This window comes from Micromonospora salmantinae (assembly GCF_022230905.1).
In the GTDB taxonomy this organism is placed as follows: domain Bacteria; phylum Actinomycetota; class Actinomycetes; order Mycobacteriales; family Micromonosporaceae; genus Micromonospora; species Micromonospora salmantinae.
In genome coordinates this window covers 1-115,343 of the sequence record NZ_JAKKFG010000002.1, presented here as the reverse complement: position 1 = coordinate 115,343, position 115,343 = coordinate 1, and the positions used below count along the sequence as shown (strand labels likewise).

Here is a 115,343-nt window from a genome sequence, read left to right as displayed (position 1 = left end):
CCGGGTAAGGTGCCGGAACCCGACGTGAACGGCTAGGAAAGCGAGACGCACGTGCTGCGCGAAGCGACGACGGACGACGTTCATCTGATGTTGTCCTGGCGTAATCAGGAAACCAATCGACAGGTCAGCAAGACCAGTCACGAGATCACCGCCGAGGAGCACGCCCGGTGGTGGTCGGCGGTCTGCGACGATCCGTCCCGGCGGGTGCTGGTGTACGTCCGCGACGACCTGCCCTGCGGTGTGGTCACCTTCTTCGACCTGCGGTTGGACGGCCCCCGCACCGGCGCCTGGGGCTTCTACCTCGACGCCGACGGGCTGGACGGGCGGGGCGAGACACTGCCGGCCTGGCTGGGGGTCATGCGGGAGGCCGTCGAGTACGCCTTCGACGGGTTGCACCTGGACCGACTCGACGGCGAGGTGCTCGGCCACAATACCGTCGTACGGCAGATGAACCGACGTTTCCGATTCGTCGAGGGCACCCCGCGACAGGAGCTGTCCGACGGCCGGGAAATCACCGTCATCCCGATTTCCCTGGCTCGGGCGGACCGTCGCCAACGCTGATTGTCGGACCTTTTTCCGCGATGGACGGGAACCATTAACCGACAGTGCTCCCGGTGGACATCCGCCGTTAACGAACAGCGGTGTCCACCGGGCGCGGTGGGTCAGCCCCGCCGCCAGGCCGCCCAGTGCTGCTCCGGGTTGCCACCGAGCCGGACGAAGCCGTAAGCCGTGCCGTTCCAGTCGTCGATCTGCCCGGGTGCCCAGCGGGCGAACACGACCTGCGCCGCGGCCGGCGGCTGCTTGTCGCCGAACCACCGGACGTCGGTCCAGGTCACCTGGTGGCTGAGGTTGAACCGGAGGACGTAGTGCACGCCGGTCGAGGCCCACACCCGCTCACCGGGGCGTACGCCGACGTCGGCCACCCGGGGCGTCGGGGCGGTGCTCTCGGCGGCCGGTCGCACGATCCGTTCGTCGATCACCTGCATCGTGACGAGGTTGACCACCACGAGGGCGCCGAGGATCGGCAGCCGCAGGCGGGGCACCCGGGCCGCGGCGACGAGCAGCACACAGCCGGCGATGCCGACCAGCGACCCGACCACCGGTCGCAGCTCACGCCAGCCCCCGGTCAACGCCACCAGGTCCGGCGCGCTGAAACCGCCGTAGCGCAGCTGGTGGCCCTGGCTGGCCACGTACGCGAGTCGGGCCGCGATCAGCGCACCGCCACCGACCAGCAGCGCCACCGCGACGGCCGCCCGGCGCAGCACCACCCGCCACCCGGCGGTGAACAGCACCCCCAGCCCGACCAGCAGCCAGAACGGCGCGAGCATCTGCACGTACCGGCCGTAGATCGCGTCCAGCGGCTTGCCGGTGATGCCGGACAGGATCACCGACGCTCCGCCGGCCACCCCGACGGTCACCACCAGCGCCACGCCCATCGTCCAGCGGGCCGCGTCGCCGTGCCGTGGACGCCACAGCTCGCGGACCGCCCCGGCCCAGGCCACCCCGGCCAGTCCGAACGTGATCACCACGAGGTACCAGAGCTGGGTGGTGACCGCGGCGCTCACCCGTACCACGCCCTGGGCGGAGGCGATCGCGTCGAGCGTGCTGCCGCCGGGAGTGCTGCCGAGCAGGTAGACCTTGCCGCCGAGGTAGCGGATGGCGGCTTCGTTGACCAGCGCCATGGCGAGCACCGGCAGCAGCGCCGCGAGCACCACGGGCGGGCTGATCCGGCGGCGAACGAACAGCAGCAGGACCAGCCCGGCGTGCACGGCCACGATCACCAGGCCACGGGAGTGCAGCAGGTGGAACCCGCCGACCAGCAGGCCCACCGTGGCGGCGGCGAGCGGGCCGGGCCGGGTGATCCAACGGTGCACGGCGAGCAGCCAGGCGACCACGAGCGGCGCCATCACCGCGTCGATCATGGCGACGCCCGCGTAGAAGGCGGTGGCCGGCAGGGTCGCCGCAACCACCGCGCCGAGCAGCGCGTACGAGCGGCGCAGCTGGAACAGGCGACGACCGAACAGGTACGCCAGCGGCAGCAGCGTCGAGTTCACCATCGCGTTGATCAGCTGGACGATCCGGTAACTGTCGGTGAAGTCCCGGTCCCCGAGGAACGCCGGCGAGATCAGCATCGGGTAGCCGACCCGGCGCAGCAGGTCGTTCTCGCTGCTGAAGCCTCCCGGGCCGCCGGCCAACGCGCGGGCGGTGTTCAGGTAGCTGTCCTCGTCGGTGTGGGCGATGGGCAGCACGACGTGCCGGGACCACCACATCCGCCAGGCCACGCTGAGCACCCAACCGACGACCAGCAGCAGCGGCACCAGCCAACGTCGGGCCGGCGGGCCGCTCGGCGTCTCGGCCACCACCACCGGCCGTTCGATCACGTCACTACCGGGTGCCATGAACGCCTCCAGAGTTGCCGGCCGGACCGGGCCCGCGCTGATCCGACGGGCCACCGGCCGGCGTCGGTGACGCCCGGGGTGGCCCGCTCGCACCGAGGCGGTGTGGATGTCGGGTGAACGTGGGACCCGGCTGCGCGTCGGGCCGCCGGGTCGTTCGCGCGGTCACTGTAACGGCCCGGTCCGACCAGGTCAGCCCACATCCGGGCCGGTCGGAAGTGTTCGCCTAAGCGGTGTTCGGCATTCACGGGAGCAGGGGTTGTGGTTCACCCGCGAGCGCCGAGGAGTTAACCCGGCATGGCTAGCGTGTCACCCCGGTCGGCCGGCCCAGGGCCGCTCGTTCATCCACGAACACGGGAGCACCACATTGAGTGAGTTGAATGGATCGTCCATTCTGATCACCGGCGGAACTGGTTCCTTCGGCAGGACGTTCCTCCGGCACATCCTCAACGAGGCCGACCCCGCCCGCGTGGTGGTGTTCTCCCGCGACGAGCTCAAGCAGTACGAGCTGCGCCAGCAACTCGGCGACGACCCGCGGCTGCGCTGGTTCATCGGCGACATCCGGGACCGGCACCGCCTCACCCGGGCCATGCACGGCGTCGACCACGTGGTGCACGCGGCCGCGCTGAAGCAGGTGGACACCGCGGAGTACAACCCCTCGGAGTACATCGCCACCAACATCACCGGCTCGCAGCACGTCGTCGACGCGGCGATCGAGGCCGGCGTCAAGAAGGTCATCGCGCTCTCCACCGACAAGGCGTCCAGCCCGATCAACCTGTACGGGGCGACGAAGCTGGTCGGTGACAAGCTGTTCGTCTCGGCCAACCACTACGCCGCCCAGCACCCCACCCGGTTCTCGGTGGTGCGCTACGGCAACGTGGTGGGCAGCCGCGGCTCGGTGGTTCCGCTGTTCCGCCGGTTGGCCGCCGAGGGCAAGAGCCTGCCGATCACCGACAAGCGGATGACCCGCTTCTGGATCACCCTGGACCAGGCCGTGCAGTTCGTCATGGACTCGTTCGGCCAGATGCAGGGCGGCGAGCTGTTCGTGCCGCGCATCCCGAGCATGCGCATCCTCGACCTGGTCGAGGCCGTGGCCCCGGATGCCACCACCCACGAGATCGGGATCCGGCCCGGCGAGAAGCTGCACGAGGAGATGATCGCGCCCGACGACAGCCGGCGGACGCTGCGCGCCGACGGCCGGTTCATCGTCCAGCCGACCATCGCCACCTGGGGCTACCAGGCGCCGGTCGACTGCGACCCGGTGCCGGACGGCTTCGCCTACCAGTCGGACACCAACGACGAGTGGCTCACCGTCGAGCAGTTGCGCGACATGCTCGGCATCAACGGATGACGGGGATGCTCCCGTACGGCCGGCAGTCCATCAGCGAGGACGACGTCGCGGCCGTCGCCGACGTGCTGCGCGGCGACTGGCTCACCACCGGTCCGCAGGTCGACGCCTTCGAGGCCGACCTCGCCCGGTGGACCGGCGGAGTCGGTGTCGCCGCCGTCTCCAACGGCACCGCGGCGCTGCACGTGGCGTACGCGGCGGCCGGGGTGGGGCCGGGCGACGAGGTGGTCGTCCCGCCGATGACGTTCGTGGCGACCGCCAGCAGCGCGGTCGCCCTCGGCGCGAAGATCGTGTTCGCCGACGTCGACGACGAGACGTTCTGCCTCGACCCGGCGGCAGCCGCCGCCGCGCTCACCTCGCGGACGAAGGTCGTCGCCGCTGTCGACTACGCCGGCCACCCCGCCGACTACGACGCGCTGCGCACGTCGGTCGAGGGCAGCGGCGCGCTGCTGCTCGCCGACGCGGCGCACTCGATCGGCGGGACGTACCACGGTCGGCCGGTCGGTTCGCTCGCCGACCTGACCACGTTCTCGTTCTTCCCCACGAAGAACCTGACCACCGCCGAGGGCGGCGCCGTCGCGGCGCTGGACCCGGAGATCCTGAAGCGGGCCCGCCGGTTCCGTGGCGTCGGCGTGGTCCGCGAACGCGACGACCTGCGTTTCCCGGACGAGGGCCGCTGGCACCAGGAGGTGCACGAGTTCGGGCTGAACTACCGGCTGCCGGACGTGCTCTGCGCCCTGGGCCGCAGCCAACTGCGTCGGCTCGGCGAGTTCACGGCCCGCCGCAGCGCCCTGGTCGCCCGCTACGACGAGGCGCTGGCCGACCTGGACGGCGTGCTGCTGCCGAACCGCAGGTCGTGGGCCGACCCGGCCTGGCACCTCTACCCGATCCGGGTGCTCGACGGACGTCGCCGCGAGGTGTACGACCGGATGCGGGCCGCCGGCATCGGCGTCCAGGTCAACTACATCCCGGTGCACTGGCACCCGGTCTTCGCCGACCTGGGTTACCGGCGCGGGTCCTGCCCGGTGGCCGAGTCGTTCTACTCCCAGCAGCTGTCGCTGCCGCTCTACCCGGGGCTCAGCGACGCCGACCAGGACCGCGTCATCGACGCGCTGACCGCCGCGGTGCGGGGCGGCTCGGTGCGTTCCGCCGCCTGATGGGAACCTGATGCACCACGCCAACCACTTCTACGGCCACGCGCACGTACTGGCCCGGTACGCCGGTCTCGGCGACCGGCACCCACCCCGGATCAACGGGTACGTGCAGCACGGCTGGAACATCGGCGACGGCCTGGCCCCCGGCCACCCGTACGCCGACCGCACCCCCAGCCTGCTCTGGTCGGAGCAGACCCGCCGCCGGGCCTGGTCGGTGGGGCGACGCAACGTTGTCGTCATCGGCGCGCCGTTCAGCTACCTGTTGGCCATGCGCCCCGAGCAACCACCGGCCGAGGAGCGGGAGGGCACCATCTGGTACCCGTTCCACGGCTGGGAGGGTCAACACGTCAAGGGCGACCACCGCAAACTGATCGCCCTCATCAAGGACACCGAGCCCGGCCCGGTCACGGTCTGCCTCTACTGGCACGAGTACCGGATGCGCAACGTGCGCCGGCTCTACGAGCGCGCCGGGTTCCGGGTGATCTGCCACGGCTACCGGGGACACTGGTGGAAGGACACCGATCCGGAGTTCCTCGACCGGCAGCTCACCGAGCTGCGCCGTCACCGCCGGGTAGCATCCAACCGGCTGACCAGCGCGATCTTCTACGGCATCGCGGCCGGGTGCGAGCCGGCCGTCTACGGCGACCCGATGATCCTGTCCAACGAGGACCCCACCTTCGGCGGCACCGCCCGGATCCGACGGCAGTGGCCGCAGCTGCACGGCGCCACTGTCGACCTGCCCACCGCGGTCGAGATCGCCCGCGCCGAGCTGGGCACCGACCACCGCTGCACGCCGGCCGAGCTTCGCGAGCTGCTCGGTTGGGCGAACCTCCAGGAGGAAGAGGAAGACCGTGACGACTGAGACGGCACCCGCCGACCGGATCACCCTGCCGGGCGGCGAGATGCTGGCCTGGTCGGACCTGCCGCAGGAACGGCTGGCCAACGGTGGGCCGCTCGCCGCGCTGGCCGCCCGGTTGGTGCCGCCCGGCGCCCGGGTCCTGGTGGCCGGTCCACACGACCCGGCACTGCTCGACCAGCTCACCCACGCCGAGGTGACCTGCCTGCTGCGCAGCCACCCGGACGCGGTGGCGCTGGCACACCGGGCCGGCCGCGTGGTGGTGGGTGGCCCGGCCGGGCTGCCCGACGACGAGACGTACGACGTGGTGATCGCGGCTGCCGGGCTGGACCCGGTGGAGTCGGTGGAGGGCACCCGGCTCGGCTGGGACGGTGTGCTGGCGCGACTCGTCGCCGCGGTACGACCGGGTGGCTCGTTGCTGCTGCGCCTGGACAACCCGCTGGGCCTGCACCGGCTGGTCGACACCACCCCCTGGTACGCCAGCCGCGACGACTCCGCCTGGGTGATCGGCGGCGTGCTGGACCGCGCCCACCCCGCCAACCGGGACCAACTGCGCGAGCGTCTCGGCGCGGCGGGACTGCGGCCGGCCGCGTGCTGGGCCACGTACCCCGATGTCAACGCCCCGACGGCGCTGCTGGACGCCGACCACCTCGACCGGGACGCGGGCTCCGGCCTGTTCGACGCGGTGCTGCACGGCGCCTGCGCCGGGGGTTTCACCAGCGCCACAGTGCTCCAGGACCCGGCCCGGCTCGCGGTGGACGCGCTGCACGCCGGACGCGCCGCCGACCTCGCACCGGGCTGGCTGACCCTCGCCCACCGGCCCGCCGACCCCACGGACCCGACCACGCCGACCCTCGACCGGGACCTGCCGGTGGCTCTCGTGCAGAACGGTCGCCCCGGGATCGGCGTGCTGGAGGTGCTGCACGGCCCCTCCGGTTGGCGCTGGGGACTCATGCCGACCGCCGACCCGACGACGCCGGCCGTCGCGCCGTTCGCCAGCCGCGAGGCCGCGTACCGGGACGCGGACGCGCTGTCCGGACCGGTGCCGTCCGGCCGGCTGCTGCGTACCCTGCTGCTCGACGCGGCCCTGCGCCGCGACCTGGCCACCCTGCGCGCGCTGCTGCGCGGGTACGCGGGTTGGCTCGCCGACCAGGCCGACACCGACGGCCGGATCGCCGGCGCGGCGGCGCTGGCCGGCACCGACAACGTGGTGGTCGACGGCGAGCGGTACGCGGTGCTCGACCCCAGCTGGCGGGCCACCGCCGCGCTGCCCGGCGACGTGGTGCTCGCCCGCGGGCTGTGGCGCTTCGCCGCGGGCCTGCTCACCGGCGGGTACGCCCACCCGTGGTCGTCCACTCTCGACGTCGCGGGCCTGACCGTGGTGCTCGGCGGGCTCGCCGGCCACGAGATCGACCGCGCGACAGTCAGCGAGGCGGTCGAGGTCGAGGCGGCCATCGCCGCCGCGCTGCACGGGCTGGACGTCGGCGCCACTGTCGGCCTCGCCACCGAACTGCAGGCCGTCGCGCCGACCGACCCGCCGGTCGGCGGGCACAGCTACCAGCAGCTGCGCGAGGCGTGGCTGCGCCAGCGCGAGGAACTCACCCGGTTGGCCGCGCTGACCGCGTGGACCGAGGAGTTGCTCACCTCGCGGGAACGGGCGCTACGCCGGGCCGAGACGACGATCGGCCTGCTCAGCGGATCAATCAGCTACCGGGTGGGCCGGCTCGCCATCACCCCGGCCCGGCTGGCCAAGCGGGGTGCCCGCGCCGCCAAACGCCGGGCCACCGCTGTGCTGGCCCCCAAGCAGGAGGAGCAGCAGTGACCGCCGTACCGGTGCCCGGGGTCGACACTGACGACGCGGGGCCACGGATCGTCGGCATCGTGCAGGCTCGCATGGGTTCGTCCCGGCTGCCCGGCAAGGTGCTCCGCCCGCTCGCCGGACGGTCCGTGCTGGGCCGGGTCGTACGCGCCGCCCGGGACAGTGGCGTCCTGACCGACCTGGCCGTCGCCACCAGCACCGACGCGGCCGACGACGCGGTGGCCGCCGAGTGCGCGCGCCTCGACGTGCCGTGCCACCGCGGGCCGGTCGACGACGTGCTGGACCGGTTCGTGGGCGCCCTCGCGGCGCACCCGGGAGACGCCGTCATGCGGTTCACCGCCGACTGTCCCCTGCTCGACCCGGAGATCATCACCCTGGTCGCGTCGGTGTACCGGGCGGTTCCCGGGCTGGACTACGCCAGCACGTCGATCGCCCGGACCCTGCCCCGAGGGCTGGACGTCGAGATCATCCGAGCGGAGACGCTGCGCACCCTGGGCCGGCTCGCCACCGACCACCACCGGGTGCACGTCACCTCGTACGCGTACACCCACCCGGAGCTGTTCCGGGTGCTCGGGGTGACGCTCACCCCGGACCGCTCCGCGCTGCGGCTCACCCTCGACACCGAGCAGGACTGGACGCTGGTCAGCGCGATCATCGACCACTTCGGTGACGTCAGCGTGCCGCTGGCCAAGCTCGCCGACTGGCTCGACGGTCAACCCCGGCTGCGCGCGCTCAACGCCGACGTACGACAGAAGCACCTGGAGGAGTCCTGAGCACCCTGAGGGTCGGGTTGCGCTGCGACGCCGGGCCACGGCGCGGCGTCGGCCACCTCGTCCGCTGCCTGGCTCTCGCCGAGGAGTTCCTCGCCCGAGGCGCCGCCGTCACCGTGTTCGGCACCGTCGAACGGCTCGACTGGGCAACCGCGGAGCTGGCCGCGCGGGGCATCCCGCTGCTCCCCGGCCCCGACTCGGCGGCCGAACTGGTCGAGGCGGCCCGCCGACACCACCTGGACGCACTGGTCCTCGACTCCTACGAACTGGACCCGGCCGCAGCCGGCGCCCTGCGCGCCGCCGGCGTCTACACCCTCGCCATCATCGACGGCGACAGCCGGGGCCAGGTCGCGGACCTCTACCTCGACCAGAACTTCGGAGCGGAGCTGCAAAGGCCGGGGCCTGGGACGGAACTGCCCGGTCGGCTGCTGGCCGGGAGCGGGTACGCCCTGCTGCGCGACACCGTGATCAGCGCCCGGCCGCCGGTCGCCCCGCCCGCCACGGCGGTCAGCCGCCCCCGGGTGCTGGCCTTCTTCGGCGGCACCGACGCGGTCGGCGCGGCGCCGGTCCTCACCCGGGTGCTGGTGGCCACCGGTCACCCGATGGACCTCACTGTCATCGTCGGGCGACCCGAGATCGAGGCGGAGGTCGACGATGTCGCCCCCGGCCGGGGTCAGACCATCCGACCGGTCCCGCCCACCACCTCGCTGCCGGCACTGATCACCGAAGCCGACCTCGTGGTCAGCGCCGCCGGCACGTCCACCTGGGAACTCTGCTGCCTCGGCGCACCCAGCGCACTGGTCTGCGTGGTCGACAACCAACGTGAGTCGTACACCCGGGTGGTGCGGCACGGCCTGGCCGCCGGCCTCGGCGAACTGCCGGAGCTGACCGCCGGCGGCGTCGCCGGACGAGCCGCCCGTGCGACGGCGGCACGGACCCTGCACGGGCTGCTCAGCTCGCCGCAGCGACGCGCGGCGCTCGCCGCACGCGCCTGGTCCACCGTCGACGGGCAGGGTCGGGCGCGGGTGGTTGACGCGGTGTTCGACGCCGTGCGCGCCGCCACCGTCCCGGGCTGACCGCAGCAGGCCAGGTCACGGTCCAGGGCTAGCACGGGTGTACGAAAGTGCTGCTAGGGTGGCTGCATGACGCCTGCCGCCTACCAGCCGTCGATGCTCGACCTGGCCGACTCCGGGCCGACCCTGAGGCCACTGCCCGGCCAGATCCGCCGGCACCAGCTCAGCCGGGGCGCATGGGTCGACCACCTCCCCGGCTGGGTGCGCGGCTCCGACACGGTCCTCGACACCCTGCTCACCGAGGTGCCCTGGCGTGCCGAACGGCGCACCATGTATGACGCCGAGGTCGACGTGCCCCGTCTGCTCTGCTGGTACGACGGCGCGAGGCACCTCCCCCACCCCGTCCTCACCTCCGCGCGGGCCGCACTCACCGAGCACTACGCGCCCGAGCTGGGCGAGCCCTTCGTCACGGCCGGCATGTGCCTCTACCGGTCCGGGCGCGACAGCGTGGCCTGGCATGGCGACACCATCGGCCGATCGGCGCACACCGACACGATCGTCGCGATCGTCTCCTTCGGAGCACCCCGACCGCTGCTGTTGCGCCCACGCGGCGGCGGCGAGAGCCTGCGCTTCCCGGTGGGCCACGGCGACCTGATCGTGATGGGCGGCTCCTGCCAACGCACCTGGGAACATGCCATCCCCAAGACCACCCGCCCCGTGGGCCCCCGGGTGAGCGTCCAGTTCCGCCCCCACAACGTCGCCTGACTCTGGCCCCGTACTACAGACGTTCAAGGCGGTGGCGGACCTCCTCGGCTGCGGGGTCGCCCACGTCCTCGTAGATCCGCGCCGCCAGGCGCCACGCGGCAGCGGCAGCGTTCCGGTCGCCCATCCCTTCCCGGGTGTCCCCGAGTCGGATGAGGGTCTCCGCCTCGTGATACCGGTCCGCAGAGTCGCGGAAGAGTTTGATCGCCTGCTCGTAGCAGTCGGCCGCGCGGTCGCGTTCGCCGAGGCGGTCGTAGGCGAAGCCGAGGCTGTCCAGCGTCGCGGCCTGACCGTTGCGGTCGTCGGTCCGTCGTTGCTGGTCCAGGGCCTCTGTGCAGCTGGCGATGGCCTGGACATAGTCGCCGGTGGTGGCGAGCAGCCAACCGATCGCGTTGAGCGTCCGGGCTTCGCCCGCGTGATTGCCGACCTGCCGGTAGAGCCGTAGCGCCTCGCGACCGTGTGCGAGCGCCTCGTCGAGCCGGCCGTCCAGATAGCAGAGTTCGCAGTAGTTGTGCAGCGTCTGGGCCTGGCCGATCGGGTCGCCGAGACGTTCGTGCAGCTCAAGCGCGCGCCTGAGCCGATACTCGGCAGTGGTGCGGTCGCCCAGTCGGGTCAGCGCGCGGGAGACCAGCCGGTTGGCGACGGCCTGACCGGCGAGGTCGTCGATCTTCTCTGCGGCCCCCAGCGCGACCTCTTGGATGGCGAGCTGGTCCTGCCAGAGGCCGCGCGGCGCCACGAACGTGGTCAGCGCCCACGCGATCTGCCAGGCGTAGGTTTCGAAGCCGTTCTCGGCGGCCTGTCGGACCACCCGGACCAGCACCCGATGCTCCGCCGTGAACCAGGCGAGCGCGCCGTCGTGATCGGTCACCGGCCGCCTGGCGGGTGCCGGCAGCGGCGGCACCGGCTCGATCGGGGGCCACTGCGGCTGGAGTAGCCGGGCGGCCGGATAGGCGGCGTGCAGGTAGTGGTCGTACAGACGCTGCCGGGCTGCGACATGTTCGTCGCCGCGCTCCGACGACTGTGCGAGCTCGGCCGCGTAGGCCCGCAGAAGATCGTGGAACGCGAACCGGCCGGGCCCATGCTCCGCCAGCAGGTGGAGCCGGGTCAGCTCCCGCAAGATCGGCGTGACGGCAGCGGCAGACACACCGGCGAGCGCCGAGGCCGCAGTGCTGGTCAGGTCCGGGCCCGGATGCAGCCCCAGCAGGGTGAACAGCCGGGCCGCGTCCGCCCCCAGGGCCAGGAACGACCACGAGAAGACGCGCCGGACGTCGCCGTCGGCCAACGCGTCCAGCCTCGCCTCGGCCGCGTACAGTTCGGCGGCTATCGCGCTGAGCGGAAAGGTGGGATGGGTCGCGACGCGCGCCGCCACTATCGACAACGCCAACGGAAGCCGGCCCGAGGCCTCGATGATGTCCGCCACCGCCACCGCCTCGGAGGCGATCCGGCTGACCCCGAGACGTCTGGCGAGCAGGCTCCTCGACTCCTCCGCCGTGAGCACGTCCAGTGTCAACGGCGTGGCACACTCGGCGGCGATCAGGCCGCCGAGCCGGTCACGGCTGGTGACCACGACCATGCAGCGGCCCGCACCGGGCAGCAGTGCGCGCACCTGGGCGGAGTCGCGAGCGTTGTCGAGCACCAGGAGCATCCGCCGCGAGGCCAGCAGACTGCGGTAGAGACCAGTCCGGGCCTCCATGTCGGAGGGTATCCGGGCGTGGGGCACGCCGAGCGCTTCGAGGAAGCCGGACAGGGCGTCGGGCGGGGACACCACGCCGGCCTCGTCGTAGCCGCGAAGGTTCACATAGAGCTGCCCGTCCGGGAAGCGGTCGGCAACCAGGTGCGCCCAGTGCAACGCCAGGGCCGTCTTGCCGACCCCGGCCATGCCGGACACCACAGAGATGGCGCCGCTCGTCGGGGCCTCAGCCCCGCCACGCAGAAGCCCGTCGAGGCTGGCCAACTCGGCGCTGCGTCCGACGAACTCCGGCACCGCACGCGGCAGCTGCTCGGGGCGCTGAATGAGCGGCCCCACTCCCGTGTCCGGCGCCGGCCGGTCCGACCCCGTCGGCGGTTGCGCCGCCAGTCCCGGTCGGTGATGCAGGATGTCGTCGTACAGCGTGACAAGCTCAGGTGCGGGGTCGAGGCCCGTCTCCTCCGCCAGCGTCTGTCGGGCCTGCCGGAAAGCATCCAGTGCGCCGGCTACGTCCCCGATGCGGTACAGGCCCACCATCAGCTGGCCCCACGCCCGCTGCCGCAGCGGGTGCCGGTCGAGCAGGCCGCGCAACCGGTGCACGACGTCGGCCGACGCGCCGAGGGCCAGCACCGCCTCGGCGTAGTCCTCCTCGACGAGCAGCCGACGCTCCTCCAACTGCGCCACCCGCCGAGCCAGCGTCGAGCGCAGCGGCAGGTCGGACAGCGGTGCACCACGCCACAGACGCACCGCGGCGGACAGTTCGGCCTCGGCCCGGTCCAGATCGGAAGTGGCGAACGCCTCACGGCCACGCGCCGCCGCGGCGTCGAACAGGTCCACGTCCCGTTCGCCTGGGCCCACCCGAAGCAGGTAGCCGCCGGCCGCAGCGGTAATCCCGTCCCAGGTCGCCCCACCGCCCAGCGACCGCCGCAGCCCGCGCACATAGGTGCGCAGGTTCGCCGCGGCCGACGCCGGCTCGTCGTCGCCCCACAGCATCGCGGCCAACTCGTCGGTGCCGACGACCTCATTCGGGCGCAGCAGCAGGGTCGCCAGCAGGAGACGCTGCTTCACCGAGCCCAGCGGAACCGGCCGGTCGTCGCGGTACACCCGGAACGGGCCAAGGAGTTCGAAACGCAACCAGGCACCTCACATGTGGACGCTGCCGTGTTCCGCCACGCGTACCACACCCGGACAAGCGGGCGAGTACATGAGCTGTGCGTGAGTTGTGCGGGGGTTGTACCGGCCCCACCGTACCTTCTCCAAGGGGGGACCCGGAGCGGTGAGGACGGTTCTACCGTCCTCACCGCGCCAAACAAGAGCACCAATCGCGAGGCCTGGTTGCACGACCGTCCGTCCACACTGGTGCTAAGCCACCTCGCCTCGTCGTGCCGGGCCTGACACCGTCGGCTGGCGCGACGCCCCAGCACCGTTGCCCCCTCATGATTCCCAACCGAAGGAGATGCATGTCGTCGCTCCGCTCCGCCCGCCGCATCCTCAAGCGGGCTGCCGTGCCCGCCATCGGCGCGGCACTGGCCATCGGCATCAACGTCACCATCGCCACGCCCGCCGCGGCCAGCGGCTCCTACACGGGCCGGGCGTTCGTCCATGGCGCCGGCGCGGTGTCCGACGACTTCGATGACGAAGGCGTCACCAACGTCACCACCCACCGCAACTCGAACGTCGCCTGTCTCTGGCAGACCATTCTCTGGGCGAATGGCTACCTGCCCTCGTCCGGAGTCGACGGCGTCTTCGGCGACCAGACCGATGCCGCGACGAGGAACTTCCAGCGCGACAAGGGCCTCTCAGCGGATGGCTCCGCAGGCCGGAACAGCTGGACGAAGGCCGGCGACAAGCTGGTGCAGCACGATAACCAGAACGGATGGCTGTACGTGGTGTACCACGGGGCGACGGGTTCCCGGAGCCCGTACGGCTCGCACCAGTTCGTCCTGCAGCGTTCGCCCGACGGGAACTACCGCTTCTACCCGCCCAAGGGCAGCGGCCCCTACTGGGCCGCCTACAACTCCCGCACCTGCTGACCGACATCTGGAAGCCGATGCGGCGCTACCTGGCCAACTGGCCCGGCCAGCCCTCTCCCTACCGGGGCATCATCGCGAGCGGCCCGACAGCCACGCGGTGACCAGGGACTGCAGGGTAGGTCCGGACGCGACGGGACCCTTGTCCGGACCTACCCTGCAGGGTGCTTCGCGGTGCACCCGGACCCTCACCCACAACAGAAGGCGCCAACGGCGCGCCAACGCGGGTGGGGGTCAGTCGCGTTCGATCAGGTGGCCTACGACCGTTGGGCCGAGCATCACCGCGAAGCCGCTGCCGTCCCGGCGTGGGTCCGCCGCGGGCAGCTCCACCGGGTCGCCGGTGGCTGTCGCGCCGACCGGACGCGGGCCCACCCAGGCGACGGCCACGTCCGTCTCGCCCTTGAGGAAGCGGTGCGCGCGCACGCCGCCGGTCGCCCGGCCCTTTGCCGGGTACGCCTTGAACGGCGTCACCTTGACCGTCGCGCCGGTGGAGGTGACCACCATCGGCTCGCCATGCCCCGGGTCGTCGGTGCGCACCGCGCCGAAGAACGCGACCCGCGCCCCGGCCGGCAGGTTGATGCCGGCCATACCGCCGCCCTTGAGGCCCTGCGGCCGGACCAACCCGGCGGGAAAGCGCAACAGCGACGCCTCCGAGGTGACGAAGGTCAGCGTCTCGGTGCCGTCGGTCAGCCAGGTCGCCCCGACCACCTCGTCACCGTCGCGCAGACCGATCACCTCGAACTCGTCGGAGCGCACCGGCCACTCCGGCGAGCAGATCTTCACCGCGCCCTGTCGGGTGCCCAACGCCAGCCCCGGTGAGCCCTCCGCCTGCCCGCCGAGCGGGGCCAGGCCGACAACGGTCTCCCCCGCCGCCAACGGCACCAGCTCGGCCGCGGACATACCGCCACGCAGTGACACAGTGCCCGCCTGCTCCGGCAACACCGGCAGGGGCAGGACGTCGACCTTGAACGCCCGACCGGCGCTGGTCAACAGCAGCACCCGACCGCGGGCGGTGGAGTGCGCGATGGCGCGTACCGTGTCGTGCTTGACCCGGCCGTTGCGTCGGCGCCCCTCGGAGCTCTCCTCCGACTCGGCCGCGGTCCGGGCCACCAGCCCGGTCGCGGAGAGGATCACCTGGCACGGGTCGTCGGCGACCTCCAGCGGGCCGGCCGGCGCGGACGCGGCCAGCACCTCCTTCAGGTCACCATCGACAAGCGTCGTACGACGTTCGGTGCTGAACTGCTTGACCACGGCGGCCAGCTCGTCGGAGACCACCTTCCTGAGCACCCGCTCGTCGTCGAGGATCTTGCTCAGCTCGGCGATCTCGGAGCGCAGCCGCTCCTGCTCGGCCTCCAGCTCGATCCGGTCGAACTTGGTCAGCCGGCGCAACGGAGTGTCCAGAATGTACGTGGCCTGGATGTCGGAGAGGCCGAACCGACTCATCAGCCCGTCCTTCGCGGCCTGCGCGTCGTCGCTGCCCCGGATCAGCCGGACCACCTCGTCGATGTCCAGCAGCGCGATCAGCAGACCGTCGACCAGGTGCAGCCGCTCCTGACGCTTGCGCCGACGGTACGAGGTGCGCCGGGTGACCACCTCGTACCGGTGGGCCAGGAAGACCTCCAGCAGTGCCTTGAGGCCCAGCGTGCGCGGCTGCCCGTCGACCAGGACCAGGTTGTTGACGCCGAACGACTGCTCCAGCGGGGTCAGCCGGTAGAGGTCGGCGAGCAGCGCCTGCGGGTTGACCCCGACCTTGCACTCGACGACGAGCCGGGTGCCGCTCTCCCGGTCGGTGAGGTCCTTGACGTCGGCGATCCCGGTCAGCCGCTTGGTCTTGGTGACCTCGTTGGTGATCGCGGCGATGACCTTCTCCGCGCCGACGCCGTAAGGCAGCTCGACCACTGTGATCGCCTGACGGCCCCGGCTGCCCTCGATCGGGCCGATCTCCACCTTGCCGCGCATCCGCACCACGCCACGCCCGGTCTCGTACGCCCGGCGCACCTCGTCCAGGCCCAGCAGCACCCCACCGGTGGGCAGGTCGGGGCCGGGGACGAACTCCATGAGTTTGTCCAGAGTGGCGTCCGGGTGATTGATCAGCCAGCGGGCCGCGGAGACGACCTCCGCCAGGTTGTGCGGGATCATGTTGGTGGCCATCCCGACCGCGATCCCGGACGCGCCGTTGACCAGCAGGTTGGGGAAGGCCGCCGGCAGCACGGTCGGCTGGGTCAGCGACCCGTCGTAGTTGGGCTCGACGTCGACGGTGTCCTCGCCCAGCTCACCGACGAGCAGCATGGCCTCGCGAGACATGCGGGCCTCGGTGTTGTGGTTGACGAAACCGCCAGCGAGGAAGGAGTGGTCCTCGGACTTGACCCGAACCGAGTAGACCTCCGCCGGCTCGCAGGGCGTCACCTCGGTGACGCGCTCGAACCGGTAGCCAGAATCCATGATCGGGAGAATGGTCGCCAGAAGTTCCGGCTCTTTGATGCGATCGATGATCCGGAGGCGCTCGGTCTCCCATCGCTCGACGCGATCGAAGTTGTGCGTCGTCAGCCACTTCCGGCCGCTACCACGACGGTCGAAGTCCAAGGTGTCACGCACGTAACTGGCAACGAAGGGAACGTGGTCCTTGCTCAGCCGATGTGGGCGCAACGGCGCGTGTCGCAGAACCTTGTTCAGCTTTGCCTGTTTGGTGCGGAGGAAGCCCACCCGATTGGCGAATGCCTTGATGTTTCGCAGGCCGGAAATCACCAAGCGATGCTCGACCGAGCCGCTGGGGCGCGTGTAACGGCGCCAGCAGGCAACAACCCCGAATTCGGTGAGCAGCTCCTGGACCTCCCTGGTGAGCCGCTCGCTGTAACTCGTGTACTGGATGGTAAAGCTGTCCTTGGCGACCCGCACCCCGCCGTCCCCTTCGAAGAGGGACATGAGGAAGGCGCGCTTAACACCCCAGCCACCGTTCCAGACGAATTGCGGTACGAACTTGTCCCGGGCCTGGTGCCCGATGAATTCGGCCAGCGGACTTGCACGGAAAGCGTCCATACCGCCGGCATAAATCTGAACATCGATTTCCTGGACACGCTTCCGGTCGCGACGGGTCTGCCGTTCGCTGACGTAACGCCGACCACCAACCACTTGATCGTACGCATGCAGAACCTCACCGAAGAAGTGCTCGTCGGTGTTGTTGAACCCGGCCCTGGACTCACTCGCGAAGCCCTCGGACGCCCACGCGCCGCCGAGGACGCCCAGCGAGTATTCACGAGCGGTGGGTATGACCTGGGACCAAGCGTTCCGTGCCACACAGACGATCGAACCAACTGCAAGCTCGTCTAGCCGTCGCCACTGGAAGAGGGGAACGCCCGCGGGCGCCTCAAGACAGAGCACGAGGTGATTCTCGCTGCCCCGGAGCGAGAACCCGGCCTCCGTGCCGATCCGGACCGTCGGATGGACGCCGGAGTTGAACACCTTGTCGACCTGGACAGCTTTACCGTCTTTGTCGAGCACCTCGAAGTCAACATCGGCTTCGCTGTCTGCAGGGAGGCTTACCAGGTCAGCAATTCGAGGGCTGGTGCCGTCAGCAAGTCGAATGCGGGTATCTCCGGTAACGCAGTATCTCGACGCGGCCGGGCCATCGTCGGGGGAGCCAAAGTTTCCATGCCCGTCGATGAGCGGAACGTTGAGCGAGAAGTCCTGCGCGAGGCGGACCATGGCGTCATAGATCGCCGTGTCGCCGTGCGGATGGTACTTTCCCATCGCATCCCCGACAATTCGGGCAGATTTGACATGCCCGCGATCCGGACGGTAGCCCTGCTCGTACATCGACCAGAGGATGCGCCGGTGCACGGGCTTGAGGCCGTCGCGCGCATCGGGCAGGGCGCGGGAGTGGATGACCGAGAACGCGTACTCCAGGTAGGAGTCGGAGACCTCGGTGACCAGCGGGTTGTCGAACACCCGCGCGCCGGCCTGGTCGAACGAGGAGAGGTCGACCTTGTTTTCCTTACGGCGTGCCATGACTCAGCTCTCCACTGGAACGGAACGGGCGCTGCATCGAAGATTCGCTCGCTGTCGCTCACTCATGCGTCGATCGCATCCCGGTCGACGCGGTCGGCGGAGTCGATGAGCCAGTTGCGGCGCGGCTCGACCTTCTCGCCCATCAGCAGCTCGAGGATGCGTTCGGCGGCGTCGACGTCGTCGAGGGTGATCCGGCGGACGGCCCGGGTGGCCGGGTTCATCGTGGTGTCCCACAACTCGTCGGCGTCCATCTCACCGAGACCCTTGAACCGTGGGATGGGCGTGACGATCTGCTTGCCGGCCTTCTCCAGCTTGCGGACCGTCGTCTCCATCTCGGCCTGGGTGTAGGTGTAGACGGTCTGCGGGCTGCGCCCCCTGGTGGTGATCTTGTGCAGGGGCGGCATCGCGGCGTAGAGCCGACCGGCCTCGATCAGCGGCCGCATGTACCGGGCGAACAGGGTGATCAGCAGCGTACGGATGTGGGCGCCGTCCACGTCGGCATCGGCCATGATCAGCACACGGCCGTAGCGCAGCGCCGAGAGGTCGAAGGTGCGCCCCGAGCCGGCGCCGAGGACCTGCACGATGGCAGCGCACTCGGCATTGTCCAGAACCTGCTGGAGGTTGGCCTTCTGCACATTGAGGATCTTGCCGCGGATCGGCAGCAGCGCCTGGTACTCCGAGGAACGGGCCATCCGGCTCGTTCCCAACGCGCTGTCGCCCTCGACGATGAACAACTCGCTGCGGTCGATGCCGGTGGCCCGGCAGTCGACCAGCTTCGGCGGCATGGACGCGCCCTCCAGGGCGGTCTTGCGCCGGGCGGCGTCCTTCTGTTGCTTCTGGGTGAGCCGCACCCGGGCGGCGTCGACGATCTTCTGCAGGACGGTGCGCGCCTCGGCCTTGGTGCGCCGGTCCTCCAGCCATGCCTTGATGTGCGCGTCGACCAGGGACTGGAGAACCTTGGTGATGCCGGTGGTGGAGAGCTCGTCCTTGGTCTGCGAGGTGAACTGCGGCTCGGGGATCCGCACGTGCACCACCGCCGTCATCCCCTCCAGGACGTCGTCCAGGGTGGGCGGCTCCTCCTTGGCCTTGAGCAGACCGCGGGTGTTACGGATCGCGTCGGCGAGCGAGCGGACGAGGGCCCGCTCGAAGCCCTTGCGGTGGGTGCCGCCGTGCGCGTTGCGGATGGTGTTGGTGAAGCACTCGACGGTGCGCTCGTAACCGGTGCCCCACCGGAACGCCACCTCGACCTCGGCGCGCCGCTGCACGTTGGACTGCATGACGCCGTTGGCGTCGGCGGCGTTCTCCCGGTAGGTGCCCTCCCCGTTGACCAGCAGGGTGCCGGAGACCGGCCGGTCGCCGGCCGGGGCGAGGAAGTCCACCATGTCGCTGAGCCCGTTGGGGTAGTGGAACCGCTCCTCGGCGGGCGCCTCGCCGGTCAGGTCGCGCAGCAGGTAGGTCACGCCGGGAACCAGGAACGCGGTGTTGCGCAGCTTCATCCGGACGGCGTCGACGTCGAGTGCGGCGCCGGTCTCGAAGTAGCGGGCGTCGTGCCACCAGCGGATCGAGGTGCCGGTGTGCTGGCCGCGCTTCATGGCGCCGGTCACCTGGAGGCCGGGGCCGGCGGTGAAGGGGGCGTCCGGGCCGTCGCCGTCGAAGATGCCCGGGACGCCGTGCCGGAACGACATCGCGTGGATCTTGCCAGCCCGGCGGACGGTCACGTCGAAGCGGCGGGACAGCGCGTTGACCGCCGATGCGCCGACGCCGTGCAGACCACCGGAGGTCTTGTAGCCGGAGCCGCCGAACTTGCCGCCGGCGTGCAGCCGGGTCAGCACCAGCTCGACGCCGGAGATGCCGGACTTGGCGTGCACGTCGGTGGGGATGCCCCGGCCGTCGTCGTCGACCTGCACCGAGCCGTCGGCGTGCAGGATCACCTCGACGTGGCTGGCATGACCGGCGACACCCTCATCGGTGGAGTTGTCGAGGATCTCGTTGACGAGGTGACCCACGCCACGGCTGTCGGTGGAACCGATGTACATGCCGGGCCGCTTGCGGACAGCGTCCAGCCCCTCAAGGTGGGTGAGGTCATCGGCCCCGTACAGGGTGTCAGGCTCTGCGGTCAACTGGTCGTACTCCCCGGTCTCGGCGGTGTGGTGCCGCGTCCGAACTGTCAGTCGGCCGGCGCGCGCCGCAGCGAGCCTAACCGGCAGATGCGACACGATGACGGCACCCCGCAGTCGGGGCCCGCATCCTCGTTGCGGATGCGGGCCCCGACATCGTGTGCTGCTGTCCGGATTCGGCGCGTTAGCCGCGCCGTGACCGGTTGCCTCTCAGCGGCCCGACTACGGTGCCACCTCGATAACAAGCGAGCCGTGGCCGACGTTCCCAGCGCTGTCCACCGCGGCGACGTACAGCGTGTTGGTGCCGTACGCCGGCGTGGCAAGGGTCACCGACACGGTCTTGCCGGAGTAGCCGAGGCTGGTGCCGGCCTCCGCCTCCTCGGTGGGCGGGCTGCTCCAGCCGTAGCGGAAGCTGACCACGTCCGGGTCCGGCGAGCGCACCTTGTAGGTGTAGAGCTGCCCGGGCGGGGCGGGGGTGGCGACCGCGTCGACGCTCACGGTGGGCGGCTGGTCGTCGATGGTGAATTCACACCAGGCCGACCAGGGGCTGGTCACGTAGCTGTCGTCGCTGCGCGTCCGGAACGCGTACGACTTTCCGCTGGCAGTGCCGGTCACCGCGGCCGTGGTGGACCGCGCACCGGCCACCACGGTCGAGCCCGCCGGTGGGTTCATCCGGGGGGTGGAGCTGTCGTAGGTGCCCGAGGCGGGGATCTCCAGCAGCTCGTACGACGTCTGGAGGACCTGACCGGTGTCCGCGTCGGGGAAGACGGCGGAGAGGGTCGGCGGGGTGGTCCGGGTGACCCGGCCGCCCGCGACGCAGGCGGCGCCGCCGGCCTGGAGGCTGGTGGGCTGGGTGGGCGCCGAGTCGTAGTCGACGAGCAGGCGCGCCGTACTCGGGTCGAACTTCTTCCACCGGTCCAGGGTGCTCTCGCCGGTCCCGGCCGAGTCGCTACAGGCGCAGAGGCCGTAGGTGATCGAGGACTGGTGGGCGGCCGTGGCGCTGCTGAGGCCGGCGGCGACGCTGCCGGTGAAGCGCACGGTCATGGGCGGTTGCGGTGAGTCGGCGCAGCCAGTCGCGCGGGCGTGCGAACTTGCGGAAGCCCGCAGCGTGGTCAGTGCGGGGGCCCACGCGGTGCGAGGAGTGCTCGTGATGCCCGCCGACTGGTAGAGGTAGGTCGGGGTGTCGAAGCAGGACCAGGTGTGGGTCACCCCCACCTGGACGGAGGCCGACCTGATGAGCTTGCCGCTCAGCGCCGCGATCGGGAACTCGAAGTAGGAGCGGTAGGTGACGCCGGAATCGACATTCTTGCCAACCAGGGCGGAGGTCGTGTCGCTGTTGGTGGAGTTGTTGTTCGTGGCGTACGCCCAGCGGGAGCGGGTGGCGGACCAGGCCGGGTCGATGAACACCGGGAAGGTGGCCTTGGCCGGGTCGAGCAGGTCCGGCGACGGACGCAGCACGAGGTCACCGGCGGGGTCGACCGCGGTCGCCACGGGGGCGGTGCGGGCGGCTGCGCCGGGGCCGGACGGCGACGAGGTCGACGCCGAGCGGGCCGAGCGGCCGGAGCCGGCCGAGTCCCACATCTCGGCCGCCGCGCCGCGCGCCACCTCGGTCTCGCCGGCGAGCGCCCGCAGCGAGCCGTCGGCCTCCCGCCGGACCCGCACGTCGCCGCCGAGGTCGAACCGGATCTCCCGGAGCGCCGGGTTCGCCGCCGCCTGCGGTGTCTTCACCACGAGGACATGGGTGAAGCCGGTGTGGGTCGCCGTGAGCACCAGGTCCACACCGGGCAGTACCTCGGGGTAGGTGGCCGCGTCCTTGGACACGGTCGGCGTGGGCAGCCCACCCGGCCAGCCCAGCGTCATCGCGCTCGTTCCGCTGGTCAGCGTGGCCGCGGGACCGTGCCCTCCGGACGAGAACACCAGGTCGGTCGGGGAGACCGCCGGTCGGAGGCCGGTGGCGCCGCGCCGCAGGGACAGGTCGACGTCGGACCAGGATCCGTCGCTCTGACGGATTCGCTGGGGAACGGCGGCGGTTTCGGACACGAAGCCCCCGCCTGGCTTGGCGAAGACCTGGGTCAACTCCGTGCGGGCGGAGACGACCTCCACCCGCTGGCCGGTGCGCGTAGCCGTGGCGGTTGCCTGGACGGCCTCCCGGCCGGCCGTGCCGCTCGCGGCGACGCCCTCCGCCGGCGCCGCCGACGCGGGTGCGGCGAGCAGGGCGACGCCGATGGACGCCGCGATCCCGGCGGCGAGCAGGCCGCGCGTGGACGGTCGGGGCATCATGGACGGTTTGTGGATGTGGACAGCATGCATGGAGCGGCCAGTGGCCACCGCAACCCCCGTGGATGTAAGACAGCCAGACGGAGGAACTGTAGAGAGCGGTGTCGGGCACTGTCCACGCTTGTCACATCCCGTGAGCACAAATGGAACGAGGTGCCGCATACGTGCGGGACGCGGGCCTCGACCGGGACGGTCGGTGACAGCCCGAGGAGCAGCTCGGTACGGCCGTGATCGCCGGATCACGCAGAGGCACCACCTCCGGTAGGCTCGCCCACCCGACCGGTCGTCGGAAGGTGCTCGCGGTGGACGAGACGATTCGCGACGCGCTGCGGCGCTCCCTCGGTACGCCGGCCCGGCGGTGGCTGCTGGTGGGCACCCTGGTGACCGGGCTGCTGGTCGCCGTGGCGCTGGTCGCGGATGCCGCCGACCGGACCTTCGCCGAACTCTCGGGCACTGCGCAGAGCCTGATTTCGGCCGCGACCCCGCTCTTCGGCATCTTGCTGGTACGCGACCTGCGCCGGGCGCCGGTCCGCCTCCCGGTCCTGCCCACAGTGCTCGCGGTGGTGCTGCCGGCGGTCGTCGTCGGCGTGGTCGGCGTGCTGATCTGCGTCGCGATGCTGGCCCTCACCCCGGCCGACGTCGCCGACGCGCCGTGGCGGTTCGCCGGGACGGTCGCGGTGGGCAGTGTGCTGGTGCAGATCGTCGCCGGTCTGGTGGGCACCGGGCTGGGCCTGTTGCTGCGCTCGGTGGTGCTGGCGTTCCTGGCCACGATCATCCTGCCGCTGGGGCTGTTCGCGCTGCTGGGCGCGGTGGACGCGGCCCTGTTGAACCGCCGCGGCCGCCTGACCGGTCGCTGACTCCGCGCCGAGCGGCGCGGGTCGGTGGGGTCGACTACCCGGAGCGCGGGTCCAGTCTCGACGCGGTAGCCCGTGATGCCTACGGGCGCGTGTCCTTCGTCGAACGAATCTGTTACGGGCCATTGACGCCTGTCGCGCCGGGGTGATCTGATCGCGCTCTCAGAGAATCTTTCATCTTTCGATGGTTGGGGGCCCCCATGCCCAGGTTCCGGCGTACCGCGCTCGCCGCGGGACTAACGATCGCCATGGCCGCGTTGTCGACCGCCGTCGCGCTGCCCGCACCCGCGTCCGCCGCGTTGCCCACCGCCGCGGTGGCACTCGGGGACAGCTTCATCAGTGGCGAGGGCGCCGGGGCGTACACCCCGGTCGTCGACGCCAACGGTGTCAGCCAGGGTTTCCCCGGTTGGACCGCGGCGAACAACAACGCGTTCTTCTGCCACCGCTCGGCGAACGCCTCGCTCAACCAGGCCAACCTGCCGGGCATCCAGAACCGGTTCAACCTGGCCTGCTCCGGTGGTCAGCCACACGACATCGCCAACGCCTCCCAGGCGCGGACCAACGGTCGCACCGTCGCCTCGCAGCTGAGTCAGCTGCGCGCTGTCGCGCAGACCCAGGACATCGACCTGGTGCTGATCGGCCTCGGTTCCAACAACAGCTCGTTCACCTTCGGCAGCGTCGCGGAGAAGTGCGCCAACCGGTTCATCGCCGACGCCTGGACCGGTTGGTGGGAGTTCTGGGCGTACCTGAACGGGCCGGTGGAGCAGAAGCCGTGCAGCGACGCCGACCTGGCCACCGCCGCGCAGCTCAGCGCCGCGACCGCGGAGACCACCGCGGCAGTACGCCAGATCCTGACCACCCTCGACCAGGTGGACGCGGACGGGCAGCACCGGGTGGTGTTCCAGGACTACACGAACCCGCTGCCGCTGGACCTGAACCCGCAGTTCCACGAGGAGGACAGCCGGGACGACACCCGGGACAAGTTCCGTGACCTGGGTGCCGAGCGGTACGCGGCCGGTTGCCCGATCCACCGGGCCAGCCTGGCGCCGGGGCACCGCTTCTCCCAGGGCCTGGGCAGCATCGTGAAGTCCACCCGGGACACTCTGGCCGCCGAGTTCCCCGCCGACGACCTGGTGTACCTGAGCGTGCAGCAGGCCTTCAACGGTGCCCGGCTCTGCGAGCAGACCAGCAGCCCGAGCGGCGCGCTGGCCACTCCGATCCGGCTTCAGGACGGCGCGACCGGCACCTTCGTCACCAGCCTCGCCGGCAAGGACAAGATCGCCATCCAGCGCATCGCCAACACCTGCGTCACCTACTTCCAGACCTGCCAGGAGTCGTGGCACCCGAACGCCACCGGGCACCAGGTGCTCGGCCAGTGCCTGAGCGGCGCGGCCTCCACCAGCGCCCGTTCGGTGGCCTGCGTGCGGGCCAGCAACGGGGCGATCTCGGTCTCCTGACCGCAGCGTCCGTCGGAGGGCTCCGCCGTTCGGCGGGGCCCCTCCGTCGCGTCCGTCGAGCGGACGGCACGTCTGCCCACCGCTGTCCTGGGCCCCACGGCCTGCTGCTACCCGCCGGTAACGTCAGGCCGTAGGCTGGGCCGATGAACGGGGACCCGGAGTACGCGCAGGAGTTCGTCGACGTCGACGGTGGCCGGTTGGGTGTGCAGGTCTACCCGGAACCGGCCGGGGTGCCGGGCGCGCCCGTGGTCCTGATCTGGCCCGCGATGGGGGTCCGGGCCCGGTACTACCGGCCCTTCGCCGCCGCGCTGCGCGCCGCCGGACTGGCAGTGGCCGTGGCCGACCTGCGCGGCACCGGGGCGAGCACGCCCGCGCCGAGTCGGGCGGACCGGCACGGTTACGCCGATCTGGCCGATGACGTCGGCGCCGTCCTGGCCGCCCTCAAGCCACGTCTGGACGGACGCACCCGACTACTCCTCGGGCACTCGCTCGGCGGGCAGGCCGCGCTGCTGCACCTCGCCCTGCACGGCAGCGGCGAGGTGGACGGGTTGGCGCTGGTGGCGGTCGGCATCCCGTACTGGCGGAGCTACCCGGGCCGGCGCGGCCTCGGCGTACTGCCCTACACCCAGGGGATCGCCGCCACGGCGGCGCTGCTCGGGGTCTGGCCGGGCTGGGGCTTCGGCGGTCGGCAGGCACGCGGTGTGATCCGCGACTGGGCCCACACCGCGCGGACCGGCCGATTCCCCCGGCTCGACGGTACGGACACCGAGGCCGCCGTCCGCGCGGTACGAACCCCGGTGCTGGCCGTCAGTGTGGACGACGACCAGTTCACCCCGCACGAGACCATGGACCACCTCTGCGCGAAGCTCGTCGACGCGCCGGTGACCCGGGAGCGGTACACAGTGGCGCAGGCCGGTACGACGTTGGACCACTTCACCTGGGTCCGCGCCAGCGTCCCGCTGGCGCGGCGGATCGCCGGTTTCGTCGGCGACCTGCCGCCCCGCTGAGCCGTACCGGCCGGTCGGCTCACTCGTCCTGGTCCAGCGGCACCAGTTCACCGTCCCGTTCCACCTGGATCTCGGCGTGTTCCTTGCGGGGTGCGACCTCTGCGGTGTTCCGGTGTGGGTCGTTGTCGGGGTGCATGAGCACCGCGTCTGTTTTGGGGGTCTTCTCCCGGCTCTCGTCCGGCTGCGACATCGCGTTCCCCTCTCGTCGGCGTCACTCGGGAACTACCCGCCACCGGGCGAACGACTCCTGCCCGGGGCAGGTCGACCCGCCGACGCCACGGGTGTCCGGTAGCGGCCCGCCACGACGCGGATCGGCCCGCCCGGGGCGGGGTTAGCCGCCCGACCCTCGGGTAAGCCGCACCGCCCGACACGGCGGAAGGGGATCACATGTCCGAACGGCATACCGCACTGCGCTCGATGCACGATCTGGGCCTGGCGGCCTGGTTTGGCGGCTCCCTCATGGGTGCCTTCGGCGTCAACGGCGCAGCTGCGAAAATCAGCGACTCGACCCAGCGGCTCCCGGTCGCCTCGGCCGGATGGTCCAAGTGGACACCGGTGAACGCGGCCGCGATCGGCGCCCACCTGGCCGGCGCCGTCGGCGAGCTGGTGACCGAGAGCCCACGGGTGGCGGCCCAGTCCGGCGTGGGCCGGGCCAGCGCCATCAAGACCGCGTTGACCATCGGCGCGCTGGCGGTCACCGGCTACAGCCGGTTGATCGGCATGCGGCTGGAGAAGGCCGGCGGTCCGTCGGTGAGCGGTGCCACCGAGCCGAACCACCAGACCCCGGCCAGTGTGGCCTCGTCGCAGCGGCAGATGAAGCTGCTCCAGTGGGCCATTCCGGCGCTGACCGGGACCCTGGTCGTGGTCACCGCGTACATGGGTGAGCAGCAGAAGCCCGGGCAGGTGTTCCGCGGGATGCTCGGTCGCGCCGGTGGGATGAAGGGCGCCTCGAAGGGCATGATCAAGATGGCGGGAATGAGCAACGGCAAGCGGCCGATGGCGATGGCCGGACGCTGAACGTCGGGCCGGCCGGCGTCCCGCCGCCACCTCGACGGCGGGGCGCTGGCCGGCCTGCGCGCGCACCGGAGCGATGAACGGGTCCCGCGCGCGCGGCGGCGTGGCGGCGACATGTCGTGCGCCGCACCCGGGCCGGCGATCCCGGCCCGAGGACGGCACATCGTCCGCCGGAGCGGCGGACCGACGAGCGGGGTGGCGATGACGGCGCACAAGGGACGCAGCGGTGACAACGACCGGCTTCAGCCGGAGGCGACCAAGCCGTGGGGCACCGGCGACGGCTTCGACGCCGACGCGCCCTGGGGCACTGACGACGATTCACCGATGGACGAGGGCAGCGAGGAGACCGCGGTGCCCGAGGGACGGCGCGGCGAGCGACGTGCGGGTGCTCCGGCGGGCCGGTCGGACCCGGCGGGACGACACGGCTTCGGCTCGGTCGAGCCGACCCGTACGACGATGGCCGGACCGGGTGCCCCACCCGATCCCGCTCCCAGCGGCCGGAGCTTCCCCGACGACGCGGACATCGGCGAGTCGACCCAGGACGCCCTGCGCAGCCGGGGACGGCGGTCCTGAGCGGACCGGCGCCCGGCCGGGCGGCCGGTGCGGAGATCAGCCGGTCGCCGGGACGGCCTGCTCGACGACCAGCGTCTCGGCGAGCAGCTGCGCCAGCCGGGTCGCGTCGCGCTGGGCCTGCCCGGCGCAGCAGTTGTTGAACAGCACGTGCAGCTCATCGGGGAGATCAGCGAACTCGGCCAGCCGTCCGGCCCAGGGCCGCAGCTCGTCCTCGGCGTACGCGTACCGGAACTTCTCCTGCTTGTCACCCCCGCCCCAGGCGTCGCTGTGACCGTGGAACCGGACGATCGCCGGCTCCGCCGTCATGGTCAGGATCGGCGGCACCGACGACGGATGCCCCTGTGGCATGTCGACGCAGACCACTGACAGGTCGTGGGCGCGTAGCAGATCCAGAGTGTCCGCCGCGGCGTCGTCGTCCAACCAGGAGCCGTGCCGCAACTCCACCCCGACCCGCCACGGGCGGCAGCGCTGCGCCAGCTCGACGATCCGGCGTTCGGCCGCGGGGCTGCGCACCAGCCACGGCGGGAACTGCAACATCACCACACCGAGCTTGCCGGCCGCCGCGATCGGGTCGAGGGCCGCGCGGAACCGGGTCCACAGCTCGTCGTACGCCGGCTCCGGCAGGTCCCGGCGGCGGATCCGGCTCGGGCCGCTGGTCGGCCGCAGGTCCCGGGGCAGCACGGCGACCGGTGTCGGGTGACCGGTGAAGAGGCTGAACGCCTTGACGTCGAAGGTGAAGTCGTCAGGTGTGGCGTCCACCCAGCCCTGGGTCGTCTCCGGGACCGGGATGGCGTAGTAGGACGTGTCCACCTCGACCATCGGGAACTGGCTGGCGTAGAAGCCCAGTCGACGGGCCGGCGTGCTGGCCGAGCGTGGGTACCACCCGGAGCGCAGCAGGGACTGGTCCGCCCAGGACGACGTGCCCACCTTAATCACACCCATGTCATTCAGTGGACCGCCACCGGCGCGGATCGGCAACCGCTGGCGGGTCTTCGGTCGAGGAGGTGTCGCGCCCGGGAAGTGTCGGTGCCTCGCCCTACGGTGGCACCGGCGGACATCAACGAAGGGTGGCGGCATGACCAGCACTGAGCAGCTCACCGGTGAGCGCACCGACCTCCTGCAGACACTCCGCAGGCACCGCGGTTTCCTCCTGCAGACGGTCGACGGGCTCACCGACGAGCAGGCGGCCAGCCGCCCCACCGTCAGCGGGCTCTGCCTCGGCGGCCTCGTCAAGCACGTGTCCGGCGTCGAGCACCGGTGGATGCTCTTCGCCCTCGGTGGCGCGGAGGCGATGGGCCGCGAGGAGATCGACTGGGTCGGTCAGTTCCAGATGCTGCCGGACGAGACCCTCGCCGGGCTGGTCGAGCGCTTCCAGGAGGTGGCCGCCCGGACCGACGAGTTGATCGCCACCCTCGACCTGGACGCGGCACACCCGCTGCCGCAGGCGCCCTGGTTCGAGCCGGGAGCGAGTTGGACGGTCCGCCGGGTGCTGCTGCACCTGATCGCCGAGACGGCCCAGCACGCCGGGCACGCCGACATCCTGCGCGAGTCGATCGACGGCGCCAAGACCATGGGCTGACCCCGACACCGACCGCCGACCGTCGCCGGGCCGAGCGCTGCCGCACCGCCTCAACGCAGGCGGTGCCGGCGTTCGGTGGTCCGGTCTCTCGCATAGGCGTCGGAATGCCCCCATCGGCCGGGGATGTCCAGCAGCTCCAGCCGACCGAACCCCTCCGGCACCGCCGGGTTCACCAACAGGTTGTCGCCGGTGGGTCGCAGGCCCAGCATGGTGCCGAGCAGCATCAGCAACGCTCCCGACGACCACGCCTGCGGGCGGCAGCTCATCGCCAGTCGGACAGGATAGGTCGTCAGGCTGCGCTCGTAGCCGGCGATCACCTCCGGCACCTGGCCACCGAGCGTCTGCGCCATGTCGAAGATGCCGTCCGCGACCCGGGCCGCCTGCACGTCGAGGCGGTAGCGGCGCAACCCGGCGGCGATCAGCGCGTTGTCCGACGGCCACACCGCGCCCAGGTGGGCGCCCACCGGGTTGTACGTGCGCTGCCCGGTGGCGAACGTGCGCACTCCCCACCCGCTGAACAGTCGCGGCCCGACCAGGTGCTCGGCGACCGCCTCCGCACGGTCGTCATCGACGATCCCGCTCCAGAGCAGATGCCCCATGTTGGAGGCCAGCGCATCGACCGGTTCGCCGTACGGGTCGAGCGCCAACGCGTAGTACTCCCGGTGTGGCAGCCAGAAATCCCGGTTGAAGCGCTCCTTCAGCGCTGCCGCCTCCCGTTCCAACCGGTCGGCGTACGCGGGGTCGCCCCAGAACTCCCGGGCCAGCCGGGCGCCACGCCGCTTCGCGTCGTACGCGTAGCCCTGCAACTCGCAGGTGGCGCGGGGGAAGGCGGGTTGCCGACCGTGGGCGTCGACGATGGCGTCCGGGGAGTCCTTCCAGCACTGGTTGATCGTGCCGTCGCGCTCGTTGCGGCGCTGGTAGCGCAGGTAGCCGTCCCCGGTCAGGTCGCCGTACTCGTCGATCCAGTCCAACGCCATCCGGGCCGGGTGGCGCAGCTCGCGGACCAGGTCGGCGTCACCGGACCAACGCTCGTACTCGTCGAGCAGCACGACGAAGAGCGGGGTGGTGTCCGCCGCGCCGTAGTACAGCGCGCTCACCCGGTCGCTGAACGTTCCGGTCTCGCCGTACCGGAGCTGGGCGAGGATCTTGCCGGGCTCCTCGTCCAGCGCGTCGTCGAGCTGGCCGCCCTGCATGAGCGCCAGCATCCGTAGCGTCGCCGGAGCCAGTTCGGGGGTGAAGGCCATCGTCTGGAGGCAGGTGATGAGAGCGTCCCGTCCAAACAACCCCATCGCCCACGGCAGACCGCCGATCGGCACCCGCTCGCGGTACGACAACGGCTTGTACCGCAGTGCCGCCAGGTCCGCGAGGCTGCCCCGGTAGAGCTCCTCCAGGCCGTTGCGTTCGGCCACCAGCTGCGGCGCCCGGTCCAGCCACTGCACCAGGTCCTCACGCATGCCCGTCCGCACGGTCTGTTGGTGCGACTGGAGGTCGGCGCGGAGATCCCGGCCTTCCTCGCCGCCCATTGTCACGCTGACGTGCAGGTCGGTCTCCCATTTCCCCTCGGGTGCGATCCGGATCCGGAACGTCATTCCCTTCTCGTCGACCTCGGCGGGGACGGTACTGCGCACTGTGGTCTGGCGGACGAACCGGTCCCGCTGGTAGCGCAGCACGAGCTGCTGGCCCGCCGAGTCGGCGCTGACCTCGACGGCCCGCTGCCGGAGCTGCCCGACCTCGACGATGTCGGTGAAGTCACTGGCAATCTCCACCCGGACGGTGTACTCGGCGGGCTGCGACGAGTGGTTGAGCACTGTGATGTTCTCGTGGAAGCAGTCGTGCACCGAGCGGTGCCTGATGATCGACATGTCGGCGTCGACGTAGTGGCTCGCCGCACCGGGGACCAGGAAGAACCGGGTCTCGAAGTACGTGAGGTCGTCGCGGGCGAGTGCGTTGATCCGCTCACCGTCGATCCTGAGCACCCAGTGGGACAAGAACCGGGTGTCGTACGCGAAGAGTCCGACCGGGGTCTGCGGGTCGACCTCGATGTCGCCCTGGGCGTCGCTGATCGCGAACAGGTTGCCGGCGATGACGTGCACCAGTTCCTGCTTCACGGCCGCTCATTCCGAGCAGTCGTCTCATTCCGAGCGGTCGTCTCGTTCCGAGCGGTCGTCGCGGCCCGGCCAGCCAGCGCGGCTCGGCCCAGCTCATGCGGGTGACGGGCGCCGTCCGGCCCGGAGAAGATCCGCCGCAGCAGCATCAGCAGTCGCATGTTGCCGTGCACGGTCAGCTCGTTGCGCAACAGGCCCGCGCCCGGGTGCAGCTCGCCGCGGGCCATCCGGTCGAAGACCGGCCGATCGGCCCGCACCACCAGCTCGGCGTCGTCGGCCGAGCGGGTCACCCGGACCTGTTGGTCGGCGATGGTCAGGTACCAGTGATCGGTGCTGCCGTCGTCGCGGACGTCCAGCCGCAGGGTCCCCGCCGTGGTCTCCGGCAGGTCGGGCCGCCGACCGGTGTCCAGCTGTCGCAGGTACTGCTCCGCCGTCGCGCCCATCGGGTCCCCTCCCCACGGTTTCCCGCAGGATCACCCGCGTCGGGGTGACCCCGGCTCACCCGAAACAGGTGAGGTGCCAGATCCACCGTGGTGTCAGCCCGTTTGCTCTGGGATGAGGTGGGCAGCCCACGGTTCGGCTTGCTCTGGGATGAGGTGGGCAGCCCACGGTTCGGCCGAGACGGACGGGAGCACCGGTATGCGAGCGCTGCGGTTGCGGGAGTGGAAGTCGGAACCGGAGTTCGTCGAGGTTCCCGACCCGACGCCGGGGCCAGGTCAGGTGGTGGTCCGGATCGGCGGTGCCGGCGCCTGCCATTCCGACCTGCATCTGATGGACGAGTTCGAGCCCGGGACGATGCCCTGGAGCCCACCGTTCACCCTCGGGCACGAGAACGCCGGCTGGGTGCACGCCCTCGGCGATGGGGTGACCGGCTTGTCCGTCGGCCAACCGGTCGCCGTCTTCGGCCCCTGGGGCTGCGGCACCTGCGCTCGATGCCGGGTCGGAGTCGACCCGTACTGCGAGAACCCGTCCGCAGCGCCGGTGCCCAGCGGCGGCGGCGGGCTCGGACTGGACGGCGGCATGGCCGAGTTCGAGCTGGTCCCGGACGCGCGGCACCTCGTGCCCCTTCCGGAGGGACTGGATCCGGTGGATGCGGCACCGCTGACCGACGCGGGGCTCACCCCCTACCACGCGATCCGGCGCAGCTGGCCGAAACTGCCGCCGGGCAGCACGGCAGTGGTGATCGGGGTCGGCGGGTTGGGGCATGTGGGTGTGCAGATTCTCAAGGCCACCACCGCCGCGCGCGTGATCGCCGTCGACACCCGAGCTGAGGCGCTGCGGCTGGCCGAGGAATGCGGCGCCGAACGCACCGTGGCCCCCGGACCGACCGCCGCCGAGGAGATCCGGGACGCCACCGAAGGCCGCGGCGCCGACGTGGTGCTGGACTTCGTCGGCACGGACGCCACCCTGGCGCTCGGCGTGGCGGCGGCCCGCACCGTGGGCGACCTGACCATCGTGGGGATCGGCGGCGGCACCGTGGGAGTGTCGTTCTTCTCCGTGCCCTACGAGGTGAGTATCGCGACCACCTACTGGGGCAGCCGCCCCGAGCTGGTGGAGGTACTCGACCTGGGCGCCCGGGGCCTGGTCCGTCCGAAGACCACCACCTTCGCGCTGGAAGACGCCCTGGACGCGTACCGCCAGTTGCGCGACGGGACCCTGGACGGCCGGGCAGTGATCGTGCCGTGACCCCGGCGTTCAGTCGGCCTGGATGAGGCCGCGGACGTAGGCGGCCTGGCCCACGTGTTGCAGGTCGTCGTCGACGATGCTGACCAACCGGACGCCGAGGGTGACCGGCGGGTCCCACGCCTCGTCGACCACGCGGTCCAGGTCCGCCGGGCCCAGGCCGGCCAGGAAGCGTCCGGTACGCGCCGCGACCGTCTGGTAGTAGTCGATCAGCGCCTGGGCGCTCTCCGGCCGCACCGCGGCGACCTGGGCGGGCGAGTGCCCGTAGCCGGTGTTGTCGGGGTCGGCGGCGAGCCCGAACCGACCCGCCCAGTCGTCGCTCACCCAGATCTGCTCGGCGTCGAGCAGGTCGGCGACGTGGTGGTCCTGCACCCGGGTGAGGTGCCAGACCAGCCAGCCGACCGAGTTGGCGCCCGGCCCGGGCTGGTGGCGCAGTTGCTCGGGGCGGAGGCCGTCGACGGCCGCGCGGACGAGGTCGGGCAGCCTGTCGTACGCCTCGGTCAGCAGCTCACTCACGTCCACGGGTACGCCTTCCTGGTCGGTTTCCGAACAGGTACCGCCGGACCGGGGTGGGCAAACCTCGGCCGCTACGGTGATCGAATGGTCGCCGCGGTGGAGTTGTACCTGGACCCGGACGCCACCCGCCGGATCCGGGTGCTCTGGGACGCGCTGGAGGCCGAGGGGGTGCAGAGCATGCGCTCGCTGCTGGAGCAGCGCCACCGTCCGCACGTCTCGCTCATGGTGGCGCCCCGTTTCGACAGGGAGCAGGTCGCCGAGGCGCTGCAGGGGACGGTGGTGGCCGCCCCGCTGCGGCTCGACTTCCAGCACGCCGGTCAGTTCGTCGGTCGGGTGCTCTGGCTCGGCCCGGTGCCCACCCCGGAGTTGCTGGCACACCACCGGCTGGTGCACGACCGGCTCGCCGGCGCCGGCATCGCCCTCGCCGAGCACTACCAGCCGGGGCGGTGGGTGCCGCACTGCACGCTGTCCATGCGGGTGCCGAACACGCTGATGGCCGCCGCGGTGCGCCGCTGTCTGGAGGTGTTGCCGCTGGCCGCGACAGTGGTCGGCGCGGCGCTCACCGACCACGCGCGTGGCATCGCCCACCCGCTGCCTTGACCGCGCCTCGACCGTCAAGGCGTAATGTCCGGTTTGGCGGGCGACAGTCGGAAACCCGAAAACAAGCGGTGCGGATACGGCCGGGCGTGGGAAGGTTCGAGTGGCTGTCGTACCGGTGGTGTGCTGCTCACAGGCGGTCCACCAGCCGGTGTGGCGCGAGGTCACCCCGCGCCACCCACGGCGGCTTCGACGAGGAGAGGCAGGGCCCATGCAGGCTCAGCGCAGGCCACCGCGCACGGAGCGGAGGCAGACCCGGGACGACCGGACCGGCGGCGGAATGACCGGGGCGGCCACGCCACTGACGATCTGGGCGGCCGCCGTACTGCTCGGCCGGATCGGTGCCGGCGACGACGACGTCGAGGACGAACGGCACATCCTGCGCGGCATCGAGTGATCCCGGCCGCGCGGCTCAGAGCCAGCCGCGCCGCTTGAAGATCACGTAGAGGGTGCCGCAGACCAGCAGCATCAACAGCAGCGCGAAGAGGTAGCCGAAGCGCCAGTTCAGCTCCGGCATGTGGACGAAGTTCATGCCGTACACGGTGCCGATGAGCGTGGGAGCGAAGAGGATCGCCGCCCAGGAGGACACCTTCTTCAGCTCCTCGTTCTGGCTGTAGCTGGCCGCGGTGAGGCTGCGCATCTCCTCGTTCTGCTGCTGCGAGACGAGGGTGGCGTTGACGGTGAGGATGTTCTGCAACAGGTGCCGGAAACCGTCCACCCGCTCCACCACCTGGGTCAGGTGGTCGGTCACGTCGCGCAGGTAGCGGCGCAGCTCCTCGTCGGCGCTGGCGCTGCCGGCGCCGTCGGCCAGCGCGTCCAGCACGCTGAGCAGCGGGCGGGCTGCCCGCTGGAACTGGATGACCTCACGGCTGAGCCCGTAGATGCGGCGGCTGGCGTTCGGGTCGCCACCGAACACCTGGGTCTCGATCTCGTCGATGTCGTTCTCCAGTCCGGCCACCACCGGCGCGTACCCGTCGACGACCTGGTCGAGGATCGCGTACAGGACCGCCTCCGGCCCCCGGGCGAGCATCTGCGCCTCGGTCTCCAGTCGCCGCCGCACCGCGGCCAGGTCGGGCGCCTCACCGTGTCGGACGGTGACCACGAAGCCCGGGCCGATGAACAGGTGCAGCTCGGAGAACTCGACCTCCTCCCGGAGGTCGTCGTAGCGGGCGGCGCGCAGCACCACGAACAGGGTGTGCCCATACCGCTCCAGCTTGGGCCGCTGGTGGGCGTTGATCGCGTCCTCGACCGCCAGGTCGTGCAGCCGAAACTCCCGGGCCAGCGAGGTGATCTGCTCGATGTCGGGCCGGTACAACCCGATCCAGGCCATCGCGCCGTCCTGCTCCTGGAGGCAGCGGTACGTCTCGGCGAGGCCGGACGGCGAGGCGAACCGGTGCCCCCGGATGTAGACCGCGCTGTCCACCAGGCCGCCGTGGGACGCGGCGGGCGACTCCGCGGACGGCGCCACACCGACCCTCGTCTCGTACTCGTCGAGTTGGCGGCCGAAGCCACCACCCGGGCGGAAGCGACGGCCGCCGACCATGCCCTGTCCCCTCCCCCGGTGCCGTTCCAGCCAGCCCGGGGCGCTGCTTCCCCGTGTCCTCTGCCCTGAAACCGGCAGTGGCGTCGGCTGGGTTCCACACCGGCGGACGGGGCGACCGGTCGGGCGGATACCCACGGTGACCGTGGGCGGGATGACGGGGGACGCGAGCACCGTGAGCGTGGTCATATCGACTGGACGATCCACCCGTTCCTGCTGTTAGCCTCGGCGCAGGTCATGAGCGCCAGCGCGAAGCCCCGGCTCGCTGGCCGGCAACCCTCCTCCGCGGTGGGGTGCCCCGGGTGAAGACCAGGCACCGGCAGGACGTCGGTGCAAGCGTGGCCTGGCACCCAGGTCAGCACAGACCCGGGAGAACCATGCGCATCCTCAGCACCACCCCACCGACCGACGTCGCGGACTCCCGCACCGGTCGACCCTCGCCCGCACTGATCCGGCGACGGCACGTGGACATGATGCGAATGTGCAGCGCCGCCTGTCGCGGCATCGCGCTCTAGCACCCTCTTCCCAAGCTCCTTTCCACCGGTACGCCCATCGGGCGCGCCGTCGGTGGCGCACGTCCGTGCGCGCCGAGACACCACCCTTCGGAGACACCAGTGCGATTCCTTCCTGCCCTGACCCGCGCCGCCGCCCTGGGCGCGGCCACGATCCTGGCCGCCACCGCCCTGACCGCCTGCGGCGACGACAGCTCGTCCGACGCCACCGCCAACCCGTACGGCCTGGCCCAGGCGGGTGTGCTGCGCGCCGGAACGCTGACCGACGCGCCGCCGAACGTGTACCTCAAGGACGGCAAGTTCACCGGCTTCGACAATGACCTGCTGACCGCCGTGGCCGGCAAGCTCGGCCTCACTGTCGAGTTCGTCGGCACCGACTTCTCCGCGCTGCTCAGCCAGGTCAACAACCGCAAGTTCGACGTGGGCAGCTCCTCGATCACCATCACCGAGGCCCGCAAGAAGACAGTCGACTTCGGCGACGGCTACGACTTCGGCTACTTCGGCCTGGACGTCCCGGCCGGCTCGCCGATCACCGGTTTCGACCAGCTCGCCGGCAAGCGGGTAGTGGTGGTGCAGGGCACCGTCCAGGACGACTACGCCACCGGCAAGCAGCTCGACCCGGTGCGGGTGCCCGACTACAACGGTGCGATCAACCAGCTCAAGGCCGGCACCGCCGACGCCTGGATCGCCCCGGCGGAGATCGGCGAGAAGTCGGCCACCGACAGCAACGGCAAGATCACCGTGGCGGCCAAGCAGCTCAGCCCGGCACCGACCGCGTACGCCGTGGCCAAGGGCAACGACAAGCTGCGCGAGGCGCTGAACAAGGGCCTCGACGAGGTCATCGCCGATGGCACCTGGAGCAGGTTGCAGGCGCAGTACTACCCGGGCCGGCCGATCCCGGCGGACTTCACGCCGGGCAGCGGCACTGTGAAGGCCCCGTCCGCGTCGGTGTCGGCTGTGCCGACGGGTCCGTCGGCGTCCGCGTCGACCGCGTCCTGAACCGGTGACGAGCGAGCGGGGCGGTAGGAGGAGCGACCGATGGATCCGTTGAGCACCCTGTGGGAGACCTTCTTCGACTGGGACGCCATGCGCGAGGCGCTGCCCGAGATGCTGACCGTCGGGTTGCCCAACACGCTGATCCTGGCGGTCTCCGCCGCCCTGCTCGGCTCGGTGCTGGGCCTGCTGCTGGCCGTCGCCGGGATCTCCCGCAGCCGCTGGCTGCGCTGGCCGGCGCGGGTCTACACCGACGTGTTCCGAGGGCTGCCGGCCGCGGCGACGATCCTGCTGATCGGCGTCGGGCTGGCCCCGCTGGGCATGCAGGTCTGGGGGCCCGATCCCTACCCGTTGGGCATCCTGGCGCTGTCGCTCATCGCCGCCGCGTACATCGGGGAGATCTTCCGCTCGGGCATCCAGTCCGTGGAGGCCGCCCAGTTGGAGGGCGCCCGGGCGCTCGGCTTCTCCTGGGCCGACGCGATGCGGCTGGTGATCATTCCGCAGGGCATCCGGCGGGTGTTGCCGGCCTGGGTGAACCAGCTCATCGCGCTGATCAAGGACTCCAGCCTTGTCTACTTCCTCGGCCTGGTGGCCAGCCAGCGGGAGCTGTTCCGGATCGGGCAGGACTACGCGGCCACCACCGGCAACGAGTCGGCCCTGCTGCTGGCGGGGCTCTGCTACCTGGCGTTGACCGTCCCGCTGACGCACGTCGTCAACTGGATCGACAGGCGGCTGCGCAACGGCCGGCCGGCCACCGCGTCGACCGAAGAGGACGACGACGTCACGTCGTACGCCGCGACGGAAGGAGATCGGCGATGACCGCCACCACGACGACCTCGGTCAGCCTCGACGTACGCGACGTGCACCTCGCCTTCGGGCCGAACCGGGTGCTGCGCGGCGTCGACCTCTCGGTGCCCCGGGGCGCGACGGCCTGCGTCATCGGGCCGTCCGGGTCGGGCAAGTCCACCCTGCTGCGCACCATCAACCGGCTGATCGAACCGGACCGGGGCGACGTGCTGCTGGACGGGCGCAGCGTGCTGGGCGACGACCCGGACGCGCTGCGGCAGCGGGTGGGCATGGTGTTCCAGCAGTTCAACCTCTTCCCGCACATGAGCGTGCTGCGCAACGTCACGCTGGCGCTGCGCCGGCTGCGCAAGCTCGGTGCGGACGAGGCGGAGAGCGTCGCCCGGGCCCAGTTGGAGTTGGTGGGGCTGGCCGGCAAGGCGAACTCCCGGCCGGCGCAGCTTTCCGGCGGTCAACAGCAGCGGGTGGCGATCGCCCGCGCGCTGGCGCTGCGGCCCGAGGTGATGCTCTTCGACGAGGCCACCTCGGCGCTCGACCCGGAGTTGGTCAAGGGCGTCCTCGGGGTGATGGCCGACCTGTCCGCCGCCGGCATGACCATGGTGGTGGTGACCCACGAGATGGGCTTCGCCCGGCAGGTCGCCGACACGGTCGCCTTCATGGACCGGGGGGTGGTGCTGGAGGCCGGCCCACCCGAGGCGGTCTTCGAGCGGGCCGAGCATCCGCGGCTTCGCCGGTTCCTCGACCAGGTGCTCTGAGCCCTGGTCGGACGGCCGCCGACGATCACTCGTTGGGTCCGCGCCCCAGCAGCCGGATCTCCTCGTTGTCCAACGCGGCCTGGAGTTCCTGGAGCACCAGGTCGTCGATCTCCCGGTTGTCGCGCAGCCGGGTGACCTCCCGCCTCTTGTGGGCGAGGACGCCGAGGCGCAGTCGGCGTTCCAGCCGGCGCTCCTCGGCGGTGTTCCCACAGCTCTCGTCGAGGTCCTCCAGATGCCGCCGGTACTCGGCCTCCAGCCGGCGCACCGATTCATCCTGGGCACCGATCTCCGCGGCGACCTGGGGAAGAGCGGCCAGGCCCACCTCGGTGGCCCGCCGCCGGGCGTTGCGGGCCTCGTCGACGCGTTGCGGGTCGCCGCTCAGCCCGGCCCAGCGCACCACCAACGGCAGGGTGGTGCCCTGAAGCAGCATGATCAGCACGATCACCAGCGCGGTGACGAAGATGATCAGATCGCGTTCGACCACCGGTTGACCATCGACCATCACCGTCGGGACGGCCAGGGCGGCGGCCAACGACACCGCGCCCCGGAAACCGGACCAGCCCGCGACGGTCCCCACCCGCCAGGCGGACGGTCCCTGGCTCGGGTCCACCATCCGGCGGCGCCGCAGCCGCGCCGACTGCGCGGTCAGGTAGATGAAGAGCAGCCGGGTGCCGATCACGACCAGGGTGACCACCAGCACGATCACCAGAGCCCGCCCGGGCGAGGTGCTGGTGATGCTCCGCACCGACCGGGGAATCTGCGTGCCGAGCAGGACGAACAACCCGCCGTTGATCAGGAACGTGGTCAGGTCCCAGAACGCGTACGCCAGCACCCGGGACCGGGCGCGGATCACCCGTGGGCCGGCGTAGGCCAGCACCAGGCCGGCGACCACCACCGCCAGCACACCGCTGGCGTGCACAGAGTCGGCGAGCAGGAAGGCGCCGAACGGGGTCAGCACGCTGAGTGCGCCCTCGCGCAGCGGATCGTCGAGCCGCTTGCGGATCAGCACCACGGCGGCCCCCACCAGCAGACCGGCGACCACGCCGCCGACGCTGGCGCCGACGAACTCCTCGCCGACACCCAGCACGCCCGGCTCGTCGCTGTGGCTGAGCAGAGCCACGGCCACCGCGAAGACCACCAGCGCGGTGCCGTCGTTGATCAGGCTCTCCGCGTGCAGGGTGGTGAGCAGCTTCCGGGGCAGCCGCTTGGCCAGGCCGGTGACCGCGGCGGCGTCGGTCGGCGCGAGGACCGCGCCGAGCACCCAGGCGGCGGCGGGGTTCACGCCGAGCGCCTGCGCGGCGAACGACACAGTGACCATGGTGAGCACCACCAGCACCACGGCGAGCAGCCCGATCACCGGCAGGTTGGCCCGGATCTCGCGCAGGCTGATGGTGAGGCTCTCCCGGTACAGGATCGCCGGCAGAAAGATCAGCAGGACCAGGTCGGGTTCCAGGGTGACCTCGGACAGCGGCGGCGTGAGCCCGAGCAGTACGCCCAACGCGATGAGCAGGACCGGCGGGGCGACCCGGTACCGGCCGCCGAGGGTGGTGCCGACGAGGACGGTGACGCCGAGCACCACGATCAGGATGAGCGCCTCCACGCGTACACCCCCTCGGACCATGGCCGACGGTGGACGCGCCGGTGGTTCCATCTGACCGCACCGGCCGGTTCGTTCCGGCGGAAACCGGCAAGTCGCTGGGCAGCCCGAGCGCGGGGGCAGTGTCGTGTGGCACCAGAAGGGGAACCGGAGAGCTACGCGATACCTCTCCGCATGGGTCGTGGTTCCGCCGTGCGCCCGACGGCGCTCAGGTTGGGTCGTCGCCGCGGACACGTGCGGTGAGCACCCGGGCGGTACGGCGGTACGCGGCGGCTTCCTCGTCGCGGCCCAGCGCAGCGGCCAGATCCGCGAGGTGCCCGGCCACCGGACCGATGGTGATCACCCCGCTGCCGGCTGCCAGTTCGGCGGCGGCCGGGCGGAGCGCGGCGGCGACGCGTTCCATGGTCGGCCGGTCGCCGATGGCGAGCGCCGCCCGAGCGGTGAGGCAGAGCCGCACCTCCCGCAGCAGGTCGTGCGGCCCGTCCGGCAGGGCCCGCAGCGCCGCCCGGGTGGCACTGCGGTCGCCGGCGGCGGCGAGCAGCAGTGGTCGGACCCAGGGCTCGTGCGGGCCCCAGTCCAGCCGCGCCCAGTCCTCGTCGTCCGGCCCGGGAATCGGTTGCCCACCGGGGACCCGCCGGGCGTCACCTACCAGTGAGTCGTTGCTGACGGTGTCGGCCAGTCGCAGGCCGAGCAGGGCCAGCGGGAGCAACCCCTGGGTCAGCCCCGGCATGCCGTCGGCGCTCACCCGGTCGGCAGCCGAGCGGTACGCCTGCGCCGCCGCGTCCGACTGACCGTCGAGGGCCAGCCGCAGCGCGGCGTACCACCGGGTGAAGACACCGACCAACGGCAGCTCGTACCGTTCGGCGAGGCGGTCGGCGGCGCGGGCGTGCTCGTCGGCGGCGGGCCGGTCGGCCAGCGCACAGTTGGCCTGGACCAGGACGAGGTGGCCGAGCACCTCGAAGGTCACCAGGTGGTGCCGGGCAGCCAGGTCGACCAGTTCGAGGCCGATCCGGGCCCGCGCGTCGGCCAGACCCACGCTGTGGAAGGCGTGCATGAAGCGGGCGTTGAGCGCGAAGGCCAACAGCCCGGGATCGCCGATGTCGCGGGCGATCGTCTCGGCCTCGGCGGCGGCGCGGCGGCCACGATCGGTGGTGGTGCCGCGCAGCTCCAGCGCGAGGGTACTCAGCAGCCGGCTGCGCTGCGCCGAGCCGACCGGGCCGAGGGCGGTCAGGGCGTGTTCGGCGGCTCGGACGATGTGCCCGGAGAGCAAATCGTCGTCGTTGCGCGTCCAACTGGCGGGCACGTCGAAGCCAGCCAGGGCCTCCTGGATCAGGAGGGGGTCGCCGGTGGACTCGGCGACGGTGATCGCCTCGGCACGCCGTAGCCGCGCCTCGGCCAGCCGGCCCGTCACGGCCAGCGCTCGTCCCAGGCCGAGCAGCGCGGTCACCCGCCCACGCGGCGCGACCCCGCCGGCGCGGTCGGACGCCTCGATCGCCTGGCCCCACAGGCGGGCCGCCTCGTGGGGGTTGCCGCCCCGTTCGGCCCGCTCGGCCGCCACCTGGGCGTACGTCGACGCCTCGGCGGCGTGGACCGGCCCGCCGGCGCGCAGCAGGTGGTACGCGAGAGCCGCCGGCTCGACGGGTTCCCGCTGTCGCAGCACCTCGGCGACGGCCGCGTGCCAGGCGGCGCGGCGCGGCGCGGACAGGTCGGCGTAGAGCGTGTCGCGGACCAGGATGTGGGTGAAGCGCAGCCGCCCGTCGGACTCCCGTTCGGTGAGGAACCCGGCCGCCAGTGCGCGGTCCACGGCGTCCAGCGCTGTCGTCGGGTCACCGGCCAACACGCCCAGCACGTCCGGGTCGAGGTCCCGGCCGAGCACTGCCGCCTGCCGCAGCACGGTACGGGTCGAGGCGGGTAGCTGCGCCAACCGGTGCCGGATCACGTCGCGGACCCCGGGCGGCACGGCGGCCAACCCCGCCTGCCCCGTGCTCGCGTACAGCTGGGCCAGCTCGCGGACGAAGAACGGGTTACCGCCGCTGCGCTGGTGGATCGACCGGGCGGTGGCCGGGTCCAGTTCCGCCCCGACGATGGCGCCGGCCAGCTCGCCGGTCGCCGACGCGGGCAGGCCGGCGAGATACTCCCGGACCGGCTCCAGCCCGGCGGCGCGGGCCAGGGTGGCGGTCAGCTCCGGGCTGATCTCGGTGGCCCGGTAGGTGGCGAGGATCAGCACCGGCCCGCTGGCCGGCTGTGGGCCGGTGAGCAGCGCGGTCAGCAGGTCCAGGGTGTCACCGTCGGCGCGGTGCAGGTCGTCGAGGACCAGCAGGACCGGCTCCCGGTCGGCGACCGCCGCGATCAGCGAGGCCACGGCGCGGTGGCGACGGAACCGCCCGGTGGCGGGGTCGACCGCACCGCCAGTCGAACCATCTTCCGGGTCGGCGGCGCCGGCGGCGGGGGCGGGGGGCCCGGCGAGCGTGTCGGTGATCTGGGTCCACGGCCACGCTGGCGGGGCGCCCTCGTACTCCGGGCTGTGTCCCCACGCCGTGGTCCAGCCCTCGGCGGCGAGTCGACGGGTCAGGGCCTCGGCCAGCGCCGTCTTGCCGGCACCCGGGTCGCCGCTGAGCAGGGCGAGCGTGGGCTGGCGGTGCCGGGACGCGGCCTCGGCGGCTCGCCGCAGCCGTTCCAGCTCCGCGTCGCGGCCGACGAACGGGCGCTGCTCCGCCTGGACGGGTCGTACGGTTTCCCCGAGGCCGGGGGTGACGGCCCGTCCGAGGGCCGGGGCGAGGTGCGGTGCCTGGGCCAGGATGTCGGCTTCCAACTGTCGCAGCTCGGGCCCCGGGTCCACGCCCAGCTCGGTCACCAGGACGTGACGGGCCTCCCGCAGTGCGGCCAGCGCGTCGCCCTGCCGGCCGGCGCGGTACCGGGCCGTCGCGAGCAGCCGCCAGGCGTCCTCGCGCAGCGGATGGCTGGTCAGGTGTGCCGGTAGGTCCGCGGCGGCGTCGTCCGGTCGGCCCACCGCCAGGAGCGCCTCGGCCCGTCGCTCGACGGCGAGCATCCGCAGCTCGTCCAGCCGGTTGATCTCCGCGACCGCCCAGGACTCGTTGGCGCAGTCGGCGTACGCGGGCCCGCGCCAGAGCCCGAGCGCCGCCTCCAGCGCGGCCAGGGCCGGCGCGGGACGCCCGGCCACCAGCAGCCGGGCCGCCTCGCCGACAGCAGCCTCGAACTGTCCTGCGTCCACGGCGTCCGGGGCGGCCTTCAGCGCGTACCCGGGCGGCTCGGTGACCAGGATCCGGGGTGGCTGGCGGGGTGGTCGATCGGGCTCCAGGGCCCGGCGCAGGTCGGCGACGAAGGTCCGGATCGCACCCACCGCGCCGTCCGGCGCTACCTCCCACAGGTCGTCGACGAGGCGATCCACCGGCACCACCCGACCGTGGGCGATCAACAGCCGGCCCAGCACCAGGCGCTGCCGGTGTCCCCGCAGCGGGACCGGGCCGCGCTCGGTCGCGGCGGTCACCGGCCCGAGTACGCCGAAGGTCACCGCGACGGGCGCCGTCAGCTGCCTGGTCATGGCACCAATCTAGGCCCGCGGCCCGGCCGGCACTGATCCGACGCTGACCGGCTGCTGATCACCTCCGGGCAGGCTCGGTGAGGTACGACGGCGACGGGCCACCGCCCCCGCCAGCACTGCTCACCAGGAAGGTTCCCCGTGGACCCCAAGATCAACGGATTCGCCTACCGACGCGTCACCGTCGCCGACGGGGTGACGCTCAACGCCGCCGTGGGCGGCTCCGGGCCGGCGATCGTGCTGCTGCACGGCTTTCCGCAGACCCACCTCATGTGGCGGCACGTCGCCGCCGATCTGGCCGCCGACCACACGGTCATCTGCCCCGACCTGCGCGGCTACGGCGACAGCGACAAGCCCCTCGACACCGACGGCACCGGGTACGCCAAGCGCACAATGGCCGCCGACATCGTGACGCTGGCCGGCGCGCTCGGTCACGATCGGTTCGCGTTGGCCGGGCACGACCGGGGCGCCCTGGTCGCGTTCCGCGCCGGCCTCGACCACCCGGCGGCGATCAGTCAGCTGGCCCTGCTCGACGTGCTACCCACCCTGGACATGTGGGACGTGCTGCACGGCGCCAGCGCCGCCGTGGCGTTTCACCTCTATCTGATGGCGCAGCCGCCCGGCCTGCCCGAAGAGCTGATCGCCGGCAGCCCGGACGCGTTCTTCGGTCACTTCCTGGACGTCTGGACCCGTGATCCGAGCGCCCTGCCGGCGGAGGTGCGGGCCGCGTACCTGCGCGCGTCCCGCGATGCCGTTCCCTCGATCGTCGCCGACTATCGGGCGTCCGCCGGGATCGACGTGACCCACGACGCCGCCGACCGGACGGCCGGCAACCGGCTGCGGATGCCGGTGACGGTGCTCCAGCAGGACTGGGGCGCGGCGCTGGGCTACGACGCGGCGGCGGTGTGGCGGGCCTGGGCGCCGGACCTGGACCACCAGACGGTCACCTGCGGACACTTCATGGCGGAGGAGGCCCCGGCGGAGGTGCTCCGGGCGTTGCGCGCCCTGCTCGTCCGTTGATCGATCGGCGACCCGGCCACCGCTGTCACCCTGGGCAAGATATCCGACACTTCTCGTCACCGGGTGGCCCTGCGGCCGGGTCGCCGCGTTCCACCCGCCCCATGCCTCGAGAACCGCCCAGCAATGGGCCCTGACCTGCGGTAATGCGACGTTACGCGAGGTGGACGGCAACCGGTCATCGGTGATACACAGGCAGATACCGGCAGCCAACGACGTCGAGTCGCTTCATCTTCTCGCCCAACGGCCGTCCACAGGCAACGCACCACTGGGCTTCGCCGCACGGACCGCAGCTCGACAGTCGCGACCCACCGAACGGCACTGGTCCACCGGGCGCTGCCGGACGCCGGTCCTCGACCAAGGAGTTGCCGTGGGAAACCTACGAATCCGATCCCGCCACCAGCCGTACGAGATCGCTGTCCTGGCCGCTGCACCGCTCTGCGGCATTCTGATGATGGCCCTCGACGTCCGGCCGACGTCAGTACAGACGTCGATGCCGAATCCCATCCAGGTCGCCTGGGAGTTGGGTCTGGTCGCGGTGGGCGTGGGTGGACTACTGGGCATCCTCTGGCCCGGCCGGCTCTCCACCGGGCTCGGCCTCGAACTCGCGTCGGTGCTGGTGCTCGGCACGCTCACCGGCATGTACGTGGTGGCCCTGTTGACCATGTCGGGTCGAAATTCCATCGTCGCCACGTCGTTCGTGATGGCGGTGACGGTCGGGTCGCTCTGGCGGGCCGCGCAGATCGCCATCGACCTGCGTCGCCTGGCCCGAGCGTGTGAATTTGTGACCTACGAACAGTTGCAGGCAGGTGTCACGTGATTACCGCACCCGCGCCGGCTGCACCGCATTGGGTGCAGGTGGCGCTCAGCGTGCTCGGCATCCTCGGCGGAGGCACCGGCCTGGCCGCCATCGCCACCGTCGTGGTGCAGCGCGGCAAGTTCAAGGCCGATGCCGCCGACACGCTCACCGAGGCCGCCCTCACGCTCGTGCAGCCGTTGCAGACGCGGATCACCCAGTTGGAGGGCGAGGCGTTCAGCGCCCGGTCCGAGCTGGGCATGCTCCGCGAGCAGGTCAACCAGTTGCAGTTCGTGGTCCGGGTGCTCACTCGGACGCTGGACCGCTGGCGCGCCGCGATTCGTGCCCCCGACGCCACGCTGCGCAAGGTCCGAGCGACGGTGGCGGAGTCCGACCGGATTCCCGGGATGGACCGTTGACCGCAGTGGCGTCCCCGCACCGCCCGGCCCCTGGCCGGCGGGCTCAGCCAGCGCCACGAAGGCGTTCGGCGAGTTCGCGCACCGCCGCCCGGAACTCGGGGTCGGTCTCGCCCGGATGGTGGCCCCGCAGCGGCGGCGCAGACCGCTCCCCCGGCGCCGGCAGCAGGTTCGCTGGGTCCCGCAACCGCCGGTCGACCTGGCCCGCCGGATCGGCCGGGTCCGGGGGCGGATCGCCGGGGCGGTGCGCGGCGAAGATCCAGCCGCCGACCGGGTCGGTGTCCCGCCAGAGGTTGAGCCACCGCCACTCGACCCGCTCCCCCACCTCACGCAGCACCTCCTCGTTGAGATAGGCCGGAAAGAGCCGGGCGTACAGGCGATCCAGCGGTGACCCGTAGGTGAGCAGCGCGACCCGTTGACGTACGCGCGGGGGCAGCCGCAGCACCGCGAGAGCGAGCAGCGCGGACCCGTGGCTGTGCCCGCAGAGCAACACCCCGACGTGCCGTTCGGTCAGTTGGCTGATCCGGTCGGCCAGTTCCGGCACCGCGCGGTCGGCGTAGCTCGGTGGTGCGAACGGGTGCGCGGCCCGGGGCCAGAAGGTGCCCAGGTCCCACAGGATGCCGACGTGCCGGCGGAACCACGCGGTCCGATAGGCGAACACGCCGCCGGTCAAGAGCGTGAGCAGCAGCGCGGCGAGAAGGTAGCTGCCCCCGCTGAGCCCCATCTGGACGGCGTCGGCCGGCAGCCCGAGCAGTTGCCGGGTCAACTCCTCCGGTTCGCGCCCGGTACGCCCCACCAGACTCGTGGCCAGTCCGACCACCGCGAGCGCCGCGTACGTGGCGGCCAGCAGACCCAACCACTCGGTGAACCGCGCCCGGGCGACGGCCTTCGTTGCCAGCCGCAGCCGGCCGACCGCCTCCGGCGGCACGACCGGGAAGTCACTGGTGGTGATCGCCGCCGCCGCACGCCGCCGGCGCCGCAGCGACACCACTGACAACGCGCCACACAGCAGCACCGCCGCGACCACGTGCATGAAGAAGGCCAGCAGCGTCCAGCGGTACGGCGACGGTGGCCCATCGTCACCGCGGTAGCCACCGAGCAGCTCCCCCGTCTGGTAGACGAGGCCGGCGGAGAGCGCGCCGGTCAGGCCGACCGCGAGGGCGGCGAGGACCGCCGCACCCAGGCCACCCGGCAGCGCGGACCGGCCGCCCACCCGACCGCGCTGCCACAGCACCACCGCGCTGAGCAACACCAGCAACGTCATCTGGCCGAACAGCGCCACACCCGCGAGCCCGCCGTAGCCGGGAAGCCCCGTCGCCGACGACCAGTCGCGCCGGTCGCTCGCCACGGTGGCGAGGGTCGCCACGCTCAGGACGGCCGCCACGACGCCCGCCGTGCGGGCGGTCCAGGTGGCCGTTAGCGCGGTCGCCGCCCGGTCGATCAGTCCCGGAGCGGCGAGCAGACCGACGCAGGTCAGCAACACCGCCACGCTGAGCGCCAGCAGCAGCGTCGTGGAGAACGTCGCGCCGCCGGCGCGACGGGCCGTGAGCAGCACGACATCGAGTACGGCGAGGGCGGCGGCCACGTGGATCGCGCGCAGCCGGTGCACCAGGGGCTCCACGGCCCACAGTGGGTTGTCGGCCGGGCCGGACCGACGGGTGCCGAGGAGGCGCAGGACCGCTATGGCGGCGATCGGCAGTAACGCCAGCACGGCCAGGCGCTGCCCGACGTGCCGGCCGTCGAGCCCGGACATGGTGTCGAAGGGCGGGCGGCAGCGGGCCGCGCCGAGACACTGCCAGGCGAGCAGGTCGAGGGCGACTCCGGCGATGGACACCACGTACAGCACTGTGAGGTTGAGCGCGAGGAGCCGACACAGCACGCTGACCGCGGCGGCGCGGCGGCGGCCGGTGGGGCGCATCCACACGGCCACGTTGCTGAGCATGAACGGCAGCAGGAAGACCATGGCCAGGGTACGGCCGACGGTGCCCGAGGGCAGGTCTCCCCAGCGGTACGCCTCCAGGGTCACCTCGTCCGGGGCGACGCCGTCCGACCGGGTGGCGCGGTGGAAGCCCCCGCTGCCGTCGCCGGCGACCTGCCGGACCTGCGGCTGGTCGAGGATGACCGTCGGGTCCGCCCCGGACACGCCGTGCACCCGCAACTCCACCACGTCGTGTCGTCGCGGTTGGTCGCTGCGCTGCGGTCTTCCCTCAGGCATCGGCGGAGCTATCCGGGTCGCCGCTGGTTGACTGGGTCGCTCTTCCCGGAGTGGCGGATGAACCGCCGCAGTCCCGGCATCGCGTCGAACAGGACGATCAGCACCAGCACCCCGGCGACGACTGCGCTGTTGACCAGTTGCGGAGACCGCACGGTGGCCAGCCCGCCCACGATGATGGCCGGCACACCGACCAGACGCGCCCAGGGCCAACTGCCGTCGACCACCGCCGCGAGCAGGATCCGGGCGGTCAGGAACAACGCGGGGCCGATGACGCCCACGGTCGTCTGCCCCGTTTCGCGTTCTCCCGGATGGTCGATCGTCATCTCCATGGCCACCGAGGTGGCCAGCACACCGGCGATCATGACGAGGTGCAGGTAGCCCGCCATCAGCGTCAACTTGCTGCCGGGCGGGCCCTCCGCCTCGATTCTGGCGCCCAGCCGCCCGCCGGCGGGCACCAGATAGAGCCGGGCGAGGGCCACCGCGGTCACGAACGCCAGGGCGAAGGCCACCGTGCTGTCCCGGTCCAGCCCGGACCCGCTGTAGGTGACGCCGGCGATCAGGATCAGCTCACCCAGGGCGATGATGAAGATCTGTTGGTACCGCTCGGAGAGGTGTCTGCCGTTCACCTGGAGTTCGGGCCAGGTGCTGCGCCCGAGCCGCGGGAACGGCCAGCGCAGCCGGGCCAGGGAGTACTCCAGCACGAGTGCGACCGCCCAGAGCGCCTCCCGGGCCGGGGCGACGGCCGCCCCGACCACCCAGAGCACGCCGGAGATCGCGAACCAGACCGCCACCCGCAGGCTGCGCACCTGTAGCGGGTGCCCCCGCAGGGCGGGGATCAGGATGGCCGCCCGACCCAGGTGGATGGCCACGTAGGCGACGGCGAACACCATGGCGTGCCGGTCGAACACGGTGGGTACGGCCGCGGCCATCAGCAGGCCGCCGAACATCGTCCAGAGCAGCAGGGTGACGATCAGCGGAGCCCGGGGCTCGAACCAGTCCGCCGACCAGGCGGTCACGAACCACACCCACCAGAGCGCCGCCAACATCAGCAGCACCTCGAAGCCGCCGTTGAGGCTGGGGTCGTCGAGCAGCGCCCGGGACAACCGGGTCAGCGCGAAGATGAACGCCAGGTCGAAGAAGAGCTCCAGGAACGACGCCTTCCCCGGGTTCTCCCGCCGAAGCAGCAGCCGTCCCGGAAGCCTGCCCGCCATCGCCATCCTTCCCCGGCCCGCGGCTGCCACCGCCGCCCCAGTCGTACCACCCGGACTGCCGGGCCCGGGTCGGTTCCGCCGAGCCCGGGCCGCCGTTGTCAGCGGCCAGCGGTGACGCCGCGCTAGGAGATCAGGTCGGACGCCACGGTCCAGAGCCGCTCGGCGTTGCCCGGGTCGACCGCATACGCGGCCACGCCGCTGTAGTCGGCGGGCCGCTCGGTGACGACCGGAGCCTCGGCGCAGTCCTCGAAGTAGCGACCGCCGACGCCGTCGAGCAACGGGGATGCCGCGAGCAGCACCGAGGTCGCGGCGCCCTGTTGCGGGGTCTTGTGCATTTCCTTCGGCGACTTGAGCCCGCCGGTGTGCTTCTGCAACCCGGTGGCGATCGCGCCCGGGTTCAGCGCGTTGGAGTAGATCCCCTGGTCGGCCCAGCGGCGGGTGGCTTCCACGGCGAGCAGGGCCTCGGCGCTCTTGGACTGCCCGTAGGCCAGCAGCGGGTCGTAGGGCCGGAACGCGAAGTGCAGGTCGTCGAAGATGACCGGGGAGAAGAGGTTGCCGCTGGAGCTGACCGACACCACCCGGGCGCCGCCGGCCGCGGCGAGGGCGTCGTGCAGGCCGACGGTCAACGCGAAGTGCCCCATGAAGTTGGTGGCGAACTGCATCTCCCAGCCCTCGGCGGTGCGCTCCAACTCGGGCAGCGCCATGATCCCCGCGTTGTTGACAAGGATGTGCAGCGGCTGGTCCCAGCCGGCGACGAACTGGCGTACCGACGTCTGGTCGGCGAGGTCCAGCTCGCGGACGGTGACCCGCTGCGCGCCGATGCCGGCCGCGATGTCGGCGGCGGCCTGCTCACCCGCCGCGACCCGGCGGACCCCGAGCACGACCTCGGCGCCGGCGGCGGCGAGCGAACGGGCCGTCTCGATGCCGATGCCGGCGGCGCCGCCGGTGATGATGGCCCGCTTGCCGCTCAGGTCCACCCCGGCGATGACCTCGTCGGCGGTCGAGGCGAAACCGAAGGGGGTCGTGATGCGCTCTGCCATTGCTGTCCCGTCTCTCGATCACGCTTACTCCGACACTGTCACCCCGGTGGCAGGCGCTAGCCGGTTCCCTGTTTTTCCTGGTAGTGGCAGGACCAGGCTGGGCGGTCGGTGGCGGCTCCTACGATGGGCGGGTGAGCACGGCCGGCCCGCTGGGCGAATACCTGCGTGCCCGGCGCGAACTGATCGGGCCGGGCGACGTCGGCCTGCCCGCGCACGGCCGTCGGCGGGTGCCCGGCCTGCGCCGCGAGGAGGCGGCCCTGCTCGCCGGCATCAGCGCCGACTACTACCTGCGGTTGGAGCAGGGGCGTGACCGGCACCCGTCGACGCAGGTGGTCGAGGCGCTGGCCCGCGCGTTGAGGCTGGACGCGGACGCCGCGGCACACCTGCACGGCCTGGCCCGGCCGGTGCCTCCGCGCCGGGTGGCGCGCCCCTCGGAGCGGGTGCCGGTGGGCATCCGGCAGTTGGTCGGCTCGTGGGCGGAGACGCCCGCCTTCGTGCACGGTCGACACCTGGACGTGCTGTTCGCCAACCCCGCCGCGACCGCGCTGGCGCCGATCTTCACCGCCGGGGTGAACCTGCTGCGCGCGGTCTTCCTCGACCCGAGCGTGGCGGCGCTCTACCCGGCTCTGACGGCGGTCGCGGCCAACGCGGTGGCCGGCCTGCGCGCACAGGTCGGCCCCGACGTGGACGATCCCCGCCTCGTCGAACTGGTGGAGGAGTTGACGGCCGGCAGCGAGCGGTTTCGGCGGTTGTGGGCCCGGCACGACGTCACGGCCCGTGCGGGCGGCGGGGTGCGGGTGTTCCAGCACCCGGAGTTGGGCGAGTTGGCGCTGCGCTACGAGAAGCTCTCGATCAGCGGCACCAACCAGTCGCTGGTGGTCTATCACGCCGAGCCGGGCAGCCCGTCGGCGCGCTCGCTGGCCCGGCTGGCTCGACGGGCGGCACCGCGCTAGCGTCGCCCTCCCCGGAGCGGGCCGGCTACCGGTCGGCCGCCCGCTCGGCTACCACCACCGAGATCCCGTCGAGAACACGTTGCAGTCCGAACTCGAACGCGTACTCCGGGCCGTACGCGGCGCCGTGCTGCTCGCCGGCCGCGGTGCCGACCCGAGAGGCGATCGGGTAGGCGCCCGGCTTCAGGAAGGTCTCCAGCCAGGGCGCGTGCGACTGCCACCACTGACCGTCGGTCATGCCGGTCTCGCGCTCCAGGTCGACCACCTCGGACGCGGCCCGGGCGGCGCTCTTCACGTGACCCAGCACAAGGGTGAGCACCGCGTCGACCTCGACGTCGGTGAGCCCGATGTCGACGATCGCGCCGAGCTCGTAGTCGTACTTGGCCATCAGGTGCGGGCCGAGCACCGGTCGCGTCGTCTCGGCCCGCAGCATCCAGGGATGCCGCTGGTAGAGCGCCAGATTGTCGCGGGCGATCCGTTCCAGCCTGGTCCGCCAGTCGCCCTCGACGGCGGGGCGCGGCATCTCGCCGTACGCGGTGTCGATCATGACGGCAACGAGTTCGGCCTTGCCCGGCACGTAGGTGTAGACCGACATCGTGCCGACCCCCAGCGCCTCACCGACCCGACGCATGGTCAGCGCGTCGAGCCCCTCGGCGTCGGCGATGTCGATCGCGACCCGGACGATCCGGTCGACGCTGAGCGCCGGACCGGCGCTGCGGCTGGTCGGCTCCCGGGTGCGCCAGAGAAGGGCCAGGCTGCGGGCCGGGTCCGCGGTCGCCTTGCGCTCACTCGCCATGGTTCGGCCATCCTAACAACGCGGCCGTACGCCGTACGACCGCGCCGGTCTGCTCCCGGGTGGTCCGCGCGGTCGCGCCACGCGTGCGTCAGAGCGCCTCGCGGTCGTCGGAGAGCGTCGGACCGGCGGCGGCGGGCACCAGGTGTCGGACCTCGGGCTCCCCGTCGGTCAGCTCCCGGGCCCGTTGCTCGGCCGCGCGGTCCTCACCGGTCAACCGGCCACCGTGCTGACGCAGGTGCTCGTCCCAGGACGGCACCAGATACACCTCGACGAACCGGTCCACCGTCTCGGCCGGGCGGAACAACCCCCAGCGCATCGCGCCGGTCCGCTGCCGCGCGCCACGCACCAGGTCCATCGCCGCCAGGAACCGTTGGGTCCGCTCCGGCCGGACGGTGTACTGCACGGTCACCAGCACCGGCCCCACAGCCGGGTCCGGCTCGTGCGCCAGGTGCAGTTGCGGCCAGTAGGCCGCCGGTTCGCGGTCCACCGACCGCAGGTCCGGCAACGGCCAGATCCGACTCGTCAGGGTGCCGACAAGCATCAGCGCCGCCGCCGCCAGATACGCGAGGACCAGCCCGGCCATGTCGGCCACCAACCCCCACAGCAGCGCGCCGACGGCCTGCCCACCGGCGAAGCACACCTGGTAGACGGCGAGGCCCCGGGCCCGTACCCAGCTGGGCAGGAAGAGCTGCATCTCGGCGTTGACGTTGGCCAGCACCGTCACCCAGGCCATCCCGGCGGGCAGCAGGGCCAGCAGCACCAGCGGCACAACCCGCACGGTGCCGACCACTGTCAACGCCACTGTGAACAGCGCCCCGGCGATCAGCAGGAGCTGGTTGGCCGACAGCCGGGTACGGATCACGGCCAGCAGCACGCCCCCCGCGATGGCGCCCACGCCGAGGGCTGCCAACAGGACCCCGTACCCGCCGGAGCCCAACCCCAGCCGCCGACTCGCCACCAACGGCAGCAACGCCCACAGCGCGCTGGCCGGGACCACGAAGACCAGCGCACGGCGCAACAGCCGGCGGACGGTCGGCGAGTGGCGTACGTAGCGGCTGCCCGCGCGCAACGCGGCGGTGAACCGCTCGGGCACCTCGACCGCGCGGGCGTTACCGGGCCGCCAGCGCCACAGCGCGTACGCGAAGATCCCGAAGGCGACCGCGTTGATGCCGAAGACCGGGGCGACGCCGGTACGGGCGATCAGCACGCCGGCCACCGCGGGCCCGACCGCCCTGGCCACGTTCACGCTTATCGAACCGAGCGCGGACGCCGACCGCAGTTGGTCCTGCGGCACCAGCTCCGGGATCACCGCCGCCCAGGCGGGCAGGGTCAGCGCCTGCCCGACCCCGAACGCGAAGGTGAGCGTGAGCAGCAGCGCCGGCGGCATTCGGCCGGCGAGGGTGAGCAGCGTCAACGCCACCGCCACCGCCACCAGGAACAGCTGCACGGCGATCAGCAGGTGCCGGCGGTCGAAGCTGTCGGCCAGCACCCCGGCGGGCAACGCCAGCAGCAGCACCGGCAGCAGACTGGCGGTCTGCACCAACGCGACAAGGGTGGAGGCGTTGGAGTGGTTGATCAGCAGCCACTGCGCGCCGACGGTCTGCATCCAGGTGCCGATGTTGGCGGCGAGCAGGGCCAGCCACAGGTTGCGGTAGACCGCCGTACGCAGCGGCGCCCAGGCCGAGGCCGGACGGTCGGCGGGTCCGGCTGCGGCCGTCACCACCGCCCGTCCGCGCGCAGCACGCGCTCACCTGAGACGTAGAGGTCGTCGGGCTCGAGCAGCAGCAACCGGACGACCTCGGTGGCGACCTGTTCGGGCATGGCGTACACCTCGTCCAGGAACTCGGCGCCCACCCGTTCCTGTAGCCGCGTCGGCATCGGCCCGGGATGCAGCTGCATCACCTTGACCCGGTTGCTGTGCTGGGCCTCGGCCAGCGAGTCGACGAGGCTGTTGCCGTAGCTCTTGGTGGCCCGGTAGACGGGGATACCGGGCCGGGGGGCCGCCAGCGCCAGCGCGCCGATGTAGACGACGTTGCCGTGGCCCTGTCGGTGCAGGTGCCGCACCGCCTCCCGCAGCAGGTAGGTGATGCCCAGAACGTTGATCTCCACGGCCCGGCGGATGTGTTCCACCGACAGGTCCCCCAGGTCGCCGCCCGCCCACATGGAGGCGCAGGCCGCCACCCCGTCGATAGTGCCGTAGCGCTCGACCACCTCGGCGAACCCGTCGCGGACCTGCTCGTAGGAGGAGATGTCGCAGACGGCGCCGTCGCAACCCAGCTCGTCGGTCGCGGCGGCGACCTCGGCCGGCACGTCGCCGAACACCACTACCTGATGCTCGTCGACGAGCAGTCGGGCCACCGCGAGGCCGAGGCCGCTGGTCCCGCCGACCACCACGAAGGTTCTGGCACCCATGTCTCTCCAGCCGCCGCCAGCACAGGTCACGCGGGCCGCGTGACGGCGCGTTCTTCCCGTTTCCGGACCCCGCACACCCGTTCCCCGGTAGTGCTGGGCATACCCCGAAGAGTGGATCTGGACGGCTGGGGCACCCGGTCGCTCCCGATTAGCGTCTGCTGCATGACCACGCAACCCCCTTCGCACCTGGCCGAGGCGCTACGCCGCCGCCGCTGGCTGATCTCCGGGTGGCCCTGGCGCGCGCTGGCCTACCTGGTGACCACAGTGCCGATCGCCGGCGTCCTCGGTGTCGGGCTGCTCGTCATCGGCGCGCCCCTGCTGGCCGCCGCCAACGGGCTCCGCCAGCACGGCCGACCGCCGAGCATCGCCCTGATGCTGTTCCTGGCGACCGGCAGCCTCATCCTGTTGGCGTTGGCCCCGCTGGTGAGCTTCCCGGTGGCCGTCGTCGAGCGGTGGCGCGTCGGGCTCGTCGACGGTCGTCCGCTGGCCTCGTCGCCGTGGCCGGGCCTGGTCGCCCGCTACCGCAGCGCCGCGACCTGGCGGGAGGTGGCGTACCTGTTCTGGCTGGGCGGGTTCGCTCCGGTCGCCTACTGGGTGTTCCTGGTGCTGGTGCTGCTGGACCTCGGAATGATCTCCAGCCCCTGGCTGGCCGGCGACGCCAACCAGCCGGTGGTGATCTGGCAGCCGATCGACAGCACCGGCGAAGCCATTCCGTACGCGATCGTGGGGGTGCTGCTGATCCCGGTTCTCTGGTACGCCGTCGGTCTGCTCGCCGCCGTCCAGGCAGCCGTGGCCCGGTGGTTGCTGGCCCACCCGGTGGACGCGGCGGCGCTGCGCGAGGTCACCCGCTCCCGCACCCGACTGGTCGGCGCGTACGAGGCCGAACGCCGCCGCATCGAGCGCGACCTGCACGACGGCGCACAGCCCCGGCTCACCAGCCTCACCCTCCAGCTGGGGCTGGCCCGGCTGGACGTGCCCGAGGACTCCCCCGCCTCCCGACCACTCGCCGTGGCGCACGACCAGGCCCGGGGACTGATGGTGATGCTGCGGCAGTTGGTGCACGGCATCCGCCCGCAGAGCCTCACCGACCTCGGCCTGGCCGGCGCCGTACGCGAGCTGGCCGACGCCGCCACCATCCCCGTCGCTGTGCACGCCGACCTGTACGACGAGCTGCCGGAGATCGTGGAGACCACCGCCTACTTCGTGGTCTCCGAGGCGCTGGGCAACGTGGCCCGGCACGCCCGGGCGACCCACGCCGACGTACGCCTCACCCGGGCCGGCGGTGACCTCGTCGTCGAGGTGACCGACGACGGTCACGGCGGCGCCGACCCGGCCCGGGGCACCGGCCTGACCGGGCTCGCCGACCGGATAGCCGCCGTGGACGGCCGGCTGCTGCTGTCCAGCCCGCCCGGCGGGCCTACGGTGGTGCGGGTGGAGCTGCCATGTCGTCGGTGACCCGGGTGGTGCTCGCCGAGGACGAGGTGCTGCTGCGGGAGGGTCTGGTCGCGCTGCTGACCCGCTTCGACTTCACTGTGTGCGCGGCCGTCGGCTCCGCACCGGACCTGCTGGCGGCGGCCCGCGACCACCAACCGGACCTGGTGCTGACCGACATCCGGATGCCGCCGGGCCGCCGCGACGACGGGCTGCGCGCGGCCGTCGCGCTGCGCGCCGAGCGACCTGACCTCCCGGTCGTGGTGCTCAGCCAGTACGTGCAGACCGGGTACGCGGCCGCGCTGCTGGACAGCGGCGACGGCCAACGCGTCGGCTACCTGCTCAAGGACCGGGTCGCCGAGGTCACCGAGTTCGTCGACACGCTGCGCCGGGTCGCCGGCGGCGGCACCGCCATCGACCCGGACGTGGTCCGGCAACTGCTGCACCGCCCCCGCGACCCGCTCGCCGCACTGTCCGCCCGGGAACGCGAGGTGTTGGCGCTGCTCGCCGAGGGACGGTCCAACGCGTCGATCGCCGGGCGGCTGCACGTCAGCGAGGCAGCGGTCGGCAAGCACGTCGGCAACATCCTGCTGAAGCTCGACCTGCCCCCCAGCGACGACACCAACCGTCGGGTGCTCGCGGTCCTCACCTACCTGCGCGCCGACCCGGTGAGCTGACGGGCCGAGATCGGGCCCGACCGCCCCCGGCGTAGATTCTTCTCAGCGGTACCGGCGCCCAGGTCAGGGCGCCGACCAGGGAGACGGGGGAACGGCATGACGAAGGCGCTGCGGGTTGGTCTGCTGGGGTACGGGCTGGCGGGACGGGTGTTCCACGCGCCGCTGATCGCCGCGACTCCCGGGCTGCGACTCGACGCCATCGTGACCCGCGATCCGCAGCGACGCGAGCAGGCGCGACAGCACTTCCCGGACGCCCGCCTGGTCGACGACGCCGACGAGCTGTGGCGTACCCCGGACGCCCTGGACCTGGTCGTGGTGGCGACGCCGAACCGGCAGCACGTGCCGATGGCACGCGCGGCGCTCGCCGCCGGCCTGCCGGTCGTCGTCGACAAGCCGCTCTCCCCTACCGCCGCTGAGGGCCGCGTGCTGATCGACGAGGCTACCGAGCGAGGGGTGCCGCTGACGGTCTTTCAGAACCGGCGCTGGGACGGCGACTTCCTGACCGTCCGCCGCCTGGTCGAGCAGGGCGAGTTGGGGCAGGTGCTGCGCTTCGAGTCCCGGTTCGAGCGGTTCCGTCCGACGATCAAGCCGGGCTGGCGGGAGCTCGCCGGTCCGGAAGAGGCCGGCGGTGCCCTCTTCGACCTCGGCGCCCACCTCGTCGACCAGGCGGTGCAGTTGTTCGGCAGTGTCGACCGGGTCTACGCGGAGGTGGACCGTCGCCGCGCGGGCGCGGCCGTCGACGACGACGCCTTCGTGGCGTTGACCCACGCCAACGGGGTCCACTCGCACCTGTGGATGGGCGCGGTGACCGCGCAGCTCGGGCCGCGCCTCCGGGTGCTGGGCGACCGGGCCGGCTACACCAGCTACGGGCTGGACGTGCAGGAGGCGGCGCTGCACGACGGTGGCCGACCGGACCAGCCGGGCTGGGGCGAGGTCCCGTCGGACCGCTACGGCCTGCTCGGCGTCGACGGTGACCTGCGGCCGGTGCCGACCGAACCCGGCGCGTACCAGAGCTTCTACGCCCAGGTGGCGGCTGCGCTGCGCGACGGTGCGCCGATGCCGGTGGACCCACGGGACTCCGTCCACACTGTCGAGTTGATCGAGCTGGCCCACCGGTCGGCGGCCGAGGGCGTGGTGCTGCCGGTCCCGACCGCCTGACCGGGGCGGACACCTGAGCGATCGGTACCTCCCGGCACCCGGGCTCCTGACGCGTACGCGAAAACCAGTGGAGCGGCGCCACCGTGCGCCGTTACCGTGCTGCGCAACCAGGTCGTCTAGGCAAGGACGTGCCGTTGTACACCCTGTGAGACCTCCCGAGAGCTGATCTGTCGCGCGTCGCGCAGTTGCGCCGCGCTCCTTTTTGCTGCGGACTTCTCACTGAAAACCGGTGTACTTCTGTGCTCATAAATTGGGCCGTCGTGCCCACCTGCCTACCGATCATTCGCCGCCGTTGCCACGCGTGCGCGTCCCAACGCCTTCGGGCGAGCGGCAAGTTCCGTGTCAACGCCAACCACAAGATCCTCGACGTCTGGCTGCTCGCGCTCTGCACCGTGTGCGGGGAGACGGCGAAGCTCACCGTCCTGGAGCGGATGACCGTGCGCTCCATCCCACCCGAACTGCTGGACCGGCTCCATGCCAACGACCCGGGCCTGACCGCCGAACTGCTCCGGGATCCGACCGTCCAGCACCGAAACCGATTCGTCCTGGACTGGGACAACGCCTGGCGTTTCGACACCGGCGGATCGGATCACCTGGACCTCGACGTGATCGACGTCGCGGTCCGCAACGCGGCACGGATCCCGGTCCGGCCGACCCGACTGATCGCTGAGGGTTGCGGTCTGTCGCGGGGCGAGGTCGACCGACTGATAGCGGAGGGGAAGGTCGTTTCGGCGTTCCGGTTGAGCGGCAAGCTCTCCGGCGACTTCACCTTCACGCTGAAGCGCTGACCCGCTCCTCGGGGCCTGTCCGGCAGAACGCCGGGCAGGCCCCTAGCCGGCGCTCTCCTCGGAGAGGGCTTCGTCCGGCGTCCGGGCGTCGTCGTCGGTCAGCGCGTCATCGTCGGTCAGCCCGTCGTCCGACGAGGTGGCCAGGTCGGCGAGCCGCCGCTCGGCCTCCCGGACCTCCTCGTCGAGCCTGGGGTTCTCCTCGTCGGGACCCTGCGACATGGGACCTCCATCGGGCGCGACCGGCAGACCTCCGGGTACCCGACCTAAGGGCGGAGACACGGATGTCTGCCGCTGCCCTTTGATCAAGTGATGAAAAACAGCTGTATCTGCCCCTCGAGACCTACTTCTCATCACTTGATCAAGGAGATCCCACGTCTTCCGCGACCCAGAAGCCACGGCCCTGAAGACCCACCACCAAGCCGCGTGTCTGAAGGACGATGATCGCCCGCTGAACCGTTGTCACACTGACGGGTGTTGGATACGCACTGGACTCGGGCTCTGGAGAGGCCGTGGCGAGCGGGCGGTTGCCTTGAGTGCCAAGGTCGCGACATCTGCCCGCAACTGGATTGGGCGTTAGCGCTTCTGGCAGATGTTGCTTCCGTCATGCTTCAGAAGCGGTGACGCGTGAGTCGAGCGCTTTCGGCGGACCAACGTACCGAGCGCCGGGCCGGTCGGCGGGCGCGCCGGGCTGGAGCCCGGGAGCGTTGCCGACCCGGCCCGGTGCCGGATCAGCGCTGCTTCAGCTCGCGCCAGGATGGGTGGGTGCCGCGCCAGGCGTCGGCGAGGATGGCCGCCGAGGCCCGGCTGGGGCACTGCTGCACCCGCTCACGACCCGACGCCCCACCGATCTGGGCGCGGACCTCCCAACCCTGCCCGTCAGTACGGATGTACACGTCCCGGCGCCCGCGCGGGGTCGTGTCTCCGTTCCACCAGTGTTCCTCCACCTTCATTCGCCGACCGTATAGCAATTCCCGCGCCGAGGGTACGGCGCAGGTATGCCCGGACCGGGGCAAGAGCGACATTCCAGGCGCATTTCAGCCCAACCGTTGACGGTTCGAAACCATAACGGGCGGTTCTCCCGCTCCTGACTTGCGAATCAGGAACCCCGCCCCACTCTGCACCCTCCCCGCAACTCCCACCCCCAACCCTTGTTGATCAAGAGGTTCGCGTCACGAATCCCGTTCCCGGTGACGCGAACCTCTTGATCAACACGCGGGAGACATGCGGGAGACACCCGGGAGACACGAGAGGGGGCAGCGCGGTCAGGTTTGGGTTGTCAGGAGGTAGTCGTCGGCTTCGGGGCTCCAGCGCAGATCCAGTACGCCGGCGGTGGCGGCGGCCTTGCAGAACTGCAGGAAGCTGCGGTAGCCGAGCTTCTTCTCGCTGAAGTCGGGGCGGGCCCGGCGTACCTGGTTCTTCAACCCGGACAACGCCACCGGGTTGCCGCCGCTACCCAGGTCCGCCACGACGCCCCGGAGTAGGCCGAACGCCACCTCGCGGTCGCCGTGCTCGGGCAGCGAGACCTCGGGGTCACCCTTCGCCGGGCCTTCGGCCAGCTCGATCACGTTGCGCTCGGCGAGGTGGCGCAGCAGTTCGCCGAAGGTACGGAAGCCGTAGTCGGACTCGCTGAAGGTGGGGTCCTTGCGCAGCAGGGTGCGCTTGAGGCGGGAGGCGGTGACCTCACCGTTGGCGCTGCCCTGCAACCCGGCGACCGACTGGGCGACGAGCACGGCGAGGGCGTCCACGTCGCGGCCGGGCTCCTCCCCCGCCGGCCGGCGGTCAACCTCCGGCTCGTGCTCCCGCTCCGGCTCGGGTGGGCGTTGCTCCGCGCCGGCCTGCCGGGTGGCGGGACGAGCGCGCCGACCACGGGCCGGCGGGATGTCCACGCCCTCCAGCCGGTCGTAGTACAGGAACTCGTCGCACGCCGGGGGAAGCAGCCCCGAGGTGGACCCCTCGACCCCGACGCCGATGACCCGCTTGTTCAGCTCGCGCAGCTTGTGCACCAGCGGAGTGAAGTCGCTGTCACCACTACAGATCACGAAGGTGGAGATGTAGTCGCGCTCGAACGCCAACTCGATCGCGTCGACGGCCATCTTGATGTCCGCGGCGTTCTTACGGGACGCGCCCATCCGCTGCGGGATCTCGATCAGCTCGACGTGGGACCGGGTGAGCATCCGGCGGTCCTCGTCGAAGTAGGACCAGTCGGCGTACGCCCGGCGGACCACCACCCGACCTCGTTCGGCCAGCGCGTCGGCGATGGGCCGGAAGTCGAAGGCCGCGCCGCCGCGATGGTCGCGCGCGCCCAACGCGAGGTTCTCGTAATCGAGGAAGAGGGCAATCCGGTCTTCTTGATCCACGCGGATCAGCCTACGCCGGGCATGAGCTGGTCGGGGTAGGCGACGCGCGACACCTCAACTCGACGACCGTCCATTTCTTGCGGCCTCATAGTCGTTTATTTTCGTTGTTCGATAGACGTCTTGCAGTGCCCTGTCCGGTGCTGCATCATGACGATCAATGTCGGGCGTTGGGGGAACGCCGGGCGGACCTCCACCACCACCCACCCAGGAGGGTCACCGATGTTTCGCAGCCTCACGCCGGCGCGGGGACGCCCCGGCCGGCCCAGCGGCACCGCCGTCGCGCTCGCGGCCGGTCTCGCCGTGCTGGTCGCCGGGCCCACCGCGGCCGCCGCCAGTCCACCCGCGCCCGTCGGCGCGCAGCCGGTGGTCACCCGGGCCGCACTCGATCCGGCGCTGGTCGCCGGACGCGGCGCGGACGTCGACTTCCTTGAGCAGGAAGCGGAGAACGCCCGCACCAACGGCGAGATCATCGGGCCCGACCGGACCGCCTACACGCTGCCCTCGGAGGCTTCCGGCCGCCGGGCGGTCCGGCTCACCCCCGGGGAGTACGTGGAGTTCGTCCTGCCCAGCGCGGCGAACGGGATCACCGTGCGGTACAGCATCCCGGACGCGCCAGAGGGCGGTGGGATCACCGCCCCGCTGCGGGTCGCCGTCAACGGCAAGCACCTGCGCACCATGACGCTCACGTCGCAGTACTCGTGGCTCTACAACCAGTACCCGTTCACCAACGACCCACAGGCCGGGCTGCTGCACCCGGACTGGTGGATCACCGAGTGCCAGTGCGTGCCGTCGGCCACCACGCCGTACCCGAGCATCGACAAGCCGTTCCGGCCCACCCACTTCTACGACGAGCAGCGGCTGCTGCTCGGGCGTACCTACCGGGCCGGCGACAAGGTCCGGCTCACCGCGCCGCCCGGTAGCGCCGCCGCCTGGACCGTCATCGACCTGCTCGACTCCGAGTTGGTCGCGCCGCCACACGTCCGGCTGCTCGCCGCGAACGTGCTCGCCTTCGGCGCCGACCCCACCGGCCGGCGGGACTCCGCCGACGCGCTGGACCGGGCCATCGCCTTCGCTCGGCGCGCCCACCTCAAGGTGTACGTCCCGCCGGGCACCTACCAGGTCAACCGGCACATCATCGTCGACGACGTGACCATCGAGGGCGCCGGCAACTGGTACACCACCATCAAGGGCCGCGAGGTCGCCCTGCCGACCCCCGCACCGGACGGCTCGATGCACACCGGAGTCGGGTTCTACGGTCGGGACGCCACCGACGGCGGCAGCCGTAACGTGCACCTCTCCGGCTTCGCCATCGAGGGCGACGTGCGGGAGCGCATCGACACCGACCAGGTCAACGCGATCGGTGGGGCGATGAGCGACTCCACCATCGACGGGCTCTACCTGCACCACACCAAGGCCGGCTTGTGGTTCGACGGCCCGATGCGCAACGTCCGGGTCACCAACAACGTCATCGTCGACCAGATCGCCGACGCGCTCAACTTCCACACCGGCGTGACCGACTCCCTCGTGTCGCACAACTTCGTCCGCAACACCGGCGACGACGGCCTGGCGATGTGGTCGGAGAAGACGGCCAACGCGCGGAACACGTTCGACCACAACACAGTGCAGTCACCGACCCTGGCCAACGGCATCGCCATCTACGGCGGCACCGACACCACCGTCTCGCACAACCTGGTCGCCGACCCGGTACGCGAGGGCAGCGGCCTGCACGCCGGTGCCCGCTTCGGCGCGGAGCCGTTCACCGGGTACCTGCGGTTCACCAACAACACCACCGCCCGCGCCGGCACGTACGAGCTGAACTGGAACATCGGGCTGGGCGCGATCTGGGTCTTCGCCCTGGATCGCAGCATCGAGGCGCCCATCGAGGTGACCGGCGACGCGTACCTGGACAACACGTACAACGCGATCATGCTGGTCAGTGACTGGCCGGTGAAGGATCTCTACTCGATCTCCGATGCGCGGTTCCGGGACGTCCGGGTCGACGGCACCGGCACCTCGGTGGTCAGCGCCCGCGCGGCCGGCTCCGCCTCGTTCGCCAACGTGGACGCCCGCAACGTTGGCGCGGTCGGCGTCAACAACTGCGGATCGTTCCACTTCACCCCGGCCGGTTCGGAGTTCACACTGACCGACCTCGGCGGCAACGACGGCGGGTGGCTCGCGCCGTGGCTGCTGCCCAACACCATCACCTGCGACGACCGGCCGCCCGTGTCGCCGCCCCCGCCTCCGGCGCAGTGGTGACAGCGGTGGGCGGCCCGAGCGATCGGGCCGCCCACCGCACACCGATCAGCGCGTCCTGGCGTACGCCAAAGGCACGGTCGTGGACTGACCGTGCCATCTGCCGCGCAGCGTGCCCCCGGCCGGCCCGTCGGCCCCGGCTCCCGGCCGGCGCACGACGACCAGCTCGACGGTGTCGGTGTCGATGAGCGTGCGGTCCTCGTCGACCACCCGCCTCACCGCGCCGACGACCGGCACCTGGGCGTCGGCGGCGCCGTCGACGACGACAGTCACCGTCGGCTCACGCACCTCGCGCCGGCCGCCGACCTCGAAGTACTGCTCCGCCTGGCCGCTGCCGGTGAGGATCGCGTGGGCCAGCGCGGCCGCGTACACCGGGTCGACGCAGCCGTCGTACACCCAGCGCCGGCCGAGCACCGAGTGCTCGGTGGTGCCGACCAGCCAGCTGTCCGCACCCTCGAGGGGCGCGGCGCGGTAGGTGAGCGGAACATGGTGGACCGGCCCGTCGGCGGCACCGACCAGCATCGTCTCGATGCCGACCTCGCCGGCCGGGTCGTCGAAGCGGTAGGCGCCCCGGCTCACCACCTCGACGCCGGTCGGTCCGGCGAACCATTGTCGGTCGGGCAGCCAGGCCGTCAGCAGGTCCAGCTTCGTGGGGTGCAGGGTCGCCCTGTGCAGCAGTGCCATGACGGCAGCCTAGTCAGAGGCCCGCGCACTGTTGCCCGCCGATCGTGCAGCCCTCCGGCTCCCGGGCGTTCGGCCGGCTGTCGCGGACGTCGAAGCTGATCGTCTGGGATCCCCCGGCCGCCAGGGCGGCTCCGGTGAAGGTGATCACCTGTCTGTCCTGTCGCCAGTTCGCGCCGTCGACGTCGTCGACTGTGGTGCCTTCGGCGAGGGTGACCACCACTGCCCAGTCCGCCACCGGTGCGCCACCGGGGTTGCGGACCACGATCTCGCCGGTGTAGCCGAACAGTCGGTCGGAGTCGGTCTCGTATCGGGCCGTGACGGGCGCCGGTGGTGGAGGTGGCGGTGGCGCAGCCGACGCGGGTGTCCGCGAGGGCTTCGCCGACGGGGTCCGACTCGGCGAGGTGGTCGCCGACGCGGTGGTCCGGGAGGGGCGCGCCGAGGGGGTCGCCGTGGGGGCGACGGTCACCGTGCCGGCCGTCACGGTAGGCGACGCGGTCGCGGTCGGCGCGGGCGCGGCGGACGGCTTCGAGTCGGGCGGCAACGTCACCCATGCCGCCGTACCCGCCACCAACACGGCACCCGCGACCACGGCGACCAGCGTGCGACGCCGACGAGGGTTGCGGCCGGCCCTGCCGCGTACGCCGATCAGCGGCAGTTCCGCGGTCATCCCACCGTCGGCCCGGCGCAGGTCGACCTGCTGGAAGGCGAGCCAGTCGAGGATGGCCGGCAGCCGTACCGTCAGCGCCTGCCGGAGCTGTTGCTCGCGCGGCTCGTGCTGCTCGGCGGACCACGCGCCGTGCGTGCTGACCTCCCGTAGCTCCAGCCGGCAGCCCTGCTTCGTGGTCGTGACCGTGCAGGTCAGCTCGCTGAGCCGGCCTGCCTCGTCGCAGGCCAGCACGAGCAGGTCCGGTTCCTGCCGCTCGGTCACCTCGACCTCGACGTTGGCCTCGAAGCCGGGCAGGCCGGCGGTGTGCAGCAGCATCCGGTCCGGTACGCCCTCGACCATCTCGGCCTCGGCGAACCACCGGCCGAGCAACTCCCGATCGGTCAGGGCGCGCCAGACCCGCTCAGCCGGGTGGGAAAGCTCGACCTGCGCACCGATCTCCATCACGGCGAGACTCTAACGGGTTGCCCCGCCCGGCCTGTCCCGCCCGCCCGAGACGGTTGCCGGCGTCCTGGTCAGCCCCAGCGGCTGGACCGCTCGACCACTGTGGCCAGCGCGGCCCGGGCGTGGGCGCTCACCTCGGCGACCACCTGCGCCGCCGGCATGTCCCGAGCCAGCGGGTGTGCCTGCCCGGCCCACAGGTTGACCACCGATGCGTCCGCGTCGCGCCGGGCGGCGGCGAGCAGGGGACGCGTCAGGTGCAGCACCTGGGGGTAACCGCGCGGTGCCACCGCGTCGTGCTCGCGCAGGAAGTCGTTGGCCACGCCACGGGCCCGCTTACCGGTGTACGCCCGGGTCAACGCGGTCGGCGCGGCACCGGCCACCGCCGCCCGGTGCATCGGCGAACTGCCCGCCTCCGGACAGCGCAGGAAGGCCGTGCCGAGTTGCGCGGCGGCGGCGCCGGCAGCCAGCACGGCGGCCACCGAGGGCCCGTCGACGAGGCCACCCGCGGCCACCAACGGCCGGTCACAGCGGGCGGCGGTCAGCCGGAGCAGCGGCAGCAACCCGAAGTCGTCGTCGTCCGGCAGGCCGCCGCGATGCCCACCGGCCTCGGTGCCCTGCACCACCACCGCGTCCACACCCAGGTCGGCGGCGGCGGTCGCGGCGTCCGGGCGGGTGACGGTGGCCCACACCTCGGTGCCCCGCTCGCGCAGGGCGGTCACCGCCGCCCGGTCGGGCAGCCCGAACACGAAGGACACGACCGGGACCGGGTCCGCGAGCAACGCGGCCAGCTTCTCCGGGTACGCGTCGTCGCCGCCCACCGGCTCGCCCAGGCTCACGCCGCGTTGCGCGGCCTGCGGGGCGAGCCGTTCGGCGTACGCCCGAACGGCGGCCTCGTCGACGTCGCCAGGGTCGGGAAGGAAAAGGTTCACGCCGAACGGCCGATCGGTACGCGCGCGGACGTCGGCGACGTCGGCGACCAGCCGGCCGGTGTCGATCATCCCGGCGGCGAGGAAGCCCAGCCCACCCGCGGCGGACACGGCGGCCACCAGCGCAGGCGTGGACGGGCCACCAGCCATCGGGGCGGCGATGATCGGGTGGCGCAACGTGGACAGGACGGACATCCCCCCATCCTGCCGCAGGACCGACCCGCTCACCGGCGCGCGGTGTGCCTCCACCGCAGCACGCCGGCCAACCCGAGCAGGATCAGCAGTGTTCCCGCGCCGAGGGCCAGCGGCCAGGTCCGCGCGCCCTCTCCGCCGTCGACCTCTCCGGCGGCCGGACGGACCGCAGTGGGCGACACCGGGTCGACGGACTCCGTGGAGGGCGCGGCGGTGACCGTGGTGGCCGTGGCCGGATAGCGCAGGATCGTCGGGCGGGTGCCGGCTGGTTGACCGGCGGACTCGGAGACGGTCAGCAACGACCGCCCGTCCCGGCTGTAGGTGATCGACTCGCCCTGGGGCTCGTCCGGCAACGGGGTGATCCGCGGGGTGCCGGTGGTCAACGCGCGAACCACGTCGCCGTCGGGCACGTCGTACTCGAAGGCGTCGGCGTAGCTGCGCAGCACCACCCGCCGTCCGTCCGGTGCGCTCGCCGCGCCGGTGATCACCCCGCGGCCCAGGAACGAGAACGGATTGCTGGTCGTGGTCGAGGGCACTGTCACCTGGCCGAGCGCGGTCAGCGGCGTCGTCGCGTCCGGCCGCAACGCGGTGGCCGGCGCGTACAGAAAGACCGTGCCACTGCCGCCCTTGGTGACGATCAGCGGCCGACCGGACGCGTCGAGCAGCAGCGCCTCGGCGTCGTGCGGACGGTCCGGGTAGGTCATCCGGTGCAGCACCGGCTGCTTCGCCCCCGGCGCGAGCCGCCACACGCCGACAGTCGACCGGGTGCGGTCGTTGTCGCCGATGTCGGCGACCCAGACGGTGCCGTCCCGGCCGATGGCCATGTCCTCGGTGTCGCGGGGCCGGGACGGGAAGGAGACGGTGCGCACCACAGCGCAGCGCTGGTCGAGGAAGAAGATCCGGCGGCGGGCCTCGTCGTCGGCCCCGTCGTTGATCACCACGTACCCGTCGTCGGTGGCGACCATCCCGGAGATCTCGCGCAGCCGGTCGTCGCGCACCTGGCAGACCGGCGTCCCCGCTGCCGCGCCCGCCGTGGCAGCGGCCGGCACCAGCACCACGGCCGGGGGCAGCATGCCCGCGAGCAACGCGGTCAGTACCGCCCCCGCACGAGCACGCCGCCCCCAGGTCAACCGTCCACGTACCCGCATCGCCCACCCTCCTCGTCGCGGCCGTGACCGGCCACCCGCCCATCCTGGCTGATCCCGGCCACGGTCGGCGGTCATCGGGGGGACGCGCCGACCGCAACCCGACCGGGCCGAGGCCGCCGCCATCCTCACCGAGGTCTTTCCCGGCCACGACCTCGACGAGATCGACACCCCGCCGGCGCTCTTCGTCGTTCACGGGCACCCGCTGCGCCTGGGAACTGGGGGCGGCCACCACGGTACGGAATCCGACCGCGGGCCACTGCCGCCGGTCGTGACGCTGACCGGCGTGCCGGCGTGAGTGCGGCGCTGGCGGGTAGGCAGCGGCCCGGCGGCATGTCGACACCCGCCGGGTGGGAGGCTCCGATGAGCACGTACCGGGACGAACAGGGCGGCACGTTCCCTCCGCCGGAGGCGGATGCCCTGGAACAACGGCAGGACGCGTTCGACGTCGGGCCGCCGGACCGGGTGTCGGGGGACGTGGACCCGGAGGCGGCCGAGGCCGACCTGGCCGAGCAGGGCGCCTTCCCGGCGGGCGCGCTCGAGGAGGTGACGTCGCTGCCGGCCGACGCCAACCCGGCGGACGCCCTCGAACAGCGCCAGGAGATCCCGGCCCGCGACGAGGGGCGTCGCACCTGACCACACCCGCCCCGAGCCGGCTTCGGCCGCCAAGCGGCTCCACCGCCAAGGCGGGGCTGCCCTCGGAACGGGCCCGGCCACCCACAGGGCCTGGCCCACCCACGCGGCTCCGGTCACCCACACATGGTCCGGCCACCCACACAGGTGCCGCCACGTACACGGATCCGGCTACCCACACGGGCTCCCGGCCCGACATGGTCCTCGATGGTTATACCTGTGAGTCATAAAAATGACTCACAGGTATAACGCTCGTACGAGTGTCCGGGCCCAGGCAGCCGGCCCGGCTCAGCCCGCACCGCCGACCAGCCGGCTCAGCCGGCACCGCCCGACCAGCCGGCTCAGCCGGCGACGACCTGCCAGAGGAGGAACGCGTTGAGCGCGACCACCAGCACGGCCACCAGGGACGCGGCGGCGGTGGTGAGCGGGTGGTTGACCAGGTTGCCCATCAGGTCACGCCGACGGGTGAAGGCGACCACCGGGATCAGCGCGAACGGGATGCCAAAGCTGAGGATGACCTGGGACAGCACGAGCGCCCGGGTCGGGTCGAGGCCGATGGCGAGCACTGCCAGCGCGGGCAGCAGGGTGACCAGCCGACGCAGCAGCAGCGGTACCCGCCGACGCAGGAAGCCCTGCATGATCACCTCTCCGGCGTAGGTGCCGACGCTCGTGGAGGCGAGCCCCGAGACCAGCAGGGCGACGGCGAACCCGAACGCGGCGGCGGTTCCGATGGTCTGGCCGAGCCCGGCGTGCACCCCCTCCAGGCTGTCCGCGCCGCCCGGGCCGCCGCCCCGGAAGCTGGCCGCGGCGATCAGCAGCATGGCGAGGTTGACCGCGCCGGCCGCGCTCAGGGCGAGCAGCACGTCGGTGCGCTGGCCGCGGAACAGGATCCGGCGCTCGGTGTCGTCGGCGGCGGGAATGCGGTCGCGGGTGAGCGCGGAGTGCACGTAGATGACGTGCGGCATGACTGTCGCGCCGAGGATGCCGGCGGCCAACAGCACGCTGTCCGTGCCTTGTAGGCGCGGCACCAGACCGGCCATGGCCGAGGCGGGATCGGAGCCGGAGGCGAGCAGGTTGGCGGCGAAGGCCAGGACGATCACCCCGAGCAGGACGGCGATGACGACCTCGAAGGCGCGGTACCCGCGCGAGCGCAGCGCGAGCACGGCGAACGCGGCAGTGCCGATGATGATTCCGCCGGGCAGCAGGGGGATGCCGAAGAGCAGGTACAGGGCGACGGCGCCACCGATCACCTCGGCCAGGTCGGTGGCCATGGCGACCAACTCGGCCTGCACCCACATCACCCGGTTCACCGGCCGGGGTAGGCGTTCCCGGCACAGCTCGGGCAGGCTGCGCCCGGTGGCCAGACCCAGCTTCGCGGTGAGCGTCTGCACCAGCATCGCCATCAGGTTGGCCACCACCACGACCCAGACCAGCAGGTAGCCGTACCGGGCGCCGGCGGCGGAGTTGGTGGCGAAGTTGCCGGGGTCGACGTAGGCGACGGCGGCGACGAACGCCGGGCCGAGCAGGATCAACCGCCCGCGTACGCGGCCCCGGGCGCGAGCGGCCTGCAGTGGAGTCGCCCTCGACGTCGTCAGTTCGTTGGTGACCACCGAACACCTCCCCGTCCACACAAATCGCTGCCGGTCCCTTCCCCGCGGACTGACCCTTGGGTGCCAACCGGTGGCCTGCCGGTGCCACCAGGGTCGGCCCGCCGCGCCGGGCAGGGTCCGATGCGCCGCCGGCGAGCGCGCGGCGCGCCGGACGAGACGCGCCGTGCCCGAACAGAACGTGCCGCGCCGGGCTTGACAGCCGGTGGGTCACCGATGAAGCTGTCTATTAGTCCTACTGTCGTAGGACAACAGGAAGGATCATCGGGAGTGATCGAGTTCGTACTGGACAGCCGGTCGAAGGTGAACACCTACATGCAGCTCGTGCAGCAGGTGAAACAGGCGCTACGGGTTGGCCTGCTGACACCGGGCGACCAGTTGCCGAAGGTCCGGGACGTCGCGCAATCCCTGGCGATCAACCCGAACACGGTGCTGAAGGCGTACCGGGAGTTGGAGATCGAGGGTCTGGTCGGCGGCCGACCCGGGGTGGGCACGTTCGTCCAGCGCACCCTGGCCAGCGCGTCCCTGCCCAACCAGGCGGAGCTGCGCGACGACCTGGTGGCCTGGCTGCACCGGGCGCAAGCGGCCGGTCTCACGGCCGAGGACGTCATCGCCCTGGTGGAGACGACGCTGCGCGCCACCCTCGCCGACGACGCCCCGCAGAAGGAGCCCGCGTGAGCGAGCAGAGCGAACGAACCATCAGGCACCGCAAGCGCTCGTGCGACCGCGAAGCGGTGGCGTGAACGGAACGAGAGGACAAGGAATGGACATGGTCTTGGAAGCAGACCGGCTCGGCAAACGGTACGGCAGCACCTGGGCGTTGCGGGACTGCTCGCTGCATCTGCCGACCGGCAGGATCGCCGCGCTGGTCGGGCCGAACGGCGCGGGTAAGAGCACGTTGTTGCACCTGGCCGTCGGGCTGCTCAAGCCCGATGCGGGCACGGTCCGGGTGTTCGGTCGGTCCCCGTACGGCGACACGGAGGGGCTGGCCGACATCGGGTTCGTCGCCCAGGACACCCCGCTGTACCGGGACTTCACGGCGTCCGAGTTGGTCGTCGCCGGCGGCAAGCTGAACAAGCGGTGGGACGCGGCGTTGGCCCGTACTCGGCTGGCGCAGCTCGGCATCCCGCCGGACAAGCCGGTCGGCAAGCTCTCCGGCGGTCAACGGGCCCAGGTCGCGCTGGCTCTGGCACTGGCCAAGCAGCCGCGGCTGCTGCTGCTCGACGAACCGGTCGCCAGCCTCGACCCCCTGGCTCGACGGGAGTTCCTCCAGTCGTTGATGGGCAGCGTCGCGGAGTCGGGCACCACAGTTCTGCTCTCCTCGCACCTGCTGGCCGACCTGGAACGCGTCTGCGACTACCTGATCGTGCTGAACGCCTCCCAGGTGCAGCTCACCGGCACTGTCGACGACCTGGTCGCGGTGCACCGGCAGCTCGTCGGGCCGCGACACGACGGCGGCGCTGTCGGGGGCGTCGCCGCAGTGATCCGGGCCAGCCACACCGACCGGCAGTCCACGTTGCTCGTCCGCACCGACGGGCCGGTCACCGATCCTGCCTGGACGGTCCGCGAGGTGAGCCTGGAGGACGTCGTGCTGGCCTACCTGGCCGACGGCACCACGAAGACCAGTCACAGCGAGTGGGGGGTAGCGGCATGATCTGGTTGACCTGGCGGCAACATCGCAAGCAGGCGTTCTACACCCTGCTGGGGTTCGCGGCACTCGCCGCTGTGCTGGTGCCGATCGGCCTGGCGATGCGGAACACCTTCAGCGACCTCGGGCTGGTGGACTGCGTCAGTCAACTCGCCCGCGCCGACGTGGCGCAGACGACCCGCGAGACCTGCGACGCGGGCTTCCGACGCTTTGGCAACCAGTACGGCAGCCTCAACCTGGTGGCCGTGCTGCTGATCACCCTGCCGGCACTGGTCGGCCTGTTCTGGGGTGCCCCGCTGGTCGCCCGTGAGGTGGAGCAGGGCACGCACCGGTTCGTCTGGACCCAGGGCGTCGGCCGCAACCGGTGGGCCCTGGTGAAGTTCGGGCTGGTCGGCGCGGCTGTCGTGATCCTCGCGGCGGTCTACGGGCTGGGCATGTCCTGGTGGGTCGACCCGCTCAACCAGGCCGCCCACGAGGGCCGACTCGGCATGATCGTCTTCGATCTGCAGGGCATCGCCCCGATCGGCTACACCCTCTTCGCCGTGGCGCTCGGCATCTTCGCCGGCACGGTGTGGAAGCGGATGTTGCCCGCCATGGGCATCACCCTCGCCGGGTTCATCGGGGTACGAGCGGCGGTGGAGATCCTGGCCCGGCCGTACTACCAGGCAGCCCGCACCAAGACCTTTCCGATCGAGGGGGACGGGCCGCCGGAGGTCAGCCGGGGGGACTGGATCCTCACCCAGGGTGTCCGGAACCCGGACGGAACGATGATCGCGGAGGACACCCGGATTCAGTGCCCACCGGGCGGGAAGGGGCCGGACGGTCGGGTCTGCGGCGCCGAGTTGGGCGTCGAACCGGGCGCGTACAACTGGCAGCTCTACCAGCCGGCGGACCGGTTCTGGCTGTTCCAGGGCATCGAGACGGGCATCTTCGTCGCCCTCGCCGTGCTCCTGCTCTACCTGGCGGTGCGCCGGATCCGGCGGATCGCCTAGTTGGGCGACGGGTGCTCGTCGGGGAGCGGGGGCCTCGGCGATCACCCGCCTGGGCCCGATCGAGTCGGTGCAGGTCCACGCCGGTGAGCCTGACGACGGCCACCGACACCGATCGGGCCCAGAGAGTCGAACTCCGCGTCCGCGCGGGCTCAGCCCGCCAGCCGCCGGTACCGGGCGACCGAGAGCGGCAGGAAGACCGCGACCAGGACCAGCGGCCAGAGCACCGCCAGCAACTGGTAGTGCTGCGCCGCCCAGGAGTCGCCGCCCCAACCGGGGTTGCCGAACAGCTCACGGGTGGCGCCGACGGTTGCCGACAGCGGGTTCCACGCGGCCACCGCACCGAGCCAGGCGGGCATGGTGGACGGTGCGACGAACGCGTTGGAGAGGAAGCCGAGCGGAAACTCCAGGGTCTGCACGGCCACCACTGCCGTCTGCCCGCGGGTGACCAACCCGAGGAAGATGCCGACCCAGATCAGGGCGAAACGCAGCAGCAGGATCAACCCGACCGCCGCCAGTGTGGCACCGACCCCACCGTGTGCCCGCCACCCGATTGCGAGACCGGTCAGCAGCAGGACTCCGAGGGTGACCAGCGCGAACAGCATGTCGGCCACCGCCCGGGCCGCCAGCGGCGCCAGCGGCGAGACGGGCATCGATCGGAGTCGGTCGGTCACCCCGCGCTCCAGGTCCTCGGCAACGGCGATCGTGGTGAGGCTGATGCCGAAGACCATGGTCATCACGAACATGCCGGGCATCAGGAACTCTCGGTAGCTGCCGCCGCCGGGCACCTGCAACGCGCCACCGAACAGGTAGGCGAACATCAGCACGATCAGGATGTTGAAGCCGAGCGAGGCGATCAGCGGGCCGGGATCGCGTCGCCACCGGGCCAGGCCGCGCCAGATCAGCGTGCCGCTGTCGGCCAGGAGGGTGGGCCGGCCGGGCGTCAGATCCACCGGCGGGGCCGGCGTGCTCACGGCGCTCATGCCGCCACCTCGGCCGACGCCGCCCGGTGCCCGGTGAGGTGCAGGAACACGTCGTCCAGGGTTGGGCGGCGCAGCGCGACGTCCGCCACCGGGACGTTCACGGCGTCGAGCGCCCGCAGCACGTCGACGAGCGCACCGGCCTGGTGACCGACCCGGACGCTCACCATCCGCCGGTCCACGTCGACAGTCGGTTCGTCGTCGGCCGCCCGGCGTATCTGGGCGACGGCGACGGCAAGGTCGGTCGGCGCCGCGACGACAACCTCGATCCGATCGCCGCCGAGCCGGGTCTTGAGGTCGTCCGGAGTTCCCTCGGCGATTACCCGTCCGGCCTCGACCACTGAGATCCGGTCGGCGAGTTGGTCGGCCTCGTCCAGCTGCTGGGTGGTGAGCAGCACTGTGGTGCCGGTGCGTACCAACTCCCGGACCGACTCCCACACCTCGTTGCGGCCACGCGGGTCCAGCCCGGTGGTGGGCTCGTCGAGGAAGAGGACCGCGGGGGCCAGGATCATGCCGGCCGCCAGGTCGAGCCGTCGGCGCATGCCCCCGGAGTACGTGCTGACCGGCTGCTCGGCGGCGTCGGCGAGACCGAAATGTTCCAGCAGCTCGCCCGCCCGTTGGCGGGCCCGACGGCGACCCAGGTGGAACAGCCGGCCGAAGAGCACCAGATTCTGCCGGCCGCTCAGCGCCTCGTCGAGCGCGGGATGCTGCCCCACCAGTCCGATGCGGTAGCGGACCTGGTCGGGCTGGCGGGTCACGTCGAAGCCGGCCACCTCGGCACGACCCTCGTCGAGTCGGAGCAGGGTGGAGAGGATCCGTACCGCTGTGGTCTTACCGGCCCCGTTCGGGCCGAGCAGGCCGCACACCGTTCCCCGCGGCACCCGCAGGTCGAACCCGTCCAGCGCGTACCGGTCCCGATACCGCTTGCGCAGCCCTTGGGCCACTATCGCGTCGACTCTTGTCGTCACAGCGCTCCCCTCCCGAAACTGAACGGCCACCTTACCGTACAACGTACGATAGCGCGTACGGGAATGACGACCAGACCGAGTGAGGGCAGGGTGGAGCCAGCGGTAACCGTCGCGGCAGACGATGAGTTCACGCGCCACGCGTTCCGAACCCGGGCCGGCACCGGCAGGGAGTCGCGGCTACTCGGGCTCGGCTGTCCCGACCTGGCCCGCGACGCCGACGTTCAACGGGTCGGCCAGGAGTTTGTCGAACGCCAGCTCGGCGGCGCCGATCAGGACGGCGTCGCGGCCGAGCGCCGCCGCCCGCAACCGCAGGTGCTCGCGGGAGGCGGGCAGTGGCATGGTATCGAGCCGGTCCCGGACCACGTCCGCACCGGCGGTGAAGATGTCGCGCAGCGAGCCACCGAACACCACTGCATCCGGGTTGACCACGTTGACCAGGTTCGCCACGCCGAAGCCGAGCCAGTCCGCCACCTGCTCGACCGCCGCGCGGGCGGTCGGGTCGCCCTCCGCCGCGGCGCGCAGCACCTCGGCCACCGCCGCGCGGTCGCTCGGGTCACGGCCGGCGTGCCGTAACAGCGCGGCTTCGGAGATCTCGGTCTCCCAGCAGCCGCGTGAACCGCAGCCGCAGGGCAGGCCGTTGGGGTTGACGACCATGTGGCCGACCTTGCCGCTGTGACCCCGGTGGCCGATCACCAGTCGGCCACCGACGATGATGCCGGCGCTGATGCCCAGGTCGCCGTGCAGGTAGATGACGTCGTCGATGCCGACCGCGACACCCCGGACGTGCTCGGCCAGGCCGGCGATGTCGGCCAGGTCCCCGGCCACGAAACCCGGGCCGGAGCTGAACTCCGCCTCCAGCGCGGCGCCGAGCGTCTCGTCGATGCTGGCGATCCGGAGCCTGCCGTCCGGGTCGCGGGTGGTGTCGGTGACCGCGGCGGCGCCGCCGACCAGCAGCGCGTCGCCGGCCACCGAGCGTTCCATGTCGCGGACCAGGTCGGCGAGGGGACCGACGGCTTCGATCGCCGACATGCCGCTGGGTCGGGGGATCTCCCGCAGATCGAGGATCTGCCCGCCGAGGCCGACCCGGGCGGCACGCAGCCGGTCCGCGTCGATGCTCAACGCGTGTGCGTAGACCCGGTCGGAGCGGGGGCTGACCACCAGCGAGGGGCGGCCGGCGCGGCGGGCGGTGGTCGGCGCCTCCTCGGTGACCAGGCCGCTGGTGACCAGGTCGGCCGCGAGGGCGCCGATGGTGCTTCGGTTGAGGCCGAGCCGGCTGGTCAGCTCGGCGCGGGACGTCGGTCCGTGCAGGTGGACGTAACGCAGCACAGCGCCGAGGTTCTGCCGCCGGATCTCCTCCTGGCTGGCGCCGGGGACCGACGGCAGCGGGGATTCGGCGTTGCGGCCGACGCCGGCTGGCCTGGCCCGTACTGGTGTCGCCACGGTCAGACCTCCTTCCGGGTCGAGGCCGGTTGGTGCGGGGGTGCAGGGACGACGATGGGTCCCGGTAGAGGAGACCCGGGACCCATCGGCGTTACTACCTACCGTGCGGTGATTACTTGGTGAGCGGCGCGAGCTTCGGGTCGGTGGCGTACGCCTCAGCCGCGTTCGCCTTGGTGACGGCGACCGGCGGGAGCAGGTACGTGTCGACGACCTTGCTGCCGTTGTTGTAGGACTTGGTGTCGTTCACCTGCGGCTTGTCGCCGGCCTGGAGAGCCTTGACCATGTTGATGGTCTCCTTCACCAGGTTGCGGGTGTCCTTGTTGATCGTCATGTACTGCTCGCCCTTGACGATCGACTTGACCGACTCGACCTCGGAGTCCTGACCGGTGACGATCGGGGTCGGCTTGCCAGCACCCTTGACCGAGGTCAGGATGGCGCGGGCCAGCGTGTCGTTCGGGGAGAGGACGCCGTCCAGCTCCTTGTTGCCGTAGGTCGAGGTCAGCAGCTGGTCCATGCGGGCCTGCGCACCCTCGGCCTTCCAGCCCTGGATGGCGGTCTGCTTGACGTCCTTCTGACCCGAGGCGACGACCACGTTGCCCTTGTCGATCTCCGGCTTGAGCACGTCCATGGCGCCGTTGAAGAAGACACCGGCGTTGTTGTCGTCCGGCGAGCCGGAGAACAGCTCGATGTTGTACGGGCCGTTCGGCTTCTTGGCCTTCATGCCGTCCAGCAGGGCCTGGCCCTGGAGCTGGCCGACCTTGAAGTTGTCGAAGGCGACGTAGTAGTCGAGGTCCGGGGTGTTCGTGATGAGCCGGTCGTAGGCGATGACCTTCACGCCGGCCGTGTGGGCCGCCGCGACCTGGGTCGACAGCTGCGCCGCGTCGGTCGCGCCGATGACGATGACCTTGGCACCCTTGGTGACCATGGCGGTGATCTGGGCCTGCTGGTCGGCGACAGTGGTCGACGCGCCGGCGTACTGCACGTCACCCTGGAAGCCGGCCTCCTTGAGACCGTTGCTGAACAGGTCACCGGCGAGGACCCAGTTCTCCGAGGTCTTGGCCGGCAGGGCCACGCCGATCAGCGAGTTCGCCGGGAAGCCCTTGGCGGCCTCGCCGCCGGAGCCGCTGTCGGCGTCGCGGCCGGAACCGCAGCCGGCGAGGGCCAGCATGGCGGCGGCGCTGATGGCCACCACCGACGTGCCGAAGAATTTACGCATGGTGAGGACTTGCCTTTCTAGATGGTGAGGCGGGTAGAGAGGTCGGTGGCCGTCAGCCGGACACCGCTGCCTTGGCGGGCTTGCGCTCCGCGTCCGGCGGTGAGGCGGGTGGGACGGAGTCCTCGCGGCGGAACGGCCGCATCAGGCTCCCGATGATGGAGAAACGCCCCTGGCTCTTGTTGTAGACGTCGATCGCGACGGCCAGCAGCAGGACCAGGCCCTTGATGATCTGGACGCGGTCGGTGCCGACACCCATGAGCTGGAGGCCGTTGTTGAGCACGGCCATGACGAGACCACCGACGATGGATCCGCTGATGGTGCCGATACCGCCGGCGACGGCCGCGCCACCGATGAAGACGGCGGCGATGGCGTCCAGTTCCCAGCCGTTGCCGTCCTGCGGTCCGGAGGCCGCCGAACGGGCCACGAAGATCATGCCGGCCAGCGCGGCCAGGACGGACATGTTCATCATGACGAAGAAGTTGACCCGCTTGAGCTTCACACCGGACAGCTCGGCCGCCCGGGAGTTGCCGCCCACCGCGTAGATGTGCCGGCCACCGGCCGTGTTGCGGGTGTAGAAGGAGTACGCGATGACCAGGACCAGCAGGATGATGCCGGAGATCGGGAAGCTGGTGCCGACGCGACCGCTGGCGAAGCGCAGCGCCGCGAAGGCGATGACGCCGACCATGATGGCCATCCGCAGGATGGAGATCCACATGGGCGCCGGGTCGGCGTCCATCGCCCGTCGGGTATTGCGGGACTGGATCTCGCGCCACACCACCGCCAACGCCGCGGCCAGGCCGAGCAGCAGCGTGGCGTTGTTGTAGCCGGTGTTCGGACCGAACTCGGGCAGGAAGCCGGAACCGATCTCCCGGAAGCCCTCCGGCACCGGGACGGTGCTCGCGTTACCGATGAACTGGTTGCCGCCCCGGAAGAGCAGCATGCCCGCCAGGGTGACGATGAACGCCGGCACCCCGATGTAGGCCACCCAGAAGCCCTGCCAGGCGCCGATCACCGCGCCGATGGCGAGGCCGAACACGATGGCAGCGGGCCAGGGAAGGTCCCACTCGGTCATCGACTTGGCGACCAGGATGCCGGCGAAGGCGGCGACCGAGCCGACCGAGAGGTCGATGTGCCCGGCCACGATCACCATGAGCATGCCGATGGCCAGAATCAGAATGTACGAGTTCTGCTGGAACAGCGCGATCAGGTTGTCCGACCGCAGGGTGAGGCCGTCGGTCAGAATCTGGAACAGGACGACGATCGCCACCAGGGTGAAGATCATGCCGAACTGGCGAGCGTTGGAGGTGGTGCCTCCGAACAGGTTCTTCTGAAGGTCCTTCAATCGGCTCATCGTGTGGCCATCTTCTTCGTCGAGGTCATCTGCTTCATGAGGGTTTCCGGGGTGGCGTCCGCCCGGGCGATCTCGCCCGTGATGGCGCCTTCGAACACGGTGTAGATGCGGTCGCACAGCCCGATCAGCTCAGGCAGCTCCGAGGAGATGACGATGACGCCCTTCCCCTGGTCGGCGAGCCGCTGGATGATGCCGTAGATCTCGTACTTGGCACCCACGTCGATGCCGCGCGTCGGCTCGTCGAGGATCAGCAGGTCCGGGTCGGTGAACATCCACTTGGCCAGGACGACCTTCTGCTGGTTGCCGCCGGAGAGCTTGGAGACGCTCTCGTCGACAGTCGGGGCCTTGGTCCGCAACTCCTTGCGGTACGACTCAGCCGCCTGGTATTCCTCGACCTCGTTCAGGACGCCGTGGTGCGAGATCTTGGACAGCTTGGCTGCCACCGTCGACGTCTTGATGTCGTCGAGCAGGTTGAGGCCGATCGCCTTGCGGTCCTCGCTGACGTAGGCGAGGCCGTTGTCGATGGCATCCGCCACCGACTTCAGGACGATCTCCTTGCCGTCCTTGATGATCGTGCCCGACTCGAACACCCCGTAGGAGCGGCCGAAGACACTCATCGCGAGTTCGGTTCGGCCCGCGCCCATGAGACCGGCGAAGCCGACGATCTCGCCGCGGCGCACCACGAAGCTCTCGTTCTTGCAGACCTGCCGCTCGGCGGAGATCGGGTGCCGGACGTTCCAGTCGCGGACCTCGAAGAAGACCTCGCCGATCTTCGGCGTGTGGTCCGGGAACCGGCTGCTCAGCTCGCGGCCGACCATGCCCCGCACGATCCGGTCCTCGTCGACCCCGTCCGCCTTGACGTCGAGGGTCTCCACGGTCCGGCCGTCGCGCAGGATGGTGATCTGGTCGGCGATCGCCTCGATCTCGTTGAGCTTGTGCGAGATCATGATCGAGGTGATGCCGCGGGAGCGGAACCCGCGCAGCAGGTCCAGCAGGTGCTTGGAGTCGGCCTCGTTGAGCGCCGCGGTGGGCTCGTCGAGGATGAGCAGCTTCACGTCCTTGGCGAACGCCTTGGCGATCTCGACGAGCTGCTGCTTGCCGACCCCGATGTCCTTGATCAGGGTGTCCGGGTCCTCTTCCAGACCGACCCGGGCCATCAGGTCCAGCGCCATCCGGTTCGCGGCCTTCCAGTCGATCGCGCCCCGCTTGCGCGGTTCGTTGCCGAGGAAGATGTTCTCGGCGATCGACATCCCGGGAATGAGCGCGAGCTCCTGGTGGATGATCACGATGCCGGCGTTCTCACTGGCCCGGATGTCGGAGAACTTGCTCTCCGACCCCTGGTAGGTGATCTTGCCGTCGTAGGTGCCGTGCGGGTAGACCCCGCTGAGCACCTTCATCAGGGTGGACTTGCCCGCGCCGTTCTCGCCGCAGATGGCATGGATCTCGCCGGCGCGAACCACCAGGTTGACGTCGGAGAGGGCCTTGACTCCGGGAAACTCCTTGGTGATGGAGCGCATCTCAAGGAGGATGGGCACGTCGCTCATCGCTCGTACCACCTCGCCAACGTCATCGGTTGCCTCCGGAAGGTTGAACCTTCACTTGGTTTTGTTGTTGACGGCAACGTATTGCGGCCGAAGGGCCATCCGCAAGGCGAGGGACTGTTGAAAAAGTAACAATCCGGCAATATAGATGTCGCACAGTGTTCGTCCGCCACAGCGGCCACGACAGCCCCTCGCGGTACCCCCGGCATGACTGCAGCACCCACGCCCACCTGCGACAACGCGCCAATTGACCCCGGCCGTTCCCGCAGCTTTCCCACCAGGCAAGATGCCTCGGGGACGGTGCGTCCGGTAACGCAGCGCACACGTCAGGCCATCGAACGATGGGAATCGGGCGTCAGCCCGGCGCCGTACGCGAGGCGCACCACGAGCCCTCGGGCGGCTGATGTGACCCACGCCTCTACCGGCCGTACGAATCGATGGTCATCGTCCTGCAACAACGTGCACCGGACGACGGGTCAGTGCCCTGACGTCCCTTACGCGCAGTTCCTGACGGCACACTGCGCGCCGGGCCCTGGGTGTGGGTCCCGGTCCGGGTACATACCGGCGACCCCGATCGCACCAGCGGCGTTGACCAGCCGGGCCGCGTCGGCGATGACCTGATCGCGCGGGGTGTCTCACCGGCCGCCGCCGGGCCGGATCCGCACCGGCGGTGCGGATCCGGCCCGGCACATCGGCGGGTTCCACGGACTGGGTGTGGCGGGGATCAGTGACCGGCGTTCTGCCCGCCGTCGACGTGCAGGATCTCGCCGGTGACGAACGGGGCGGACTCGAGGTAGAGGACGGCGTCGACGACGTCGCTGGTCTCGCCCATCCGGCCGACCGGGTGCAGGCCCGCGAGCGTCTGGTGCGTCTCGACCGGGTGCATCGGGGTCTTGATGATGCCGGGCGCGACGGCGTTGACCCGTACGCCGCGAGCCGCGTACTCGATGGCCAGGGACTTGGTGGCCGAGCTGAGGCCGCCCTTGGTCAGTGACGCGAGCGCCGACGGAACGTGCGAACTGGGCTGGTCGACGAAGCTGGTCGTGATGCTGACGATGTGCCCCGAGCCCCCGGCCAGCAGGTGCGGCAGGACGCGTCGGGTGAGGTGGAAGAAGCTGGCGAGGTTGACCCCGGTGACCAGGTCGAACTCCTCGTCGGTGTAGTCGGTGAACGGCTTGGCGACGAAGACACCGGCGTTGTTCACGAGGGTGTCGATCCGCCCGAATCGGTCCAGTGCGGCACGCACCACCCGTTCGGCGGTGTCGGCCTCGGCGATGTCGCCCCGGACCGTGACGACCTCCGGGTCGTCGGACGCGCCGATCGAACGCGAGGTCGCCACGACGCCGTACCCGAGCTTGCGGTAGGCGGCCACGAGGTCGGCGCCGATGCCCTGCGAGGCGCCGGTGATCACGACGACCTTCTGGCTCTGACTGCTGTTCATGAGAAAACCACCTTCACTAGACGACTGGTCTACTAAAAGCTAGCCGACCGGTCGTGTATCGTCGAGGCATGGGTCGAACCAGTGACGCGAAGAACAAGATCCTCGACGCGGCCGCCACGCTGATCGAGCAGCGCGGCTACACGGCGCTCGGCGTGGCCGAGATCTGCGCGGCGGCGGGCGTGCCGAAGGGCAGCTTCTACTACTTCTTCGAGTCCAAGCGGGCGCTCGCCCGCACCGTCATCGACGAGCACTGGATCACCCAGCGCCGCCAGTGGGAGCAGTTGCTCGGCAGCGAGCGCGACCCGCTACAGCGGCTCCGGGACCTGTTCGAGGCCACCGAAGAGGTCCAGCGCGTCGGCCAGCAGAAGGCCGGCGTGGTCGCGGGCTGCCTGTTCGGCAACCTCGCCCTCGAACTCAGCAACCAGGCCGAGGAGATCCGCGGCCGGCTCCAGGAGATCTTCGAGGAGCAGATCAGCCTCATCGAGCAGGTCGTCGTCGAGGCGAAGGAGCGCGGCCTGGCGGGCCCGACGGTCGACAGCCGGGAGGCCGCCCGATCGATCGTCGCCCAGATCGAGGGGCGCGTCCTGCTCGCGAAGTTGCTCAACGATCCGACCCAACTGGAGACGCTGTGGCGCAACTGCCTCGATCTCCTCCAGGTGCCGGCGCAGGCGCGGACCACCACCGGCTGAACGGACGACGGTCGCTGACCGTCCACTCCGGGCGCACTGCGCGGGCCGCTCAGTAACATCGGCGAGGCACGATATTCAGGCGGACCACTCCCCGACCGGATCGAGCACTCGACATGACGACCGAGCAGACCACGTCTCCCCCGCGTGCCGGTGTCGGCATCGCCGCTCAGGGGCTGGGCCAGAGCGTCCGAAGCGGTCGCCAGATCCTGACCGACATCTCAGTGAGCATCGCGCCGGGCGAGCTGGTCGCGATCATCGGCGCCAGCGGTGCCGGCAAGACCACCCTGCTGGAGATCCTCGCCGGGGTACAGCGACCGGCAGCGGGCACCCTGACGTACGACGGCACCACCGCGGGCGGCACCATCGGTGTCGTTCCGCAGGACGACATCATCCACCGCGAGCTGCCCCTGGCCCGCACCCTGCGCTACGCCGCCCGACTGCGCCTGCCCTCCACCACCGGGCCGGCCGAGATCAGTGACCGGGTCGCGGAGGTGCTCGCCGAGCTGCGGCTCACCGACCGGGCCGCCACGCCGGTCGGTCTGCTCAGCGGCGGTGAACGCAAGCGCGCCAGCATCGCCGTCGAGCTGCTCACCCGACCCGGCGTGTTCTTCCTGGACGAGCCCACCTCCGGATTGGACCCGGCGATCGCCGTGGAGCTGCTCCGGGTGCTCCGCGCGCTGGCCGACACCGGCGCCACCGTCGTGCTGACCACTCACCAGATCACCGACGTGGACCATTGCGACCGGGTCGTCGTGCTGACCCGTCAGGGCCGGCTGGCGTTCACCGGCACCCCGACCGCCGCCCGGGAGTTCTTCGGCCTGCGGTCCCTGGCCGAGGTGCACCTCCGGCTCGACGAAGCGACGCAACCCGCCGAGTGGCCCGATCGCTTCGCCGAGCAGCGCGCGGCCGAACCGCCGCCGCGTACCACCGGCGACGGTGACGCCGCCGCGACGCCGCCCCGGCGCGTCGGCCGGCTGCGCCAGTGGGCGGTCCTCACCGCGCGCAACACGGAGATCGTCGTCCGCAACCGGCTGACCCTGGCCATCCTGCTCGGCTCGCCGCTGATGGTGCTCGGCATGTTCGCGCTGCTGTTCCGCCCGGGGGCGTTCGAGCCGACCAGACCCAGCCCGACGGTGACCGTGATGATCCTGTTCTGGATCGCGTTCGGCGGCTTCTTCTTCGGGCTGACCTACGGGCTCCTCCAGATCTGCACCGAGCTGCCGATCCTGCGCCGGGAGCGGCTGGCCGGTGTCCGGCTGGTCCCGTACCTGCTGGCGAAGGTCGCGGTGCTGCTGCCGCTGCTGGCCGTGGTGGACCTTGCCCTGCTCGGGGTACTGCGCGGCATGGACCGGCTGCCGCCGGTCGGCGGCGCCGACTTCGCCGCCCTGTACGCGACGCTGCTGCTCTCCTCGGCGGCGGCGCTCGCCCTCGGTCTGCTCTGCTCGGCGGCCGTGTCCGACGCGGCCCAGGCGACGCTCATGCTGCCGATGCTCTGCTTCCCACAGGTGCTGTTCGTCGGCGCGATCCTGCCGGTGCCGGCGATGGCGGCCGGCGGTCAGTGGCTCAGCTACGCGATGTCGAACCGGTGGGCGTTCGAGGGCCTGGGGCACACCGCCGGGGTGGAGCGGCTCTGGCGCGACGGCGGCTCTCCGCTCGGCCCGCCGCTGCTGGCCACGTACGGCGACAGCTTCTCCCGGCCGGTGTGGGTCGACTGGCTGGTGCTCGGCGGTTTCGTGCTGCTCTTCCTGGGCGCCGCCTGGGCGGTCCTGCTCCGACGGGATCCCCGTCGTGCGTCCTGACCCGGCGCCGCCCGCCTCCCCCACTGCGCTGCCGGGGTACGCCGCCACCGGCCGGATCGACGAACTGCGCGCCACCGAGTACCGACACCTGGACACCGACGGGCAGGTGTACCTCGACTACGCCGGAGCCGGGGTGGCCGCCCAGGCCCAGGTTCGCTCCCACCACGACCGGTTGCTCGCCGGCCTGTACAGCAACCCCCACTCGGAGAACCCCACGAGCGTGGCGGCGGGCTCACTGGTGGACTCGGCGCGACGCGCGGTGCTCGATTTCTTCCGCGCCGACCCGGCCGAGTACGCGGTCATCTTCACCCCGAACGCCAGCGGCGCCTGCCGGCTGGTGGGCGAGGCGTACGACTTCGGCCGGGCCGCGCCGCTGGTGCTCACCTGGGACAACCACAACTCGGTCAACGGCATTCGCGAGTACGCCCGGTCGGCTCGCGCGTCCGTACGCTACCTACCGCTGAACGGGCCGGAGCTGCGAGTTGCCGAGTCGGACCTGGTCGCGGCACTCGACGCCGGCAGTGGCGGGCTGGCCCGTCGGTGGGGTCGGCCCGGTCGACGCGGGCTGTTCGCCTATCCGGCGCAGAGCAACTTCTCCGGTGTGCAGCACCCGCTGGGCTGGGTGGAGCTGGCCCACCAGCGCGGCTACGACGTGCTGCTCGACGCTGCCGCCTTCGCGCCGACGAACCGGCTGGACCTCAGCGTCGTCCGGCCGGATTTCGTCTGCCTGAGCTGGTACAAGCTCTTCGGCTACCCCACCGGGGTCGGCGCGCTGCTGGCTCGCCGCTCGGCGCTGGCCCGGTTGCGCCGGCCGTGGTTCGCCGGCGGCACCATCCGCGCGGTGAGCGTGCAGGGCGACTGGCACCGGCCGATGGACGACGAGTCGGCGTTCGAGGACGGCACGCTCAACTTCCTGAGCATCCCGGACGTGGAGTTCGGGTTGGGCTGGCTCGACTCGATCGGCGTGGACCTCGTCCACGCCCGGGTCGGCCTGCTCACCGAGTGGCTGCTGGAGCGGCTGGCCACCCTGCGGCACGACACCGGCGGGCCGCTGGTCCAGGTGTACGGGCCGACGACGGGTGCGGGGCGCGGTGGCACTGTGACCTTCAACCTCCGTCACCCGGACGGCACGCTGGTCGACGAACGGCTCGTGGCGCGGGAGGCGGCAACGGCCGGTCTCTCCCTGCGTACCGGCTGTTTCTGCAACCCGGGCGCGGCCGAGGGCGCGTTCGGGATGAGCCGGACGTCGATGCGGCAGCAGCTGTTGGCGGGGGTCGACACGATCGACCAGTACCTTGCCGCGCTGGGGCTGCCGACGGGCGGCGCGGTCCGCGTCTCGTTCGGACTGGCCTCGATTGCGACCGACGCGGAGCGCCTCGTCGACTTCGTCCAGTCGACCTACCTCAATCGGAGCGCCGGTACGGAGTCACCACTGCCACCTCGGCTGCGCTGCTGACCTGCCCCGACCCCGCCGACTAGCTGACCTGGGCCACCGGCGCCGGGCGGTGCTTGATCTCCTCCATGAACGGGAACCGGGCGGTCAGCTCGGCGAACGTCAGGCCGGCCCGCCAGGCGGCGGCCACCTGGGCAACCTGCACCAGATCCATGACGTCACCGCGGGCGAGAACCTCTCCCGAGACGCGCAGGTCAATCATGAAGTACCGGGCCTGCGAGCCCAGCCCCACGCAGACCACGCCCTCGTCGGAGTGCAGCTCGGCGCAGGTGAACCGGGCCCGCCCCTGCTCCGGCGCGGTCACCCGGCCGACGTCGAGCCCGTGGCGGGCAGCGGTTTCGATCAGCGCGGGGGCCAGGCCACCCCGCTCGACCAGATCCGGGTAGAGGCGCACACCCAGCGCCGTCGACGCCTCACTCATGACTGACTCCCACTTCCTTGTGACAGAGACCAGCAGCGCGCAGGTTACGGGAAAGTTTCCGGCACGCCTCGTCATCCTGTCCCGCGTGGACGCCCCACGGCAATAGGAAAGGTCGATTCGACCGCTATCGAGTAACCCTCGGCCGCGCCGAACTCCCTCGATGGGTCAGCCTTGTCCATCTCGGAGGCATCGAGCGATGCCACGGCGACGACCGGTGTCGGCGCTCGACCGCTCACTGGTCAGCATCGGGCGGTAACGGACGGTCGTGATATTGGAAACACTCTTGACAGAAAGAAATGATATCGACATGCTTCGCTTTAGAGAGCGCTCTCTATCCTGGTCAACCGCCTCCATCACCCCCAAGCTGAGGAGCCTCCCGTGTTCACAGACCGGCCCAGCCTCCGCTTCCGCCCCCTCGTACTCCTGGCGGCCGCCCTCGTCGCGACAGCGACGGCGCTCGTCGTCCCGGCGAACCCCGACCGGGCCGAGGCCGCCATCGGCCCCATCAGCTGGCAGGACGAGTTCAACTCCCCCGCCGGCACACCCGTCGACCAGAACAAGTGGCGGTTCGACACCGGTGGCGGCGGCTGGGGCAACAACGAGCGGCAGTACTACACGAACAGCACCAGCAACGCCGTCCACGACGGCCAGGGCAACCTGGTCATCACCGCCCGCCGGGACAATCCCGCCAACTACCAGTGCCACTACGGGCGCTGCGAGTACACGTCGGCGCGGTTGCTGACGGCGGCCACCTTCACCCAGACGTACGGGCGGTTCGAGGCCCGGATCAAGGTCCCGCGTGGTCAGGGCATCTGGCCGGCCTTCTGGATGCTCGGCACCGGCGGCGGGTGGCCCGACGCCGGCGAGATCGACATCATGGAGAACATCGGCCGGGAGCCCAACACCGTCTACGGCACCGTGCACGGGCCCGGCTACTCCGGCGGCGGCGGCATCACGGGCAGCCGCACCCTCGGCGCGCCGCTCGCCGACACCTTCCACACCTACCGGGTGGACTGGGAGCCGAACGTCATCACCTGGTACGTCGACGGGGTGCAGTACCACCGGGTCGATCCCGCTCGGCTCGGCGGCAACCGCTGGGTGTTCGACCACCCCTTCTTCATGATCCTCAACGTGGCGGTCGGTGGTAACTGGCCCGGCTACCCCGACGGCTCGACCCAGTTCCCACAGCAGATGCTCGTCGACTACGTCCGGGTGTCCAGCTACACCTCGGGCGGCGGGGGCGACCCGACTCCCGGCACCAACCGGATCCGGGGCGCGCAGAGCGGTCGCTGCATCGACATCCCCGGCGCCAACCCGGTCGAGGGCGCCAAACTCCAGATCTGGGACTGCAACACCACGGCGGCCCAGAGCTGGACCTTCGCCTCCGACGGGACCGTCCGCGCGATGGGCAAGTGCATGGACCCGGCCTGGGCCGGCACCGCCAACGGCACCGAGGTCAACCTGGTCAGCTGCAACGGCAACACCGCGCAACGCTTCACCCTCAACGCCTCCGGCGACCTGGTCAACCTCAACGCCAACAAGTGCGTGGACGTACGGGAGGCCAACCCCAACAACGGTGGCAAGCTGCACCTGTGGGACTGCCTCGGCGCCGCCAACCAGAAATGGTCTCGCATCTGATCACCCGAGCACGAAGGCGTGGGCCGTCCGAGGAGAACTCGGGCGGCCCACCGCCGTTGGAGCCCCGCCCACCTCCTCGAACCAGATTGACTCGATGGGCGGGAGGCCAGGCTCATGCCCACTATGTTCGGATTAGTCCAGAATCCGGCAGTTCCGGGAGTGAGCTCATGTCGCACCACCTCGATACGCCCCTGGCCGCCCAGGACGGCCAGTTGCACATCGACGACCTGTACGTCTTCAACGGCGACCGCGCCACGGTGTTCGTCATGGACGTCAACAGCTCGGTGACCAAGGCCGACATCAAGCGCGGCTTCCACGCCGAGGCGCGCTACGAGATCAAGATCCACATCAATGGCACCGCCGTGGAGGACCTGACCTACCGGTTCGCCTTCGGTGAGCCGGACGGCGAAGCCCGGCAGGCCCTCCAGTTGTACGAGCTCCCCGGAGCGGACGCCCGCGACGACGCCGCGATGGGCACCCCCATCGCCGAAGGCCGCACCGGCGAGGTGACCACCGGCGGCAACGTCCGGATCTGGGCCGGCCGGATCACCGACCCCTTCTACGTCGACCTCGACGAACTCGCCACCATCAACGGCGCGGTCAAGAACGGTTCGCCTGTGGACCGGTCGGCGTGGCGAGTCGACCAGGCCAAGAACAGCTTCGCCGGCACCACAGTCGAGTCGATAGTCCTTGAGGTCTCCCACGACGAGCCGCTGCTGCGCGACGGCACCGAGATCGGTGTGTGGTGTCGCACCATGCTGGCCACCGACGCCGGCGGATGGCGCCAGATCAACCGCGCCGGCCACCCCATGATGTGGCCGATCTTCTGGCCCCACGACACCGACTTCTCCGACCCCGCCAACTTCCGGCACCCCAGCAACGACCTCACCGAGGGCGGGGAGGAGATCGCGAACGCGGTCGCCGGGGTGGTCAAGGCGAACGGCACCGCACCGGACCCGCAGGCGTACGGCTGGAGCGTCGCCCGGCAGCTCTACCCCGACGTGCTCTCGTACAAGGTCGGCACGGCCGCGAACTTCGGCTTCGCGGTCCGCAACGGGCGCACCCTGGCCGACAACGTGCCCGAGGTCATGTTCTCCCTGATCCTCAACACCGGCACCACCGCCGGCCTCACCTCGGAGGTCACCAAGGCCGCCCGTTCCGCGACGTTCCCGTACGTGGTCGCGGCCTGAATTCGCTCGCAGGGCTCGGCGGCCGGCAGGGCGCCGAGCCCTTGCCGTGCGCGCCCTCCGCGAGGGCCGAACGCACATGACTGGCCGATCCATGATCGTCCTTGATTGAGGAAAGAAGCCCTTCCCGCGCACGCGACACCACTACGTCCCGGACCGAGCGCGATCTTCGAACGCCCACCGGGTGACGCACGCACCATTCGGCCCATATGGGCGTTTTGCGTAGTTATTCTCTTAAGTGCTCACCAGGGCACTTTGGGACATAGGAGACTCGATGCGCAGAGAGATTCTCGCGGGCTTGGCCGGCGTTGCCGCCGTCGTCGCGCTCGCCGGACCGGCCGCCGCGGACACCACGGGCGACACGATCGTGACCCTCACCGTCGACGCCGCCGGTGGCCTGTCGATCACGGTGCCGGCGACGGCGAACATCGGCCACGGCGTGGAGGGCTCGACCGTTTCCGGTCAGCTCGGCCCGGTCACCGTGCTGGACCAGCGCGGATCGCTCACCCCCAACTGGACCGCCAACGTCATCTCCACCGACTTCGTCACCGGCGGTGGCTCCTCCGGGGAGACGATCCCGAACATCAACGTCCAGTACTGGTCGGGTCCCCCGACCGCGACCGCTGGTGGCGGCACCTTCACACCGGGTCAGCCCACCGCCGCCCAAGCAGTGATCATCAACGTCCCCCAAACGGCGATGAGCCACACCGGCGGCACCGGCAACAACTTCGCCACCTGGAACCCGACCCTGGTGGTGGACGTGCCCGTCGGCACCGTCCAAGGTGTCTACACCGGGACGGTGACACATTCGGTGTTCTGAGCCGCTCGGCCGGCTGGTGCTGCTGGCCTCGGTCGCCCTCGGGGCGCTCGGGGTTTCGGCGGCACCGGCCGTTGCCGTGCGGGAGCAGCGACAGGAGCCGGCCGAGGAAGCCGCGATCAGCATCCGGATGCTGGACATCCCGGCCAGTCGGGTGCAGGACCCCCGGGCCCAGGTCTACATCGTGGATCACCTGAAGCCCGGAGCGACGATCAACCGCCGGGTCGAGGTGCAGAACACCTCCGCCGAGACGCAGAAGATCGAGTTCTATTCCGGCGCCGCGTCGGTCGAGAACAACGCCTTCACAGTGCCCGAGGGGCGTACCGGCAACGAACTGAGCGGGTGGATCCGGCTGAAGACCGCCACGATCGAGTTGGACCCGGGTGAGCGACGACCGGTCGAGGTCGAGCTCGCCGTGCCGAAGAAGGCATCGAAGGGCGAGCGGTACGCCGCGATCTGGGCGCAGGTCACCAGCGCGAAGGAACGCACCGGCAACGTCACCCAGATCCACCGGGTGGGCATCCGGGTCTACCTCGACATCGGTCCGGGTGGTGAGCCGCCAACGGACTTCCGGATCGAAGGGTTGGCCGCGGAGCCTGGCACCGGCGAGTTCCCCGTGGTCACCGCGAAGGTCACCAATACCGGCGAACGCGCGCTGGACATGACCGGCACTCTGTCGCTGACCAAGACGGCGGTCCAGGCCGGTCCGTTCAAGGTGACAAACGGCGTGACGATCCTGCCCGGCCAGAGCGGTCAGGTTCGGATCGAGGTCAACCAGGCCCTGCCCGCCGGGACCTGGGACGTGCACGCGAAGCTCGCCAGCGGCACCGTGGAACGCACCGCGACCGGGAAGATCGTCCTACCCGTCGCGGCGCCGATGACGGTCGCGACGTCCGGCGGGCCGAGTTGGCTGGTCTACACGGTCGGCGGCGTCGCCCTGCTGGTGCCGGTCACCCTTGGCGGCTGGTATCTCGTCCGGCGGCGCCGGACCCAGCTGGCCTGACCACCGCCCCTGCCAAGCAACCTGCCCGGCCGTTCCCCCCGGAACGGCCGGGCAGCACCGTCTGACCGAGTCGATCATGGACTTGTGGTGGTCGACTCGGGCGCCACCAGAATGATTTGTCCCCCACCACAACTCCATGATCCTCGAGGCGGGGCGGTGGGCGAGGGTGTGGGGCGGGGTTCAGATGACGGAGTGCGTCACGACCGCCACGTAGTCGCCGACCACCACCTCGGACGGGAGGGTCACGAACAGCGTGGGGTTCCAGGTGGCGGAGTTCGGGCCTCCCGTTTGGCCGGACCACCCGGCGGCCGTACGCGGCGTGTTCAGCACCGCCCCGGGCTGCGGGACGAAGGATCCGACTCCGGTGCTGGCAAGGAGAGGCCCGGAGGCGTACGTGATGGTGCTGTTGGGGATGGTCTCGCCACCCGAGCCGGAGCCCGTGGTGAAGCTCGTACTGGAGACGACGGTGACCCAGTTACCGGAGAACGGCCCTCGGTCGTCGGTGACGGTCACCGGGCCGAGTTGGCCCGAGACGCCGGTCGCGCCGGAGGTGACGGTGCCGAGCGCCGAGATCGCCGGGACGCTGATGGAGAGCCCACCGAGCGGAGTGATGACCAGATCGACCGGTCGGGTCGCGGACTGGTCGAACGAGTCGGTCACCCGGACGGTGAACGGGAACGTGCCGGACACGGTGGGCGTGCCGGAGAGCAGGCCGGTGACCGGGTCGAGGGTCAGCCCGGCGGGCAGGCTCCCGGCGCTGACCGACCAGGCGAACGGGCCGGTGCCGCCGGTCACCGTGAGCTGGTACTGGTACGGGTCGTACGCCCTGCCGGGTGGAGGCGGTGGGAAGGTCAGCGTCGGCGGCGCGTTGACAGTCACCGACCCGGAGGGGTCCGACTGTGGGCCGGTCCCGCCGGCGTTCGTCGCGGCCACCCGGAAGGTGTACGTGGCACCGGCGCTCAGCCCGGTGACGATCTGGGTCGTGGCGGTTCCGCTGAAGACCCGGGGTGTCTGCGCCACCCCGGCGAGGTACGGCGTCACTGTGTAACCGGTGATCGGCGACCCCCCGTTGGCCGGGGCCGTCCAGCTCACCGTGGCGGCGTTGGTTCCGGCGGTGGCCGAGGTGTTCGTCGGCGCCCCCGGCACTGTGTACGGGACCACCGCCGCCGAGGGTGGGCTGGCCACACCGGTCCCGTACGCGTTCACCGCCGCCACCCGGAAGGTGTACGACGCGCCGGCGGTCAGCCCGGTCAGGGTGCGGCTGGTGGCGGAGGCGTCGAAGGTGACTGTCGCTTGGGTGACGCCGTCCCGGGTCGGGGTGATCAGGTAGCTGGTGATCGGGCTGCCGTTGCTCGCCGGCGCGGTCCAGCCCACCGTGGCGCTGGTGACGCCCGCGACCGCGGTGGGCGTGGCTGGCGTGCCCGGCGTGGACGCGTAGACGTAGGTCGCCGACCCGGCGGAGCCCCGGGTGACGACGCTGACCGTGACCGTCGCCGGGCTGGACCGGGCCGGCATGGCGGAGATGCCGAGGGTGCCGTCGGGGTTCACTGTGAAACAGCCGGCGGCGGGGCCGGAGGTGCACGGCACCAGCAGCACCGACGTGCCGGCCTGCTGTTCGGCGGCCGTACCGATGGTGATCGCTGTTGCGCCGGTCAGATTGCTGCCGCCGACGGTGACCGCGATGCCACCGGCGATGGAGCTCTGCGCCGGGGTGACGGTGACGCCGCTCGGTGCGGCGGCCGGCGCAACGGGTGTGGTGACGGTGGAGTAACCCGGGTTCGCGTCGATCGACGATGAGGTCGCCACCGTCGCGGTCTGGATCAGCGCCGGCGTCACGCCGGTGCCGGTGACGGTCGCGACGACCGTGAGGGGTGCCAGAAAGCTGCCGCCGGCGAACGGCCCGTTGCTGTTGGTGCAGGTGATGGTCTGCCCTGACGGTGCCGCACAGACCCAGCCGGAGCCAGACGCGCTGCGCGGTACGACACCGGTGGGCACGGTCTGCGTGACCGAGATCGGCGACGTCTCGGCGGCGCCGGCATCGACCCCGGCGGTGATCGAGTAGGTGACCGGGTCACCGGGCTGCGGGGTGGCTCCGACCGCGCTGGTCTGCGACACGTTCAGGTCCGGCACCTGGTTGAAGCTCACCGTCCGAACGTTGTCGATCTCGTGGAAGTCCGTGACCGAACCGGTGGAGCCAACCCAGCCGAAGGCAAGCTGCCGGGGGTAACCGCTGGCGTTCAGCCAGGACGGCGACGGGTACAGGTTCGGCGACACGACCGGAAGACTGCCGGCCAGGGTCCGCGCCGACCCACCGACCGGGGTGAACCTGACCCGGTACTCCCCGGCCGGAACGGTGATGCCGCTGTCGGTGGTGAACGAGGACGCGGTGGTGTTGGCGACCACCTCGACCGGCACCACCGAGGCGGCCCGGGTGCTGGCGCGCAACGCCACGGCGGGCGACGAGGTGCTGGTGGCGGTGCTGTTGATCGCGCAGTACCCGACCCCGTTGCGGCCCGGACCCCGGATCACCACCTGGCCGGGGACCCGCGTGTTCGTGGTCGAGATGTAGGGCGGATTCGTGCAACCGGTGCCCTGGTAGAGGCTGTTGCTGAAGTTGCCGAAGACGTCCAGCCCGATGCCCAGATAGCCGTTGGACAGACCCACCGAGCCACCGTTGAACGCCGCCGAGTAGCCCAGGGATCCGCCCGACTGGCCGATCACCGCCGGGGACCGCGGGTTGGCGGGGTCGACAGCGGCCAGCGCGAACGCCAGGCCGTCCGCTCCGATGCTGATTCCGCCGTACTGATAGGTGTTGAAGGTGACGTGCAACCCCTGGGAGGTGGGCACGCTCACCGCGCCGAACACCCCGCCCTGCCGGTTCGCGACAGCCGGGGTGAGCCGCAGCTTGCCCGAGCCCTGCGGATCGGTTGACGTTGGGCAGCTCAGTAGCGGGCCGATCGTCGAGTTGCCTGCCGCACTCAGGCAGGCGACGTTGCTCGCGGTGGCGGCCGGCACGCCCGGCACCGCCACCGCGCCGACGCCGTTCGGGGTGTTGTTGTGGAACGGCTGGTCGAACAGGACGGACCCGGCCGCCGAGGCGGGGAGCGGCGCGACCGCGAGAACTCCCACGGTCACGGCTACCGTCAGCGCTGTGATGCTGCTCGGACGACGCCGGCCCGGAAACGACATGCCCCACTCCCAGCTTTCACTCCAGTCCCGATCTGGACTATATCCCCCAAAAACACCCATATTTCTCGTACGGGGATAAAGCCGACTGGCTTCCCGCCGCGCAAAAAGCGGACCGACCCCACGGTCACGCCGGGTGGGTCGGTCCGCTGGGACGGGAAGCTGTCAGCCCTCGATGTCACGGGGGTCACGGCTGCGGGGGTAGGTGTTCTTCTCCCCGATCGTGCCGTCCTGCTTCTTGATCACGTGTTCGACGCCGCGGTCGGCCGCCATCTCGCGGCCCTGGGCCTGCGCGTCGGCCTTCACGTCATGCGTGCTGCTGGCTCGCTCGTGGCCCTCCGGCTTGTTCTTCCACTGCCCGTCCTCGTGGTACGTGTCGACATCACCCTTGGCCATGGCCCGCTCCCTCCCTGCGTCTGAACTGTCTCCCGAATCAGTGCCCCCGAGCCGTGTCGGGCAAACTGCGGTCCTCAGGAGACGGCCGGGCAGTTGTTGCTCACCCGCCGGAGGATCTGTTCGCGTTCGTCGGTGGTGATGCCGGACGGCGTACCGTCGAAGTGGGTCTCGACCTTGTCCCAGCCGCGGCGCTGCTCGTAGTGCAGGTGCGGGGCTCCGGAGTTTCCGGTGCTGCCGAGCCGCCCGATCTGGTCCCCCTGGGCGACCTTCTGACCGACGGTGACCAGCGGCGGTTCGAGCAGGTGCAGGTACTGCGTCTCCCACTTGCCGCCGTGGTCGATCTTCACCCAGTAGCCGCCGCCGCGCCCCCGTGGGCCGTCCGGGTTCTCCGGGGTCCGGCCACCCAGCGAGCCGTTGATGCCCGCCACTGTGACAGTGCCGGCGTACGAGGCGAGCACCGGCCGCCCCCACGTCTCGCCCTCGACCGGGAAGAAGTCGACGTCGTAGTCGTCGTGACCGGGGTAGGTGCTGAGCTGCCACGTCTCGCCGCAGGTCACCGGCATCTGGAAGAGCGGGCGCGGCCCGGCCGGTCGCAGCATCGGCACCGCGACCACCGCGACACCCAGGACGGCCGCCGCCGCGACGAGCACGAGCAGGACGCGGATGGCACGGCTTCGAGGGCGGCGGTGGGAGCGGGATCTGGTGGGGCGACCGGTCGTCACCGGCCCGAGCATGGCAGATCCCGGCAACGTTCCGATCCCGAGGTGGCGTACCCGCAGCGGTGACATTGCAGTCGCATCGCAAACGAGATACCGTCAGGTGCAATGCAGTTGTATTGCAACGAGAGTGGGCTGCCATGCACGTGATCGCGTTGTCCGAGGTGACCGCCGCCATGACCCCCCTGGTCGGCGGCAAGGCGGCCGGGCTGGGCGAGCTGATCCGGCACGGCGAGCGGGTCCCCGACGGCTTCTGCGTCACCACCGAGGCACACCGGCTCGGCGTCGTCCCCACGGCCGAGGTCGTCGCCGCGTATCAGCGGCTCGGCGCGGGCCCGGTGGCGGTGCGCTCCAGCTCGACCGCCGAGGACCTGCCGGATGCGAGCTTCGCCGGGCAGCAGGACACCGTCCTCAACGTCACCGGCACCGCCGAGCTGATCGCCGCCATCGAGAAATGCTGGGCTTCGCTGCACGGCGACCGCGCTACCGCCTACCGCCACGCCCACGGCATCGATCACCAAACGGTGCTGATGGCCGTCGTCGTGCAGCGCATGGTCACACCCACTGTGGCGGGAGTGCTGTTCACCGCGAATCCGCTGACCGGGCGCCGCGACGAGATGGCCGTCGACGCCGCTGCCGGCCTCGGCACGACAGTGGTGGACGGCGCCGCAGCCGTCGACCACTACATCCTCGACGACGTCACCCGCACCGAGGCCGGATGCCTGACGTCCACGCAGCTGGCCCGCCTCCGCGCCACCGGCGAGCGGTTGCAGGCCCACTTCGGCTGCCCGCAGGATGTCGAGTGGGCCATCGACGCGGACGACGTACTGTGGCTCCTCCAGTCCCGGCCGATCACCAGCCTGTTCCCCGCCCCGCCGCTCAGCGAGAAGCCCCTCCCCCGCGTCTACCTGGAGTTCGGGCACGTTCAGGGCATGCTGCAACCGGTCACCCCGATGGGCATGTCGACCCTGCGCACGCAGATCGCCGCGATGCTCGCCGCGCTCGGGGTGCGGGTCGAGATCGTCGACATCGGCGGCCGCCTCTACGGCGACCTGACCGACCTCGCCCGCGACCGGTCGTCCCGCAAGCGACTGGTGAAGCTCCTGGCGGTCGACTTCGGGCCGCGCGCCCAGGCGGCGATGCAGCACGTGCTGGCCGATCCCCGGTTCGCCCCGACCAGCGGCGGCGCCCGGCACGGTGGGGCACCGGGGGCCGCGTCGCTGCGGACGGCCCGCCGCGCGGTCGTGGGGATCCTGCGGGCGCTGGCCCGTCCCGAGGCCGCGCGGACCCGGATGTTCGAGGCGATCGAGCACCTGAGGGTGAGCTCAGCGGCCCCCGCCGACCTGCGTACCACAGCCGACCGGCTGCGCTTCGTGCAGGCGCAGGACGCCGACGCCGACGCCGACGACAGCGCCGACGCGATCATGTGGCCGATCGTCGCCGGGATGCTCGCCGCCGCTCTGCCGACCGCGCTGCTCAAGGGCGTCGCCGGCCCGGACGAGATCCACACCGTGCTCGGCGGCATGCCGCACAACATCACCATCGAGATGGACCTGGCCCTGTGGCGGCTCGCCCAGGGCGTGGGCGAGCACCGCCAGCTTCTCCTGGACACCCCGCCGGCCGAGTTGGCCGCACTTTACCTGCGCGGAACGCTGCCCGACATCGGCATGGCGGCCTTCCTCGACGTCTACGGGCACCGGGGCGTCGCCGAAGTCGACCTCGGGGTGCCCCGCTGGGCGGAGGACCCCACGCCGGTCTTCGCCGCGGTCGCCAACTACCTGCGGGTCACCGATCCGCAACAGGGTCCCGACCAGCGCTTCCAGCGGGCCGCGTCAGCGGCGGAGACAGCGCTGGAGGAACTGGTCACCCGAACGCGCCGTCGGCGGCCGGTGCGGGGCAGGGCCGCCGCTTTCCTGTTGCGCCGGGCGCGGTCGCTGGCCGGCCTGCGCGAGGCCGGCAAGTTCGCCGGGCTGTACCCGCTGCGCGAGACCCGTCGCCAACTGCTGCTCATCGGCGCCGACCTGCACGGCTCCGGCCTGCTGGACAAGGCCGACGACATCATGTTCCTGACCCTCGACGAGGTGCACACCGTCGTACACCAGGGTGTTGATCTGCGCGGCACCGTCACCTCCCGACGGACCGTGCACCGCCGGGAGCTGCGGCGTCGGACGGTGCCGGTGGCACTGCTCTCCGACGGTACGGATGTCGAGACCGTCCTGACGGCCGCATCGGCCGGCGACGGGACGCTCGCCGGAGTGGGTGCGTCGGCGGGCCGGGTGACCGGCCCCGCCCGGGTGGTGCACGACCCGAGCACCGCCCATGTCGAGCCCGGCGAAGTCCTGGTGGCCGCGACCACGGACCCCGGCTGGACCCCGCTGTTCCTCACCGCGGCGGCGCTGGTCACCGAGACCGGCGCGATCATGGCGCACGGCCCGACGGTGGCCCGTGAGTACGGCATTCCCGCCGTCATCTGCGTGCCGGACGCCACCCGGACCATCACCACCGGGCAGCTCGTCACGGTGGACGGCGGCGCCGGAACCGTCACGCCGCACGGACCGTCGGCCCTCGAGCAAGAAGGACGACAATGACCGACACGAAGACACCGGCCAGGGCACGGGTGGGCCCGCTGCTGCGGCGGGCGGCCGAAGCCGAGGCCGCGACGTGGCGCAGCCTGTACGTGTGGGCGCGGCGTCGTCCACTGCCGCTGGGGCCCGGCGACGAGCCGTTCGGCTACCTCGGCGTGGTCAAGCCGATCCTGGGCATCTTCATCGGCCTGTCGGTCGTGGAGATCCCGATCTTCGACGTCGTGGTCACCCACGTGGTGCCGTGGCGGCCCGCCCGCTGGATCGTGCTCGGCCTCGGCATCTGGGGTCTGCTCTGGATGATCGGCCTGTTCGCCAGCATGACGATCCACCCCCACGTCGTGGGCGACCGGGGCCTGCGGGTACGGCTCAGCTGGGGCATCGACGTCTGGATCCCGTGGACTGACGTCGAGGCGTTGCGAAAGCGCTACCGTTCGCTGCCGTCGAGCAAATCGGTACAGGTCGAGCAGGAGGGCGACCGGCGGGTGGTGTCCATCTCGGTCGGCAGCCAGACCAGCATCGACGTCCTGCTGCGCCGGCCGCTGACCTTCGACCTGCCGAAGACCGGGTCCACGCCGGTAAACGAGCTGCGACTGTACGCCGACGACCCGGACGGCCTGCTGCGCAGCGCGCGGGGCACTCCGGTGAGCCAGACCGTCAGCCGGTGACCGCCGCGCTGGCGGAGTCCCCGGGCCACCCACTGTGAAACGATCGAGGCCATGCCCAAGAAGGTCGATCACCAGGAGCGACGCACCCTCATCGCGGACGCGCTGATGCGGGTCGCCGCTGATCAGGGCCTGGAGGCCGTCAGCCTCCGACACGTGGCCGCCGAGGCCGGCGTGTCCGCCGGGATGGTCCAGCACTACTTCCGGACCAAGGACGAGATGATGGCGTTCGCGTTGAGCGTGGTGCGCGAGCGCAGCCAACTCCGGGTCACCGAGGCGGTGGCACGGCTGGGCGAGACCCCGTCGCCTCGACTGCTGCTGCGCACGATGCTCGCTGCGCTCCTGCCACTCGACGACGGCACCCGCGACAACGGACGGGTGGCGCTCGCGTTCCTCGCCTACACGGCGGTGCGACCGTCGGCCGCGCCCAGCCTGCACGAGGACACCGCGCAATTCACCGGGTTCATCGCCGGCGTCCTGCCCGACCGGCACGGCCCCGCCGCCGCGGCCGGCCTGCTGGCGCTGATGGAAGGGCTCGGTGTCTACCTGCTGGGCGGGCAGTACACAGCCGAACAGGCGCTGGGCGCGCTGGACGCCCACCTCGACCTGCTCTTCGGCTGATCGACTCGGTGGTGCCGAAGTCGCGGTGCCCCCGGTAGCGGGACACCGCGACTTCACCCGACCCGACTGGATCCCGCCCGGCTCAGTGGGTCGTGACGCCCGCCCGAGCCTTCAGTCGGCGCAGCTCGTCGGCGGACATCAGCCAGGTGGAGTTCGTCGTCCCCAGGCCGAGGAGCACCTGGTCGAAGGTGTTGCCGTCGTTGTCGTCGGTGTAGCAGACGCTCACCTCGCCCCAGGGCGACGCGGCGACCGCGAAGTGCTCCTGGCGGCCCGTCGTGGTCTGGCTCAGCGCCTGGGCCGCCAGCCGGCCGGTGGACGTGCCGTCCGGGTTGAGGCCGCGCGCCCAGACGTCCGGGTTGGCGCCGGACACCGTCCAGCCCACCACCACGTTGTCCTGGTCGTCGATGCCGATCCCGGGAGCGATGGCACCGGTGCCGGTGGAGACCGGAACCTCGCCGTGCCGTGCCGTGCCCGCTGCGGTGAACGATCGAGCCCAGACACCCCGGGTGCCGGTGTGGTCGGATTCCCACCCGACTGTGAAGTCACCGGCGAAGTTCGCCGCCACCGAGGCACGCTGCTGCTGTCCGCCGCTCTGGGCGTTGGCCGTCCGCCGCGACAGCGCCACGGCACCGTTGGACCGCGCCAGCCGGGTCAGCCCGATGTTGTACGAGCCGTTGGCGTCGGCGTCCTCGTCCCAGACCACCAGCGCCTCGCCGGAGGCGGACACCGCGACGTCGGGGCGGTGGTGCGGGCCCGTCGTCTGCGAGGCGGTCACCTCGTACGCCTTGGTGGTGGCGGCGGTGAAGCCGGCGGCCTTGACGGTGGCGGGAGCGGTGCCCTGCACGTCCTCCCAGACCACTGTGAAGCCGACGGCGGCGGCGTTGGTGGGCGCGCCGTCCGGGTCGACCGCGACCTTCGGCCAGATCTGCTGCCCGGCGTCGCTGGCGTTGGCCTGCCCCGAGCCGAGCACCGTGCCGGCGGGTGACACCACCCGGTACTGGATGTTGTAGACGCCGTTGCCGTCGCCGTCGGCGGCCCAGACCACCACGGCGTTGCCCCGGTCGTCGAGCCCGACGTCGGGGCTGAGGTGCCGCCAGGCGGCCCCGCTGGTTCCCCCGGTGGAGAGCTTCAGCTCGTACGCGGACGTGCCGTCGCGGAACAGCCGCAGGTAGATCTCGCTGTGGGTGTCGTCCTGCGGTGCGGTGCCGTCCCGGTCGTCCTCCCAGACCACGGCGACGTGGCCGTTGCGGTTCATGGCGATGGAGGGCAGGTCCTGGTCGCCGGTGGCGACGCTGTTCGCGGTGGTCCAGGTGACCGCCTCGGCGGTCATCGCGGTCGGGCCGGAGACCACGTTCGGGACCAGCAGGGACGCGGTGAGCAGTGCGGTGATCGCGGTCATTGTGGTTCTCTCCCTTACCCGGCCTGCAGGCCGGGCTGGCCGTCGAGGATGACGAACGAGCGCACTGTGGACGCCGCCGCGCCGTGCTCGGTCACTGTGTTCACCGCGCGGAAGTCCGCGCGGACCTGGCTGCGGCTGATCGTGGTACGGACGTAGCCGCGCCGGTCCGAGTAGAACTTCAGGTGCGGGTTGGCCGCCGCGTTCGGGACCGTGGTGCTGCCGCTGCCGTTGCCGGTGGAGCTGATCGAGGTGCAGACCAGCTCGGTGCCGATGGTGGCCGAGGCGGGGTTGGCGTAGTCGGCCTTGAGGTCGTTGGCCCACGACCGGTGCACGTCGCCGGTGAGCACCAGCGGGTTGCGTACCCCACGCTGCTGCCAGCCGGTCTGGATGCGGCTGCGGGAGGCCCGGTAGCCGTCCCACGCGTCCATGCTCGCCGCCCCGTTCGCGTCGAGTTGCTGGGCGAAGAAGACCTGCTGGCCGAGGATGTCCCAGGTGCCGTAGCGCTGGGCCAGCCCGTCGAGCAGCCACGCCTCCTGGGTGGCGCCGGTCAGCGACCGGGACGCCAGGTCCGCGTCGGCGCAGACCTTCCAACCGTCGCCGCAGGCCTGGTCGTCACGGAACTGCCGGGTGTCGAGCATGTGGAAGGTGGCGAGCTGCCCCCACCGGACCCGTCGGTACAGCGGGATGCTGTTGCCGTTGGCGGCGGACGCCGGTCGCAGCGGCATGTTCTCGTAGTAGGCCCGGTACGCGGCGGTGCGCCGGGCGGTCCACTGGGCGGCGGTCAGCGTGGGGCTGCTGTCGTTGCGGACCATGTTGGCGTAGTTGTTCTCCACCTCGTGGTCGTCCGGCACCACCAGCCAGGGCGCCGCCGCGTGGGCCGCCTGCAGGTCCGGGTCGGACTTGTACAGCGCGTACCGGCGGCGGTAGTCGGCCAGCGACACGATCTCGGCGCCGACGTGCTGCCGCACCGTGGAGCTGCCGACGCCGCCCTCGTAGATGTAGTCGCCGAGGTGCAGGACCAGGCCGGGGTTGTCCTCGGCCATCCGCCGGTACGCGGTGTAGTAGCCGGCCTCGTAGTGGGCGCAGGAGGCGAAGGCCATCACCAGGTCGCGGCCGAAGGCGCCGGGCGCCGGGGCGGTCCGGGTCCGCCCGACCGGCGAGATCTGGCCCTGTGCCCGGAACCGGTAGTAGTAGTCGGAGTCGGCGGCGAGCCCGCCCGCGATGGCGTGCACGGAGTGCGCGTCGGCGTACCGGGCGACCACCGAGCCGGAGGCGACCAGCGAGGTGAACCGGTCGGTGGCGGACACCTGCCACTCCACTGTCACGTCGGCGTTGGCCATGCCGCAGTGCCCGTCGGCGTTGAGCGGGGAGGGTGCCAGCCGGGTCCAGAGGACCACACTGTCGGGCGCCGGGTCACCGGACGCCACACCGAGTTTGAAGGGGTACGGCACCGCGGCGCGGGCACCCTGGCGGGGTGTCACCGCTGCTCCGGCGGTCACCAGTCCACCGAGGACGAAAATGCGACGGCTCAGCCTTGTCATGGTCAACAGCCTCGGGAACGTCGATGAACGGCGATGGCAGCGCGGCGGAATCCGGCATGACGGAATGCTGTCCGCGCAAAGGCGTTCAGGTGTCCGGACGCCGGGGCCGGGGACCGGACCGTCAGGTGAGCGGGGACGGCGACTCGGCGCCGGGGATCACCAGCGCCGGCGTGCCGGACCCGTGCGCCGGAACGCTCCAGACGTCGGGCTGGCCGTCGTCCCGGCGCAGCGTGTAGGCCAGCTTTTCGTTGTCCAGCCACGCGGCCTGGTCATCGACGCTGCGGACCTCGGCGGTCGCGGTGACCCGCATGCTCGACAGGTCCAGGACCGACAGCCGCCAGCCCTTCGCCGGGTCGGCGTCGACCGCCTCCTTGAACGCGAGCCGGGTGCCGTCCGGTGACAGCGACGGGCACTCGACGTTCTCCTTCAGCGTCTCGACGCTACGGGCCGCGAGGTCACCCCGGACGAGATACCTCCTACCCCCGGTCGCCATTGTCGCGTAGAAGCGGTTGTCGTCGGCGGTGAAGGTGACGCCCCAGTAGTTGACGTCCGCGTTGCGGTAGGCCCGGCCGTCCCGGGTGATCCCGAACTCCTCGAGGGAGACCACAGTGGTGCCGGTACGGGTGTCGAGGATCCCGGTGCGGGTGGAGAAGCCACTGGAGGTGTACGAGTCGCCACCGACGAACGTCGTCCAGGAGACCATCCGGCCGGACGCCGAGACCCGGGCCCGGTTCGGCAGCCCCGGCACACTGACCGCCCTCGTCTGGCGCAGCGTCGCGTCGAGCACGACAACCTGGTACGACCAGGCGGTCTCCGGCTTCAGGCAGACCCCGGTGCCGGCCGCCGCGTACACCCGGAGGCACTCCAGGCCGGCGACGGTGCGCGGCCCGGCGGGGTCAGTCGCGGCGACTGTGGAGACGTGCCGGTCGGTGATCGCCAGCAGGCGCGGCCCGGGTGCCAGGGTGACCGCCTGCTCGCCGCCGGCGGGGGGCGGCGTCCGGGGAGCCTGCGCGGCCGTGGCGGCGTAGCCGGCCGCCACGGTGCCCAGCAGCACCGCCGAGGCGACCACCACGCCGAGCTTCGCTCGGGTCGACATCGCGGTCATCGGAGCACCTTCCGGGTGGTGAGTCGGGACGGGGAGGCCAGCAGGAGCAGCGTGCCGACCAGGACGCCGGCGACGGCCACGGCCGCCGCGCGGATCGCGTTCTCCGGCCCCCACGCCTGCCAGGCCAGACCGAACAGCACGGAGGAGACGAGGTACGCGAGGGCCTGCCCGGTCTGCACCAACGCGATTCCGGTGGTCCGCAGACGCGCCGGCAGCACCGGACCGGCGAGCGCGATGAGCACGCCGTCGGTGGCGGCGTAGAAGGCGCCGTACAGCGTCAGCGCCAGGGCGATCAGCGGCCAACCGTCGACAGGGCCGGCCAGCAGCAGGTACGTCGCAGCGAGGGCGGTGTAGCCGCCGATCACCACGGGCAGGCGACCGATCCGGTCGGCGAGTACGCCGAGCGGGGCGGCGAGCAGCAGGTACGCCAGGCTGGTCCCCACCGCGAGCAGCGGGAACCAGCGCAGGCCGAGGTCCATCCGGCGTTGCAGCAGCAGGTAGACGAAGCCGTCGCCGATGGTGGCCAGCCCGAGCATCGCGGCGGCAAGCACCAACCGCCGGGCCGGTCCGCCGCGCAGCAGCCCGAACGCCTCACGGACGGAGACCTTCGCGTCGCTGGCCTCGCCCGCCGCCTCGCCGCCCGCCGCCTCGCCGCCCGCCGGGTCACCGCCCGCCGCCTCGCCGGACGGCTGCTCCCGGACGAAGAGCACGAGCACCACGACGGCCAGGGCCGCGATGCAGAAGCTGGTGACGAAGACCGCGTCGTACGACTGCCCGACGACCAGCAGGACCGCGAACGCGGCGAGTGGCCCGAGGAACGCCCCGACGCTGTCCATCGCCCGGTGCACCCCGAACGCCCGACCCAGCGCCTCGGGTGGCGTGGAGAGCGTGATCAGCGCGTCGCGCGGCGCGCTGCGTACACCCTTGCCGAGCCGGTCGACGGCGATGACGACGCCGATGGCGGGTATCGACCGGCCGGCGAGCAGCAGGCCGAGCTTCGCGACCGCCGAGAGCGTGTAGCCGATGCCGGCGATCAGCTTGCGCCGTCGGAACCGGTCGGCGGCGAAACCACCGACGACCCGCAGCAGCGCGGTCGCGCCGGTGTGGACACCGTCCAGCACGCCGAAGGCCACCGGGCTGAGGTGCAGGCCCAGCACGAGATAGAGCGGCAGGACCGCGGCCACCATCTCGGCCGACACGTCGGTGATCAGACTGACAGTGCCGAGCGCGACGACGTTGCCGCTGACCATCGCGAACCGGCGCCGTCGGAGCCCCGGTGCGGGTTCATCGGCGACCGGTCGGGAGACGGTCGACAGGTACACGAGCATCTCCTCTGATCGGCGGTCGACGGGCAGCCATCGTCCGTACTCAGTGGAGGGGGAACAACGGACCACGGGTGGCATCCGGACGAGGGTCGGGTGAACGGACTTCCAACACCGAGGTGTTCGCCTGCCGGGACGCACTGTTCATCCGCCCGCCGCCCACCGTCTCATCGACCTTCCTACATTCCTTGCGCTCTACCCACGAGGCAAGGAGTCCTGGATGGACATTCGATTCCCCCGTCCGTCGGTGACGCTGGGGGTGGTCACGGTGATCGTCGCCGCGACCGCCGCCGTCGTCGTGACCGGCGCTGGCGCGGCGTCGGCGGCGAGCGTGACCTTCACGCCGGTCGCCGACACCTACGTCCAGAGCGACACGGCCGCCACCAACTACGGCACGTCCACGCAGGTAGTGGTCGACAACTCGCCCGTGCGGCGTTCGTTCCTGCGCTTCACAGTGAGCGGTGTCAGCGGCACGGTGACCGGCGCCAAGCTGCGACTGCGCACGATCAGCGGCAACAGCGGCAGCGACGCCGGCGGCACGTTCCGCCGGATGTCCAACACGACCTGGTCGGAGACCGGCACCACCTGGAACAACCAGCCGACGATCGACGGCGCCACGCTCGGCACGATCGGCGCGGTCAGCGGCAACACCTGGTACGAGGTCGACGTCACTGCCGCGGTCACCGGCAACGGCACGTACAGCTTCGGCGCCACCTCGACCAGCGGCGACGGCGCCTACTACGACACCCGAGAGAGTGGCGCGGACGCCCCGCAACTGGTGGTCACCACCGGGAGCACGACGCCACCCCCGTCGGGCGACCCCGTGTTCGTCGGTGCCGGCGACATCGCCGACTCGGGCTCCGGCGACAGCGCCACCGCGACGCTGCTCGACAGCATCCCGGGAACGGTCTTCACCACCGGCGACAACGTCTACGACAGCGGAACGGCGTCGCAGTTCAACAACTACTACGAGCCCACCTGGGGTCGGCACAAGTCCCGCACCCGCCCGTCGCCGGGCAACCACGACTACAACACGTCGGGCGCGACCGGCTACTACAACTACTTCGGTACGTCGGCCGGCCCGAGCGGTCGCGGCTACTACTCATTCGACCTCGGCAACTGGCACGTCGTGTCGCTGAACTCGAACATCAGCATGTCGGCCGGCTCGACTCAGGAGCAGTGGCTGCGCGCGGACCTGGCGGCCAGCAGCAAGCCGTGCACCATCGCGTACTGGCACCACCCGCTGTTCACGTCCAGCTCCAACCACGCGCCGTCGACGTCGACGCGTCCGCTGTACCAGGCCCTCTACGACTACAACGCCGACGTCGTGGTCTGGGGGCACAACCACGTGTACGAGCGGTTCGCCCCGATGAACCCGGCCGGTGGCGCCGACTCCAGCCGAGGTCTGCGCAGCTTCGTCGCCGGGATGGGCGGCGCAGGCCACTACGGCTTCGGCACCATCCAACCCAACAGCGAGGCGCGCAACAGCTCAGCCTGGGGCGTCCTCAAGTTCACCCTGCACTCCACCAGCTACGACTGGCAGTTCGTGCCAGTAGCCGGCCAGACCTACACAGACACCGGCACCAACACCTGCCACTAACCCCACCCCACCCCACCCCACCCCGTCGATCTTGCACTTTCTGTCCCGACTTCTGCCGCACAAGCCGCAGATCGTCGACACAAAGTGCAAGATCGCGGAGTCGGGTGGGAACGCAGGGGGCCCCTGACCGCAGCGCGGTCAGGGGCCCCCTGCGTATGGACCGGGCGTCAGCGGGCCGTGCCGGCGCGACGCTTGTTGTAGACGTCGAAGGCGACAGCGACGAGCAGGACGAGACCCTTCACCACCGACTGGGTCGACTGGTCGATGCCCATCAGCTGCATGCCGTTGCTCATCACCGCCATGATCAGACCACCGACCATCGCGCCCACCACGGTGCCCACGCCACCGGTGACCGCCGCGCCGCCGATGAAGGCCGCGGCGATCGCGTCCAGCTCGAACATGTTGCCGGCGGCGGGCTGGGCGCCATTGGACCGCGACGAGTAGATGACGCCGGCCACCGCCGCCAGGAAGCCCATGTTGACGAACATCCAGAAGTTGACCGTGCGGACCTTCACCCCGGACAGCGCCGCCGCCGACAGGTTGCCGCCGATCGCGTAGACCTGGCGACCGAAGACGGTACGCCGGGTGAGCAGGCCGTAGACCAGCACCAGGACCGCCAGGATGATCAGCACGATCGGCAGCCCTCGGGCGTGCGCCAGCTGCCAGGCGAAGTACATGAGGACCGCGCCGATCAGCACGACCCGGGCGACGAAGAGCGGGAACGACTCGACGGGCTGCTGGTAGCGGATCCGCGCCACGCGGGTGCGGAAGCCGCTGACCGCGTAGCCGGCCACGGCGATGGCGCCGATCAGCAGTGTGAAGGCGTCGAAGCCCTGCCCGCCGAGCAGGCCGTTGAGGAAGCCCGCCGCGACCTGCTGGTACTCGGACGGGAACGGCGACAGCGAGATGTTGTCGAGCACCCGCAGGGTCAGACCCCGGAACAACAGCATGCCGGCCAGGGTCACGATGAAGGCCGGAATGCCGGCGTACGCCACCCAGAACCCGTGCCACGCGCCGACCGCGACGCCGACGACCAGCGCGGCCACGACGCCGATCCACCAGGGGTGACCCTGCTGAATCACCAGGACGGCGGAGACCGCTCCGGTGAGCGCGACGACCGATCCGACCGACAGGTCGATGTGCCCGCCGATGATCAGGATGACCATCCCGATCGCGAGGACCAGGATGTACGAGTACTGGAGGACGATGTTGGTGATGTTGCCGGGGCTCAGCAACACCCCGTCGGTCAGGACCGCGAAGAGCGCGACGATGACGACCAGGGCGACGTAGATCCCGCTCTGCCGCAGGTTGTTCAACACCAGCGCCCGCAGGTCGCTCGTCCCGCTGTGCAGGGCGGCGCCGGGCGTGCTGTCCGGGGGCGTGGGGCGCTCCGTCGAAGGGGTCTTGATGCTGGTCATCCGACGAGCTCCTTGTCCTTGGTCATCAGCTCCATGAGGCTCTCCTGAGTCGCCTCGGCCACCGGCATCTCGCCGGTGATCCGGCCGGCGGCGAGGGTGTAGATGCGGTCGCACATTCCGAGCAGCTCCGGCAGCTCGGAGGAGATGACGATCACCGCCTTACCGGCGGCCACCAGCCGGTTGATGATCGTGTAGATCTCGTACTTGGCGCCGACGTCGATCCCGCGGGTGGGCTCGTCGAGGATCAGCACGTCCGGGTCGGTGAACAGCCACTTCGACAGCACGACCTTCTGCTGGTTGCCGCCGGAGAGCTTGCCGACCACCGCCATGACGCTCGGCGTCCGGATGTTCATCTCCTTGCGGCTCGCCTCGGCAACCTTGATCTCCTCGTTGCCGTTCACCCAGCCCAGGCGGGACAGCCGGTCCAACGCGGCGGCGGACACGTTGCGCCGCACGTCGTCGATGAGGTTGAGGCCGTAGCGCTTGCGGTCCTCGGTGACGTAGGCGATGCCGTTGTCGATCGCCTCGGCGACGGTGCGTGCCTGCACCTCCCGGCCGTGGACGAAGAGTCGGCCCCGGATGTCGCGCCCGTAGGACCGACCGAACACGCTCATGGCCAGCTCGGTCCGCCCGGCCCCCATGAGGCCCGCGATGCCGACGACCTCGCCGGCGCGTACGGACAGCCCGACGCCCTCGACGACCATCCGGTCCTGGACCGGGTGACGCACCGTCCAGTCCTCGATGCGCAGGACCTCGTCACCGGGGGACGACTCGCGGTCGGGGTAGAAGCTGTCCAGGTCGCGCCCGACCATGCCCCGGATGATCCGCTGCTGGGTCACCTCGTCCGACCGCATGTCGAGGGTCTCCACGGCGCGCCCGTCGCGGATGACGGTGGTCGAGTCGGCGATGGCGGTGATCTCGTTGAGCTTGTGCGAGATCATGATGCAGGTGATGCCCTGCTCCTTGAGGGCCCGCAACAGGTCGAGCAGGTGCGCCGAGTCGATGTCGTTGAGCGCGGCCGTCGGCTCGTCCAGGATGAGCAGGCGCACCTTCTTCGACAGCGCCTTGGCGATCTCCACGAGCTGTTGCTTGCCGACGCCGAGCTGGATGACCGGGGTGACCGGGTTCTCGTGCAGCCCGACGGACGCCAACAGCTTCGCCGCCTCGGCGTTGGCGAAGTTCCAGTCGATGAGCCCGCTGCGGCCGCGCCGCTCGTTGCCGAGGAAGATGTTCTCCGCGATCGACAGGTACGGCACCAGGGCGAGCTCCTGGTGGATGATGACGATGCCGTTGGCCTCGCTGTCGCGGATGCCACGGAACTGCATCGGCTTGCCGTCGAAGAGGATCTCGCCGTCGTACGAGCCGGACGGGTAGACGCCGGACAGCACCTTCATCAGGGTGGACTTGCCGGCGCCGTTCTCACCACAGATGGCGTGAATCTCCCCGCGGCGCACTGCGAGGGTGACGTCCTCCAGCGCGGTCACGCCGGGGAAGGTCTTGGTGATGCGACGCATCTCGAGGATGGTGTCGTCCATTGTCACTGTCCTCCGTCAGGTCTGGACGTGTACGCGCCCAGGCGTCGGGCCCGGCGGGTGACCGCCGGGCCCGACGAGTGGCTTACTTCTTGGCCTGACCGGCGGCGACCTCTTCCGCCGTCCAGTAGCCGGAGTCGATCAGCGTCGCCTTGATGTCGTCCTTGTAGACCGTCGCGATCGGCAGCAGGTACGCCGGGACTACCTTGACGCCGTTGTTGTACGTCTGGGTGTCGTTGGCCTGCGGCTGCTTCTTCTGCAGGAACGCCTCGGCCGCGTTCACGGCCTGCTCGGCCAGCAGCCGGGTGTCCTTGAAGACCGTGGAGCTCTGTACGCCGTCGTTGATCAGCTTGATCGAGGCGATCTCCGCGTCCTGGCCGGTCACCACCGGGAGCTTCTTCGCGCCCTTGCCATAGCCGGCGTTCTGCAGGGCGGTGATGATGCCGCGGGAGATGCCGTCGTACGGCGAGAGCACCCCGTCGACCTTCGAGCCGTCGTTGTAGCTGGAGGTGAGCAGGTTCTCCATCCGCTTCTGCGCGGTCTCCTGCTGCCACCGCAGGATGGCTACCTGCTCGGGGGTGGTCTGCTTGGACTTGACGACCAGCGTGCCGTTCTCGATGAACGGCTTCAGCGTGTCCATCGCGCCGCCGAAGAAGTACTGGGTGTTGTTGTCATCCAGCGATCCGGCGAAGAGCTCGACGTTCAGCGGCCCCTTGGCCGTGCCCTTCGAGCCGTCCTTGTTCAGCAGGCCGAGACCGACGAGCAGCGCGGTGCCCTGGGCGACGCCAACCTTGTAGTTGTCGAAGCTGACGTAGAAGTCGACGTCCTTGCTGCCACGGATCAGTCGGTCGTAGGAGATGACCGGGATCTTCGCGGCCGCGGCGGCCTGCAGCTGGCTGCTGAGCGCGGTGCCGTCGATCGCCGCGAGGACCAGAACATCGGCACCCTGGGTGATCATCTGGTCGACCTGCTGCGACTGCGTGGGGATGTCGTCGCCGGCGTACTGGAGGTCGACCTTGTAGCCCTTGGCCTCCAGCTTCGACTTCACCGCGTTGCCGTCGGCGATCCACCGCTCCGAGGTCTGGGTCGGCATCGACACACCGATCGTCAAATCGCTCGGCTTCTCGTCGCCGGACTTCTCACCGCTGCCCGCACCCCCGCCGCTGCACGCCGCCAAACTCAGCGCGAGTGCCGCGCCGCCGAGAGCAACCAGGAATTTCCTGCCCACGGGCTTCTCCTCTCTGGACTCCCCCGCCGACTGCCGGGGCCAACTGTCATCTTTCGGGTAGTGTTAGCGCTCACATAGACTGCGTCAACACCAGATCCGAAATACCGGTGTCACGGTCTCGTAACGGAGCATCCAGGCGAGCGTAGCCATGTGGCCGATCCGCCGGAAGGGCAGGACGCGGCGACTCAGCGTGGTCGTCCGCAGCACTCTACAGACCGATGCCCGCGGACGACGTCTGTCGTCCGCGGGCATCGGCACTATCGCCGGATCAGGTGGGTCGCCGCGACCTCGGCGGTCGACCGACCCGGTCGGCTACCGCTGCGACCACCGCTGGTTCGCCGCCGCGGTGCAGGTCCAGAGGATCACCGTGGTGCCGTTGGCAGTGGCGTTGGCGTTGACGTCCAGGCAGAGCCCCGACTGGTTGTTGCTGATCGTGCCGTTGGCGTTGACCGTCCACTGCTGGTTGGTCCCGCCGTTGCAGTCCCAGATCTGCACCTTGGCGCCGGCCGCGGCGTTCGGCGGCGCGTCCAGGCACTTGCCGAGGGCCTGCAGGGTCTGGCCGCTGCTGGTCCAGCGCTGGTTGGCGGCGCCGTTGCAGTCCCAGATGACCGGCTGCGTGCCGTTGGCCGTGTTGCTGTTCGGCACGTCGAGGCAGCGGCCGGAGGCGGCGCTGGCGTACGCGCTCGACGTGGTCGGCGGCGGCGTCGTCGGAGGAGTCGTCCCGCCACCGCTGACCCGGTACACCACAGTGCCGTGCGCGGGGACGCTGGCGCTGATGGTCCCGCTGCTGGTGCTGGTGCCACCGGTCCACGCGTCCACCAGCGTGAACGACGAGCCGGACTTGCCGATGGCCGCGGCCGTGGTCGAGATCGTCGTCGTCGAGCCGCCCTGGTTGAAGAGGGCGACGGCGATGTCACCATTGGCGAGCCGCTTGGCCAGCACCCGACGCGTGCCGTCGAACGACACCTGGGTCCCCTGCAAACCGAGCGAGTCCTGGTTGATCGCGATCAGGTTGGCGTTCTTGAGGATCGCCTGCGTGGCGGCGTTCATGTTCCGCACGTCGTTGCCGGCGATCAGCGGAGACGCCATGATCGCCCACATCGCGAAGTGGCTGCGCATCTCCGTGTCGTTCATGCCGCCGCGGCCGATCTCCATCATGTCGGGGTCGTTGAACCCACCCGGTCTCGCGTAGGACGCCAGCGGAACGGTCACGTTGATGATGTTCTGGATGCCCATCGGGTAGCCGTTGGTCTGGCCGGTGTCCCAGGCGTTGGTGATGTCCTCGGTGGTGCGCCACATGTTCGCCACGTCGCCCCAGTTGCGCTGGGGGCCGGTCTTGGCGTGGATACTGTTCGGGTTGATGCTGTAGACGATCGGTCGACCGGTGGCGGCCAGCGCGTCACGCATCTTGGCGAAGGTGGCCACCTGGTCGTTGATGCTGCCCTCCGGCGAGCACCAGTCGTACTTGAGGAAGTCGACGCCCCAGGCGGCGAACTGGCGCGCGTCCTGCACCTCGTGGCCCCGACTGCCGGTCGCCCCGGGGTAGGCGCCGAAGTACTGCGCGCAGGTCTTGTCGACCGGCACCTGGTAGAGGCCGAACTTCAGGTTCCGGGCGTGCAGGTAGTCGCCGAGCGCCTTCATCCCGCTGGGGAACCGGCCGGGGTCGCCCTGGATGTTGCCGGAGCTGTCCCGGTTGGGGTTGAACCAGCAGTCGTCGACCACGACGTAGTTGTAGCCCAGGTCCCGCATGCCGGTGCTGACGATCGCATCCGCCGTCTGCCGGATCAGCGCCTCGTTGATGTTGCAGCCGAACTGGTTCCACGAATTCCAACCCATGGGTGGAGTGCGCGCCACGCCGTTGTCCAGTGCCTGCGCGGTCGGCGCGCGAAGGCCGACCAGGGCGCCGGCGAGCAGAATTCCGGCCGCCAGTGCGCTCCCCCAGCGACGACCTCGGGTATTGCGGTTCATCGAGCCTCCTTGTCGGTGACGCCCGCCCGTGATTACGATCTCTGGTCGGCACGCCGATAGTTGGACGCCAATTTTTGTTAGCGTTAACAGAGACGCCCATCATGTTACGGCGACATTTCACGAGGTTCAATACCTCCACCGCGCCGTATCGCTCGACATCGATTGGTCACGCTGAGCAACGCATCGAGTCGCGTCTTATCCGGCGAGGAAGCCAAGAATTGGCACGCGCTGACGCGGACCCCCACGCGCGTGCACCCTGGCGGGGCCGCACCACGCGGGGCGACCTCCGGTTGGCCCGACCGTCAGTGACGAGGTGGAGCGACGCTCTCGCGGGCGACCAGAGCGGGGGCGATGGTCTGCCGCAGCGCCCCACCGGTGCCCGACTCGATCTGGGACAGCAGCATCTGCAGGCTCGCTCGCGCCACCGCGTCGAAGTCCGGTCGAACCGTGGTCAGCGGCGGAATGAAGTACGCCGCCTCCGGCACGTCGTCGAAGCCGACCACGCTGATCTCGTGCGGCACCCGTCGACCGAACTCGTGCAGCGCCCGCAGCACGCCCAGCGCGAGATGGTCGTTGGCGGTGAAGACGGCGGTGACCTCCGGCATCCGCGCCAACATCTGCCCGCACCGGTAACCCGACGCCGCTGACCAGTCCCCCGGCATCGGCGGCGGCGGATCCAGACCGGCGGCCAGCAACGCCTGCCGCCAGCCGTCGATCCGACCCACGCTGTCGAACCAGTCGGTCGGCCCGGAGACGTGCCAGACGGTGCGGTGCCCGGCGTCGAGCAGATGTTGCGTCGCCGCCCGGGCGCCCGCCACCTGGTCGACAGTCACCAGCGGCACCGGCCGGCTCGGGTCACCGTCGACAGTGACCAGCGGGACATCCTTGGGCAGGCGCTCCAGCGCCTCACCGGCCGACTCGACCGGGGCGATGACCACGATGCCGGCGACCCGGTGCGACAGGTGCCGCTCGACGGCCGCCGAGATGGAGCGGTGGTCCAGGTTTCGCACGCTGCCGACGCTGACCGCGAAGCCCTCTTCGGCGGCGGTCTGCTCCAACGCGGCCAGCAGCGAGGCCGGACCGTAGAGCGTCGTGTTCTGCGCGACCACACCGATGACCTGTGATCGACCGGTCACCAGGGCGCGTGCCGCGCCGTTGGGGCGGTAGCCGAGTTCGGCGATCGCCGCGCGAACCCGAAGCCGGGTCTGCTCACGGACGTTGGGGTGCCCGTTGAGCACCCGCGACACCGTCTGATGGGAGACACCGGCGAGACGAGCAACGTCCGTCATCGCGGGACCGTGGACGGCCATTTCACTCCCCCCGCTACATCTCCGGCCCGCAGCCCGTCGACGTCGACTGGAGCGGCCCGGCCCGATCCCCCTCGCTCAGTCACCACGCCGGTGCTGAATCCCAGGTGACCAGCGCTGGATCGCCGACAGTCTACGCCAGCAACGGCCCCGAACACGGCACGCCCGTGTGGGGACCGCTCGACGTGCCGAAGCCGTACAACGCCGTGCCCGTCCGGACTCGCCAACCAACAGGTACGAGGCACGGTCCTGATGTGGTACGCCGGCCTGCCCTCGCTCCTGGACAGAGCGTGGAACAGGCCGGCGAGGATCTGACGCGGTGGCGCGGACTTCACATGCCGCCAGGGCTGCGTCGCCAGCGCCACCGGTCAGAGCGATCGTCGTGTGACCGGCGTCACGGAGTGGTCAGGTCGAAGCGCCGCACGGTGACCGCGCCACCGAGCGCCTGCGTCGCGTGGTTGAAGATGGCGAACCGGTAGCCCATGAAGAACTGCCAGTTGTTCGCCAGCGTCAGGGCGTTGCCGAACGAGGTGAAGTTGACCCCGTCGGTGCTGTACGAGAAACGGGCCTGTCGGCCGGAGCCGGGTCTGATGTCGGCGTTGGCGCGCAACCAGATCCGGCCACCGGAGACGGCGGTGCTCGCCACCTCGCTGCCGGTGCTGGTGGTGTTCCAGCTGCCGTCCATCGTCAGCCCGTTCTGCATGACCAGTCGGGTGGACCCGTTGTCCCGTCGGACTCCGATCCAGGCCGACGAGTTGCGCAGCACCGCCAGGCCGGTGCGATCACCGTCGCGCATGGTGGAGTAGTCCAACTCGATCGTCGCGGTCGAGGTGGGGCCCTGGATGCGGTGGGTCAGCGTGTTGCGCGCCTTGTAAAGGTCGCTGGTGACGGTGGCGGTCTGCAGGTTCAGCCCGTTGTTGACCGACCACTTGCTGTTGTCCGGGTTGTGGTTCCACTCCCACTGCGGGCCGAGCGTGGTGCCGGCGAAGGTGTCGGCGCCGGTGAGCGGCTTGACCGCCCGGGGCGGCGCGGGCAGGTTCGGCTTCGGGTACGAGCTGCCCCACGTGCCGTTGACCGTCTGCAGCACCGGCCAACCGTCGCCGGTCCAGGTGATCGGGGCCATGGCCGGCATCCGACCACCGGGGTACGCGTCGACGAAGGACATGTAGTACCAGTCGCCGTTCTGGGTCTGCACCAGCCCACCCTGGTGCGGCACACCGCCACCGGAGATCGGGCCGGGCAGGTTGAGCAGCACCTGCCGCTGCTCGTACGGGCCGAACGGGCCGTTCGTCGACTTCAGCACGTACTGGCCGTTGGCCGGGCGGGTGAGCCAGATGTAGTAGGCGCCGTTGCGCTTGTAGAAGCGCGCGCCCTCCAGCGTTCCGATGCTCGACGGCGTGGTGTACACCTGCTGGGCACGAACCTGGGACTTTCCGTCCGCGGACAGCTGCGCCACGCTGATGGTGCCGTTGCCGTACGCCACGTACATGGTGTCGTTGTCGTCGATCAGCATCCCCGCGTCGTAGTAGCAGTTGGGGATGGTGGTGTGCTTGCTCCAGGCGCCGTCGACGGCGGACGCGGTGTAGATGTGGGTCTGCGCGAAGTCGATGCACCCGGCCCAGTAGTACGTCCGGTTGCTCGGCCGATAGTTCAGCGTCGACGCCCAGATGCCGTCGACGTAGGCGTTACCACCGCTCATGTCGTACTTCGACCCGAAGTCGAGTCGGGGCACCGAGTGACCGGCGAACTCCCAGTTCACCAGGTCGTACGAGCGCAGGACCGGCGCGCCAGGCGAGTAGTGCATGGTGGACGCCGACATGTAGTAGGCGTTGTCCACCCGGATGATGTCGACGTCGGCGAAGTCCTGCCAGACCACCGGGTTCGGGTACGTGCCGTTGGACGGGGGCGGCGTCGTGGGGTCGGTCCCGCCGTCGACGCGGACGAGCTGCCACTGCTGGTTGGTGCCGTTCCAGTCGTCGTACTGCACGATGTTGCCACCGTCGGCGGTCGAGGCGCCCTGCACCTCCATCACCTTGTTGCTGTTCCGGTTGATCAACCGGACGTACCCGCCGTCCGAGTCGGCCAGCCGGAACTGCTGGTTGGTGCCGTTGAGGTCGCTCCACTGCACGACGCTGGCGCCGTTGGCGGTCGAGCGGCCGGAGACGTCCAGCACCTTGCCCGACAACCTCGACTTGAGTCGGTAGTAGCCGCCTCCGGAGTCCACGAACTGCCACTGCTGCTGGTTGCCGTTGTTGCGCGTCCACTGGGTGATCCGCGCACCGTCGTTCGTGGCCAGGTTGTAAACGTCCACGGCCTTGCCACTGTTGCGGTTCACCAACACGTACCAGGCGCTGGTGTCGACGGTGGCCGCTGACGCGGGCGACGAGGCGACGGCCGCAGCCGCGCCACCGACCACCAGCACCATCGCGGCGACGGCGAGTCTCGACAGCCACCCGCGCCGTTGTGGCGCACCCCGGGGAACCCGACCGATGGAAAGCATGATCCTCCTCTGCTGACGCGAACCGTGCGGTCTGGGTCGGCGTCCGCGGCACCGGGCGGGGCACCGAGCTGACCACGCCCGGCCATGTGATCGCTAACACCGATCGCCCGACCGTTGCGGTGACGAGGTGCCGAAACCGCGGGGGTAGGACGTGCGCGCGGCCGGAGCAGCCAACGACATCGACCATCTTGGTTATAGACTGTGAGCGATAACATGCTGTTAGTCAAGGCGTAACACAATCGCCTCGCGGCCCGGCTGGCGCACACGCGAACGGGTGGTCCACCCCTGCCTGCAGGCAGGGGTGGACCACCCGTTCTTCGTACGATCAGGCCGCGCGAATCAGAAGCCGCGGGCCAGCCGGTAGTACGCCTGGTTCCAGCGCAGCTCGTCGGCGAAACGGCGGGGCTCCGTGGCGGCGTCGATGACGACGAGCTCGGTGCGGACGAGCTCCTCGAGGTACTGCAACCAGCTGATGAGCGCAGACC

At 71.0% G+C, this 115,343-nt stretch carries 93 protein-coding genes, 3 pseudogenes and 1 riboswitch; of the genes and pseudogenes, 46 read left to right on the top strand and 50 right to left on the bottom strand.

Annotated elements, in window-relative coordinates; translation table 11 throughout:
* Positions 1-51 precede the first annotated feature (51 nt).
* Positions 52-561, top strand: a complete 510-nt coding sequence (locus tag PSH03_RS01785) for a GNAT family N-acetyltransferase (protein WP_238688050.1) — start codon at positions 52-54, stop codon at positions 559-561.
* Between the two features lie 101 nt (positions 562-662).
* On the opposite strand, the gene PSH03_RS01780 is transcribed toward PSH03_RS01785, so the two are convergent.
* On the bottom strand, positions 663-2,399 hold the full coding sequence (locus PSH03_RS01780) for a hypothetical protein (RefSeq protein WP_238688049.1): 1,737 nt from the start codon (positions 2,397-2,399) through the stop codon (positions 663-665).
* A 364-nt stretch (positions 2,400-2,763) separates the two neighbouring features.
* Here PSH03_RS01780 and pseB point away from each other — a divergent pair, with 364 nt between their 5' ends.
* The 7 genes from pseB (at position 2,764) to PSH03_RS01745 (ending at position 10,121) form a co-directional block, all read left to right on the top strand.
* Positions 2,764-3,747: a UDP-N-acetylglucosamine 4,6-dehydratase (inverting) gene (gene pseB, locus PSH03_RS01775; RefSeq protein WP_238688048.1), complete on the top strand. Its 984-nt coding sequence runs from the start codon at positions 2,764-2,766 to the stop codon at positions 3,745-3,747.
* The gene (locus tag PSH03_RS01770) at positions 3,744-4,901 is read left to right on the top strand and encodes a DegT/DnrJ/EryC1/StrS family aminotransferase (protein ID WP_210781298.1); all 1,158 of its coding nucleotides are present in this window, start codon (positions 3,744-3,746) and stop codon (positions 4,899-4,901) included. Before pseB ends, PSH03_RS01770 begins: the two co-directional genes overlap by 4 nt.
* Positions 4,902-4,911: 10 nt before the next feature.
* Positions 4,912-5,760, top strand: a complete 849-nt coding sequence (locus PSH03_RS01765; protein ID WP_210781297.1) for a hypothetical protein — start codon at positions 4,912-4,914, stop codon at positions 5,758-5,760.
* A complete protein-coding gene (locus PSH03_RS01760; protein ID WP_238688047.1) occupies positions 5,750-7,576 on the top strand; it encodes a class I SAM-dependent methyltransferase in 1,827 nt (608 codons plus the stop codon). Before PSH03_RS01765 ends, PSH03_RS01760 begins: the two co-directional genes overlap by 11 nt.
* Positions 7,573-8,346: a cytidylyltransferase domain-containing protein gene (locus tag PSH03_RS01755; RefSeq protein ID WP_308194341.1), complete on the top strand. Its 774-nt coding sequence runs from the start codon at positions 7,573-7,575 to the stop codon at positions 8,344-8,346. Before PSH03_RS01760 ends, PSH03_RS01755 begins: the two co-directional genes overlap by 4 nt.
* Entirely contained in the window at positions 8,343-9,419 is a 1,077-nt protein-coding gene (locus tag PSH03_RS01750) for a PseG/SpsG family protein (protein ID WP_238688094.1), read from the top strand. The genes PSH03_RS01755 and PSH03_RS01750 overlap by 4 nt, the downstream gene beginning before the upstream one ends.
* A gap of 66 nt (positions 9,420-9,485) precedes the next feature.
* Positions 9,486-10,121, top strand: a complete 636-nt coding sequence (locus PSH03_RS01745; protein WP_210781295.1) for an alpha-ketoglutarate-dependent dioxygenase AlkB — start codon at positions 9,486-9,488, stop codon at positions 10,119-10,121.
* Positions 10,122-10,134: 13 nt separating this feature from the next.
* Here the strand turns inward: PSH03_RS01745 and PSH03_RS01740 are convergent, their stop codons facing one another.
* The gene (locus tag PSH03_RS01740) at positions 10,135-12,939 is read right to left on the bottom strand and encodes an AfsR/SARP family transcriptional regulator (RefSeq protein ID WP_238688046.1); all 2,805 of its coding nucleotides are present in this window, start codon (positions 12,937-12,939) and stop codon (positions 10,135-10,137) included.
* 326 nt (positions 12,940-13,265) lie between these two features.
* Between PSH03_RS01740 and PSH03_RS01735 the strand changes: the two genes are divergently transcribed.
* Positions 13,266-13,838, top strand: coding sequence for a peptidoglycan-binding domain-containing protein (locus tag PSH03_RS01735; RefSeq protein ID WP_210784103.1), 573 nt, complete (start codon positions 13,266-13,268; stop codon positions 13,836-13,838).
* A gap of 231 nt (positions 13,839-14,069) precedes the next feature.
* Here the strand turns inward: PSH03_RS01735 and PSH03_RS32735 are convergent.
* From PSH03_RS32735 to PSH03_RS01720, 5 genes and pseudogenes are all read right to left on the bottom strand, one after another.
* A pseudogene (locus PSH03_RS32735) lies at positions 14,070-16,151 on the bottom strand (DNA gyrase subunit A); the annotation flags it as partial.
* A gap of 393 nt (positions 16,152-16,544) precedes the next feature.
* Positions 16,545-17,426, bottom strand: a pseudogene (locus PSH03_RS32730) (LAGLIDADG family homing endonuclease); the annotation flags it as partial.
* A gap of 12 nt (positions 17,427-17,438) precedes the next feature.
* Positions 17,439-17,840 (bottom strand): annotated as a pseudogene (locus tag PSH03_RS32725) (DNA gyrase subunit A); the annotation flags it as partial.
* 62 nt (positions 17,841-17,902) lie between these two features.
* Positions 17,903-19,960, bottom strand: coding sequence for a DNA gyrase/topoisomerase IV subunit B (locus PSH03_RS01725; protein ID WP_238688045.1), 2,058 nt, complete (start codon positions 19,958-19,960; stop codon positions 17,903-17,905).
* 219 nt (positions 19,961-20,179) lie between these two features.
* On the bottom strand, positions 20,180-22,237 hold the full coding sequence (locus tag PSH03_RS01720) for a hypothetical protein (protein ID WP_238688044.1): 2,058 nt from the start codon (positions 22,235-22,237) through the stop codon (positions 20,180-20,182).
* A 299-nt stretch (positions 22,238-22,536) separates the two neighbouring features.
* On the opposite strand from PSH03_RS01720, the gene PSH03_RS01715 reads away from it, so the two are divergent.
* The 3 genes from PSH03_RS01715 to PSH03_RS01705 all read left to right on the top strand — a co-directional run bounded on the left by PSH03_RS01715 (position 22,537) and on the right by PSH03_RS01705 (position 25,552).
* A complete protein-coding gene (locus tag PSH03_RS01715; RefSeq protein ID WP_238688043.1) occupies positions 22,537-23,091 on the top strand; it encodes a hypothetical protein in 555 nt (184 codons plus the stop codon).
* A gap of 197 nt (positions 23,092-23,288) precedes the next feature.
* Entirely contained in the window at positions 23,289-24,545 is a 1,257-nt protein-coding gene (locus PSH03_RS01710; RefSeq protein ID WP_238688042.1) for an SGNH/GDSL hydrolase family protein, read from the top strand.
* A gap of 143 nt (positions 24,546-24,688) precedes the next feature.
* A complete protein-coding gene (locus tag PSH03_RS01705) occupies positions 24,689-25,552 on the top strand; it encodes an alpha/beta hydrolase family protein (protein ID WP_238688041.1) in 864 nt (287 codons plus the stop codon).
* A 19-nt stretch (positions 25,553-25,571) separates the two neighbouring features.
* On the opposite strand, the gene PSH03_RS01700 is transcribed toward PSH03_RS01705, so the two are convergent.
* The gene (locus tag PSH03_RS01700; protein WP_158629581.1) at positions 25,572-25,742 is read right to left on the bottom strand and encodes a hypothetical protein; all 171 of its coding nucleotides are present in this window, start codon (positions 25,740-25,742) and stop codon (positions 25,572-25,574) included.
* A gap of 197 nt (positions 25,743-25,939) precedes the next feature.
* Here PSH03_RS01700 and PSH03_RS01695 point away from each other — a divergent pair, with 197 nt between their 5' ends.
* A complete protein-coding gene (locus PSH03_RS01695; RefSeq protein WP_210784097.1) occupies positions 25,940-26,569 on the top strand; it encodes a hypothetical protein in 630 nt (209 codons plus the stop codon).
* Between the two features lie 198 nt (positions 26,570-26,767).
* Complete coding sequence (locus tag PSH03_RS01690; RefSeq protein WP_210784096.1) at positions 26,768-27,139, top strand: hypothetical protein; 372 nt, start codon at positions 26,768-26,770, stop codon at positions 27,137-27,139.
* A gap of 36 nt (positions 27,140-27,175) precedes the next feature.
* On the opposite strand, the gene PSH03_RS01685 is transcribed toward PSH03_RS01690, so the two are convergent.
* A complete protein-coding gene (locus PSH03_RS01685) occupies positions 27,176-28,081 on the bottom strand; it encodes a DUF72 domain-containing protein (protein ID WP_238688040.1) in 906 nt (301 codons plus the stop codon).
* 133 nt (positions 28,082-28,214) lie between these two features.
* On the opposite strand from PSH03_RS01685, the gene PSH03_RS01680 reads away from it, so the two are divergent.
* Positions 28,215-28,718 carry a DinB family protein gene (locus tag PSH03_RS01680; RefSeq protein WP_238688039.1) on the top strand — a complete coding sequence of 168 codons (504 nt, stop codon included), beginning with the start codon at positions 28,215-28,217 and terminating at the stop codon, positions 28,716-28,718.
* A gap of 50 nt (positions 28,719-28,768) precedes the next feature.
* Here the strand turns inward: PSH03_RS01680 and PSH03_RS01675 are convergent, their stop codons facing one another.
* Positions 28,769-30,826, bottom strand: a complete 2,058-nt coding sequence (locus tag PSH03_RS01675; protein ID WP_238688038.1) for an amylo-alpha-1,6-glucosidase — start codon at positions 30,824-30,826, stop codon at positions 28,769-28,771.
* The gene (locus tag PSH03_RS01670; RefSeq protein WP_210784092.1) at positions 30,823-31,266 is read right to left on the bottom strand and encodes an SCP2 sterol-binding domain-containing protein; all 444 of its coding nucleotides are present in this window, start codon (positions 31,264-31,266) and stop codon (positions 30,823-30,825) included. Before PSH03_RS01670 ends, PSH03_RS01675 begins: the two co-directional genes overlap by 4 nt.
* 196 nt (positions 31,267-31,462) lie before the next feature.
* Between PSH03_RS01670 and PSH03_RS01665 the strand changes: the two genes are divergently transcribed.
* Complete coding sequence (locus tag PSH03_RS01665; RefSeq protein WP_238688037.1) at positions 31,463-32,509, top strand: NAD(P)-dependent alcohol dehydrogenase; 1,047 nt, start codon at positions 31,463-31,465, stop codon at positions 32,507-32,509.
* Positions 32,510-32,518: 9 nt separating this feature from the next.
* Here the strand turns inward: PSH03_RS01665 and PSH03_RS01660 are convergent, their stop codons facing one another.
* Positions 32,519-33,028 (bottom strand): mycothiol transferase, encoded by a 510-nt coding sequence (locus tag PSH03_RS01660; RefSeq protein ID WP_238688036.1) that lies wholly within the window; start codon positions 33,026-33,028, stop codon positions 32,519-32,521.
* A gap of 78 nt (positions 33,029-33,106) precedes the next feature.
* Here PSH03_RS01660 and PSH03_RS01655 point away from each other — a divergent pair, with 78 nt between their 5' ends.
* On the top strand, positions 33,107-33,622 hold the full coding sequence (locus PSH03_RS01655) for a 2'-5' RNA ligase family protein (protein WP_210784089.1): 516 nt from the start codon (positions 33,107-33,109) through the stop codon (positions 33,620-33,622).
* Between the two features lie 208 nt (positions 33,623-33,830).
* On the top strand, positions 33,831-34,016 hold the full coding sequence (locus tag PSH03_RS01650) for a hypothetical protein (protein ID WP_210784088.1): 186 nt from the start codon (positions 33,831-33,833) through the stop codon (positions 34,014-34,016).
* 15 nt (positions 34,017-34,031) lie between these two features.
* On the opposite strand, the gene corA is transcribed toward PSH03_RS01650, so the two are convergent.
* On the bottom strand, positions 34,032-35,162 hold the full coding sequence (gene corA / locus PSH03_RS01645; RefSeq protein WP_210784087.1) for a magnesium/cobalt transporter CorA: 1,131 nt from the start codon (positions 35,160-35,162) through the stop codon (positions 34,032-34,034).
* A 230-nt stretch (positions 35,163-35,392) separates the two neighbouring features.
* A riboswitch (SAM riboswitch) is annotated at positions 35,393-35,504 on the top strand.
* Between the two features lie 32 nt (positions 35,505-35,536).
* Here corA and PSH03_RS01640 point away from each other — a divergent pair.
* The 4 genes from PSH03_RS01640 (at position 35,537) to PSH03_RS01625 (ending at position 38,223) form a co-directional block, all read left to right on the top strand.
* The gene (locus tag PSH03_RS01640) at positions 35,537-35,674 is read left to right on the top strand and encodes a hypothetical protein (RefSeq protein ID WP_210784086.1); all 138 of its coding nucleotides are present in this window, start codon (positions 35,537-35,539) and stop codon (positions 35,672-35,674) included.
* A gap of 99 nt (positions 35,675-35,773) precedes the next feature.
* A complete protein-coding gene (locus tag PSH03_RS01635) occupies positions 35,774-36,670 on the top strand; it encodes an ABC transporter substrate-binding protein (protein WP_210784085.1) in 897 nt (298 codons plus the stop codon).
* 39 nt (positions 36,671-36,709) lie between these two features.
* On the top strand, positions 36,710-37,483 hold the full coding sequence (locus PSH03_RS01630; protein WP_238688035.1) for an amino acid ABC transporter permease: 774 nt from the start codon (positions 36,710-36,712) through the stop codon (positions 37,481-37,483).
* Positions 37,480-38,223, top strand: coding sequence for an amino acid ABC transporter ATP-binding protein (locus PSH03_RS01625; protein ID WP_238688034.1), 744 nt, complete (start codon positions 37,480-37,482; stop codon positions 38,221-38,223). Before PSH03_RS01630 ends, PSH03_RS01625 begins: the two co-directional genes overlap by 4 nt.
* Before the next feature lie 25 nt (positions 38,224-38,248).
* Here the strand turns inward: PSH03_RS01625 and PSH03_RS01620 are convergent, their stop codons facing one another.
* Both PSH03_RS01620 and PSH03_RS01615 read right to left on the bottom strand, forming a co-directional pair.
* The gene (locus PSH03_RS01620; RefSeq protein WP_210784082.1) at positions 38,249-39,823 is read right to left on the bottom strand and encodes a Na+/H+ antiporter; all 1,575 of its coding nucleotides are present in this window, start codon (positions 39,821-39,823) and stop codon (positions 38,249-38,251) included.
* Between the two features lie 205 nt (positions 39,824-40,028).
* Complete coding sequence (locus tag PSH03_RS01615; protein ID WP_238688033.1) at positions 40,029-43,382, bottom strand: ATP-binding protein; 3,354 nt, start codon at positions 43,380-43,382, stop codon at positions 40,029-40,031.
* A 138-nt stretch (positions 43,383-43,520) separates the two neighbouring features.
* On the opposite strand from PSH03_RS01615, the gene PSH03_RS01610 reads away from it, so the two are divergent.
* The 3 genes from PSH03_RS01610 to PSH03_RS01600 all read left to right on the top strand — a co-directional run bounded on the left by PSH03_RS01610 (position 43,521) and on the right by PSH03_RS01600 (position 45,611).
* Positions 43,521-44,399, top strand: a complete 879-nt coding sequence (locus tag PSH03_RS01610) for an alpha/beta fold hydrolase (RefSeq protein ID WP_238688032.1) — start codon at positions 43,521-43,523, stop codon at positions 44,397-44,399.
* Positions 44,400-44,766: 367 nt separating this feature from the next.
* Positions 44,767-45,216: a hypothetical protein gene (locus PSH03_RS01605; protein ID WP_210784078.1), complete on the top strand. Its 450-nt coding sequence runs from the start codon at positions 44,767-44,769 to the stop codon at positions 45,214-45,216.
* Positions 45,213-45,611, top strand: coding sequence for a hypothetical protein (locus tag PSH03_RS01600; RefSeq protein ID WP_210784077.1), 399 nt, complete (start codon positions 45,213-45,215; stop codon positions 45,609-45,611). The genes PSH03_RS01605 and PSH03_RS01600 overlap by 4 nt, the downstream gene beginning before the upstream one ends.
* Before the next feature lie 43 nt (positions 45,612-45,654).
* Here PSH03_RS01600 and PSH03_RS01595 read toward each other — a convergent pair whose 3' ends face one another.
* The 3 genes from PSH03_RS01595 to PSH03_RS01585 form a co-directional block, all read right to left on the bottom strand.
* Positions 45,655-47,823 carry a hypothetical protein gene (locus PSH03_RS01595; RefSeq protein ID WP_238688031.1) on the bottom strand — a complete coding sequence of 723 codons (2,169 nt, stop codon included), beginning with the start codon at positions 47,821-47,823 and terminating at the stop codon, positions 45,655-45,657.
* A gap of 8 nt (positions 47,824-47,831) precedes the next feature.
* On the bottom strand, positions 47,832-49,034 hold the full coding sequence (locus PSH03_RS01590) for a low temperature requirement protein A (RefSeq protein WP_238688030.1): 1,203 nt from the start codon (positions 49,032-49,034) through the stop codon (positions 47,832-47,834).
* 122 nt (positions 49,035-49,156) lie between these two features.
* Entirely contained in the window at positions 49,157-50,074 is a 918-nt protein-coding gene (locus PSH03_RS01585; RefSeq protein WP_210784074.1) for an SDR family NAD(P)-dependent oxidoreductase, read from the bottom strand.
* 131 nt (positions 50,075-50,205) lie between these two features.
* On the opposite strand from PSH03_RS01585, the gene PSH03_RS01580 reads away from it, so the two are divergent.
* Complete coding sequence (locus tag PSH03_RS01580; RefSeq protein ID WP_210784073.1) at positions 50,206-51,027, top strand: helix-turn-helix transcriptional regulator; 822 nt, start codon at positions 50,206-50,208, stop codon at positions 51,025-51,027.
* Between the two features lie 25 nt (positions 51,028-51,052).
* On the opposite strand, the gene PSH03_RS01575 is transcribed toward PSH03_RS01580, so the two are convergent.
* The 3 genes from PSH03_RS01575 to PSH03_RS01565 form a co-directional block, all read right to left on the bottom strand.
* Positions 51,053-51,820 (bottom strand): TetR/AcrR family transcriptional regulator, encoded by a 768-nt coding sequence (locus PSH03_RS01575; RefSeq protein WP_238688029.1) that lies wholly within the window; start codon positions 51,818-51,820, stop codon positions 51,053-51,055.
* A gap of 88 nt (positions 51,821-51,908) precedes the next feature.
* Positions 51,909-53,543 (bottom strand): MFS transporter, encoded by a 1,635-nt coding sequence (locus PSH03_RS01570; protein WP_238688028.1) that lies wholly within the window; start codon positions 53,541-53,543, stop codon positions 51,909-51,911.
* Positions 53,537-54,232: an SDR family NAD(P)-dependent oxidoreductase gene (locus tag PSH03_RS01565; protein WP_210784070.1), complete on the bottom strand. Its 696-nt coding sequence runs from the start codon at positions 54,230-54,232 to the stop codon at positions 53,537-53,539. Before PSH03_RS01565 ends, PSH03_RS01570 begins: the two co-directional genes overlap by 7 nt.
* Positions 54,233-54,394: 162 nt before the next feature.
* Here PSH03_RS01565 and PSH03_RS01560 point away from each other — a divergent pair, with 162 nt between their 5' ends.
* The 4 genes from PSH03_RS01560 to PSH03_RS01545 all read left to right on the top strand — a co-directional run bounded on the left by PSH03_RS01560 (position 54,395) and on the right by PSH03_RS01545 (position 58,286).
* Positions 54,395-55,687 carry a sensor histidine kinase gene (locus tag PSH03_RS01560; RefSeq protein WP_238688027.1) on the top strand — a complete coding sequence of 431 codons (1,293 nt, stop codon included), beginning with the start codon at positions 54,395-54,397 and terminating at the stop codon, positions 55,685-55,687.
* The gene (locus tag PSH03_RS01555; RefSeq protein WP_210784068.1) at positions 55,675-56,340 is read left to right on the top strand and encodes a response regulator transcription factor; all 666 of its coding nucleotides are present in this window, start codon (positions 55,675-55,677) and stop codon (positions 56,338-56,340) included. Before PSH03_RS01560 ends, PSH03_RS01555 begins: the two co-directional genes overlap by 13 nt.
* Before the next feature lie 96 nt (positions 56,341-56,436).
* Entirely contained in the window at positions 56,437-57,498 is a 1,062-nt protein-coding gene (locus PSH03_RS01550; protein WP_210784067.1) for a Gfo/Idh/MocA family oxidoreductase, read from the top strand.
* A 260-nt stretch (positions 57,499-57,758) separates the two neighbouring features.
* Entirely contained in the window at positions 57,759-58,286 is a 528-nt protein-coding gene (locus tag PSH03_RS01545; protein WP_238688026.1) for a DUF1062 domain-containing protein, read from the top strand.
* Positions 58,287-58,328: 42 nt separating this feature from the next.
* Here PSH03_RS01545 and PSH03_RS01540 read toward each other — a convergent pair whose 3' ends face one another.
* From PSH03_RS01540 to PSH03_RS01530, 3 genes are all read right to left on the bottom strand, one after another.
* Positions 58,329-58,505 carry a hypothetical protein gene (locus PSH03_RS01540; RefSeq protein WP_210784065.1) on the bottom strand — a complete coding sequence of 59 codons (177 nt, stop codon included), beginning with the start codon at positions 58,503-58,505 and terminating at the stop codon, positions 58,329-58,331.
* 509 nt (positions 58,506-59,014) lie between these two features.
* Positions 59,015-59,236: a hypothetical protein gene (locus PSH03_RS01535; protein ID WP_030335934.1), complete on the bottom strand. Its 222-nt coding sequence runs from the start codon at positions 59,234-59,236 to the stop codon at positions 59,015-59,017.
* Between the two features lie 312 nt (positions 59,237-59,548).
* Complete coding sequence (locus PSH03_RS01530; protein WP_210784064.1) at positions 59,549-60,643, bottom strand: PIN domain-containing protein; 1,095 nt, start codon at positions 60,641-60,643, stop codon at positions 59,549-59,551.
* A 219-nt stretch (positions 60,644-60,862) separates the two neighbouring features.
* On the opposite strand from PSH03_RS01530, the gene PSH03_RS01525 reads away from it, so the two are divergent.
* Entirely contained in the window at positions 60,863-62,899 is a 2,037-nt protein-coding gene (locus PSH03_RS01525; RefSeq protein WP_238688025.1) for a glycosyl hydrolase family 28-related protein, read from the top strand.
* A 45-nt stretch (positions 62,900-62,944) separates the two neighbouring features.
* On the opposite strand, the gene PSH03_RS01520 is transcribed toward PSH03_RS01525, so the two are convergent.
* From PSH03_RS01520 to PSH03_RS01505, 4 genes are all read right to left on the bottom strand, one after another.
* Positions 62,945-63,580 (bottom strand): CG0192-related protein, encoded by a 636-nt coding sequence (locus PSH03_RS01520; RefSeq protein ID WP_238688024.1) that lies wholly within the window; start codon positions 63,578-63,580, stop codon positions 62,945-62,947.
* 13 nt (positions 63,581-63,593) lie between these two features.
* Entirely contained in the window at positions 63,594-64,688 is a 1,095-nt protein-coding gene (locus PSH03_RS01515; RefSeq protein WP_238688093.1) for an SRPBCC domain-containing protein, read from the bottom strand.
* Positions 64,689-64,759: 71 nt separating this feature from the next.
* Positions 64,760-65,809 (bottom strand): NAD(P)H-dependent flavin oxidoreductase, encoded by a 1,050-nt coding sequence (locus tag PSH03_RS01510; protein WP_210784060.1) that lies wholly within the window; start codon positions 65,807-65,809, stop codon positions 64,760-64,762.
* A gap of 29 nt (positions 65,810-65,838) precedes the next feature.
* The gene (locus tag PSH03_RS01505) at positions 65,839-66,954 is read right to left on the bottom strand and encodes an NHL repeat-containing protein (RefSeq protein WP_238688023.1); all 1,116 of its coding nucleotides are present in this window, start codon (positions 66,952-66,954) and stop codon (positions 65,839-65,841) included.
* 360 nt (positions 66,955-67,314) lie between these two features.
* On the opposite strand from PSH03_RS01505, the gene PSH03_RS01500 reads away from it, so the two are divergent.
* Complete coding sequence (locus tag PSH03_RS01500; protein ID WP_210784059.1) at positions 67,315-67,587, top strand: hypothetical protein; 273 nt, start codon at positions 67,315-67,317, stop codon at positions 67,585-67,587.
* Positions 67,588-67,925: 338 nt separating this feature from the next.
* Here PSH03_RS01500 and PSH03_RS01495 read toward each other — a convergent pair whose 3' ends face one another.
* Positions 67,926-69,194: an Nramp family divalent metal transporter gene (locus PSH03_RS01495; RefSeq protein ID WP_112624877.1), complete on the bottom strand. Its 1,269-nt coding sequence runs from the start codon at positions 69,192-69,194 to the stop codon at positions 67,926-67,928.
* Between the two features lie 267 nt (positions 69,195-69,461).
* Here PSH03_RS01495 and PSH03_RS01490 point away from each other — a divergent pair, with 267 nt between their 5' ends.
* The 3 genes from PSH03_RS01490 to PSH03_RS01480 all read left to right on the top strand — a co-directional run bounded on the left by PSH03_RS01490 (position 69,462) and on the right by PSH03_RS01480 (position 71,831).
* Positions 69,462-69,869, top strand: a complete 408-nt coding sequence (locus PSH03_RS01490; protein ID WP_112678633.1) for a GntR family transcriptional regulator — start codon at positions 69,462-69,464, stop codon at positions 69,867-69,869.
* 85 nt (positions 69,870-69,954) lie between these two features.
* Complete coding sequence (locus PSH03_RS01485; RefSeq protein ID WP_238688022.1) at positions 69,955-70,845, top strand: ABC transporter ATP-binding protein; 891 nt, start codon at positions 69,955-69,957, stop codon at positions 70,843-70,845.
* Positions 70,842-71,831, top strand: a complete 990-nt coding sequence (locus PSH03_RS01480; RefSeq protein ID WP_210784057.1) for an ABC transporter permease — start codon at positions 70,842-70,844, stop codon at positions 71,829-71,831. The genes PSH03_RS01485 and PSH03_RS01480 overlap by 4 nt, the downstream gene beginning before the upstream one ends.
* A 149-nt stretch (positions 71,832-71,980) precedes the next feature.
* Here the strand turns inward: PSH03_RS01480 and PSH03_RS01475 are convergent, their stop codons facing one another.
* From PSH03_RS01475 to PSH03_RS01445, 7 genes are all read right to left on the bottom strand, one after another.
* On the bottom strand, positions 71,981-72,811 hold the full coding sequence (locus tag PSH03_RS01475) for an ABC transporter permease (protein WP_210784056.1): 831 nt from the start codon (positions 72,809-72,811) through the stop codon (positions 71,981-71,983).
* Positions 72,808-73,776 (bottom strand): ATP-binding cassette domain-containing protein, encoded by a 969-nt coding sequence (locus PSH03_RS01470; protein WP_238688021.1) that lies wholly within the window; start codon positions 73,774-73,776, stop codon positions 72,808-72,810. The genes PSH03_RS01475 and PSH03_RS01470 overlap by 4 nt, the downstream gene beginning before the upstream one ends.
* Before the next feature lie 177 nt (positions 73,777-73,953).
* Positions 73,954-75,216: an ROK family transcriptional regulator gene (locus PSH03_RS01465; RefSeq protein WP_210784054.1), complete on the bottom strand. Its 1,263-nt coding sequence runs from the start codon at positions 75,214-75,216 to the stop codon at positions 73,954-73,956.
* A gap of 112 nt (positions 75,217-75,328) precedes the next feature.
* On the bottom strand, positions 75,329-76,432 hold the full coding sequence (locus tag PSH03_RS01460; RefSeq protein WP_210784053.1) for a substrate-binding domain-containing protein: 1,104 nt from the start codon (positions 76,430-76,432) through the stop codon (positions 75,329-75,331).
* Between the two features lie 52 nt (positions 76,433-76,484).
* Positions 76,485-77,783: a multiple monosaccharide ABC transporter permease gene (gene mmsB / locus PSH03_RS01455; protein ID WP_238688020.1), complete on the bottom strand. Its 1,299-nt coding sequence runs from the start codon at positions 77,781-77,783 to the stop codon at positions 76,485-76,487.
* Positions 77,780-79,327 carry a multiple monosaccharide ABC transporter ATP-binding protein gene (mmsA, locus tag PSH03_RS01450; protein ID WP_210784051.1) on the bottom strand — a complete coding sequence of 516 codons (1,548 nt, stop codon included), beginning with the start codon at positions 79,325-79,327 and terminating at the stop codon, positions 77,780-77,782. Before mmsA (PSH03_RS01450) ends, mmsB (PSH03_RS01455) begins: the two co-directional genes overlap by 4 nt.
* A gap of 721 nt (positions 79,328-80,048) precedes the next feature.
* Positions 80,049-80,765, bottom strand: coding sequence for an SDR family NAD(P)-dependent oxidoreductase (locus tag PSH03_RS01445; RefSeq protein ID WP_238688019.1), 717 nt, complete (start codon positions 80,763-80,765; stop codon positions 80,049-80,051).
* A 68-nt stretch (positions 80,766-80,833) separates the two neighbouring features.
* On the opposite strand from PSH03_RS01445, the gene PSH03_RS01440 reads away from it, so the two are divergent.
* From PSH03_RS01440 to PSH03_RS01430, 3 genes are all read left to right on the top strand, one after another.
* A complete protein-coding gene (locus PSH03_RS01440; RefSeq protein WP_238688018.1) occupies positions 80,834-81,454 on the top strand; it encodes a TetR family transcriptional regulator C-terminal domain-containing protein in 621 nt (206 codons plus the stop codon).
* 113 nt (positions 81,455-81,567) lie between these two features.
* Entirely contained in the window at positions 81,568-83,253 is a 1,686-nt protein-coding gene (locus PSH03_RS01435) for an ABC transporter ATP-binding protein/permease (RefSeq protein WP_238688017.1), read from the top strand.
* The gene (locus PSH03_RS01430; protein ID WP_238688016.1) at positions 83,243-84,709 is read left to right on the top strand and encodes an aminotransferase class V-fold PLP-dependent enzyme; all 1,467 of its coding nucleotides are present in this window, start codon (positions 83,243-83,245) and stop codon (positions 84,707-84,709) included. Before PSH03_RS01435 ends, PSH03_RS01430 begins: the two co-directional genes overlap by 11 nt.
* A gap of 19 nt (positions 84,710-84,728) precedes the next feature.
* On the opposite strand, the gene PSH03_RS01425 is transcribed toward PSH03_RS01430, so the two are convergent.
* Positions 84,729-85,127 carry a hypothetical protein gene (locus PSH03_RS01425; protein WP_112585399.1) on the bottom strand — a complete coding sequence of 133 codons (399 nt, stop codon included), beginning with the start codon at positions 85,125-85,127 and terminating at the stop codon, positions 84,729-84,731.
* Between the two features lie 378 nt (positions 85,128-85,505).
* Between PSH03_RS01425 and PSH03_RS01420 the strand changes: the two genes are divergently transcribed.
* From PSH03_RS01420 to PSH03_RS01405, 4 genes are all read left to right on the top strand, one after another.
* Positions 85,506-86,765, top strand: a complete 1,260-nt coding sequence (locus tag PSH03_RS01420) for a glycoside hydrolase family 16 protein (RefSeq protein WP_210784045.1) — start codon at positions 85,506-85,508, stop codon at positions 86,763-86,765.
* Positions 86,766-86,932: 167 nt separating this feature from the next.
* Positions 86,933-87,955 (top strand): DUF4331 family protein, encoded by a 1,023-nt coding sequence (locus PSH03_RS01415; protein ID WP_238688015.1) that lies wholly within the window; start codon positions 86,933-86,935, stop codon positions 87,953-87,955.
* A gap of 271 nt (positions 87,956-88,226) precedes the next feature.
* Positions 88,227-88,772: a hypothetical protein gene (locus tag PSH03_RS01410; protein WP_210784043.1), complete on the top strand. Its 546-nt coding sequence runs from the start codon at positions 88,227-88,229 to the stop codon at positions 88,770-88,772.
* A 16-nt stretch (positions 88,773-88,788) separates the two neighbouring features.
* Positions 88,789-89,772, top strand: coding sequence for a COG1361 family protein (locus PSH03_RS01405; RefSeq protein WP_238688014.1), 984 nt, complete (start codon positions 88,789-88,791; stop codon positions 89,770-89,772).
* 180 nt (positions 89,773-89,952) lie between these two features.
* Here the strand turns inward: PSH03_RS01405 and PSH03_RS01400 are convergent, their stop codons facing one another.
* From PSH03_RS01400 to PSH03_RS01390, 3 genes are all read right to left on the bottom strand, one after another.
* Entirely contained in the window at positions 89,953-92,961 is a 3,009-nt protein-coding gene (locus PSH03_RS01400) for a fibronectin type III domain-containing protein (protein ID WP_238688013.1), read from the bottom strand.
* Between the two features lie 162 nt (positions 92,962-93,123).
* The gene (locus PSH03_RS01395) at positions 93,124-93,354 is read right to left on the bottom strand and encodes a DUF2188 domain-containing protein (RefSeq protein ID WP_210784040.1); all 231 of its coding nucleotides are present in this window, start codon (positions 93,352-93,354) and stop codon (positions 93,124-93,126) included.
* 74 nt (positions 93,355-93,428) lie between these two features.
* Positions 93,429-94,088 (bottom strand): M23 family metallopeptidase, encoded by a 660-nt coding sequence (locus PSH03_RS01390; protein WP_210784039.1) that lies wholly within the window; start codon positions 94,086-94,088, stop codon positions 93,429-93,431.
* A 122-nt stretch (positions 94,089-94,210) separates the two neighbouring features.
* Here PSH03_RS01390 and PSH03_RS01385 point away from each other — a divergent pair, with 122 nt between their 5' ends.
* From PSH03_RS01385 to PSH03_RS01375, 3 genes are read left to right on the top strand one after another with little or no spacing between them, the layout of a single operon-like run.
* Positions 94,211-96,658 (top strand): PEP/pyruvate-binding domain-containing protein, encoded by a 2,448-nt coding sequence (locus PSH03_RS01385; protein WP_238688012.1) that lies wholly within the window; start codon positions 94,211-94,213, stop codon positions 96,656-96,658.
* Positions 96,655-97,320, top strand: a complete 666-nt coding sequence (locus tag PSH03_RS01380) for a hypothetical protein (RefSeq protein WP_210784037.1) — start codon at positions 96,655-96,657, stop codon at positions 97,318-97,320. The genes PSH03_RS01385 and PSH03_RS01380 overlap by 4 nt, the downstream gene beginning before the upstream one ends.
* Before the next feature lie 51 nt (positions 97,321-97,371).
* On the top strand, positions 97,372-97,938 hold the full coding sequence (locus PSH03_RS01375) for a TetR/AcrR family transcriptional regulator (RefSeq protein WP_210784036.1): 567 nt from the start codon (positions 97,372-97,374) through the stop codon (positions 97,936-97,938).
* A gap of 82 nt (positions 97,939-98,020) precedes the next feature.
* On the opposite strand, the gene PSH03_RS01370 is transcribed toward PSH03_RS01375, so the two are convergent.
* The 4 genes from PSH03_RS01370 to PSH03_RS01355 all read right to left on the bottom strand — a co-directional run bounded on the left by PSH03_RS01370 (position 98,021) and on the right by PSH03_RS01355 (position 103,305).
* Positions 98,021-99,337, bottom strand: coding sequence for a hypothetical protein (locus PSH03_RS01370; RefSeq protein WP_210784035.1), 1,317 nt, complete (start codon positions 99,335-99,337; stop codon positions 98,021-98,023).
* A 14-nt stretch (positions 99,338-99,351) separates the two neighbouring features.
* Positions 99,352-100,878: an alkaline phosphatase D family protein gene (locus PSH03_RS01365; protein ID WP_238688011.1), complete on the bottom strand. Its 1,527-nt coding sequence runs from the start codon at positions 100,876-100,878 to the stop codon at positions 99,352-99,354.
* Positions 100,879-100,999: 121 nt separating this feature from the next.
* Positions 101,000-101,983, bottom strand: a complete 984-nt coding sequence (locus PSH03_RS01360; RefSeq protein ID WP_238688010.1) for a TolB-like translocation protein — start codon at positions 101,981-101,983, stop codon at positions 101,000-101,002.
* Complete coding sequence (locus tag PSH03_RS01355; RefSeq protein WP_238688009.1) at positions 101,980-103,305, bottom strand: MFS transporter; 1,326 nt, start codon at positions 103,303-103,305, stop codon at positions 101,980-101,982. Before PSH03_RS01355 ends, PSH03_RS01360 begins: the two co-directional genes overlap by 4 nt.
* Before the next feature lie 220 nt (positions 103,306-103,525).
* Between PSH03_RS01355 and PSH03_RS01350 the strand changes: the two genes are divergently transcribed.
* The gene (locus PSH03_RS01350; protein WP_238688008.1) at positions 103,526-104,905 is read left to right on the top strand and encodes a CBM96 family carbohydrate-binding protein; all 1,380 of its coding nucleotides are present in this window, start codon (positions 103,526-103,528) and stop codon (positions 104,903-104,905) included.
* Between the two features lie 167 nt (positions 104,906-105,072).
* Here PSH03_RS01350 and mmsB (PSH03_RS01345) read toward each other — a convergent pair whose 3' ends face one another.
* From mmsB (PSH03_RS01345) to PSH03_RS01320, 6 genes are all read right to left on the bottom strand, one after another.
* A complete protein-coding gene (gene mmsB / locus PSH03_RS01345; RefSeq protein ID WP_210781552.1) occupies positions 105,073-106,323 on the bottom strand; it encodes a multiple monosaccharide ABC transporter permease in 1,251 nt (416 codons plus the stop codon).
* Complete coding sequence (mmsA, locus tag PSH03_RS01340; RefSeq protein WP_112585361.1) at positions 106,320-107,858, bottom strand: multiple monosaccharide ABC transporter ATP-binding protein; 1,539 nt, start codon at positions 107,856-107,858, stop codon at positions 106,320-106,322. Before mmsA (PSH03_RS01340) ends, mmsB (PSH03_RS01345) begins: the two co-directional genes overlap by 4 nt.
* Before the next feature lie 82 nt (positions 107,859-107,940).
* A complete protein-coding gene (chvE, locus tag PSH03_RS01335) occupies positions 107,941-109,083 on the bottom strand; it encodes a multiple monosaccharide ABC transporter substrate-binding protein (protein ID WP_091401170.1) in 1,143 nt (380 codons plus the stop codon).
* A gap of 312 nt (positions 109,084-109,395) precedes the next feature.
* A complete protein-coding gene (locus tag PSH03_RS01330) occupies positions 109,396-111,051 on the bottom strand; it encodes a glycoside hydrolase family 27 protein (RefSeq protein WP_210781555.1) in 1,656 nt (551 codons plus the stop codon).
* A gap of 302 nt (positions 111,052-111,353) precedes the next feature.
* Positions 111,354-112,340: a LacI family DNA-binding transcriptional regulator gene (locus PSH03_RS01325; RefSeq protein WP_210781556.1), complete on the bottom strand. Its 987-nt coding sequence runs from the start codon at positions 112,338-112,340 to the stop codon at positions 111,354-111,356.
* Positions 112,341-112,752: 412 nt separating this feature from the next.
* On the bottom strand, positions 112,753-114,858 hold the full coding sequence (locus PSH03_RS01320) for a family 43 glycosylhydrolase (RefSeq protein WP_238688007.1): 2,106 nt from the start codon (positions 114,856-114,858) through the stop codon (positions 112,753-112,755).
* Between the last annotated feature and the right edge of the window lie 485 nt (positions 114,859-115,343).

Coding starts and splice junctions, on each gene's coding strand:
- PSH03_RS01780 (WP_238688049.1), bottom strand. CDS start 2,399: ATGGCACCCGGTAGTGACGTGATCGAACGGCCGGTGGTGGTGGCCGAG.
- PSH03_RS01770 (WP_210781298.1), top strand. CDS start 3,744: ATGACGGGGATGCTCCCGTACGGCCGGCAGTCCATCAGCGAGGACGAC.
- PSH03_RS01765 (WP_210781297.1), top strand. CDS start 4,912: ATGCACCACGCCAACCACTTCTACGGCCACGCGCACGTACTGGCCCGG.
- PSH03_RS01745 (WP_210781295.1), top strand. CDS start 9,486: ATGACGCCTGCCGCCTACCAGCCGTCGATGCTCGACCTGGCCGACTCC.
- PSH03_RS01735 (WP_210784103.1), top strand. CDS start 13,266: ATGTCGTCGCTCCGCTCCGCCCGCCGCATCCTCAAGCGGGCTGCCGTG.
- PSH03_RS01720 (WP_238688044.1), bottom strand. CDS start 22,237: ATGATGCCCCGACCGTCCACGCGCGGCCTGCTCGCCGCCGGGATCGCG.
- PSH03_RS01710 (WP_238688042.1), top strand. CDS start 23,289: ATGCCCAGGTTCCGGCGTACCGCGCTCGCCGCGGGACTAACGATCGCC.
- PSH03_RS01705 (WP_238688041.1), top strand. CDS start 24,689: ATGAACGGGGACCCGGAGTACGCGCAGGAGTTCGTCGACGTCGACGGT.
- PSH03_RS01700 (WP_158629581.1), bottom strand. CDS start 25,742: ATGTCGCAGCCGGACGAGAGCCGGGAGAAGACCCCCAAAACAGACGCG.
- PSH03_RS01695 (WP_210784097.1), top strand. CDS start 25,940: ATGTCCGAACGGCATACCGCACTGCGCTCGATGCACGATCTGGGCCTG.
- PSH03_RS01690 (WP_210784096.1), top strand. CDS start 26,768: ATGACGGCGCACAAGGGACGCAGCGGTGACAACGACCGGCTTCAGCCG.
- PSH03_RS01685 (WP_238688040.1), bottom strand. CDS start 28,081: ATGGGTGTGATTAAGGTGGGCACGTCGTCCTGGGCGGACCAGTCCCTG.
- PSH03_RS01680 (WP_238688039.1), top strand. CDS start 28,215: ATGACCAGCACTGAGCAGCTCACCGGTGAGCGCACCGACCTCCTGCAG.
- PSH03_RS01670 (WP_210784092.1), bottom strand. CDS start 31,266: ATGGGCGCGACGGCGGAGCAGTACCTGCGACAGCTGGACACCGGTCGG.
- PSH03_RS01665 (WP_238688037.1), top strand. CDS start 31,463: ATGCGAGCGCTGCGGTTGCGGGAGTGGAAGTCGGAACCGGAGTTCGTC.
- PSH03_RS01655 (WP_210784089.1), top strand. CDS start 33,107: ATGGTCGCCGCGGTGGAGTTGTACCTGGACCCGGACGCCACCCGCCGG.
- PSH03_RS01650 (WP_210784088.1), top strand. CDS start 33,831: ATGCAGGCTCAGCGCAGGCCACCGCGCACGGAGCGGAGGCAGACCCGG.
- corA (WP_210784087.1), bottom strand. CDS start 35,162: ATGGTCGGCGGCCGTCGCTTCCGCCCGGGTGGTGGCTTCGGCCGCCAA.
- PSH03_RS01640 (WP_210784086.1), top strand. CDS start 35,537: ATGCGCATCCTCAGCACCACCCCACCGACCGACGTCGCGGACTCCCGC.
- PSH03_RS01630 (WP_238688035.1), top strand. CDS start 36,710: ATGGATCCGTTGAGCACCCTGTGGGAGACCTTCTTCGACTGGGACGCC.
- PSH03_RS01625 (WP_238688034.1), top strand. CDS start 37,480: ATGACCGCCACCACGACGACCTCGGTCAGCCTCGACGTACGCGACGTG.
- PSH03_RS01615 (WP_238688033.1), bottom strand. CDS start 43,382: ATGACCAGGCAGCTGACGGCGCCCGTCGCGGTGACCTTCGGCGTACTC.
- PSH03_RS01595 (WP_238688031.1), bottom strand. CDS start 47,823: ATGCCTGAGGGAAGACCGCAGCGCAGCGACCAACCGCGACGACACGAC.
- PSH03_RS01590 (WP_238688030.1), bottom strand. CDS start 49,034: ATGGCGGGCAGGCTTCCGGGACGGCTGCTGCTTCGGCGGGAGAACCCG.
- PSH03_RS01585 (WP_210784074.1), bottom strand. CDS start 50,074: ATGGCAGAGCGCATCACGACCCCCTTCGGTTTCGCCTCGACCGCCGAC.
- PSH03_RS01575 (WP_238688029.1), bottom strand. CDS start 51,820: ATGGCGAGTGAGCGCAAGGCGACCGCGGACCCGGCCCGCAGCCTGGCC.
- PSH03_RS01565 (WP_210784070.1), bottom strand. CDS start 54,232: ATGGGTGCCAGAACCTTCGTGGTGGTCGGCGGGACCAGCGGCCTCGGC.
- PSH03_RS01560 (WP_238688027.1), top strand. CDS start 54,395: ATGACCACGCAACCCCCTTCGCACCTGGCCGAGGCGCTACGCCGCCGC.
- PSH03_RS01555 (WP_210784068.1), top strand. CDS start 55,675: ATGTCGTCGGTGACCCGGGTGGTGCTCGCCGAGGACGAGGTGCTGCTG.
- PSH03_RS01550 (WP_210784067.1), top strand. CDS start 56,437: ATGACGAAGGCGCTGCGGGTTGGTCTGCTGGGGTACGGGCTGGCGGGA.
- PSH03_RS01540 (WP_210784065.1), bottom strand. CDS start 58,505: ATGTCGCAGGGTCCCGACGAGGAGAACCCCAGGCTCGACGAGGAGGTC.
- PSH03_RS01535 (WP_030335934.1), bottom strand. CDS start 59,236: ATGAAGGTGGAGGAACACTGGTGGAACGGAGACACGACCCCGCGCGGG.
- PSH03_RS01525 (WP_238688025.1), top strand. CDS start 60,863: ATGTTTCGCAGCCTCACGCCGGCGCGGGGACGCCCCGGCCGGCCCAGC.
- PSH03_RS01520 (WP_238688024.1), bottom strand. CDS start 63,580: ATGGCACTGCTGCACAGGGCGACCCTGCACCCCACGAAGCTGGACCTG.
- PSH03_RS01515 (WP_238688093.1), bottom strand. CDS start 64,688: ATGGAGATCGGTGCGCAGGTCGAGCTTTCCCACCCGGCTGAGCGGGTC.
- PSH03_RS01510 (WP_210784060.1), bottom strand. CDS start 65,809: ATGTCCGTCCTGTCCACGTTGCGCCACCCGATCATCGCCGCCCCGATG.
- PSH03_RS01505 (WP_238688023.1), bottom strand. CDS start 66,954: ATGCGGGTACGTGGACGGTTGACCTGGGGGCGGCGTGCTCGTGCGGGG.
- PSH03_RS01500 (WP_210784059.1), top strand. CDS start 67,315: ATGAGCACGTACCGGGACGAACAGGGCGGCACGTTCCCTCCGCCGGAG.
- PSH03_RS01485 (WP_238688022.1), top strand. CDS start 69,955: ATGGACATGGTCTTGGAAGCAGACCGGCTCGGCAAACGGTACGGCAGC.
- PSH03_RS01480 (WP_210784057.1), top strand. CDS start 70,842: ATGATCTGGTTGACCTGGCGGCAACATCGCAAGCAGGCGTTCTACACC.
- PSH03_RS01475 (WP_210784056.1), bottom strand. CDS start 72,811: ATGAGCGCCGTGAGCACGCCGGCCCCGCCGGTGGATCTGACGCCCGGC.
- PSH03_RS01460 (WP_210784053.1), bottom strand. CDS start 76,432: ATGCGTAAATTCTTCGGCACGTCGGTGGTGGCCATCAGCGCCGCCGCC.
- mmsB (WP_238688020.1), bottom strand. CDS start 77,783: ATGAGCCGATTGAAGGACCTTCAGAAGAACCTGTTCGGAGGCACCACC.
- mmsA (WP_210784051.1), bottom strand. CDS start 79,327: ATGAGCGACGTGCCCATCCTCCTTGAGATGCGCTCCATCACCAAGGAG.
- PSH03_RS01445 (WP_238688019.1), bottom strand. CDS start 80,765: ATGAACAGCAGTCAGAGCCAGAAGGTCGTCGTGATCACCGGCGCCTCG.
- PSH03_RS01440 (WP_238688018.1), top strand. CDS start 80,834: ATGGGTCGAACCAGTGACGCGAAGAACAAGATCCTCGACGCGGCCGCC.
- PSH03_RS01435 (WP_238688017.1), top strand. CDS start 81,568: ATGACGACCGAGCAGACCACGTCTCCCCCGCGTGCCGGTGTCGGCATC.
- PSH03_RS01425 (WP_112585399.1), bottom strand. CDS start 85,127: ATGAGTGAGGCGTCGACGGCGCTGGGTGTGCGCCTCTACCCGGATCTG.
- PSH03_RS01415 (WP_238688015.1), top strand. CDS start 86,933: ATGTCGCACCACCTCGATACGCCCCTGGCCGCCCAGGACGGCCAGTTG.
- PSH03_RS01410 (WP_210784043.1), top strand. CDS start 88,227: ATGCGCAGAGAGATTCTCGCGGGCTTGGCCGGCGTTGCCGCCGTCGTC.
- PSH03_RS01400 (WP_238688013.1), bottom strand. CDS start 92,961: ATGTCGTTTCCGGGCCGGCGTCGTCCGAGCAGCATCACAGCGCTGACG.
- PSH03_RS01395 (WP_210784040.1), bottom strand. CDS start 93,354: ATGGCCAAGGGTGATGTCGACACGTACCACGAGGACGGGCAGTGGAAG.
- PSH03_RS01390 (WP_210784039.1), bottom strand. CDS start 94,088: ATGCTCGGGCCGGTGACGACCGGTCGCCCCACCAGATCCCGCTCCCAC.
- PSH03_RS01385 (WP_238688012.1), top strand. CDS start 94,211: ATGCACGTGATCGCGTTGTCCGAGGTGACCGCCGCCATGACCCCCCTG.
- PSH03_RS01380 (WP_210784037.1), top strand. CDS start 96,655: ATGACCGACACGAAGACACCGGCCAGGGCACGGGTGGGCCCGCTGCTG.
- PSH03_RS01375 (WP_210784036.1), top strand. CDS start 97,372: ATGCCCAAGAAGGTCGATCACCAGGAGCGACGCACCCTCATCGCGGAC.
- PSH03_RS01370 (WP_210784035.1), bottom strand. CDS start 99,337: ATGACCGCGATCACCGCACTGCTCACCGCGTCCCTGCTGGTCCCGAAC.
- PSH03_RS01365 (WP_238688011.1), bottom strand. CDS start 100,878: ATGACAAGGCTGAGCCGTCGCATTTTCGTCCTCGGTGGACTGGTGACC.
- PSH03_RS01360 (WP_238688010.1), bottom strand. CDS start 101,983: ATGACCGCGATGTCGACCCGAGCGAAGCTCGGCGTGGTGGTCGCCTCG.
- PSH03_RS01350 (WP_238688008.1), top strand. CDS start 103,526: ATGGACATTCGATTCCCCCGTCCGTCGGTGACGCTGGGGGTGGTCACG.
- mmsB (WP_210781552.1), bottom strand. CDS start 106,323: ATGACCAGCATCAAGACCCCTTCGACGGAGCGCCCCACGCCCCCGGAC.
- mmsA (WP_112585361.1), bottom strand. CDS start 107,858: ATGGACGACACCATCCTCGAGATGCGTCGCATCACCAAGACCTTCCCC.
- PSH03_RS01330 (WP_210781555.1), bottom strand. CDS start 111,051: ATGAACCGCAATACCCGAGGTCGTCGCTGGGGGAGCGCACTGGCGGCC.
- PSH03_RS01325 (WP_210781556.1), bottom strand. CDS start 112,340: ATGACGGACGTTGCTCGTCTCGCCGGTGTCTCCCATCAGACGGTGTCG.
- PSH03_RS01320 (WP_238688007.1), bottom strand. CDS start 114,858: ATGCTTTCCATCGGTCGGGTTCCCCGGGGTGCGCCACAACGGCGCGGG.